We start from the raw sequence: 110,985 nt of genomic DNA, 5'->3' as shown, positions 1-110,985 counted from the left end.
TTTGCTTTGGACATCTCGCTCAGCTTGGCCAGGGTGTCCTTGGTCCATTTGTTCGAGATCTCGGCCGATTTCTCAGCCGCGTCCAGTGCAACGCCCGACAGCTTTTCGTTCAGGGCTGCGGTCGATTTGAAGGCACCTTCCATTGCGGTGGTGTCTACCGGAAATGCGCCCATGACGTCTTTCATGATCGCGGTAAAGTCTTGGGTCTTTGCCATTGTCCTAATCCTTTTTGCCGAACCGGGCCCACCCCGGCTTTCATCAGCTTGAGGACAATATGATTTCTGCATTGCAGCATTGCAAGTATTTTTTGCTGCAATGCAGAAAATTTTAGTTTCAAAATGAAATCAGGCGTTTGGATTGGCCACAACGTAGGTTCCGGGGGCCGGTGCAAGGGCAGGATGATCCGAATCGCCCGTGTCACGCGCCGGAACCTGCTTGCCGGACCGCTTTTTCAGCCATGCCTCCCACATCGGCCACCAGGACCCTTCGTGGAAATCCGCCTCTTTCAACCAGGTGTCGGAATCCACCTTCATCTCGGGGTTGGTGTAGTGGCCGTATTTCTTCTTGCTGGGCGGATTGACGATGCCCGCAATGTGACCGGATTCCGAAACCACAAATGTCTTCGAGCGTGAGCCCATTTTCTGCACGCCGCGATAGCAGTCTTTCCAGGCGGCAATGTGATCGGTCTCGCACGTGATCGCCATCAGCGGAACATCGACGTCGCTGACCTTTAGCTTGTGGCCCAGCAATTCGATCCCGTCGCCCGCAAACTCGTTCCGCTGGCACAGGCCGCGCAGATAATCGACGGCCATCTTTGCCGGTAGGTTCGCACCGTCCCCGTTCCAATACAGCAGATCGAAGGCCGGGGGCATCTCGCCCATCATGTAACTGCGAATGGCAGGTCCATAGACCAGATCCCGGGATCGCAGGAAGGACATCGTGCGCGCCATGATCCAGGACCGCAGAACGCCCTCTTTGTTCACTTCTTCCTCGATCCCGTCGATGAAGTCGTTTTGCAGGAACGGGGTGAATTCCCCCTGATCCGAGAAATCGGTCAGGGCCGTGAACAGCGTGGCGGACTTTACCGATTTGTCACCGCGCTGCTTCAATAGGGACAGCGTCAGGCTCAGCGTGGTGCCGGCGATGCAATAGCCGATTGCGTTGACCTGCTTGACCTTGCAGATCTTCTTGGCCTCTTCGATCGCCGTCAGAAAGCCATCCTGAATGTAATCTTCCATGCCGGTTTCGGCATAGCTTTCATCCGGGTTGACCCAGCTGACGACAAACAGTGTATAGCCCTGTTCCGTGATCCACTTGATCAGGCTGTTCTGCGCCTTCAGGTCCAGGATATAGAACTTGTTGATCCAGGGCGGGAACAGCACCACGGGCGTTTCGTAAACCGTCTCAGTCGCAGGCTTGTACTGGATCAGCTCCATCATGCGGTTGCGATAGACCACTTCGCCCGGAGTGGTGGCCAGATTGCCGCCAACCTCAAACGCGTTCTCGTCGGCCAGCTTCACGACCAACTCTCCATCATTGGCCTCCAGATCCGAAACAAGGTTTTCGAGCCCCTGAACCAGCGACTGCCCTTCTGTTTCGACGGCCTTCTGTAAAGCGTCAGGATTTGTCGCAAGGAAATTGGTCGGGGCCATCATGTCGACAATCTGTTGCGAGAAATACTGCAACCGCCGCTTGTCCTTGTCGCCCAGATCGTCGACCGAGGCGACAGCCTGCGCAATAGCCTGCGCGTTTGTCTGATATTGCTGGCGGATCAGGCGAAAATAGGGGTTGGTTTCCCACATAGGGTTCGAGAAACGCTTGTCTCCGGGCGCATTTTCCTCGTCATCGACCTCACCCGTGGCCAGTGCCTGCTGCGCCTCGGCGAAGTTCAGAACCGATTTTCCCCAATATTCGATTTGCTGTTCCAGCAGCTTGGCGGGATTTTGCCACGCCTCGGCCCAGTAGGCGGTTGCTGCTCTTGCGAAAAGCTCTTGATTCGGACCATCCAAAGCGGGGGTATGGGTCTTCTTTGTCGCCATAATTTCGATCAGGCGCTTGGACAGCGTCTCAACCTTGTCCATATTTTCTTTAAGGCGTTCAATATGTTCTTCAGTCACGTCAGGCATTTGGTCTTCACTTGTTGTCATTTTAACAATATCCCCCTAACCTCGCTGCTATGCAGAATAACGTCGTGGGTGTCGGGGGGCAAAGCGGCGAATGGTCCAAAACTCTTAGCCTTACACGCCGGAGGCAGCTTCCATGCGCTATATGATGACCTACGACCTGATGGAGACCATGCGCAACACGAACCAATGGCTTGGTTCTACCGCCAGCGCGATGGCCTCTTACCCCCTGTTTGCGATGGTTCCGAACCCGGCCTTCAGCTGGATGGCCGCCTGGGGCGAGGTGACCGAGCGGACCTTCCAGCGCATGGTCGTGAAACCTGACTGGGGGATCCGTACATTCACCTGCGAGGACGGCAAAGATCATCTTGTCGACATTACCACTGTTCTGGAACGCCCTTTTGGCGATCTCATCCATTTCAAGGTAAACGGGCGGGAAAAGCAACAGCGGAAGGTCCTTCTGGTCGCGCCGATGTCCGGTCACTATGCAACATTGCTGCGTTCCACGGTCAAAAGTCTGTTGGTCAATTGTGAGGTCTACATCACCGATTGGCATAACGCGCGTGACATTCCCGTGTCTGCAGGCAAGTTCGATGTCGAGGATTACACCCTCTACCTTGTCGATTTTATGAAAGAGCTGGGGCCCGACACCCATGTCGTCGCTGTTTGCCAGCCCGCGCCGCTGACGCTGGCCGCAACGGCCTATCTGGCCGAGCTGGAACCGAAGGCGCAGCCCAGCACTCTGACCCTGATTGGCGGCCCGGTCGATCCGGATGCGACGCCCACCGATGTCACGGATTTCGGCCGCAGGGTGACAATGGGTCAGTTGGAAGAAACCATGATCCAGCGGGTCGGGTTCAAGTACAAGGGCGTTGGTCGCATGGTCTATCCGGGCCTGCTGCAACTGGCGTCGTTCATGTCGATGAATGCCGAGCGACACTCCAAAGCCTTTTCGGACCAGATCCAGCGAGTGATCCGGGATGAGGCCTCGGACCACGACGCGCATAACCGCTTTTACGATGAATATCTGGCCGTCATGGACATGACCGCCGAATTCTATCTGTCCACGGTCGAGCGTGTCTTCAAAAATCGCGAGATTGCGCGCAACGAATTTGTTGTGGCCGGTCACAAGGTCGATATGAGCAAGATCACCGATGTTGCCGTGAAAACCGTCGAAGGCGCAAATGATGACATCTCGGCCCCCGGTCAGTGCATCGCGGCGCTGGACCTTTGCACCGGCCTTCCGGACAGCAAAAAGGCCAGCCATGTCGAGCCCGGTGCAGGCCATTATGGCATCTTTGCGGGGCGCAGCTGGCGCGACAACATTCGCCCACTTGTGATTGATTTCATGAATGAAAACAGCCGCAAGCCACAGCGCCGCGCCGCGAACAGAAACAAGGTCGCGTGATTGAAATGGGCGAGAGCGACACAACCGATCTCGCCTTTTCCTGCCAGTGCGGCAAGCTGACGGGCCGCATCACGCGTGACGGTGCGCGCCTTGCCACGCATGCCGAGTGCTTTTGCCATGATTGCCGCGCGGCCCAGTTGTATTTCGGCCAGCCCGATCCCGCCCCCGGTCCGGTTGAGGTTTTCCAGATCGCCCCCGAAGAGTTTGTGATCGAGACCGGCCATGAACATCTGGCGGCAATGAAACTCAGCCCCAACGGCATGTTGCGCTGGTATGCCAAATGCTGCAACGCGCCGCTTGCGACCACACCACGCGGACCAAAATTCCCATTTGCCGGTGTAATCGCCGCCCGGATCGCCGATAACTCGGCCCTTGGTCCGATCACAACGCGCGGGTTCATTCCCCAGCCCAACGGCAAGCAAAAGCACGAGGGGCTTGGCCCGGCCATCGTCGGCTTGGTTCGACGTGTCGCCAAATCCCGCCTGTCCGGCAGTTGGAAGAAAACTCCGTTTTTCGACCCGGCGACGGGCGAACCTGTGGTGCCCCCCAAACTGATCGACAAATCCGAACGCGACGCGCTTTACCCGTAGCGGGGTCTGGACGGCACCTGAAGCCAGCTTTGCATCGCATTGGTCACAACGCCCGGTGCCTCTAACGTTGGCAAGTGCCCTGCATTGTCCAACAGGTGCAAATCTGCGTTCGGGATCATGTCTGCCATAAAGCCGAGTTTGCGCGCAGGGGTCAGCGTGTCATGCTTTCCCCCCAAGACCAGACTGGGCGCTTTGATCCGGCACAGGGTGCCTTGCTGGTCCGGTCGCCTTTGCATGGCACGCATCTGCCGCACAAAAACCTCGGGACCCAGATCACCCGCCATCGCAAGCAGATCGTTCAGGATCGGGATCCGTTGCGGCCCCGGCGCCAGCGCGTCCGAGCCCACGACCTTGCGCATCACCTCATCCAGTCGCCCCGCCTGCGCCCCAATGATCAGGTCTTCGCGTGCAGCCGCGATTTGCGGCGTGTCAGCCTGCGCATCGGTCGAGATCAGACACAGGCGCGACACCCGATCCGGTGCGCGCCGCATGATTTCCAACGCAACCACACCGCCCAGCGCAAGCCCCGCCAGCGCAAACCGATGCGGCAACTGATCCAATAGGCTCGATGCAATTTCTTCGACCCGCTCTCCCAGTGAAATGGGGGCAACAGTCACGGCCCGTTCGCGCGACAGCACGTCGATCTGCGGGCGAAACAGTCGAGCGTCACACATAAAACCAGGTAACAACACCAACGGCTCGATCACGCGGGGCCTCCATCAGTTCGGATATCCGAACCCCTTCGTTTTCCCCCAGAATGAGAGTTTTGCCGCGACCGGGCAAGCGAAACTTCACGGGTAGGTGATGCCGCGAAAACTGGGAAAATCAGCATATCGGGCCTGCCGGGCTGCCAGTGTTTCCTCAGGCTCGGCTCCGGGCCGCAGCAGGCATCCGCGGGGCGCGATATAGCTGTCGATCCGACGCATCGGCGTAGGCCGCCAGACAAGGTTGAAAGCGCAGAGTTTGGGAAAGAACCAGATCTCGGAATAGTCCAGATGATCATGCATCCACCACGCCAGATCGCGCCAATCGCGCCCCTGTTCGTATTGGTCGGCAAACCACGGGATCACAATCGAGGCCCCGGCAATCCGCGCCGCGCCCTCGCCGCGATCCCAGATGTGACATTCCAAAGGGTTGTCATTGCGCGCGCAGTTCAGTTTGTTTTCATTGCCGAATTGGTTCAGCGACGGCGACCGATAGCCGGACCGCACTGCTATTCGGCCAAAGGTTTCCTCTAACGGGTCAAGCAGCGTCTGGCAAAAGGCGCGCCCGGTCTCAATCGCCAGATCCGGGTTGTCGGGGATGTTCTGGCGTTCGTGAAAATTGCCAATCTCGGAATACAGAAAGTCCCGCATGAAGAAATGCCGCGACAGGCGCACACGGCCCAGCGTCTCAAGGCTCCACATACTGGCCGGTTTACGCATCATCGGCTCCGATCGGAAACGGCAAGGGCGGCTATTGAACCCCTAACCCTTTCAGCCAATCCAGAATACCGGCAACCGTCGCGTCTGTTTGCCCGGGTGACATCAAGCGACCGGAAATAACATGGGATGACGGATCATCGCCCGGCCCCATCGTGACCAACTCAACCGTTGCCGGAGCGCCCCAAGCTTCAGCCACCTTATGAGTCCGGTCGGGGCGAACGACCTGATCGTCATCCGAGAACCAGAACAGGGCCGGGACCAGAGCGTCCGAGAAATCGAGCGCATAGACCGTTTCAACCAGAACTGTCATGGGCACCACGGCCTCCCAAGGATAGACCGAAGACCAGTATTTGTTCTTTTCCGGATCCGGGCCGGATACATCGCGTTCCTCCCCCATCAGAATCGGCAACCACTCCCGCGCCCAAGGCAGGCCGGGGATAAAGGCCGCAGGGGTGTTAACGCCGAAGTTGGGCGACACAAACACCATGCCAACAACATCCGCACTCAGCTCGGGATCACGCGCGGCAGCCGCAGCCAGTGTGCCCCCGGTTGAGGTCGACATGACGATCACCTTGTCCCCCACGGCCCGCGCGGCGGCCAACCCCTCTGCCATGTCCTGCATCCACCCCGAGGCGGTTGCATCGCCCATCGCAGACCCATCGCGCCCATGGCCTTGCAGGCGGGTATAGACCAGATTGGCCCCCAGCGCATCGGCAACCCTGTCAGGGACCGGCCGGATTTCCTCGGAACTGGCCGAGAACCCATGCACATACAGTACCGAATAGGGCGTGCGCTGTTCCTTGAATCCATCCTGCCAGATCACACGTTTTTCAACACCGGGAACGATGTCGTCAAAAGCGGACTCGGTGCTTTCGAAATAGACCTGAACACCCTCGCCGAACTTTCCTGCATCAAAGCTCGGATGAAGGTTTACCTCTTCCCGCGGTCCGAACCAGTAGATCAGACCACCCACCGCGACCAGTGCCAACAACAGACGCCCCAAAATCCATCCAAAACGCCGCATCAGCCTTCCCCCATCACTTCAAGAACCGTCTGTTCGATCAATCCCAGACAAGGCCCGTCCGAGAATCGATGGTCCGCATCCTTGACCAGCAACAGGCGCAGATCCGGGCTGGTTGCGTGCTCGAGCAGTCGCACAGCCGTTTCTGTGGGCACCGCGGTATCTGCGGTTCCGTGCAGACAGCGCACTGGAAATGGCAGGTCCAGTTGTGATCGCAGCACCAAACGCTGTCGGCCATCTTCGATCATCCTTTTAGTGATGATGTATGGCTCCATGTAATCCGAGGGCAGTTCGACATGACCCAAAGTCTCCAGCGCCGCCTTCTGCTCATCACTAAAGGACGACCAGTAACCATCTTCGGTAAAGTCCGGGGCAGCGGCGATAGTGACCATTCCTGCAATGCGTTCGGGGCAGGCACGCGCCAGCAACAAAGCCTGCCACCCCCCCATGGACGACCCGACAACGATCAGCGGCCCCTCGGTCAGACCCGATACAGCCGCAACAGTGTCCTCATGCCAATCCCCAATGCAGCCATCGGTAAACGCTTCGGAACTCTCTCCGTGCCCCGAATAATCAAACCGCAAAAACGCCTGCCCCCGCGCCTTTGCCCAAGCTTCCAAATGCACGGCCTTGGTGCCTTCCATATCCGATTTCAGCCCACCCAAAAAAACAATGGTCGGCCCCGCGCCTTCGCTTTTGTGATAGGCCAACCGCCGCCCCTGCGCCGTCTCCAGAAAATTCGTTGCTGCCATAAAACCCTCATTCCTTTTGCAGCATCATGCACGCCCTACCCCCAAGTGCAATTCCCGGATCACTCGTCATCTGGCCAAAAATATCCCGGGGAGCGCGAGGGGCAGCGCCCCTCGCTCCCACACTTGACACAGGCACCTCCACCTGCCACATGAGCCGAACGCAAATAACCCGCAACCGGGCGTTCAGTGGGCGCCAAACCGACGAGGAGAGCCAGACCATGGCCCTGGATTCAAAATCCGTCTCACTCACCTTTCCCGATGGCAATGCACGTTCTTATGACGCAGGCGTCACGCCTGCGCAGGTGGCTGCCGATATCTCGACCTCGCTGGCGAAAAAGGCCATCTCGGCCACGGTGAACGGCCAGCATTGGGACCTGCAATGGCCCATCGAGTCTGATTCCGACATCGCCATTCACACCATGAAGGACGAAGTTCAGGCCAACGAACTGATCCGTCACGACCTGGCCCATATCATGGCGCGCGCGGTGCAGGAAATCTGGCCCGACACCAAGGTCACAATCGGCCCGGTGATTGATAACGGCTGGTACTACGACTTCGACCGCGCCGAACCCTTCACCCCCGAAGACCTCGGCCTGATCGAGAAAAAGATGAAGGAAATCATCAATAAGCGCGACACCGTGACCACCGAGGTCTGGGACCGTCAGCGCGCGATCGATTTCTACACGGCGAATAATGAGCCCTATAAGGTCGAACTGATCGAAGCCATCCCGGGCGACGAACCGCTGCGCATGTACTGGCATGGCGACTGGCAGGACCTGTGCCGCGGCCCGCACCTGCAGCACACCGGACAAGTTCCGGGTGACGCGTTCAAACTGATGTCCATCGCCGGTGCCTACTGGCGCGGCGACAGCAGCCGCCAGATGCTGCAACGCATCTACGGCGTGGCCTTCACCGGCAAGGAAAAGCTCAAAGCGCACCTGCATATGCTGGAAGAGGCCGCCAAGCGTGACCACCGCAAGCTGGGCAAGGAGATGGACCTGTTCCACCTGCAACCCGAAGCGCCGGGCCAGATTTTCTGGCACCCGAACGGCTGGACCATCTACACCATGCTGCAGGACTACATGCGCCGTCAGCAGAAACGCGGCGGCTATGTCGAGGTCAATACCCCACAGGTCGTCGACCGCAAATTGTGGGAGGCCTCGGGCCACTGGGACAAGTATCAGGAAAACATGTTCATCGTCGAAGTCGATGAGGAACATGCCCGCGACAAGGCGGTCAATGCGCTCAAGCCGATGAACTGCCCCTGCCACGTGGAAATCTTCAAGCAGGGTCTGAAATCCTATCGCGATCTGCCGCTGCGCATGGCCGAGTTCGGATCGTGCAATCGGTACGAACCCTCGGGCGCGCTGCACGGCATCATGAGGGTGCGCGGGTTCACGCAGGACGACGCGCATATCTTCTGCACCGAAGAGATGATCGCCGATGAGACCAAACTGTTCCTCAACTTCCTGTCCAACGTCTACAAGGACCTCGGGTTCGAGAACTTCAAGGTCAAGTTCTCGGATCGGCCCGAAGTGCGCGCCGGGACGGATGAGCAGTGGGACAAGGCCGATGAACTGCTGAAAGCCGCCTGTGACGCGGCTGGATGTGCCTATGATCTGAACCCGGGCGAAGGTGCGTTCTATGGACCCAAGCTGGAGTTTGTTCTGACCGACGCCATCGGGCGCGACTGGCAGTGCGGCACCCTGCAGGTGGACTTCATTATCCCCGAACGTCTGGGCGCGACCTATATCGCAGCGGATGGTGAACGGCACACGCCGGTCATGCTGCACCGCGCCTGCCTTGGTTCGTTCGAACGTTTCATCGGTATCCTGATCGAGGAACACGCGGGCAAGCTGCCGTTCTGGCTGGCCCCGCGTCAGGTCGTTGTCGCCTCGATTACCTCGGATGCAGATGACTATGTGATGGACGTGGTCGAAACGCTCAAGGCCGCCGGTGTCCGCGCCGAGGCGGATATCCGCAACGAGAAGATCAACTACAAGGTCCGCGAGCATTCGGTCGGCAAAGTGCCGGTCATTCTGGCCGTCGGGCACCGCGAAGTTGAAGACCGCACCGTCAGTGTCCGCCGCCTTGGCGAAAAACAGACGCAGGTTCAATCCCTTGAGGCTGTAACAATTGAGCTGGGCCAGGCCGCAACCCCGCCCGACCTGCTGTAACATTCGGCACCATATCGCCGGAAATCCGACCCCTCGGAAGGGGTCGGATTGTAACATTTCCTCTTTTCTTTCTTAAAAACAGTATATTAACCTGCAAGGGGTCAATCTGTACCCTGACACGGTTGTGAGACACGGGCTCGTGAGTTTAACTGTAGCCAACTACCCACTACCTTAGTCACTGTCACAAGCAGACATACCCAGTCATCAAGAGGATTTCAGAGATGTCGAACACAGCAAAAACCCTTGTCATCGCCAGCGCAGTCGCAGCCGCCGTATCGGGTGCAGCGACCACAGCAACCGCTCAGGCCAAAGAAAAGTGCTATGGCGTTTCGCTGGCTGGTCAGAATGACTGCGCAGCAGGCCCCGGCACCACCTGCGCGGGCACCTCGACCGTTGATTATCAGGGCAACGCATGGACCTTGGTCGATGCAGGCACCTGTGCCGATATCGAACTGCCCGCACAGGCAGACGGCACCCCGCGCCAAGGCTCGCTGGAAGAGCTGGACCGCGACCTGCCGGCATAAGCTTCGGCCAAACGACTCGTAGGGGGCGGGCAATATCGCCCGCCCTTTTCTTCGCGATGAAGGAGCGTGCAAATGCTGGATGATGCCCTCAGGTCGAACCGCCTGCCCGCTGCGCCGGGTGTCGGATACAAACCGCAGCATTTCGCCCAGATTCTGGACCACGCCCAGCCCGTCGCATGGCTTGAGATTCATGCCGAAAACTACATGGGCGACGGTGGACGCCCGCTGGCGCAACTGCGCCATCTTTCAGAACAATTCCCGATCTCGGTTCACGGCGTCGGCCTTTCCATCGGCGGCGAAGGCCCCTTGGACCCGGATCATCTGGCCCGGCTGAAACATCTGGTCGGCTGGCTGAGCCCGGCCAGCTTCTCAGAGCATTTGGCCTGGTCCACCCATGACAGCCATTTCTTCAACGACCTGCTGCCCCTGCCCTACACGGATGCGACGCTGGCACGGGTCTGCGCGCATATCGATCAGGTGCAGGAGACCGTCGGTCGGCAGATGCTGCTGGAAAATCCCTCCAGCTATCTCGCGTTCGAGGAAAGCACATGGTCGGAACCCGATTTCCTGCGCGAGATCGCCAAACGCACCGGCTGCGGGCTGTTGCTGGACGTGAACAACGTCTTTGTTTCGGCCACCAATCTGGACTTCTCGCCGCAAGACTATATCGACGCCTACCCGCTGGATCAGGTGGGCGAAATTCACCTCGGCGGTCATGACGAGGACGAAGATGACCACGGCCACCCCCTGCTGATCGACAGCCACGGGCGCGAGGTTGTGGATCCGGTCTGGGCGTTGCTGGATTACGTTTTAGAGCAATCCGGTCCCAAACCTCTGCTGGTCGAATGGGATACCGATGTCCCCGATTGGCCGGTTCTGCGGGCCGAGGCCGAACGCGCGCAAGCGGCGCTGGACAGGGTTCCGGCATGACCGTCTCGCAAACGGAGTTTCACGCGGCCTTGCTGGACGCGAAGACCCCGGTGCCGGACGGGCTGACCGATGCCGAGGCGCAACCGGCGGGCCGTCGGTTCAGCGTCTACCGCAACAATGTCGCCGTTTCCCTGACCGAGGCCATGCATCAGGCCTTTCCGGTGATCGCCAAGCTTCTGGGCGCGCAGAACATGGACGGGCTGTCCGGTATCTTTCTGCGGCAACACCCGCCGACCTCGCCCCTGATGATGTTCTATGGCGAGGCGTTTCCCGCGTTTCTGGCCAACATGCCACAACTTGCGCATCTGGCCTATCTGCCAGATGTGGCGCGGCTGGAACTGGCCCTGCGGCAATCCTACCATGCGGCCGACAGCCAAGCGGCCCCGGCCGATGCGCTTGCCGTCCCGCCCGAGGATGTGATGCAAGCGCGGCTGACGTTCGCGCCGTCGATGCGGATCATCCGCTCGGACTGGCCCATTCACGCGATCTGGCGGTTCAATTCAGAACCCGATGCCCCGAAACCCACCACCGGGGCCGAGGATGTGCTGATCACCCGCCCCGAATTTGATCCGGCCCCACATCTGCTGCCACCGGGCGGCGCAAACTGGATCGGACATATTCAGTCAGGCAACACCATCGGCGAAGCGTTCGAAAAAACCGCTGTGGAAACACCTGACTTTGACCTTGGAACCACTCTGGCACTGCTTCTGCAAGGTGGTGCAATAACCTCTGTGACTATCGAAAGGCTGGCGACATGACTGCCCTGATTTCAATCCACAACAACGTTCTGGGTAAGGTGGACCACGCGTCCGGCTGGCTCACACCGACGCTTGCGCGGCTGATCTTCATCGCGGTTCTGCTGGTCTATTACTGGAATTCGGCCATGCTGAAGATCGACGGGTCGATCTTTTCGCCCTCCAGCGGGGCGTTCGGGCAGATCTTTCCCAAAGCGGCCGAGGCGGTCTTGTGGGACGTCACGCAGATGACCTTCTTCCAGCGCATCGTGATCTTCTTTGGCACCGTGGCCGAATTTGTCCTGCCCGCCCTGCTGCTGGTTGGCCTGTTCACACGCTTGGCCGCGCTGGCCATGATCGGCTTTGTCTGGGTCCAAACCATTGTTGATGTCACCGGCCACGGCGTCAAACTGGGCAGCCTGTTCAACGCTGCGCCCGATCTGATGGATCAGCGTGTGATGTGGACCTTCCTGTTCCTGGTGATCGTCATCCATGGCGCAGGTCCGCTGTCCCTGGACCGCTTGCTGCGCCTGAAATGATCTACAGCGTTTTGCGTTTTATCTGAGACACATTCATCGGAATGCGCGTTCGACCAAAGGGAGAGGCAGCGCATTCCGATTCAAGTTTAACGCAAAGCGCTTCAGAAATGCGCCTTGGGCTCGTCCGGTTTTCCAGCGGCGAGCCCAAGCACCCCGGCCACACCGGCAAACGCAATCGGGAACATGGTGAAGACACCGAACCCGAACGCGTAATACATCCCCGCCGCCGACACCAACAGCAAGACACCCGCCACCAGCGCGCGGGCATGGGCCATTGCCCCACCGACAAGAGCCAGCAGCGGTGCCACGATGGACGCCGTCTGGATCAAAGCGGGATTGTCCACCTGCTCGGCGATGCCATCGATATCGCCGAAATGCTTGATCGCCTCAACATATCCATATCCAAAGAACCCAACAATCATCCCGACCAAACCGGCGATGACACCCAAAATCATTGCGGCGTTTCGCATAAATTATCCTCGCAGTTGCGCCTGATCAGATAAGTACCCGATCACGCCACGCCAAGCTTTGCGCGCGCCTCGGCGGTCCAACCTAACGTCAATGCTCCGTCATTTTCGATCAGCGGGCGCTTCATCAGCGTCGGATGGTCTTGCAGCAATTCCAAAGCCGGGCGCGTGCGCTGCGCCTCATCCAATCCACGCCAGGTTGTCGAGCGGGTGTTGAGCAAAGCCCCGCCGAACTCGGCAAAAGCCTGCGCCAGTACAGTTTCGGGAACTCCGTCGCTGCGCACGTCTAAAAACTTGGCATCTGGTAGTGATTTCAGCGCCTTACGGCAGGTGTCGCATGTTTTCAGACCATAAAGGCGCATTTGGGGACTGCTCCGGTATTTGTTTCAATTTTAGGCGATTGTGCCAGTTTCCAGCGGTTATTCTTGATTTTTTACTTCACCGTGCAATGTTGAAAAAGGTGAAACGTGCAAATCGGACTGTAACCCGATCAGGAAACAGTCCGTTTTTTGCGGTCTTGCCAACCACCGCCCCACCAATTTGTGGGACAATGCGAAAGTAGAAGGAGACACGGGAGATGCCAACTGGCACCGTGAAATGGTTCAATACCACCAAAGGCTATGGGTTTATTGCCCCTGACGAAGGGGGCAAAGATGTGTTTGTTCATATCTCGGCCGTAGAACGGTCCGGACTGACCGGGCTCGCAGACAATCAGAAAGTCTCGTACGAGTTGCAGGACGGGCGCGATGGCCGTCAGATGGCAGCTGATTTGAAGCCGTTGTAACGACGCCCCCGTGTGACGCGGGGTTCTTCAATTAAGATTGGCGGCCAATTTCCGGCCGTCAATCGCCCCCTTTTCCGGCGAATGCCCTACCCCCGTGCTGGCTTGTCCTCGGCATGCGTGTGCCAGTCTTGTCCCATCGCAACGATGCAGGACGTACCGGCGGCATAGGTCACGACCATGGTCCAGTCGCCCCTTTCGCTGCTCCAGACCTCCATGATCTGTTCAGGGCCACGCATTCCCGTGGCCACACGCTCGGACCGGAATTGTCCCTTGAGCTTGTCATGTAGCCGTTGAGTCGGCTCGCACAACACCTCGGCAATCGGGGATTTGGCCTGCGCGGGCACAGCCAGCGCAAAGGTCAGGCCCAGAACGGAAAGAAACGAAGCATGGGTCATGAAACCAAGGTAACAGTTTCATGACAACCTGTATAGCGGATTGATATGCGCCCGGTTCAGCCTTCGCGGATGATGGCCTCAAACTCACGCCATTCGCGCGCGGTCATTCCCGAGTTGTCTTGCGTGACCGTTTCACCCGCCAACATCCGACGCAGACTGTTGACCATCTGAGCCGACAGATTGACCGCGCCAAGGCGATAATCCTCGAACGCGCGATATGCGAATGGGACCCAATCGGCCACGATCTTGCACATCATCTCGGCATAGACCCGGATCTCGTATTGCGCATGCGGGTCAGCGCGCAGGCGCAGGAAGTGGAACAGGTTGTGCAGGTCGACCTTCCAGTACCACTGCGTATAAACGTTCGCGGGCAGGTTCATCCGCGCCAATTCGCGCGCCAACCCCTGTTGGCCGTCCTGATTGATCATCGCCTCGTAATTGTCATAGCAGCGGGTGCTGTCGGCCTTCAGGATTTCCAGCACGCGCGCGGCCTCTTCCCCTTCCAGCGCCGAACCGCGCCCCTGATTGTTCACCTCGGACTGGGCAGCGACATGTTCGGGCGCGGGGATATAGAACTCACGATCCAGAATCGAATACCGCGCCGAGTATTCGTTCACATTGGCGGTCCGGTGGCGAATCCACTGACGGGCCACAAAGACCGGAAGCTTGACGTGCAGCTTGACCTCGCACATCTCGAACGGGGTCGAGTGCCAGTGCCGCATCAGATAGCGGATCAGCCCCTCATCATTCTGGACGGATTTCGTGCCTTTGCCATAGGACACGCGCGCCGCCTGACAGATCGCGGCATCGTCGCCCATATAGTCGATCACGCGCACAAAGCCGTGGTCCAGCACCTGATGCGCGGTATACAGGTGATTTTCCATTCCCGCTGCAACGACGCGGCGTGTTTGATGCGACTGCGCGCGTTGCGCTTCGATCTCGGCCTGTTGGTCGGCAGACAGCGGCATGAAAACATCCTTTCCGATAATGAGTCGCCGCCTACTATATATCGTCAATTCCGGCGCTGGAACCGCATGATGTGCCGCACATGGACGATTTCCGGAAATGTGTTCGCAGCCCCCCTCGACACGCCCCCGCAGCGCGCTAAGCTGATGGCGAACTCATGCAGAATAAGGATTGCCGTGATGGGGCTGAAATATCTTCACACTATGGTTCGGGTGAAAGATCTGGAAAAATCTCTGGCGTTCTACGAGTTGCTCGGCCTCAAGGAAACACGCCGCTATGACAGTGAAGAGGGCCGGTTCTCGCTGATCTTCATGGCGCCTCCGGGGCAAGAGGATCGACCGATTGAACTGACCTATAACTGGGATGGCGACGACGAGCTGCCAAATGACAGCCGCCATTTCGGCCACCTCGCCTATGGGGTCGACAATATTTACGAGACATGCCAGCACCTTCAGGACAATGACGTGGTGATCAACCGGCCCCCGCGTGACGGGCGCATGGCATTTGTGCGCTCGCCCGACAATATCTCGGTCGAACTGCTGCAGAACGGCGATGCGCTGGAACCGGCGGAACCCTGGGTCAGCATGGGCAACACCGGCCACTGGTGATCCGCACCTTGATAGCCGTGGGTCTGGCCGCGCTGGCCAGCCCTGCCCAGGCCGAGACCTGCCGTCTGGCCCTGGCATTGGCGCTGGATATTTCGGTGTCGGTGGATGAAAGCGAAGACTCGCTGCAACGGCAAGGGCTGGCCGCCGCCCTGATCGCGCCCGAGGTTCAAGAGGCCTTTTTCTCCTCACCCATGCCCGTTGCCCTGGCTGTTTACGAATGGAGCGGGCGGTCCACGCAGCATATCATCATGGATTGGCGGATGATCCGGAACACCGGCGATCTGCTGGCCGCCGCGACACAGATCAGCCAATCCGAACGGTCGGATGCCGGGTCGGCTACGGCGATGGGCTATGCGCTGGCCTTTGGGGCGACCTTGCTGCAACGGGCCCCGCCCTGCCTGTTTCAGACGATCGATCTGTCGGGGGACGGGTTGAACAATGACGGGTATGGCCCGCAGAACGCCTATCGGCACTTTCCGTTCCGCGACGTGGTGGTCAACGGGCTGGTCATCAATGCCGCTGATTTTGAAGGCGAATTGTTCCTGATCCCGTTTTTTGAGAACAACGTTCTGCACGGCCCCGGCGCGTTTCTTGAGGTGGCGCAGGGGTTTGAAGATTTCGAACGCGCAATGCGCCGGAAACTGGAACGGGAATTGCGGGGCCTGCAAATTGGGGCGTTGCAGGACGTGACCGAATGATGCTGCGCATCCTGATGACATCGCTGTGTCTGCTCGCGACTCACGCCACCGCTCAGTGCAGGCAGGCTCTGGCTTTGGGGTTGGACGTGTCGGGCTCGGTCGACGCGCAGGAGTACAGGTTGCAACTGCGCGGGCTTGCGGCAGCTCTGCGTCGTCCGGACGTAGCGCGTTTGATCCTGTCCAATCCTGGCGCGCCTGTACGGATTGCCGTGTTCGAATGGAGCGAACCCGATCATCAGAAACTGCTGTTGGACTGGACCGAGATCCGCACCCAGTTTGATCTGACCCGCATTGGGCAACAGCTAGATGCCGTGAAACGCAGCCCTGCCCCGCAAGGCACCGCCGTGGGTTCGGCCATGGCCTTCGGTGCCAATCTGCTGATCCGGCAAGAGTGTTGGAAGCGGACGCTGGACCTATCCGGCGATGGCAAACACAATCTGGGGCCGCATCCGCGCAAAGTAAAATCTCAACTGCACTCCACCGGCATCACAATCAACGGGCTGGTCATTGGCGCAGACGATCCGAGACAAGGCGATCAACGGCAGGTGCAGGTCGGTGAGCTTTCAGCCTATTACAACACTTGGGTCATCCTCGGCCCGGATGCGTTTGTCGAGGTCGCCCTGGGATTTGATGCCTACGAAGATGCCATGGCGCGCAAACTGATCCGAGAGCTGGAGGGCCTTGTGCTGTCGGACGCGCGCCCCGGATCAGTAGATATAGCGGATTTGGTCCGTCCAGTAACGCTCGACCCGGCGCAATGAGTTTGTAATATCATCGATCCCTTCCAGGCCCAGCACACCGCGATTTTGCAACCCTTCGGCATGGCGGGCAAACAGGTCTGACACAATGTCCCGAATCTCGCGCCCGCGCGGCGTCAGGCGCACCCGGACCGAACGTCGGTCTATCTCGCACCGTTGATGGTGCATATACCCCATCTCAACCAGTTTCTTGAGGTTGTAGCTGACATTGCTGCCCTGATAGTAACCCCGGCTCTTCAACTCACCCGCCGTCACCTCATGATCGCCGATGTTGAACAGCAACAGCGCCTGAACTGCGTTGATTTCCAGCACGCCGACCCGCTCGAACTCGTCCTTGATCACGTCCAGAAGCAAGCGGTGCAACCGTTCCACCAGGGCCAGCGCCTCAAGATAGCTGGTCATGAACCCTTTGGTCCCCGGTGCCGAGACCTGCAATTCCATACTCATCCAACCCTCCGATTCAGTCGTGCCTTTCCGACACGATGAACCGAAATCCCGAAAAATCAGTTAAGCCTGTTTTATCCTTACTTTTGAAAGGTCTGGGCGATATCCGCGATCAGGTCGGCCAGTGCCTCGGGCGGTTGGACCTGCCCTGTCACCCATTGATACAGGTCCTGATCGTTTTCGCTGAGCATCGCATCATAGGTGTCCAGACCGTCGGCATCCATTCCGTCAAGATTGCGGTCAGCATAGGCGGTCAGGATCAGGTCCATCTCTTTGATGCCTCGCCGCATCGACCGCATTTTCATCCGTTTGATCCGAATATCGCGGGGTTCGGTCATTTGCTGGCCTCCAGCATCAGGCGCAGTTTCTTTTCCAGCCGCGCGGCGCGTTCCGAGCAGGCGCGCATCTCACCCCGGATGGCGCGCAGTTCGGCCACGGCCCCCGCCAGATCCAGATTTGCATGCTCCTCATCCACAGGCGCATCCATCCCCTCGCCTTCGCCGGTCAGCAGCCACTTGATCGAGACGTTGACCATCCCAGCCATCATCGACAGACGGTTAGCGCGCGGCTCGGCCAGGTCGTTTTCCCAATCCCCGATCGTTGACTTCTTGACCCCCAGCCGACGCGCCAGTTCGGCCTGCGTCATCCCGGCCGCCTCGCGTGCGCCTGCCAGCCGATCCCCAAATGTCGCCGCGTCTGGTCCGAACCAATCGTTTTCGTCGCTCATTCAGGTCTCCGATTCCCGGTTTCATATCGCTTGATCGTCATTCGGGCGCACCCTATGACAGTCAGGCTGAACATACAAACCGAGGCCGCCCATGAGTTTCCTGTCTGCGACATTGTCCCGCGTCAAACCTTCGCCGACCGTCGCAATGACGGCCAAAGCGGCCGAATTGAAGGCCGCCGGGCGGGACGTCATCGGCCTCAGCGCCGGTGAGCCGGATTTTGACACGCCGCAGAACATCAAGGACGCCGCCGTTGCCGCGATTGCCGCTGGCAAGACGAAATACACGGCCCCCGACGGCATCCCCGAGCTGAAACAGGCCGCCTGCGCCAAGATGAAGCGCGATCACGGGTTGGACTATACGCCCGCACAGATCTCGGTCGGGACCGGCGGCAAGCAGACGCTTTATAACGCGCTGACGGCCACGATGAATGACGGGGATGAGGTTATCATTCCCGCCCCTTATTGGGTCAGCTACCCGGATATGGTGCTGCTGGCGGGTGGCACACCGGTAGTTGTCGAAACCAGCGTCGAGAACAGCTTCAAACTGACGCCCGAGCAGCTTGAGGCCGCGATCACCCCCAAAACCAAGTGGTTCATCTTCAACTCACCGTCGAACCCCACCGGCGCGGGCTACAGCCGGGATGAGTTGAAAGCCCTGACCGATGTGCTGATGCGTCACCCGCAGGCCTGGATCATGTCGGACGACATGTATGAACATCTGGCCTATGACGGGTTCGAGTTTTGCACCCCTGCCGAAGTGGAACCGGGGCTTTATGATCGCACGCTGACCTGCAACGGGGTTTCCAAGGCCTATGCGATGACCGGCTGGCGCATTGGTTACGCGGCCGGGCCGGTCGAGATCATCGCAGCCATGCGGAAGATCCAGTCTCAGTCGACCTCGAACCCCTGCACGGTCAGCCAATGGGCGGCGGTCGAGGCGCTGAATGGGACACAGCATTTTCTGGCCACCAACAACAAGATTTTCAAACGCCGCCGCGATCTGGTGATCGGCATGTTGAACGAGATTGACGGGGTGCAATGCCCCACCCCCGAAGGCGCGTTTTATGTCTACCCTTCCATCGCCGGGCTGATCGGCAAGACCACCCCGGCAGGTACCCTGATCGACAACGACGAAACCTTTGCAACCGCCTTGCTGGAAGAGGCCGATGTCGCCGTCGTCTTTGGTGCCGCCTTTGGTCTGTCGCCGAACTTCCGCGTCAGCTACGCAACCTCGGACGAGGCCCTGACCGAGGCCTGCACCCGCATTCAGACCTTCTGTGCGTCCTTAACCTAGGCGGAGCCTCTCATGTCCACTGAATTGCCCGAATACTACTTTCGTGTCCGCGAGAATGGTGCGGCAGTCTTTCGGATCGACACCGAGAACCGCCAGCGCCGGATCGAGATGGACCAGATCGCGGTCATCAATATCCGCAACGGCGAGGTCAAACCACACGGTCAACGCACGCTGAGCGAGGCTGACAAGGCCGAAATCGCGCGTTGGATGGATGCGCGCAAGGCCCTGCTGGCCCAGCGCGACATCGACGACATCCATCGCGCGGTCGATTACCTGAACCTGACCACCCAGTGGGCACAGTCCAAAGCGACGGACGAACAGCTGGAAGACGTTACCGACAGGCTTTTGATGGCAATGCACGATCTGCGCTCGGTCCTGGTGCGCAAAAAGGCGGATCGGATGGGGAAAGAGTAACGGCTATTCCGCCGGAACCCCAACCTCGCGCACGGAACGCATCCAGAACCGGGCCATCAACAGCACCGCCGCGCAGGCCAGTCCAAGCACAAGGCCCAGCCAGACGCCAATTCCGTCCATCCCCCGGATAAAGCCAAAGTAATAGGACGACGGAAGCCCCACGACCCAATAGCTGAGCGCCGCCATCAGCATCGGGATTTTCGCATCCTGCAAGCCGCGCAACAGCCCCAGCGCAATGACCTGAGCGCCATCGACCAGCTGGAACAACGCGGCCATCGCCAGCAATCCGGTACCGATCATCAGGATCTGCCCGCGTTGCGGGTCGTCCGCCTCCATGAACAGGGAAATCAGCGGCTCGGCGCAGGTCAGGAACAGGATGATCGTCAACACGGACATCACCAGCGACATGGCAGTGACCGCGATTGCGCCTTTCTCGAGGTGCGGGCGATCCCGACGGCCCAGCGCGTTGCCCGCCCGAATGGTCGCGGCATTGGACAGGCCCAGATGCACCATGAACGTGGCCGACGCGAGATTGAGCGCGATCCCATGCGCGGCCAGAGGTACCTGCCCCAGCCAGCCCATCATGACAGCCGATGTCGCGAACAGCGTCACCTCGGCCAAGGTCGTCAGCCCGATTGGCACACCAAGGCGCAGGACGCTTCCGAACATCTCCCAATCGGGGCGCCAGAACCGGCGGAACAGGCTGTGTTCCGGCAGCACCTTCACGGCATAAATCACCACGGCCACCAGCGACACGACCTGCGTCACGATCGAGGCAATCGCCGCCCCCATGACCCCAAGCTCGGGCGCGCCCCAATTGCCGAAGATCAGCGCATAATTCGTCAGGCCGTTGACGACCGCAGCGACGACCGTGATCCACAGAACGATCTGAGTACGTTCAAGCGCCGCAAGGTAGGATTTCAGCACCATCACCAGCAGCGCCGGGAACAGACCCCATCCGGCCACACGCAAGTATTCCGCTGCGGTTTCAGCCACTTGCGGCTCTTGCTTCAAGGCGATCAGGATCGGGTGCGACCACCACAGCAGCGGCATCATCAGCGCCGCGTATAGCAGGGACAGCCACAGCCCCATCCGGGTCGAGCGGCGAATGCTGGTCTCATCCTCTTCGGCCGCAGCGGTGGCCACCATGGGCATGACGGCCCAGCCGAACCCGGCCCCGAACAGGAACAAAACAAAGTAATAGCTGCTGGCCAGCGTCACCGCCGCCAAAGCCTCGACCCCGTACCAGCCCAGCATGATCGTATCGGTCAAGCCGATGGCAAACTGCGCCAGATGCCCACCGACCAACGGCAGGCCCAGCACAGCAATGGCCTTGAAATGGGCCGGATATGTCATCACCTTGTTCATCCGACCAGCCATATGCCCGGCTTGACGCCGGGACAAGACCAGATCAAACAAATTTCAAATTGAGACTAATCCGGCCTCTCCCTGCCATCGGTGAAACGCGAAACTGGGGAAACCTTCACCGCGCCTCGGGATGCAGGGCAGTGCCCAGAATATGCTCGGACCGGTGGATGACGTGATGGGCTTGCCCGACGATCAGGGGATCGGGTTCGCCAACGATGTCATGATCCTTGCCGGGGTAGTCCAGCGTCGACAGGAAATGGCGCATACAATTCAAACGCGCGCGTTTCTTGTCGTTCGATTTGACAATGGTCCAGGGCGCATCAGCGGTATCGGTGTAGAAAAACATCGCCTCTTTCGCCTCGGTATAGTCGTCCCACTTGTCCAGGCTTGCCTTATCGATGGGCGACAGCTTCCATTGCTTCAACGGATCGGTCTCGCGGCTTTTGAACCGGCGCTGTTGCTCGTCCTGCGTGACCGAGAACCAATATTTGTAAAACTGAATGCCCGAGCGGACCAGCATCCGCTCCAGATCCGGTGTCTGCCGCATGAATTCCAGATACTCGTTGGGCGTGCAGAACCCCATCACACGTTCCACCCCTGCCCGGTTGTACCAGGACCGGTCGTAGAACACCATTTCGCCCACTGTCGGCAGTTCCTGCACGTAGCGTTGGTAATACCACTGGCCCTTCTCTTCCCATGTCGGTTTGTTCAACGCGACCACACGCGCCTGACGCGGGTTCAGATGCTCCATGAACCGTTTGATCGTGCCGCCCTTGCCGGCCGCGTCGCGCCCTTCGAACAGCAGGACAAAGCGCTGCCCTGTCTCCTGTGCCCAAAGCTGCACTTTCAGCAGCTCGGCCTGTAACAGCGCCTTTTGCTTTTCATAGGCCGGACGGGCCATCTTGCGCCCATAAGGGTATTTCCCACTTTCAAACGCCTTGCGGATTTCTTCCGGGCCGGGTGTTGAGTTTTGCGTGTTTTGAGGCGGAACCTGCTGGTTCGGAACGGATTTCAGATCGAGTTGAGCCACTGCGTCCATGCACATTTTCCTTTTTCACTGTCCTGCAGAAGCTCTAGCAGAAACAGGGAAAATGCGCTTTGATTGGTATCAAACTGATGCCCGAAAACGCCGATTGTTCCGAAGTCGTAGGAGAGAGAGTTGGACAGCACCTTCACCGATCTGAACGGCCAGACATTTTTTGTCCGAACATGGGGCGACAAGGCTAATCCTCCGTTGCTGATGCTGCACGGGTTTCCGGAATATGGCGGTGCGTGGGTCGATCTCGCCCCGTATCTTTCACAGCACTTCCTCTGCGTCGCACCGGATCAGCGCGGATACGGACAAAGCTGGGCGCCAGAAGGCGTTCGGCACTATGCGCTTTCAAAGCTGGTCGGGGACATGGCGACGCTGATCGAACAACTGGGGGCACCGCTTGCCGTTCTTGGGCACGACTGGGGTGCATCGGTGGCCTACGGGTTGGCGATGTTCCGGCCTGATCTTGTCAGCCATCTGATCATCGCCAACGGTGTGCATCCGGTTCCGTTTCAGCGGGCCATGGCGGCGGGAGGCGCGCAATCCGAGGCCTCGCAATACATCAACCTACTGCGCGCGTCCGATGCCGTGCAAAAGCTGGCCGATAACCGCTTTGCCAGGCTAGAGCGGTTCTTCCGCCACGGTATGGGCCTTGACTGGCTGTCTGATGACCGGATGGAGGACTACCGGGCCGAGTGGGCGCGCCCCGGACGGCTGGAGGCGATGTTGAACTGGTACCGCGCCTCACCCCTGGTCGTGGCCAAACCGGGTGAACCGCTGACCCACCTGCCTGAATTGCCGCTGGACCGGCTTCATATCACCTGCCCCCATCTTCTGCTGTGGGGCCCAGAGGACAAGGCCCTGTTGCCCGAAACAACAGAAGGGTTAGAGGACTTTGCGCCAGACCTGACGCGGATCGCGATTCCGGGAACCGATCATTGGCTGCACCACCAGAACCCCAAAGCCGTGGCTGAGGCAATTCTGGGCTGGCTCGGACATCCCTCATAAACCTTACCGATGCCCCCAATCGTCAGGATTGTCCGAATTGTTGGGCGACAGGCCCAGCACATCGCCCTTGGTCGAGCAGCCCAGCCCCAGAACCGTGCGGTTCGCGTAAGAGAAATAGGCGCAGACCTGATTGATCTCGAGGATTTCGCCATCGTCCCACCCGGCCTCCCGCAGGGCAATCACATCCGCCTCGACCATTTCCGCCGGAGCTTCGGTCAACTTTCGCGCATACCCCATCGCCGCAATCTGCGCCCTGTTCAGCGGCGCATCATCGGGACGACGCTGCTCAATCGCTGCTCGGATCTTATCGCCACGTGCCGGGTCCTTCAGCAGCCTTTGCAAGCCGTTGAAATGATGCTCGACACAATAGCTGCATTGATTGAGCGAACTGACCCAAACACCAAGCGTCTCAAGAAACCACTTCGGCACCGTGTTGCCCGAATGATGCAGCACGTTTTTGTAGATCGCCATATGGCCTTCCATCGAATGTGGCCGCAGCGAATGCGCCATCATGATGTTGTCCACATTGTTGCCGGGCCCCGTGACCCGCTCATAAAGGGTTCGTAGCTTCCCCGTAGCTTCGGCAAAGGGAATTGTTCTGATCCAGCTCATACGCGGCCTGCCCGTTTTGGAGAGTTTCAGGCAACATATAAACAACAGAACCCATGCCCGAGAAGAGCGTGTATCGCCTGAATATCCCTGCCAGCCCCCGGTAATCACTAAACACGACTGAAATGTGTTTTTTCACACCCATGTCGTGTATTGTAGAATTCTATTTGTTGAAAAAGTTGTACCGCGCGAGTTGGCAGAATGAAATTTGTCACGATTCTAGAAATAGATAACGACCCGCTTGGCTTTACGGATGTCACCGTCCTGAATTCCTTTCAGGTCGCCGTTATTGACGATGACGATACGCTGGAAGACCCTGATGCCGATGGCAGTCAGCAGTTGGATGTATCCAGCGTTCCGGGGTTCATCGGTGATTCAGCAAACTTTCAGACCTTTGAAACCTATAGCGGAGACATTGGCGGATCGCCGGTCACATTCACGCTGATTCAGTTTTCCGACCCCCAATATATCATTGTCACATCAGGCAATGTGGATGTTGGCGACACGATCGAAAACACCAACAATTCGATCATCACCGCCCCGCCGGTGGATTATGACACCCTGCCCTCTTTCGTCTGCTTCACTGCCGGGTCGCTGATCCTGACCCCGTCTGGAGACAAGCGGATCGAGACCCTGCGCCCGGGCGACCCCGTAATCGTTGCGGATGGCAGCAGCCGCCCTGTCCGGTGGATCGGACGGCGGCACCTTTCGGTGCGCGACCTGAGAAGACAACCGAAATTCTGCCCCATTCGCATCAGAGCCAACAGTTTTTCGCACGGCTGCCCGGCGCGCGACCTGCTGGTTTCGCCGCAACACCGGATCGTTGTGTCGTCTTACAATACGCAGCTGTTTTTCGGCGACGACCTGATGCTGGCCCCGGCCAAGGGTCTTGTAACCGGCGACGCGATCTCTCAACTGCCGCCGGACCGGGACGTGGATTATGTTCATATCCTGTTCGACCAGCACGAACTTGTCCGTGTCGAAGGCGTCTGGTCCGAGACATTCTTTCCCGGCGACACAAGCCTTGACGCCATGACACGTGCCACCCGGCAAGAGCTTCTGGACCTGTTTCCCGAGCTCATGACGCCCAATGGTCCATTCAGCGAAACCGCCCTACCTGTCCTGAAACCGCATGAGGCGCGTTTGCTGCGATCTGATCTAACCTCTCCTGCCGGAACTGTCTTTCCGCTTTAGCGTTTGAAAGGGACGGCACACCGTCAATCCAAGTTCGACGGTGATCGCAAGCAATTTGTCCACAACACCTCGTGGCCCTCTTCCCCCGAACCACATCCCCTGCCATAATGGGGGAAACTCAAAAGCAAGAGCAGCCCATATGCCCGACGATCTGTTGACGCCTGACGCGACCACTACCTATGACGCCTCGTCCATCGAGGTGCTGGAAGGTCTGGAACCGGTGCGCAAACGCCCCGGCATGTATATCGGCGGCACGGATGAACGCGCTTTGCACCATATGGTGGCCGAGATCCTCGACAACTCGATGGACGAAGCGGTTGCAGGCCACGCCAACCGGATCGAGGTTGAGCTGCACGCAGATTACGCCCTGACCGTGCGCGACAACGGGCGTGGCATCCCGATCGATCCGCACCCCAAGTTCCCCGACAAGTCGGCGCTTGAGGTGATCCTGTGCACCCTGCACGCGGGCGGCAAGTTCTCGGGCAAGGCCTATCAGACCTCGGGCGGTCTGCATGGCGTGGGGGCGTCGGTGGTGAACGCTTTGTCGGATTCGATGGTCGTGCAGGTGGCGCGCGACAAGACGCTGTTCGAACAACGGTTCTCGCGCGGGGTCCCTCTGGGCCCGGTGGAAAAGATCGGCGCGGCCCCCAACCGGCGCGGCACCACCGTGACCTTCCACGCAGATGCCGACATCTTCGGCCACCACCGGTTCAAACCGGCGCGGCTGTTCAAATCCATCCGCTCCAAGGCCTATCTGTTCTCGGGTGTGGAAATCCGCTGGAAATCCGCCATCGACGACGGGGAAACCCCGACCGAGGCCAGCTTCCACTTCCCCGGCGGCCTGTCCGACTACCTCAAGGAGACGATGAACGGCTCGTCCACCTATGCCGAGCAGCCTTTCGCGGGCACGGTGGACTTCAACGAGAAATTCGGAACCCCCGGCAAGGTCGAATGGGCGATCAACTGGACGCCCTCGCGCGATGGGTTCATCCAGTCCTACTGTAACACCGTCCCCACGCCCGAAGGCGGCACCCATGTGGCCGGGTTCTGGGCTGCGATCCTGAAGGGGATCAAGGCGTATGGAGAGCTGATCAACAACAAGAAAGCCGCACAGATCACCCGCGATGACCTGATCACCGGCGGCTGTGCGCTGGTGTCGTGCTTCATCCGCGAGCCCGAGTTCGTGGGTCAGACCAAAGACCGTCTGGCCACGGTCGAGGCGCAACGGCTGGTCGAAAACTCGGTCCGCGACCATTTCGATAACTGGCTGGCGGCTGACACGAAATCCGCCGGCGCCATTCTCGACTTCCTGATACTGAGAGCCGAAGAACGTCTACGCCGACGGGCCGAGAAGGAAACACAACGCAAGTCCGCCACTAAGAAACTTCGTCTTCCCGGCAAGCTGGTGGACTGTTCTAGTTCAACACGCGACGGCACGGAATTATTCATTGTCGAGGGCGACTCGGCGGGCGGGTCCGCCAAAATGGGCCGCGACCGCAAAACACAGGCCCTTCTGCCCCTGCGCGGTAAAATCCTGAACGTGCTGGGTGCGGCCAGTTCGAAACTTGGTACGAACGCCGAGATCAACGACCTGACCCAAGCGCTGGGTGTGGGGCTTGGCACCAAGTTCAACGTCGACGACCTGCGCTATGACAAGGTCATCATCATGACCGACGCGGATGTGGACGGGGCGCACATCGCCTCGCTGCTGATGACTTTCTTCTTCACCCAGATGCGCCCCATGATCGACGCGGGCCATTTGTATCTGGCCTGCCCGCCTTTGTACCGCCTGACGCAGGGCGCCAAACGCGTCTATTGTCTGGACGAGGCCGAGCGTGACGAGTGGCTTGAGAAAGGTCTGGGCGGCAAGGGCAAGATCGACGTCTCGCGCTTCAAGGGTCTTGGCGAAATGGACGCCAAGGACCTGAAAGAGACCACAATGGACCCGGCATCCCGCAAACTGATCCGCGTCACGATTGATGAGGATGAACCCGGCGAAACCGGCGACCTGGTCGAGCGCCTGATGGGCAAGAAGCCCGAACTGCGGTTCCAATATATTCAGGAGAATGCGCGGTTTGTGGAGGAGTTGGATGTTTAATACTTAAAAAGCACTTTTCAGGAGGCGTAATTGTACCTTATGTACGCTGACAAAGCGGACCAAGATGGTCAACGAGAGTTTCTCGTTTACGCTTCCGTTTTCTTTCCCGCAAAAAACCTTCTTAACATTTCTAACAGAGTATCCCAGCTTCGTGGCAAACACGGCTTCCGCAATGGGGATAGTTTGAAGTTCTCAACCGGCACCAAGCCCGACGATGTAAGCCGGGAACAACACACGGCGATTAAGGCAGAAATCCTACGCCTTGCCGTCAAAAACGATTGCAAAGCCTGCTGTTATGTCATTCCCCATGCTATTGCGAAAGGAAAGCCGCACGAGGACCGACTAAAATTTGCTGTGAACACACTACTCATCAAGTTTGACCAATTTCTTAAGGAAAGTGGTAGCATCCCTGGTTCTGCGCACTTCGACCACACTGAAGACTACAATCAGAATAAGTTTCTGAGAGAAATCTCAGAGTTGGGTGTTCAAAGTGAAGCCGGCACACGAAAGAAGTTAGATCGCGTAATTGCAGTTGGAACTACGCAAAACGGCATGTCCCACCTAAACTCTGTCACCGACATAGTAGTAGGATCTTTTCGTTGGGTGATTAATGAACCGGAGAAAGACAAAGTAGGTGCTAAGCTACTTGCGCAACTATCTGGATTGCTTTGGGGGAAGACGAACGACAAAGGTGTCCTAAACGTGCGCGAACGCGGGCTTGTAGTGCGCCCCAAAACGATTAAGTCGCAAAAATACAAAGCTGATATTGATGCCTTCCTAGCGAGACTAAACAAATACCAGCAAGCGTAGGATGGGTGCTTGCACCCATCACTTGGCAAATCTACCGTTCAATGATGGGTGTAAACACCCATCCTACAATCGCCGCGCCTTTTGATCGCGGGCTGGTTGGGCGCGTGCTTGGTTCAAAGCATCAAGCATTGGACGGGCAGCGCAGCACATCTCCACAACGCGTAGGCCGGGCTTCAGCCCGGCACACCGCAACCCCCTTGCCTAACCCGTTGATCCCCTTCACACTTACCCTCAACCCGTCATCCAAGAACGACATTTGAGGCTCCGGGCGTCCAAGACCCAATTTGACCACGAACAGATTTTCGAACGGGAGGACGACATGAAAACACTAACCCTCGGGCTGGCCTTTGGCCTGCTGGCCTCGGCAGCCGCCGCGCAGCAGATGCTCAGCACCGCTTCTCCGATCCCGGATGGGGCCGAGACCCGGTTTTGCTATTACGAAGGCATGGCCTATTCGATGGACTCGTTCATCGTCATCAGCGGCGACAATACCGTTACGCCCACCGTCAACACGCGTGAGGAACGGTTGCTGCGTTGCGTCCCAAGCGAGGCCGGGCCGATGCATTGGAAGCCGCAAAGCACGTTTCAGGTCAGCAAGTAATGCCTGTTAAACGGCCAGTCCGATCAGGGCTACTCCGCCCGCCATCAGGACGGCTGCGCCGAGGCGGCGGATCCAGTTGCCCTCGTGCAGGAAGATGAACCCGATCAGGGCGGCGAAGATGACAGAGGTTTCGCGCAGGGCCGAGACCGCGCCCAGCGGGGCAAAGTTCTTGGCGTAAAGCACCAGACCATAGGCCGTCATAGAGACCAGCCCGCCAAGGATGCCGATCATCCAGACCTTGGCGGGCAGTGCCGCCAGCGTGTCCCGCTTTCGCACTCCCACGAACCCCGCGATGAACAGGTGCAGGAACGCGCCCCAGGCCCAGTAGCTGAGCGTATTGCCTGACAGCCGCACACCGATCCCGTCGACCACCGAATAGATCGAGATACAGAATCCGGTGCCCAGCGCAAAGCCCAGCGCGCTGCGCCCGACGCCGGATCGCAGGGCGCTCCAACTGCTGAGTTGGATGCCCAGCGCGATCAGGGCGATCCCGGCCCAGGCTTGCAGGGGCAGAACCTCGCCCACCAGCAGCATGGCCCAAAGCGAGACCAGCGCGGGCACGATACCCCGTGCGATCGGGTAGACGACGCTCAGATCGCCGTGCTGATAGGCTTTGCCCAGCATGAAGTAATAGCCGAAATGCACGACGGTCGAGAGGGCGATGTAGATGAAGCTCTCGGCGCTCGGCAGCGGCAGCAGCAGGATCATCACCGAGGCCGGAATGACGTGCCCAAACGCCACAAGGCCCAACGTCGTGGTACGGTCAGCGGCGGTTTTGACGATGGCGTTCCAAACCGCGTGCAGCAAAGCCGCCGTGAGAATGATGAGGATGACAAACAGTGTCACGCTTGTGCCTTCCGCGCTGAGTATTGGCCCTGATTGGGTCAATCGCGGAGTTTGCACAGCGTTTGGGCGATCTCAATACGGGATGTGTGGCCTAACCCAGCTTTTCCTGCAGCCAATTGGCGATTTGTGCGGCTGGACGCTCCCACCCCGGCTCCATAAACAGGAAATGCGCGTGGTTTTCGACCGGCAGGAAAGTCGCGCGGTCTCCATACAGTTTCGCCAGCGCCCGGCAGGTGTTGGGGTTCACAGCCCGATCCTCGGTGCCGGAAACGATCAGTACCGGGCAGTCGACCTTGTCGATATCGACCTTCATGGCGTGGTGGTCATCGAACATCCAAAAGAACATCTCGAACATCACCCGCCCGCTTTCGGGGCCGAGTTGGTCGAACACCGCGTGCTGCTGAGCCTCGGGCATCTTGTTGAGCGCGAAGGGGGCCATCAGGTCGAACTCGACCCGCATGGGCTGTTTCCAAAACGCCCCGCCCTCCATCAATGCGCGCGGGACGGCGCGTTCGTCGTCGGTTTCGGGCAGCGTGCCCCAGGCGGCGTTTGGGTTGATCAGGACAATCGCACTGGCCAAGCCGCGCGCGGCCACCTGCTGCGCCACGACGCCCGCGATCGCGTGGCCCATAAGGACGGGTTTGCTGTCCAATCCCTGAACGAACTCGGCAATGTCACCGGCATAGTCCGTGACACTGGTATCGGTCAGACCCGGGTCCGGTTCAGCCTTCGGGTCACCGCCGTGATAGCGCAGCGCCGGGGTGTGGACGGTCCAGCCGCGATCACGGAAAAAACCTGCGTAATCTTCCATACACCATGGGCCCGCAAACGCGCCGTGGATCAGAACGATGTCTTTGGTCATGAAAATCTCCCACCTCAGCGCGTCCAGTATGAGCATCCTGTAAAACGAAACAACTGCGCGTGATCGCTGTTGCGTGAGGGGGCGGACCACTTAAACTCAGCCCCATGACATTTGTGACCGAAAACCAGTTGCCACTGCTCATCCTGTTCTTTCTGATCGGATCGGTCGGAACAGGCTTTCTGTTCCGCAAGCCAGCAGGGCACCGGGCTTGGAAACTGGCTGATCTGGTCTGGGTCGTATTGGGCGGCATCGGGGCTTTGGTGGCGGTTCTGGCGGGGCTTTACACGGCCGACAGCTCTCGGCTGGACCGACAGATTGATGTGGCATTTGCGGCCTCATCAGCCTTTGACCGCGACGCTGCGCGGTTCCGGTTGCGGTTCTGCGATCCGGCCTATGACCCGGATACAGGCGTTCTGTGCGAGAAGGTCGAGTTTCTGTCGGCCTCAACCGCCAGCAACGCAGATCTGCCCCTGTTCATCGAAGTCACGAACGAGGTCGCCCCGCTGCAAGGGCTGCATTTCCTGTTCGGCCGGGACGACAAGGACGAGATGGAGCAGATGGCCGCCAAGGCCGATGCGTTCGATATCGACCAGTTTCTGGTCTTCACCTCGATGGATGACGAAACACAAACCGCCATCGACAACATGCGCCGCAAGGTGCCCGCGATTGCCGGAGACTATCTGATCCTGGCCCAAAGCTATGACGACCTGATCCAGCAGGTCAGCAAGCTGAAAGACGAATGGGAATATCTGCAGGCCAACGCGCATATTCTGGTCTTGCAGATCGTCGCCTTGTGTCTGGTCAGTTTCGCAGCACCTTTCCGATTGGGGAAATCCATTGTCGAGCTGCGGACAACCCTTATCGCCGATACGACTGAGCCAGCTGTTCCGGATCGGCCCCAAGAAGATACCGTGTCAGAGTCCACAGATTCCGAGCACCCCGCCGCAGCCAGCCCGCCCGCTCATAGCGTTCCGCACTAGTAACGGCCCGCGGGTCAAGCAACGTGATCCGCGGCAAGGCACGGGCAAGGGCGACATCCTCCATCAACTGCTGATCTTTGTATTCCCCCGCGCGGATATAAAGATCGCGCGGGACAAGCAGACCCTGATCGCCATAGGGCAAACTGAACAGACGGCTGCGCAGATTGGCCCAACCGGCGACCCATCGCGGAGCGATCCCCTTGGCCCGAAACGCCAGCCGAAACGCCGCCGGGGTTTTGGACGCCAAATGATCTGCCACGGGTTTTGCCCATCCCGGTTCCAACACAGTATCGGCATGCAAAACCAACACCCAGTCACCTTTTGTCAGCGCGCATCCTTGCCTGAGCTGCCCCCCGCGCGAGGCGGGTCCTTCGACAACCTCGGCCCCGGCTTCCTCGGCTATGTTCAAGGTCTGGTCGGTTGATCCGCCATCGCTGATGATCAGTTCGCGGATCAGACCGGCGTGCAGCCCCTCCATCAGAGCCTGAAGGCAGGCGGGCAACGCGGTTTCAGCGTTCAGCGTGGGGATCACGATGCTGATCGGGGCGGGCACGGCGGATAACCTCTGGTCTTGGCAGCGGAACTTCCTATATCACGAGGCCAAGGCAAATGACGAGGACCCTGCCATGCCCAATCGCCGCATCCTGCGCCTGACCGGCTCGGACACCGAGAGCTTTTTGCAGGACCTCATCACCAACGATATCGGCGGATTGGACACGGGGCTGATTTATGCGGCGCTGCTGACGCCTCAGGGCAAATATCTGGCTGACTTCTTCCTGAAGCGTGACGGCGATGCTGTGCTGCTGGACGTGGCCGAGGACATGGCGGATGGGCTGGCCAAGCGACTGGGCATGTACAAGCTGCGGGCGGATGTGACAATCGAACCGTCTGGCCTGAACCTGCAACGCGGTACCGGGCCTGCACCGGACGGCGCCCTGCCCGATCCGCGCCATGCCGATATGGGCTGGCGCGCATACTCTGACATTCCCGAAGGCGATGACGGTACCGATTGGGACGCGATCCGCGTGCGCCACTGCATCCCCGAAAGCGGGGTGGAACTGACACCGGACAGCTACATTCTGGAATCCGGGTTCGAGGGTCTGAACGGCGTGGATTTCAAAAAGGGCTGTTATGTCGGTCAGGAAGTCACCGCCCGCATGAAGCACAAAACCGAACTGCGCAAAGGGCTGCGCCGCGTCCTGATCACCGGCGATGCGTCCGCCGGGACCGAGATCACTGCCAATGGCAAACCGGTGGGCATCCTGTTCACGCGATCCGGCGACCACGCCATTGCCTATCTGCGCTTTGACCGCGCAACCGGGCCGATGCAAGCTGCAGACGCTATTGTCACTCTAGCGGATTGATCCGACGCTGTTGCCGATCCGTTACGCTTGGGTTGCTATGCACACCCTGCCGGTTTGACGTAGTCCTCCCCACTGTCACAGTACGGGCAACGGAACCACCCGGATGCCCGCATGCTACAGCTTTACCTTGCGATTTGGCGCGCCAGTGCCGGTCGGCAGATCATCTTGATCGTGCTGTCCTTGGCCGTTGCGGCGCTGGCCGCCGTACCCCTTGAGTTTCAGCGCGACATCATCAACCACCTGACCTCGGACGATGTAGGAACCGAGCGCTTGATCCTGCTGGGTCTGGGCATGATGGGTGTCATCCTGCTGAGCCTCGGGCTGAAATGGGTTCTGGGCTACCGCGCGGGCACTCTGGGCGAAGACCTCATTCGCATGATCCGGCAACGGCTGCTTTGGCGCTCGACCGATTTGAACGAATCCGGTGAAACGGTCCGCAAGGGCGCGATGAGCACGGCCATCTCTGCCGAGGCTGAAGAGTTGGGAAAATTCGCAGGTGGCGCGTTCTCGGACCCTGTGGTGCAGATCGGCACATTGATCAGCGTGATCGGCTATATCTCGTCCACCCAGCCGGGGCTTGGGATGATTGCGTTTTCGATGATCGTGCCGCAGATCATCATTGTCCTCCTGTCCCAGCGCAAAGTGAACGTCTTCGTCGCCCGGCGCGTACAAATTCTGCGCAGTGCCACCGACAGCCTGACGGTCGAAGACCTTGAGGCCGTCGAAAAAGACATCGATGCGATGTTCGACGATATCTACGAAACCCGGCGGAGGATGTTCCTATGGAAACTGTCCGCCAAGTTCCTGCTGAGCGTCATCAACGGCGCGGGCACGGTCGGGGTTTTGATGCTGGGCGGCTGGCTGGTCCTGCAAGGCAGAACCGATGTGGGCACCGTGGTTGCCGCCGTCAGCGGGCTGGGACGCATCCAGGGGCCGACGGCCTTTCTGATCGCCTTCTACCGGCAGGTCAGCGCCAACCGCATCAAATACGAACTGATGCTAGAGCTTTTCGGCCCGGATCCGACCCGCTATCGGAAGATGCACAGAAAATAAAAGTCCGCGCGGGCGGGTGCCTGCGCGGTCTTTTCGATCCGGTAACGCAGCGTTACGCGCGTTCGGAATATTCCATGGATTCGGTGTTCACGATGATCATCTCATCCTGCCCGATGAAGGGCGGCACCATGACCTTGACGCCATTGTCCAGAATCGCCGGTTTGAACGAGTTCGCAGCCGTCTGACCTTTGACCACTGGCTCGGTCTCGACGATCTTGCAGGTCACTTTCTGGGGCAGCGTCGCGTTCAGCGCCTCGCTTTCGTAGAATTCGACCACGATGGTCATGCCGTCCTGCAGAAACGGGCGGCGTTCGCCCAGCAGGTCAGCGGGCAGTTCGATCTGCTCATAGGTCTCGGCATCCATGAACACCAGCATCCCGTCGGACTCATAAAGGAACTGCTGATCCTTCTGTTCCAGGCGCACACGTTCGACCTTGTCCGCCGAGCGGAACCGTTCGTTCAGCTTCGATCCGTTGCGCAGGTTGCGCAGCTCGACCTGGGCAAAAGCGCCGCCTTTACCGGGCTTTACGTGATCCACTTTGACAGCCGCCCACAGCCCGTCGTTATGCTCAAGCACGTTGCCGGGGCGAATTTCGTTCCCATTTATCTTGGGCATGACATAAATCCTTCACAAACGGTTGATGCGTCAGTTGCGGTCCCTATATCTGGCAGGACCAACCCTGACAAGACAACGAGACCTAGTGCTGCACTTGCAGCAAGCCATGCACATGACGCAACGCAACTATGCATTTTAGGTGTATCCGAATCGCACCTAATAGGTCATAAGGACCGTCACGCCGAAAATGCAAGAGCAAGAACAACAAGGAAGACGAGATGAGAGATTTCGTTGACGGCACTGCCTTTAACAACGAGCAAGGCAATCGTGCACGCAAACTTTTCGCGGCCGTTGTGTTGGCTGCACTTGATGACGCTATCGCCGATGACAAGAAATACGGCAATGGCCCCGAACAGATCGCCCGCTGGGCACGCTCGCGCGATGGGCGCGAGGTGCTGTCCTGCGCCGGTATCGACCCGAATGAACGGGTTGTCAGCGGACTGATGGAGTTCGTTGGCCGTGGCGTGCGGACCTCGGTCGCGCTGTCGCGTGAAGAAAGTGAGCGTCGCAATGCCGCTCAGCAAGCCGAAGCCGCCTAGACACCGGGCGACTTCCCTTTGAAAAAGCGCGCTCCGCCAACAGGGGCGCGCTTTTCTGTTGCGGGGTCAGAAAAACAGCAGCCACTGGCGCAGCACCCAGACCTCGGCCATCAGCAGCAGGGCAAAGAACAGCTTTGCCGTGATGGACAGGTCGCGCTGCCATAAGGCGACATAGGCCAACAGGCAGATCATGGCGGATACAGGGGCCACCCACAGCGCATGATGGGCACTGTCCCAATAGCTGACCGGGCTGTGAAAGACCCAATCGCTGATCGGCCAGAACTGAGGCCGCCCGTCGCCCGCGTGCAGGAAAAAGTCCATCACCAGATGCAGCAGTCCCGCGGAAGCGGCCACCGTCAGAAACGACCAGCCCCGCCACAACCCCAACGCCAAAGCCAACCCCCACAGAATGAATGAGTTGTCGATGGCAAAGACCGTTTGCCAAGCGGGCGAGAAGTAAAGTTCGTCAAACACCACCTGTGGCGGGATGCCCAGGATATACAGCGACGTCCCCGCCATCAGATACAGGGACAGATCCGGCAGCAGTGATCCCAACACCGCCGCCCAAAGGATGCGCCCCCGTGCGGGCCGCGCAAAGGCGGCAGCACCGATCAAAAGATGCGCTGGCGTGTTCATCCGGGGCTTTCCCTTTGGCCTCAAATCAGGTCATCTGCGCGACAAGGTATAGGAGACGACCATGGTTCGCGCCATCATGATTCAGGGCACCGGCAGCAATGTCGGAAAATCGGTATTGGTGGCCGGGTTGGCGCGCGCTTATACGCGACGCGGGCTGCGGGTGGCCCCGTTCAAACCTCAGAACATGTCCAACAACGCCGCCGTGACCGAAAACGGAGGCGAGATCGGGCGCGCTCAGGCCCTGCAGGCGTGGGCTGCGAACCGTCCGACGCATACGGATATGAACCCGATCCTGCTGAAACCTGAAACCGACACCGGTGCCCAGATCATCGTTCAGGGCCAGCGCGCAGGCACGATGAAGGCCGGGGATTACCGCAAGGACAAATCCAAACTGCTGGGGGCCGCGCTGGAAAGCTTCGACAGGCTGTGCAGCGACGCCGATCTGGTGCTGATCGAAGGCGCGGGCAGCCCGGCGGAAACCAACCTGCGCAAAGGCGACATTGCCAATATGGGCTTTGCCTGCGCTGCCGGTGTGCCGGTGGTGCTAGTCGGTGACATTCACCGGGGCGGCGTGATTGCGCAGATCGTTGGTACTCAGGCCGTGCTGGACCCCGGCGATCTTGAGATGATCAAGGGCTTTGCCGTGAACCGGTTCAAGGGCGACGTGTCGCTGTTTGATGAGGGCCGCGACGATATAGCCGCGCGCACGGGCTGGCCCTGTCTGGGCGTGGTGCCGTGGTTCCACGATGCGTGGAAGCTGCCCGCCGAGGATATGATGGACATCCGTTCACACACCGGCGGGGCGTGCAAGGTCGTTGTACCTCAGCTTGAGCGCATGGCCAATTTCGACGATCTGGACCCGCTTTCCGCCGAACCCGGTGTGAGCGTCGAGGTCATCCCCGCAGGCCGCCCCCTGCCCGGCGATGCCGACCTTGTGCTGCTGCCGGGCAGCAAATCCACCATTGGCGATCTGACCTATTTCCGGGCGCAAGGCTGGGATATTGACCTTCTCGCCCATGTACGCCGCGGCGGGCATGTTCTGGGCTTGTGCGGCGGCTATCAGATGTTGGGCAAAACGATTTCGGACCCCGACGGGGTGGACGGTCGGCCGGGCAAGGTTGAAGGGCTGGGCCTGCTGGATGTGGACACTGTCATGGCCGGTAAAAAGCATGTCACGCTGACCGAAGCCTGCGCCCTGCCCAACCGCGAACCGGTCAGCGGGTATGAGATTCATATGGGCGAAACGGAAGGCCCGGATTGTACGCGGGCCTGGCTAGAGGTTGAGGGCCGCCCCGAAGGCGCAGCCAGCGCCAATGGGCGCATTCTGGGCAGCTATCTGCACGGCATATTTTCGTCCGACGCGTTTCGGGCGCAGTTTCTGGCAAAACTGGGTGTGAAATCGGAAACCGTCTATGAGGATGGTGTCGAGCAAACGCTGGATGATCTGGCCGATCACCTAGAGCAGAACATGAACCTTGATTTACTGCTGGACCTTGCGCAGCCGCCGCAGCGGGGCTGAGCGGCTATTCCAGCTCCTGCGCTGCCAGCGCCCGGTGAATCTCGCGCCGGACCATCTTGCGCACATTGCGGGTGATCCGCTCGCCCAGCACGCCCTGAAGCTCTTGCCGGACAACTTCGGCAATCATGTCACGCAGCGCGTCTTCGTCGATGGCCACGTCGCGCGCGGGCACAGCGTCTTCGGCCACAGGCATGACTTCGGGCGAACGAATGAAGGTGGCTGGTTGCGGTTCTTCCTGCTCGGGCTCGACCGCTGCAGCCGCGTCCTCAACGTCTGTTGCCTGCTCTACAGGCACATCCTCTGGCTCGGGCTCTTCGAACCCTGAATCCGTAGTCCAGGCGAGGCCCTGAGTCGGTGTCCCCGAATAGGCATCGTCACTGTCGCCATCGGGTTCCCACTGATCCTCGGTCCGGGCGATCGCAGCCTCCAGCGCTTCGATCTTCGCGCTCAGGCTGGTTGCGGGGTCTTCGGTGGCCTCAGGCTCTGGCGTGGCCTCTTCCTGACGCGGAGTGTCACTGTTGGCCGCCGCATCGGCCTTCACGATGTCACAGGCGCGCAGCAGCATTGGTTTCGCCGATTCCTCGGCGCTGTATTTCGGTTCCAGCTTTAGCGGGGGCTGTTCAACCTGAGCGGGTTTTGAGATTCGCAACGCCTCGGTCAGCACCAGACGCCCGGGCTTGCGCGCGCCCGAGGACGGGGCTTTGCGCCCCTCTTCGCTGACCAGACGTTTGACCGAAGACAAAACGTCTTCGATCCCGGCTTTTACGACATTGTCCGTCATTTTGCTCTACCGCTCTTTCCTCAGGCCCGAGTGTAGCCAATCCTGTCAGAGCGAACAACAGATAGTATTGCCCGTCAGTCCCGACGCAACGCTTTGAGGACGCGATCCAGGTCTTTGCTCTGTTTGCTGACCTGTGCAGGGGCTTTCTTGACCAGATTATAATACAGCGTCGGGTCATAGATCTGCACCGCCAGACCCAGACGTTCCGCCGTCAACAGGCCCTGAGCCTGCAACAGCTGATACGCAGCGCGCGAACGCTCGGTGCGCGAGGCGACCTCGTTCAGCTGCGCATCCAGCAAATCCTGCTGCGCGTTCAGAACGTCCAGCGTGGTCCGTGCGCCCAGCGTCGCCTCTTCGCGAATCCCGTCAAAGGCGACCTGCGAGGCGCGCACCTGCTCGGTCGACGCGCGCAGGCTGGCCGAAGCGGCCTGAAAGTTTGCATAGGCTTCGGACACGCCCTGCGTGATGTCCTTTTGCACATTCAACAGGTTTGCGCGCGACGCATCGCGGGTCGCCATCGCCCGACGCACCGATGCCGCCAGACGTCCGCCGGCATAGATCGGCTGGTTGAAGTTCAGCGAGACACTCGCATTTTCGGTGTCATCGTCATTGTCATAGCTTTCCGTAATGCCCGCATCGGCATTCAGCGTGACGTTCGGCCCCAGATTCGCCCGCTGCTGCTGGACCTGCAAATCAAGCGCACGCACTTCGTGCTGGGCCGCAAGAATGGCCGGATGGTTGCGGCGCGCGAACGAGATCGCCTCGGACTCGGACCGGGGCAGTGACGGAAGGCTGGGCTGACCAGCGGTCGCCCCCGGTAGTTTGCCGACGGCATTTACATATTCCGCCTGCGCCGTGCTCAGGTTACCGCGTGCAACCGCCAGATCGGCCTGCGAACTGGCCAGCTGTGCCTCGGACAAGGCGACATCCGTGCGGGTAACTTCACCCACTTCGAAACGGTCCCGCGAGGCCCGAAGTTCCTCGGCCGACACGTCGACGTCATTCACCTGAATCTGCACCGTTTCTTCCTGCAGAACGACGTTGAGATAAGCGTTTGCTGCGCGGAACAGAATGGCCTGCTCGACATCGATCAGGCTTTGGCGCGTGGACAACACGATTTCCTGTGCGGATTGCTTGCCGAGAATCGAGAACCCGCCATCATAGATCAACTGGGCCAGCGTGAGGCCGGTAAAGAATGTCGAAGGCTCGTTCCGGACCACTATACCGCTGGTCGTTGTCCGCGTGTAATCCTGCGAAACGCGCACGGTCCAGTTGATGATCGGACGCAGCGCGGACACCGCAATGGCAACATCTTCATCAGCAGCACGCAACAGCGCGCGGTTTTGTTCAAGAAGACCGCTGGTGTTATACGCCCCGATAAAGGCATCGGTCAGGTTGTCCGCCCATGCCAGGCGTACAGGCATAACGCTAAGGGCAAGACCAGCGGTCACCGCCAAGGCCCTGACCAGCTTACCAGTTGCCATTCCACGCATCACCAAATCCTCTCAAATCAAAATTACACTGCCCTGCGGGAAGTTTGCGTTGCCGTTTTCAACTAATCAAGGTGGCAGAAAAAACCACCGCCCGACTATAGCGAAAATGCACACTCGACTGAAAAACTGTCCAGTGTCGGCGCACTGGCGTTAAACGCGTCGCGCCAACTGACCCGGTCACCAGCCTTGCGCCCGATCCGAACGACGCCCAGACCATCCTGCACAAACAGACAGGCGATGCGCCCGTTGTCTTTCAACTGGTCCAGCAAAGCGTCCGGCACCTGCTGCACGCCGCCCTGTATCATGATCACGTCATATGGCCCGTGTTCCTCGGCCCCTTGCTCCAGCGGGCCGACATGCACCACGGCATTGTCAGCATCCGCCTCGGTCAGGGCATCCTGCGCTTCTGCGGCCAGCGCTTCATCGCTTTCAACAGCGACCACCAGTTCGGCCATGCGCGCGGCAACGGCGGTGGAATATCCCAGCCCAGGCGCGATATCCAGAACCGCCTCATCTTTGCAAATATTCACAGCGTCCAGCATCTTGGCCAGAGTCCGAGGCTCCAGCATGCTGCGCCCGTCCCCCAGATCGATTATGCCTTCCACATAGGCGGCCTCGCGCTGCGCATCCGGCACGAAATTTTCACGCGGGACGGTCAGCATAGCATCGATAATCGGGAATTTCGTGACATCAGAGGGCCGAATCTGCGTATCGACCATAGTGCGGCGTCGGGTTGCGAAATCTGTCATGTGATCTCTCGTTTGAATTCCCACGTTTTTTTGGCTTTTGCCACATCCCGCAGCAACCGGCAACGGCCCTGTTGCCACAGCCCGGACCGTGCGACAGGTTTGTGATCCGGCCCAGATCAGCATTTCCCGCCTCAGGCACCAAAATTACACGCAATCCTCTGGACGCCCCATAAGAAAGCTGCTAAAACGCCTGTCACACCACGGCAAGTATTTGATTTTACTTAAAAAGGCGAGTTGGCGGAGTGGTGACGCAGCGGATTGCAAATCCGTGTACACCGGTTCGATTCCGGTACTCGCCTCCACTTCCTCTTCAATGTTTTGCATCACTTTCGCGCCACTTTGGGCGCTTTGTCTCGACGGCCTGACATACAGACTTCTCCATAAAACTACACCGCGTGACATCAGGAACCGCCTCGCATAGCCTGGCACCATGAGTGGTGCGGAATGGTCAGATCAAGAAAACAACGCCATCGTAGAAGACTATTTTTCCATGCTTCGTGATGAGTTGGCGGGAAAGCGATACAACAAGGCGGCCCACAATCGGGCCATGCAGGAGTCAATTGGTCGATCCAAAGGCTCAATCGAGTTCAAACACCAAAACATCTCAGCGGTCCTTAAGGGGCTGGGTGAGACCTGGATCAATGGCTACAAACCCGCCTTCAACTTTCAGATGTCTTTGGTAGATGCCGTTGCCCGGCACCTCCATCGACACGGTGGATGGATTGCCAGAAATACTCCTCCTCCAATAGGTGCATCGGAACCTCCCGGACCTGTTTGGATCGGCACCCCACCAACCATGCAAAACACGCCGCCTCCGGATGAATTGGAACAAATGCAGGCCGTAGCACGGAAATTCGATGTGGCAGGGCGGGATGAGGAAAACAAATCTCTGGGTAAGGCCGGGGAGGAGCGCGTTCTGCATCATGAGCGCGCAATTTTGAAAGGTGCAGGCCGGCAAGACCTAGCCAAGAAGGTGCGGTGGGTCAGTCAGGAAGATGGCGATGGCGCCGGGTATGACATTTCAAGCTTCACGCCTGAGGGGAACATCCGCCTGATCGAGGTAAAGACGACCAATGGCTGGGAGCGCACACCCTTTCACATCTCCCGGAACGAATTGGCGGTTGCTGAGCAAAACCGCGGCCACTGGATCCTTTTCAGGCTGTGGAATTTCTCACGGGAACCGAGGGCGTTCGAACTGCGCCCACCTTTGGATGCTCATGTCGCGCTAAGCGCCATGAGCTTCCAGGCGAACTTTCACTAGCCCCCGGTTAGCTGGCGCATTCACGCCGAATTCCCCGTTGGTGCGCGCCAGAATCCACCCACCAACGCCCGGTTCAAACGTCAGGATTCGCGCCCCACCGGGACAACCTCATACCCTGGTTCTTCCGGTTCATCGTCCTGCATTTCAGGTGGAAAGCCGGGCGCGCGGATGTCGAGGCCGGTGGCGTCTTCCAGGCGTTTGATGATGTTGGGCGACAGTTCGCGTTCGCCGTAGCGTGCGATGCCGTCCTCGAAAATCTTGATCATGATCGGGTTGATCTCAAGCGGGACACCCGCGCGGTCGGCGACGTCCTGAAACAGGCCGATATCCTTTTTGACAAGGTCCATGGTAAAGGAAATATCGCGCGAACCGTTCAGGATGACCTGGCTTTCGGTCTCATGCACAAACGACGTACCGGACGAGATTTTGATCGCCTCATAGGTTGTGTTCAGGTCCATCCCGGCGGCTTTGGCGGTCACCAGCGCTTCGGCGCAGGTGATCAGGTTAGCGGTTGCCAGATAGTTGGTCAGAACTTTCAGAACCGAGGCCGAGCCAAGATCGCCCGTATGCAACACCCGACGGCCCATCGTTGTCAGGAAAGGAAGGATTCGCTCAAAGGTATCCCGGTCGCAGCCCGCGAAGATCGAGATATTGCCGGTTGCCGCCCGGTGGCATCCGCCGGAAACCGGGCAATCAACCGCCGCCCCGCCCCGCTCGATGACCATGGCACCCAGCCGCTTGGCCTCGGCCTCGTCGGTGGTGGACATCTCCATCCAGATTTTGCCGGGGCCGACCTCGGGCAACATCTCTTGCATCACCGCGTCCGAGGCGGCAGGCGATGGCAGGCAGGTGATCACCGCGTCGCAATCGCGCATCAGCTGGGCCGGGCTTTCGGCGGCCTGTGCGCCCATTTCGACGAATTCTGCCACCAGGTCTGCATTCAGGTCATGGACCGTCAGGTCGATCCCGTTGCGCAGCAACGAGCCCGAGAGTTTTCCGCCCACATTTCCAAGTCCGATGAACCCAACTTTCATTATTCGCGTCTCCCTGCGTGTTTTCCGGTATGCGACCATGTCGCGGGCACGGCGTCATGCCGCCCAGCGACGCTGGCAGGTCGCTTTTCATCCTAGCCACGCGATGGTGGTCGCATCGCGCTTGACAACCTGCCCGCACGTGCCGCATGTCCCTGTCGTTGGTGTCGGCGACAGCCGATGAAAAGGGAATGCGTCAGCGGGTATCCGTCAAACGCAGCCGCCCCCGCGACCGTGACCGGAGAGGGTGCCCAATGCCACTGGCTGCAAAGCCGGGAAGGCGGGACATCCGACAGAGGAGCCAGACGAACCGGGCCTCTGACATCCGCAAGCCGGGAGACCTGCCAGCACCCGAAGTTGAAACCGGGCGGGGTGTTCCGGTGTCGGGTCCATGTGCATCGCGTGGCCCGCATGAAACCCCGTCCCCCGCGAAGAGGATTTGGGGGGATGAGAGACATGACCGAGACTGCGCCGGTCGAGCTGCTGGTCTGCACCACGTGCCGCCGTGGTCTGCCCATCGAGGATGACGATCAACGCCCCGGCACATTGCTGCACAAAGCGCTGGAACAGGCGGACCTGCCCGAGGGCGTCACGCTGAAAGCCGTCGAATGCCTGTCGAACTGCGATCAGGGCTGTTCCATCGTGCTGCGCGGCGGGCCGGATCGCTGGACCTTTGTCTATGAGAACCTCAATGAGGCCGATCACGTTGACGTCATCGTCGATGGTGCGACCAAGTATCTGGCCACCGAGGACGGCCTGGTCAAATGGCGCGAGCGCCCCGAACATTTCCGCAAGAACTGCGCCTCGCGCATTCCCCCGATTGGAGCCCTGAAATGAGCAACCTCGAAAAACTCCCCGTCACTGTGATCACCGGCTTTCTGGGTTCGGGCAAAACGACGCTGGTCAAGCATCTGATGCAGAACCCACAAGGCAAGCGGCTGGCCGTGGTGGTCAACGAATTTGGCGATGTGGGCGTTGATGGCGACATCCTGAAATCCTGCGCGATCCCGGATTGCCCGGCGGAAAACATCATGGAACTGGCCAATGGCTGCATCTGCTGCACCGTGGCCGATGACTTCATCCCCACCATTGAGGCGCTGATGGCGCTGGAACCGCGCCCGGATCACATCCTGATCGAAACCTCGGGCCTCGCCCTGCCAAAACCGCTGCTAAAGGCGTTCGACTGGCCCGATATCCGGTCGAAAATCACCGTGGACGGCGTGATCGCTCTGGCCGATGCCGAGGCTGTGGCCGCCGGTCGCTTCGCGCCGAATGTCGAGGCGGTGGACGCCCAGCGTCTGGCCGATGACTCGATCGACCACGAAACGCCCCTGTCGGAGGTGTTCGAGGATCAGATCTCCTGCGCCGACATCATCCTGCTGACCAAACCCGATCTGGCCGGTCCCGAAGGTGTGGCGAAAGCCAAAGAGGTCATCGCCGCCGAAGCCCCCCGCCCCCTGCCCGTGGTCGAAGTGGCCGAAGGCGCGGTGGACGTGCGCGTCGTGCTGGGCCTTGAGGCCGCCGCCGAGGATGACATGGACGCGCGCCCGTCACATCACGACGGCCACCACGACCACGAGCATGACGATTTCGAAAGCATCATCGTCGAGCTGCCGGAACAGACCGACCCGGCGGAACTGGTCGCCAAGATCGAACGTCTGGCGAATGAGCTGAACATCCTGCGCGTCAAGGGCTATGCCGCCGTTCAGGGCAAACCCATGCGTCTGCTGGTGCAGGCCGTTGGTGCCCGCGTGCGTCACCAGTATGACCGCCCGTGGGAGCCCGGCGAGGACCGTCGCTCACGTCTGGTCGTGATTGCCGAGCATGACGACATCAAAGAGGCCGCGATCCGCGATATCCTCGTGGGTGTGACCGAGGCTGCCGAGTAAACCATGCACGTCGTCTTCCGCGAAAGCCACGGGTTAGAGGAAACCGAGACCCCGACCGATCTGGGCCAGAGCCCGGCGGATCTGGTGGTGCTGTCGTTCTCGGACAGTGACCTCGGCGCCTTTGCGGCGGGCTGGCATCGCGGTGGCGGCCCCGAGGGGCGGATGCCGACGATGCGGCTGGCGAACCTAACGGCGCTCAAGCACCCTCTGTCGGTCGATACCTATGTGGAACAGACGCTGGAGGGCGCAAAGGGTATACTGATCCGCCTGATCGGCGGTGTGCCCTACTGGTCCTACGGGTTGCAACAGGTTCTGGCACTGGCGCAGGCCAAGGGCATCGCGCTGGCGGTCCTGCCTGCGGACGGGCGCGAGGATACGCGGCTGGATGACTATTCCACCCTGCCCATCTCGACCCTGCGGCGATTGGCGCATCTGTGCGACACCGGCGGAGAGGTCGCGGCGCAGGCCGCCCTGGCGCAAATGGCGCTGGCGGCGGGGCTTTATGCCGGGCCGGTGATGGGGGCCAAGACGTTGCCCGAATGCGGCGCGTGGTGCCCGGATCGCGGCGTGATCCCGGTGGATGCCGCCTTCACGGGCGATGCAAAACGCATCCTTGTGACCTTCTACCGGGCCTATCTGACCTCAGCCGACACCGCTCCTGTCGCGGCTCTGATCCGCAGCCTCCGCGCGCGGGGTTTTGAGGCGGTGGGCCTGTTCGCTCCGTCTCTGAAAGCGCCCGCAGCAGCCGATTGGCTGCGTGAGCAGGTCGTGGCGCTGGCCCCGTCGGCCATCATCAACGCCACCTCATTCTCGGGCAAAGGCGCGTCGGGCACCTCGCCTCTGGACGCCGCCAACGTGCCGGTATTTCAGGTCGCGCTGGCCACCTCGCGCCGCAAGGCATGGGCCGAGGCGGAACGCGGGCTATCCCCCGCCGACCTCGCCATGCATGTGGTACTGCCCGAAGTGGACGGGCGGATTTCAGCGGGCATCGCCTCGTTCAAGGAACCGGGCAAGCGCGACCCGCATCTGGAATATTCCCGTTTCGCCCACCGGGCCGAGCCCGAGCGGATCGAAGCGATCATCGACCGCGTGTCAGGCTGGCTTAACCTGCACGACAAACCCAAAGCCGATCAGACGCCTGCGCTGGTGCTGTCCACCTATCCCGGCAAGGACTGGCAGATGGCCCATGCGGTAGGCCTCGACGCGCTGACCTCGGCCGAGGCGATGCTGTCCGATCTGCAAGGCGCAGGCTATGACACCACCCCTGCCGAGCCGATTGCCGATGCGCTGCCGGATGCCCGGATTTCATGGCCGCTGCAGGACTACCTGACCGCATTGGCCGAATTGCCCGAAACCCTGCGCAGTGATCTGCAATCCGTCTGGGGCAAGCCCGAAGATGACCCGGCCTGTACCGATGGAGCCTTCCATTTCACCGCCGTACGACGCGGCAAGGCTTTAGTGGCGCTGCAACCTGAACGCGGCACGCCCGAGTTGCGCGATGACGATTACCACGACCTCTCGCGCACCCCGCGCCACGGCTATGTGGCGTTTTACCTGTGGCTGCGCCAAGGGCTGGGTGCGGATGCGCTGATCCATATCGGCGCGCATGGCACGCTGGAATGGCTGCCCGGCAAATCCGTCGCCCTGTCCGCCGATTGCTGGCCCGAGGCGCTGATCCGCGATCTGCCGGTCATCTACCCGTTCATTGTCAACGACCCCGGCGAGGCCGCGCAGGCCAAACGCCGGATCGGGGCCGTCACGCTGGGCCATATCCCGCCCGCGCTCAAGGAAAGCGGTACGCCGGATCGGATGGTGCGGCTGGAATCGCTGCTGGACGAGTTCTCGAACGCTGACGGGTTGGACCCCAAGCGCCGCGACCGCCTGCAAGAGGATATCCGGGATGAGGCGCAGGCCATCGGGCTGGAAAGCGACCTGGGCCTCGATCAGGCCACCTGTACCGCCGAGGCGATCACCCGCATCGACCGCTTTGTCTGTGACATCAAGGAAAGCCAGTTCGGCGACGGGCTGCATGTCTTTGGCCGGGTGCCCGACGTGACCGGCAATTTCGACCCCGCGCCCTCGGCCCATGCCGAACGCACCGCTTTGCTGAACGCATTGGCGGGCAAACGGATCGAGGCTGGCCCTTCGGGTTCCCCCTATCGGGGTCGGTCGGATGTGCTGCCCACCGGGCGCAACCTCTACACCACCGATCCACGGTCCGTGCCCACGCGTGCCGCCTATACCCAAGGGGTCAAACTGGCCGAGGAACTGGTGCGGAGGCATTTGCAAGAAGAGGGCGATTACCCCAAGGGGCTGATCGTCGATCTCTGGGGCTCGGCCACCATGCGCACCGCCGGGGAAGAATTCGCCATGGCGCTGCACCTGCTGGGTGTGAAACCGGTCTGGGACAAGGGGTCCGAGCGCGTGTCGGGCATCGAAGTTCTGCCGATCACCGACCTCAGCCGCCCGCGTCTGGATGTGACCTTGCGCGTCTCGGGCCTGTTCCGCGACGTGTTCCCGACGCTTTCGGTGCTTTATGGTCAAGCGGTGCGGGCACTGGCCGACCGGGATGAGGCACCGGACTGGAACCCCTATGCCGGGCAGGCCCCGGCTGCGCGCGTGTTCGGCCCCGCGCCGGGCAGCTATGGCGTGAACATGACCCTCCTGTCCGAGACCTACACCGACGAGGCCCGCGCGCAAGCGGGTGAGGCATGGTTGCAAGCCAGCTCCTTCGCACTGGAAGGTGAGCATATCGCGCAGGACATCAACGGGATCACGCAGCGCGTCGCCAATGCCGACAGCTTTGTCCACCTGCAGGACCTGACCGAGACCGACCTGTTGCTGGCCAACGATTACGCCACCCATGAGGCCGGGTTTGCAGCGGCCAAAAAGGTGACGGGCGGCGAGGCGCAGCTGTACCATCTGGACAATACCAACCCGGACAATCCCCGCGCGCGAACCCTGCCCGAGGAAATCAGTCGTGTCGTCCATGCCCGCGCCGCCAATCCCAGTTGGATCGCGGGGATGCAGCGGCACGGGTTCCGGGGCGCTGCCGAGATCGCGGCGACATTGGATCACATGGCCTCCTTCGCGCATCTGTCGGGCACGGTCGCGCCGCATCTGTTCGATCTGTATCACGACGCGACGCTGGGCGATCCGCAGGTCGATGCCTTTCTGGCCGAGGCCAACCCGCAGGCGCATCAGGCCATGCAGGACCGGTTCCGCGCCCTTTTGGAGGCCGGGCTATGGAACACCCGCCGAAACTCGATCCGCGCTGATCTGGAGGGGCTGGGATGAGCGCCCCCGTCGTCCAGGGCTGGTGCCCCGGCGCACACCGTCCGATGATGTCGGGCGACGGGCTGGTTGTGCGGGTGCGGCCTCGGCTGGCGCGTCTGACGGTCGATCAGGCGCTGGGTCTGTGCGACCTTGCAGATCGGTTTGGAAATGGCTCGATCGACCTGACCAACCGCGCCAATCTGCAACTGCGGGGGGTCGAGGACTATGACCACCAGCCACTGCTCAAGGAACTGGCGGCGCTGGACCTGCTGGACGCGGAACCGGGCATCGAGGTGCGGCGCAACATTCTGGTCACGCCGCTGTATCAGGCGGGTGATCTGACCGCGCGCCTGTCTCAGGAACTGATTGACCGGCTGGCAGAACTGCCTGCCTTGCCCGCAAAGTTCGGCTTTGCCATCGACACCGGGCCCGCGCGACTGGTCAGCGCGGATTCAGCGGATATTCGTCTGGAAACCGGCACTGACGGTCTGATCCTGCGCGCCGATGGCTGCGAGACCGGGCGACCTGTGGCCGAGGCCGACGCCATTGACCATGCCATCGCTTTGGCACGGTGGTTTTCAGAAACATATACGCCCGAGACGCGCCGCATGGCACGGGTCATCGACGCGCTGCCGCAGGAATGGCAGGGACACGCGCCCGGCCCGGTCGGCGAAAAACTGCACCCCGGCCTTTATGAACTGGGTGCGCTGTATGGCGCAGCTTTTGGGTCGCTGCCGGCCCGCAAGCTTTACGATCTGATTGACGATAGCGGCGCAACAGCCCTGCGTGTTACCCCGTGGCGGCTGATCCTGCTGGAAGGCGGGGCGGCGATACCTGCCCCGGACTTCGTCACCGATGGCACCGACCCGCTGATGAGCACCGACGCCTGCTCCGGCGCGCCATTCTGCCCGCAGGCGCAAGTGGAAACCCGCGACATCGCCCGCGCCCTGGCCGCGCGCGTTCCCGGCAGCCTGCATGTCTCGGGCTGCGCCAAGGGATGTGCCCGCATGGGCCCCGCCGACGTCACTTTGGTCGGCAACAACGGACGATTTGATCTTGTCAAACGGGGCCGCGCAGGGGATGAGCCCTGTCAGCGCGGGCTCAGCCCCGAAACACTTTTGACCATGGACCTGACCTGATGCCCTATGAATACGAAACCGACGGCGCAGCGATCTACAAAGAGAGCTTTGCCACCATCCGGTCCGAGGCCGATCTGGCCCGGTTCGACGCCGACGAGGAGCAGGTCGCCGTCCGCATGATCCACGCCGCAGGCATGGTCGGACTGGAAGAGTTCGTGCATTTCTCACCCGGTTTCGTGACCGCCGCCCGCACCGCGCTGGAAAATGGCGCGCCGATCCTGTGCGACGCGCGGATGGTCAGCGAAGGTGTGACCCGCTTTCGCCTGCCCGCCGACAATGAGGTGATCTGCACCCTGCATGACGACCGCGTGCGCCCGTTGGCGGCTGAGATGAGCAACACACGCTCCGCCGCCGCGCTGGAACTGTGGCGGCCGCATCTGGAGGGTTCTCTGGTCGCCATCGGCAACGCGCCCACGGCGCTGTTCCACCTGCTGAACATGCTGGAAGACCCCGACTGCCCGCGCCCCGCCGCCATCATCGGCTGCCCGGTGGGTTTTGTCGGCGCAATGGAATCCAAGGACGCGCTGTGGGAGGCGCAGCCGGTGCCGTCCTGCATAGTAAAGGGCCGTCTGGGCGGCAGCGCGATCACTGTGGCCGCTATCAACGCCATCGCGAGCCGCGCCGAATGAGCGCGGGTAAAATCTATGGCGTGGGCCTCGGCCCTGGCGACCCGGATCTGATGAGCGTCCGGGCCGACCGGCTGCTGCGCAATGCCCGCCACGTGGCGTTTTTCCGCAAGCCGGGCCGCAGCGGTCAGGCGCGCAAGATCGTCAACGGCATGATCCCCGGAGACGCGGTGGAATTCCCGATGGAATACCCCGTCACCACGGAAATTCCCGTGACAGACCCGCGCTACAACGAATTGCTCGCCGCTTTCTACGAAGACTGCGCACGACATCTGAAAACGCTGGCCGACAAAGGCGAGGACGTTGTTGTTCTGTGTGAGGGTGATCCGTTCTTCTACGGGTCATTCATGCATCTTTACAGCCGCTTACGCGATGAAGCTGATGTAGATGTGGTGCCTGCAATTACTGGCATGTCCGGCGCGTGGACGGCAACGGGCGACCCGATCACATGGGGCGATGATGTGCTGACCGTGCTGGTCGGAACCCTGCCCGAGGATGATCTGGCGCGACGTATGGCGCAAACCGATGCGTTGGTTGTGATGAAGATCGGGCGCAATATCGACAAGGTCAAACGGGCGCTGAAAACTGCCGGTCTTTTTGACCGGGCCTGGATCGTCGAGTTTGCGCAGATGCCCAATCAACGCGTGCGGAAACTGTCCGAGGACGGGGACGGCATTACCCCTTATTTCTCGATTATCATCGTGCATGGCCAAGGACGCAGACCATGAGCGGGTGGGTCAAGATCGCCGGCCTGGGCCCCGGTGATGAACAACTGGTGACGCCCGAAGTATCCGCAGCGCTGGCCGAGGCTACTGATGTTGTCGGCTACATTCCGTATGTTGCCCGTGTGGCTGACCGTGAGGGATTAACCCTGCATGCCAGCGACAACCGGGTCGAAATCGACCGGTCCCAACATGCGTTGCAAATGGCGGCTGAGGGGAAGCGCGTGGTCGTGGTGTCGTCGGGTGATCCGGGCGTGTTTGCCATGGCGGCGGCAGTGTTCGAGGCGATGGAAAACGGGCCGCGTGAATGGCGTGATATTCCGGTGGACGTACTGCCGGGCATCACCGCGATGCTGGCCGCCTCGGCCCGTGTCGGTGCGCCTTTGGGCCATGACTTTTGCGCCATTAACCTGAGCGACAACCTCAAGCCATGGTCCCTGATCGAAAAGCGCCTGCGCCTTGCGGCACAGGGCGATTTCGCCATGGCGTTCTATAATCCGCGCTCAAAGTCCCGCCCGGAAGGTTTTGTAAAAACGCTGGAAATCCTGCGGGAAGAATGTGAGCCAGAACGCTTGATCCTGTTCGCACGGGCCGTGACTCGGGTGGATGAAGCGATCCGAATCTCAACGCTGGCCGAGGCGACACCGGATATGGCCGACATGCAGACGGTTGTGATTGTCGGATCCTCTCTGACGCGCGTGATCGAACGCGACGGCGCGCCGATTGTCTACACGCCAAGGTTCACTCTGGCCGAGGGTCAGGGATGAGCCAGCCAGTCCAGAACTTGCGCGACCGAGGACAGTTCCTGCCGGGGCGGCAGGCTGGGCCGGTCGATCATCAGGACTGGCACGCCCAGCGCCCGCGCGGCGTCCAGCTTGGCGCGCGCGCCGGTGCCGCCGGCGTTTTTCGAAATCACCAGTTCGGTGGCGTGGCGTTTCATCAGCGCAAGATCGCCCTCAACCGTGAACGGCCCGCGCGAGACGACAATATCGGCGTTTGGCAGCGGCACATTGTCAGGTTCGTCAACCAGCCGCAGCAAATAGTCATGCTGGGGTTGCGCGGCAAAATCCTGCAGGTGCATCCGGCCCACAGCCAGAAAGACGCGCCGAGCGGGGCCTGCCAGTGCTGCAACGGCCGCCGGAATGTCCGGAACATGCTGCCAGCGGTCGTCGTGCTGCGGAATCCAGGCCGGTCGGGTCAACGCAACCAGCGGAACACCTGCGGCTTCGCAGGCGGCGATGGCATTCCGGCTCATCTGCGCGGCAAAGGGATGCGTTGCGTCCACGACATGCGTGATCGCGTTGTCGCGGATATAGCTGTGCAGTCCGTCGGCCCCTCCGAACCCGCCGACGCGCACCGGCAAAGGTTGCGGGCGAGGATTGTCCACACGTCCGGCGTAAGAGTAGATTGCGCGCACCCCCCTTTCGGCAAGGCTGCGGGCCAGTGCATTGGCTTCGGTCGTGCCGCCAAGAAGCAGGAGGTTGGGCATGATTAAGGCTCCGTGGCTGACCATTCTGGGGCTGGGCGAAGATGGACTGGATGGCCTGCCGCCCGCAAGTCGTCAAGTGCTGGATCGGGTCGAGGTCGTCATGGGCCCGCCCCGTCATCTGTCGCTGATCCCCGAAACACAGGCTGAACGGATCGAATGGCCCGTGCCGTTTGCCGATGGCATCCCGATACTGACGGGTCTGCGCGGGCGGCCAACGGTTGTGCTGGCCTCGGGCGATCCGTTCTGGTTCGGTGCGGGATCGGTCATTGCCAGAACCTTTGACGCGGGTGAATGGACTGCCCTGCCCGGTCAATCCACCTTTTCGCTGGCCGCTGCCCGGTTGGGTTGGCCGCTGGAAAGTACGCTGACCTTTGGGCTGCACGCCGCGCCGCTGACCCGGCTGAGACCGCATCTGGCGGCGGGGTTGCGTGCCATTTTGCTGCTGCGCGATGGCAAGGCGGTGGCTGAATTGGCCACCTATCTGACCGAGACCGGTTTCGCCGACAGCGCGCTGCATGTGATGCAAGCCCTGGGCGGGCCACGCGAAAACACGCAGACCGTGACACTGACCGAAGCCTTGCTGGGCACGTTCGATCACCCGGTCTGTGTTGGGCTTGAGGTCACCGGCCCCGGACTGGCTTTCCCCAAAGCAAGCGGAAAACCGGACGACATCTTTGAAACGGATGGTCAGATCACCAAGCGGCCCATCCGGGCGCTGACCCTGTCCGCGATGGCACCGCAACGGGGCGAGCATCTGTGGGACATCGGTGGCGGTACCGGTTCGATCAGCATCGAGTGGCTGATGTGCGACCCGACCCTGACCGCAACCTCGATCGAGCCGCTGGCCGAGCGTGCAGACCGAATTAGGCGCAACGCGGACACGTTGGGGCAGGATCGGCTGGAGGTCGTTCATGGCACCGCGCCCGATGCTCTGCCGGGCTTGGCCATGCCTGATGTGGTTTTTATTGGCGGCGGGCTGTCCGAGGCTTTGCTGGTCTGGCTGCGCGACAACCTGAAACCGGGCACGCGGCTGGTCGCCAATGCCGTGACGCTGGAAAGCGAGGCTTTGCTCGCCCAATGGCACGAGGCCCTTGGCGGCGACTTGCTGCGGATTGAATTGGCGCAGGCGGGCGCTCTGGGCCCCCGCCGCGGATGGAAATCCGCCTATCCGGTGGTGCAGTGGAGCGTGACCCTATGATCGTCGCCGGTCTTGGTTTTTCCAGCTCCGCCACGGTGGACAGCCTGAAGGCGGCCTATGATCAGGCGTCCTCGGGCCATGCCGTGGATGCGCTGGCGACGGTCGCGGACAAGGACGGCCACGCCGCGTTGGACGCCTTTGCGGCAATCGTCGACCTGCCCTTGCACCTTGTTGCACCCGCTGACCTGGCCGGACAGCGCACCCTGACATGCTCAGCCCGCAGCGGCGCCAGCTATGGCACCGGCAGCGTGGCCGAAGCATCCGCTTTGGCTGCCGCCGGGTTCGGCGCGCGGCTGCTTACACCCAGACACATCTCAGACGACCGGCTGGCCACGTGTGCCATTGCCATCGGAGGACAGACATGACCGTTCATTTCATTGGTGCCGGGCCGGGTGCCGCCGACCTGCTGACCCTGCGCGGGCGCGATATCATCGCCTCTTGCCCGGTGTGCCTTTATGCGGGCTCGCTGGTGCCGGAGGAGATCCTGAGCCATTGCCCCGAAGGCGCGAAGATCGTGAACACCGCGCCGATGGATCTGGACCAGATCATGGCCGAGATTGAAGCGGCCCATAAAGCGGGGCAAGACGTGGCCCGGCTGCATTCAGGCGATCTGTCGGTCTGGTCGGCAATGGGGGAACAGATCCGTCGTTTGAAAGAGATGGGCATTCCGGTCAGCGTCACGCCCGGTGTGCCGTCTTTTGCCGCGGCGGCGGCGGCTCTGGGCACTGAACTGACCTTGCCCGGACTCGCGCAATCGGTGGTGCTGACCCGCACGCCGGGACGTGCATCTTCCATGCCCGAAGGTGAGACGTTGGAGAACTTCGCCCGCACCGGGGCCACGCTGGCCATTCACCTTTCGATTGGCAATCTGGACAAGGTTATCGCTGACCTGACCCCGGCCTACGGCGCGGATTGCCCGGTGGCCGTTGTCTATCGCGCCAGTTGGCCGGATGAGCGGATCATCCGCGCGACCTTGGAAACGTTGAAAGATGCACTGGATGAGGGCATCTCGCGCACTGCACTGATCATGGTCGGACCAGCGTTGGCGGGCGAAGGGTTCGACGAAAGCTGCCTGTATTCCAAGTCCTATGACCGCCGGTATCGCCCGCAAAGCGCGGACAGCCCGTGGTCAAGCTGGAGCCACGGTGATGACTAATCCTCCGGGCATTCTGATCTCGGCCCCGTCTTCGGGAACCGGGAAGACCACCGTAATGCTGGGTCTGCTGCGTGCACTGACCGAGGACGGCCTGACCGTGCAACCGTTCAAAAGTGGCCCCGACTATATCGACCCGGCCTTTCACCGGGCGGCGGCAGGACGGGCCTCGTTCAACCTCGACAGTTGGGCGATGGGCGATCCGCTGTTGAACGCGATCTCTGCGCAGGCGGACGGGGCGGATATTGTGGTCGCCGAAGGCTCGATGGGGTTGTTTGATGGCGTCGCGAAGCCCGGAGAACTGGGGCATGGCTCCAGCGCCGAGACAGCGCAGCGGATGGGCTGGCCGGTGGTGCTGGTGCTGGATGTGGGCGGACAGGCGCAATCGGCGGCGGCGACGGCGCTGGGGTTCAAGATGTACAACCCCGATCTGCCCTTTGCCGGCGTGATCCTGAACCGCTGTGCCAGCCCGCGCCACGAGCGTCTGACCCGCCTGGGCATGGAGCGCGCAGGCCTGCCGGTTCTGGGCGTGCTACCAAGACGCGGTGATCTGACCCTGCCCGAGCGGCATCTGGGCCTGATCCAGGCCGTTGAGCACCCCGATCTGGAAAGCGCCATCGCCGGATATGCGGCCTTCCTGCGTGAGCATGTAGATCTGGAAGCGATCAAGCGGGCGGCCTCCTCAGGCCCGGCTGGGCCATCGTCAGCCGCGCTGCCGCGCCCCCCGGCCCAGCGAATTGCATTGGCGCGGGATGCGGCATTTTCCTTTACCTACCCACATTTGCTGGAAGGCTGGCGCAGGGCTGGGGCCGAGGTGTTGCCCTTCTCGCCTTTGGCGGATGAAGCTCCGGCGACGGATGCCGATCTGGTCTGGTTGCCGGGTGGATACCCTGAGTTACATGCGGGCACTCTGGCCGCTGCTGATACCTTCCTGACCGGAGTGCGTCGCCACGCCGAAACCAAACCGGTTCACGGCGAATGCGGCGGGTACATGGCGTTGGGCGAAGGGTTGATCGACAAGGACGGCACGCGGCATAAGATGGCTGGACTGCTTGGGCTGGTCACATCCTACGAAAAGCGCAAATTCAATCTGGGCTATCGCCGGGCTGAACTGCTCGCCCCGATGCCGGGACTTGCGGCAGGGACAGCCCTGCGGGGGCATGAGTTCCACTATTCCTCGATTATCGAACAGCCCGATGCCCCCTTGGCGCGGGTGTTTGATGCCGAGGGAACCGAAGGTCCCCAAACTGGATCAGTGCGCGGCAACGTCACCGGCACGTTCTTTCACCTGATTGCCGAGGCCTCGGCATGAGCGGTTTTGTCTCTTTCGTAGGCTCAGGCCCCGGCGACCCGGAGCTGTTGACGCTCAAGGCCGTGGACCGGATGCAAAAGGCCGACGCGGTGCTGTTCGATGACCTGAGCAGTGGGCCGATTCTGACGCATGCGCGCGAGGATGCGGATCTGGTCGGCGTCGGTAAACGCGCCGGACGCCCCTCGCCCAAGCAGGATCACGTGAGCCGCCTGTTGGTCGAATATGCGCAGACCGGTCAGCGCGTGGTGCGGTTGAAATCCGGCGATGGCGGGCTGTTCGGGCGGCTGGAGGAGGAACTGGTGGCATTGCGCGAGGCCGGGATCGAGTACGAGGTCATTCCGGGCATCCCCTCGGCTGTCGCAGCAGCCGCCGCTGCTGGTATCCCGCTGACACGTCGCCTGACGGCACGTCGGGTGCAATTTGTCACCGGCCATGATGTCAGCGGGCAGTTACCGGACGATCTGAACCTGTCCGCTTTGGCCGACGGAATGGCCACAACGGTGGTCTTCATGGGCAAGCGCACCTTTCCCCTGCTGGTCGAGGCGCTGCATGCGCATGGCCTGCCATTGGACACGCCCGCGCTTATGGCGGAATCCGTGTCGACCCCCGAACAGGTGCTGCATCGATCCACCATCGGTGCGCTTGCGGACTCGCTGAAATCCGAAATCGGCACGGCCCCTGCCCTGATCCTTTATGGTCCATTGGCGGAGTTGGATGATGTATGATCTGACCCTGATCGGGATCGGCACCGGCAACCCCGATCATGTGACCCGGCAAGGCATTGAGGCAATCCGCGAGGCCGATCTGATCCTGATCCCGCGCAAGGGTGAGAACAAGGCCGATCTGGCCGGGCTGCGCGAAGAGATCATCGCCACGGTCACGGACACCTCGCCGCAGATCGCCTATTTCGACATTCCCAAACGGCGGTCCGACGACGGTTATCTGCAAGGCGTGGATGAGTGGCACGACGCAATTGCGCTGCGCTGGCAAAAGGCGATCTCGGCCCATCCGACGGCCAGCAAGGTTGCCCTGCTGATCTGGGGCGACCCGTCGCTTTATGACAGTTCTTTGCGCATTGCGGCCCGGCTGAATCCGCAGCCGAACAAGCGGGTGATCCCGGGCATCACCGCGTTGCAAGCGCTGACGGCGGCCCACGCAATCCCGATCAACGAGATCGGTGCGCCTTATGTCGTCACCACGGGGCGACGTTTGCGGGACGAAGGTTGGCCCCCGGGCGCATCGAATGTCGCCGTCATGCTGGATGGAGAATGTTCGTTCCAGTCACTGGAGATGGCAGATTATGACATCTGGTGGAGCGCCTATGTCGGAATGAAGGAAGAGATTCTGATCCATGGGCCTCTGGCCGACGTGGCCGAAGAGATTCTGGCCAATCGCGCCAGACATCGGGCCGCACATGGATGGATCATGGATATCTATCTGTTGAAGCGACGCGCTGACTAACAGGTAACGGTACAAGAATGTGAGTGCGCCGACACGCGAATTCTGGCATCAAGCAGGCAGCCAAGTTGACGGAGGGCCTGCGATGAAACCTGTCGTTGCGTTTGCGTGTTTGCTGGCTCTGCCCGCCTTTGCGGATGAGCCTTTGCCCGGATGGGCCGTGTTTGACAGCAAAAAATCCTATGAGGCGCTGGTCGCTGACACGAAAGCGGCAGTGAAAGCCAATGGGCTGATCGTGGTCACGCAGGCCGGTCCGACCAAGGCCGCTGCGGCGCGTGGGATTACCATCCCCGGCAACCGCGTGATCGGCGTGTTCAACAACGATTTTGCCGTGCGCGTTCTGGAAACCTCGACCGCTGCGATGATCGAAGCGCCGATCCGGTTTTACGTCACCGAAAATGACGATGGCACGGCGACCTTGTCTTACAAAACACCCAGCTTTGTCTTCCAGCCTTACGCTGACGAAGGCGGCGCGGCGCTGTCTGCGATTGCCGAAGAATTGGACGCAAAGTTTCAATCCATCGCGGATTCCGCAGTCAAATAGTCACACTGGCGTGATCCGGCTTGCCTCTGTTAGGGATGTCAGACATTTGCTTCCCATTGGCTAATTCGGAGCATGACTGATGCAGGACCTGTCCCCCCGCGCTGCGGACCTTCTGGCCCAACGGCTGTACGAGGCGGGTTGCCGCCACGCATTCGGGATGCCGGGCGGCGAGGTTCTGACGCTGGTTGATGCGCTGGAAAAGGCGGGCATCACCTTCCATCTGACCAAGCACGAAAACGCCGCGGGCTTCATGGCCGAGGCCGTGCATCACCGCGACGGCGCGCCCGCCATTCTGGTTGCGACCATCGGGCCGGGTGCGATGAACGGGATCAACGTGGTGGCCAATGCGTTTCAGGACCGGGTGCCGATGATCGTGCTGACCGGCTGTGTGGATGCAGACGAGGCGCTGACCTATACCCATCAGGTCATGGACCATTCACAGGTCTACCGCTCGATCACCAAGGCCACCTATGTGATGACCGCCGAAGGCGCGGATATCATTGCGGATAAGGCAGTCTCTCTGGCCAATCAGCCCCGCCCCGGCCCGGTCCATATCGACGTGCCAATCTCGGTTGCGGATGCGCGTATGTCTTCGCCCAAACGCCGCCGCCTGGCCAAGGTGGCGGCTGTAGCCCCGGAAGGCGACTGCCTGTCCAAGGCCCGCCGCTGGGTGGCCGAGGCCGAACGTCCCGTCGCGATCATCGGGCTGGATGTGCTGTATGACGACTCGCGCAGTGTGGTTCAGGCGTTTCTGGAACATTTCAGCATTCCTTTTGTCACCACCTACAAGGCAAAGGGCGTGATCCCCGAGGATCACCCTTTGTGTCTGGGCGGCGCGGGGCTGTCGCCTCTGGCCGACAAACATCTGGTGCCGCTGATCGAACAGTCCGATCTGGTTCTGTGCCTTGGCTATGACCCCATCGAAATGCGCCCCGGCTGGCGCGAGATCTGGGATCCGGACGAAAAGCGCGTTATCGACATCTCGGCCGTGGTGAACGATCACTATATGCATCAGGCCGGGCTGAATCTGGTGGCCGATACCGGCCAGACGCTGGAGGCGATTGCCAAGGGCAACCCGGCCCACGCCACGTGGCCCAGTGGAGAACCCGCTCAGGTCAAGGCCGCGCTGGCGCACGCTTTCCCTCAGGACGACGAATGGGGCCCTGCGGGTGTGATCGCCGAAACCCGCGCCGTGCTGCCCGGCAACACGCTGGCCTCGGCCGATAGCGGCGCACACCGTATCCTGCTGAGTCAGATGTGGGAGTGCCAAGAGCCGCGCGGACTGATCCAGTCTTCTGCTTTGTGCACAATGGGTTGCGCCCTTCCGATGGCGATGGGCCTGAGTTTGGCCGAACCTGACCGCCCGGTGATCAGCTTTTCGGGCGATGCAGGGTTCTTGATGATCGCCGGAGAGCTGTCGACCGCTGCCGAAATGGGCGGAAATCCGATCTTTCTCGTGTTCGTCGACGCCTCGCTGGCGCTGATCGAATTGAAGCAACGCCAGCGCCAGATGGGCAACCGGGGCGTTGATTTCGACCGCCACGACTTTGCCGCGATGGGCCGCGCCTTTGGCGGCTATGGACATACCGTGCGCAACCGCGCAGAACTGCGCGCAGCATTGAACGAGGCGATGAAGGCCGACCGCTTTACCGTGATCGCCGCCGAGATTGATCGTGGAGGGTATGATGGCCGCATCTGAAGGACCGCTGAAGGGCGTAAAGGTTCTTGACCTGTCGCGCATTCTGGCCGGACCGACCTGCACGCAATTGCTGGGCGATCTGGGTGCAACCGTCATCAAGATCGAAAACCCCGCAACCGGCGGCGACGATACGCGGCAATGGGGCCCTCCTTACGTCGAGGATGCAGACGGCAACCGCTCGGACCTGAGCGCCTATTTCATGTCGGCCAACCGCAACAAGAAATCCGTCGCCATCGACATCGCAACGCCCGAGGGACAGGCTGAAATCAAACGCCTTGCCTCACATGCCGATATTCTGATCGAGAATTTCAAACCCGGCGGGCTGGCGAAATACGGGCTGGATTACAACAGCTTGTCTCAGGATCTTCCGGGGCTCGTCTATTGCTCGATCTCCGGATACGGGCAGACCGGCCCCAATTCCAGCAAGCCCGGTTATGACCTGATGGCGCAAGGCTATGGCGGGATCATGTCGCTGACCGGCGATACCGACGGCGCGCCGATGAAAGTGGGCGTGGGCATCGCCGATGTGATGTGCGGCATGTACGCGACGGTCGGCATTCTGGCGGCGCTGCGTCACCGCGACCTGACCGGCGAAGGTCAGCAGATCGATCTAGCGCTGGTGGATTCGCAGGTGGCCTGGTTGATCAATGAAGGCGTGAACTATCTGACCTCGGGCGATGTGCCCCAGCGGCGCGGTAACGGGCATCCCAATATCGTGCCCTACGAGGTTTATGAAACCTCCGATGGCCACGTGATTCTGGCAGTTGGCAATGACAGCCAGTTCCGCCGGTTCTGCGATTTCATCGGGCATCCCGAACTGGCCGACGATCCGCGTTTTGCAACCAACCCCGCGCGGCTTGAACATCGCGATGACCTGAACGCGGTGCTGCGTCCGGCAATGAAATCCAAGGCAACGGCCACGGTGATTTCCGAGCTTGAAACCCGCAAGGTGCCGGTTGGCCCGGTGCGGACACTGGATCAGGTTTTTGCCTCGGATCAGGTGGCAGCCCGTGGCATGCAGATCGCCATGCAGGCCGATCCGGCCGAGGTGAAACTGATCGGGAATCCCCTGAACCTGTCACGCACGCCTGTAACATATCGGCATGCCCCGCCGGTGTTCGGTGCGGATACTGATGCAGTTTTAGGCGCTGAAAACCCCTTCGAAGACTGAAACACTTGCCCATTTCGGCGGCAAGTTGCTGAAACATGCCCTTGAATCGGCGGTTTTTTTCAATTTTTGCACACACGGGTTTTCACCAATTCGAGAGCAGGGTCGATACTGTTACGACGCGCCCGCACACTCTGATAAATCGAACAGTGTCAAATATCGCAATCAGATTGGACCCAAGTATGAAACAAGACGTTTTTGGACAAATGAACACCCTCAGCCACCCGGCAGCCGTCGAAGCGTGGGATGGTGTTCTGCTTGGGTTCATGGCGCACGCGGCAATCACCCCTCAGCATCTGGGCAAGGTGCTCGAGCTTGAGCCGGACTTCGCATTGGGTCATGCGATCAAGGGTCTGTTCATGGTTCTGCTGGGTCGGCGCGAGATGTTGCCCGTCGCGACCGAGGCTTTGGCCGCAGCCAACACCGCAATGACACGCCAGACCGTGTCGGCGCGTGAGAAGCTGTATGTCGATGCCTTGTCGCTCTATCTAGCCGACCTGCCCTCGCAAGCTGTGCAGAAATTCGAAGAGGTCCTGCGCGCCCATCCGACCGACACGCTGGCGATGAAACTCAGCCACGCGACACGGTTTGTGCTGGGAGACGCGGCGGGAATGCGTCGGTCGATTGAACGGGTTCTGCCCGCCTACGAGCCGGATCATGCCGGACGCGGCTATCTGCTGGGCTGCCATTCCTTCGCGCTGGAAGAAACTGGCGCCTATGAAAAGGCCGAGATTGCCGGTCGACAGGCCCTGTGGATGGTGTCGGACGATGCCTGGGGTCTGCATGCTGTCGCTCACGTCCACGAGATGACAGGCAACGCGCAACTGGGTCTGGACTGGCTTGCCGGGCGCGAGGACGCCTGGGCGCATTGCAACAACTTTCGCTATCACGTCTGGTGGCACAAGGCGCTGATGCATCTGGATCTGGGTCAGGTCGATCAGGTGATGGCGCTGTATGATCAGCATATCCGCAAGGACAAGACGGATGATTATCGCGACATCTCGAACGCGACCTCGCTGCTGTCGCGGTTGGAGCTTGAGGGCATCGATGTTGGCAACCGCTGGGAAGAACTCGCCGATCTCAGCGCCGCGCGGACCGAGGACGGCTGCCTGATCTTTGCCGACCTGCATTACCTGCTGGCCCTGACCGGCGACAACCGCGCGGACGCGACGGGCAAAATGTTGCAGCGCATTCAGAAGGATGCGCAGCGCAATCAGGGGGACACCCCGATCCGCATGTCCGATCCGGGCATTGCTGCGGCCAAGGGCCTGGAGGCCTTCGGCGACGGGCTTTATGGCGCGGCCTTCGATTTCCTGTCGACCGCGCGCGCTGGCATGCAAATGGCAGGTGGCAGCCACGCACAACGTGATGTATTCGAGCGCATCACAATCGATTCCGGCCTGCGCGCCGGGCGTCTGGACGCGGTGGAGCGCATCCTGGACGACCGGCGCGCCAAACGTGCCGGGGGCGAGGACAATTACGCACTTGCGCGCCGCGCCCTGATCGACGCGGCCCGCGACAGCGGAGACGCTCAAAGCGTCCCGGCCGAATAACAAAAAGACCAAGAAGGACAGAAAACGTATGGCGACTGCATCGCCCGCTTCTGATTTTGCGCCTGTGGCGGCCCCGGTGGCCGCTCCGGCAACCGTGCGCGACCCGCGACTGGATTTCTATCGCGGCATCGCGATGTTCATCATTCTGGTTGCCCATATCCCCGGCAACCCCTGGACAAGCTGGATTCCGGCGCGCTTCGGGTTTTCCGACGCTACCGAGATCTTTGTGTTCTGTTCCGGCATGGCCTCGGCCATCGCCTTTGGCGGCGCGTTCCTGCGCAAGGGCTGGTGGATGGGCACCGCCCGCGTGGCGTTCCGCATCTGGCAGGTCTATTGGGCGCATATCTGTCTGTTCTTCTTTGTCGCCATGACAATGGCCGCGCTTGATAATTCCGGCCTGTTTACAAAGAATTACGTCTCGTCCCTGAACCTGCAGCATTTCTTCAACGATCCGCTGCCGCAGATGGTCGGGATTTTCACCCTGACCTATGTGCCGAACTACTTCGACATACTGCCGATGTATCTGGTTGTGCTGGCGATGATGCCGCTGTTCATGGCGTTGTCGCGCATCGGGTTCTGGGCCGTCGCGCTGGCTTCGGTGTCGATCTGGCTGGTGGCTCAGACCGGCGCGCTTGCCCTTCCGGCCGAGCCTTGGTCTGACCGGCAATGGTTCTTCAACCCGTTCGGCTGGCAGCTGCTGTTCTTCACCGGCTTTGCTTTCATGCGCGGCTGGATCCCTGCCCCGCGGGTGTCAAAAACACTGATCTGGGCGGCGATTGCGTTTCTGGTTCTGTCCGCGCCTATTGGGTCGTGGAAAGTGTTCCTGTGGGTGCAATCCGCAGCCCCCGGCCTGGCCGAAGAAATCCGCGAGATCTGGCCCCTGACCAAGGAACTGCGCGGCAAGACCGAGTTCGGCCTGTTCCGCTATATCCACTTCCTGTCGCTGGCCTATCTGGGCTGGGTCGTCGCGGGTGAACATGGCCACCGCCTGATCGCCTCGGGCCACAGTGTCGGCGCACGGGTTTGGCAAGTGGTGCTTAAGCTGGTGACCAAAGTCGGCCAGCAATCCCTTGCCGTATTCGTCTTCTCGATGGCGGCAGCCCGTCTGATCGGCGTTGCGCTGGATCAGGCCGGGCGGGATGCCGCCACCGTTTTCGCCGCCAACATGATTGGCTTTGCCATGATCATCGCAGTGGCCTATCTGGCCGGCTGGTTCAAATCTCATCCGTGGAAATCTAAGAAATGACTTTGACGCGCCGCGCATTTCTGGCCTCAACCTCCGCGCTGTTTCTGGCGCCCGCCACCTTTGCCTCGGGCGGAGACGTGCCATTTGACCGCGATCATGTGATCGAGTTGGCCCGTGAACTGGCCAGCCGCCCCTTTGCCGAGCGTGAGATGGTGCCGCAGGAATGGCAGGACCTGACGTACCAGCAATACCGCTCGATCCGGTTCCGTCTGGATCGCGCCCTTTGGTACGAGACCGAGACCCCCTTCAACGTCGATTTCTTCACGCCGGGCCTGTACTTCCCGCGCACGGTCAAAGTGTCGACGGTGGAGAATGGCATGACCAAACCGGTGGCCTTCGATCTTGCGATGTTCGACAAGTCGGATGAGGTTCCGACCCTGCCTATCGACGACACGCTGGGCTTCTCGGGCCTGCGCCTGCGCACCGAAATGCACCGCCCCGGCAAAACAGATGAGTTCTGCGTCTGGCAGGGGGCCAGCTATTTCCGCGCCATCGGCCTGCACGAGGTTTACGGTCTGTCCGCCCGCGGTCTGGCGCTGAAAACCGGCGATCCGGATGGTGAGGAATTCCCGGAATTTATCCGCTTCTGGCTGGAACGCCCGGAACCGGGCCAGCGCAACATGGTGGTCCACGCGTTGATGGACAGCCCCAGCGTGACCGGGGCCTATCGTTTCAACGTTACCGCCGGTGCCGACTGCATCATGGATGTCGAAGCCACCCTGTTCCCGCGCACCGAGCTGGATCACGTCGGCATCGCGCCTGGAACCTCGATGTTCCTGTTTGATCAGACCAACCACAGCCGGTTCGACGATTTCCGCCCCGCCGTGCACGACAGCGACGGGCTGCTGATCCGCAATGGCGCGGGTGAGGTTATCTGGCGGCCTCTGGCCAACCCGACGCGCCTGCAAATCTCATCTTTCGTGGACACCAACCCCAAAGGGTTTGGTCTTATGCAGCGCAAGCGCGAATTCTCGGACTATGCGGATCTTGAGGCGAATTATCACAAGCGCCCCAGCCTGTGGGTCGAACCGGGGGATGACTGGGGCAAGGGCACCGTCACACTGGTCGAGATTCCGGCCGATCAGGAAATCTATGACAACATCGTTGCCTATTGGCGTCCGGCGGAACCCTATGCTGCAGGCAGTCAGGTGGACCTCAGCTATCGCCTGATCTGGGGTGAAGAGCCGCAGCGCACCTCGATGCCGCGTGTCATCAACACGGCGATGGGTGAGAATACCTTTGGCGAAGGCCGTCTGGCCGTGATCGATTTCGAACCCAGCGAGTTGTTCGACGATCTGGACGCCATTCGCATTTTTGCCAATTCGCCCCATGCCGAAACCTCGGACGGCGTGTTGCAACGCAACCCGGACACAGGCGGTGTGCGTCTGGCCTTCTCGTTCCAGCCCGGCGACCGCGATTATGTTGAACTGCGCGCGCAGCTGCTGGTGGGCAAGCAACCGGCCTCCGAAGTCTGGCTGTACCGTTGGACCACATGAGCCGCGATCTGCATATCATGCCGCCCGAGGCGCCCTTGGCCATGCCCGCGCAGGATTTCCGCGCGGGGTTCCGCGATGCCGGGGTGCCGTCGGGCAAACGCCGATCCGCCGGGTTCTGGCGCGCGCTGGCCTTTTCGCCCGCCATGGCGGCAACGCTGGGCCTGCTCTGGGTCATGAGCGACTGGTTCGGGGCCGAGGGGATCAATCTGGTCGAAGGCATTCTGCTGGCACTGATCTCGTTCAACTTCTTCTGGATTTCCTTCACCGTCTGCACGGTGCTTCTGGGCATGATTTCCCTGTCCCGGCAGGACCGTCCGGTCAGACGGGAACGCGCGCAACCGCTGCGCGTGGCCCTGTTGATGCCGACCTATAATGAGGTCCCGTGGTTCGTGCTGGGCAATGCCCGCACCATGCTGGAAGAACTGCGCGCGCGGGGCGGTCAGCATGAATACGCGATGTTCATCCTGTCGGACACGCGCGACCCGGATATCGCCGCGCAAGAGCAAGCCAGTATCGAAGCGCTGCGCACGACCTTGGCCCCGGACCTGAAGCTCTATTACCGCCGCCGTCCTCAGAACACGGACCGCAAGGTTGGCAATATCGCCGATTGGGTCAGCCGCTGGGGCGCGGATTGGGACGCGATGCTGGTTCTGGACGCCGACAGCCTGATGACCGGCCGCGCCATCGCCCGCCTGACGGATTCGCTGGCGCGCGACCCGGGCGCAGGCCTGATCCAAAGCTACCCGCAACTGATCGGCGCGCAGTCGGTCTTTGCCCGGATGCAGCAGTTTGCCAATGGCGTTTATGGCATCGCCTTTGCCGAAGGTCTGGCCCGCTGGTGCGGGCAAGAGGGCAATTATTGGGGCCACAACGCCATCATCCGCACCAGGGCCTTCGCCACATGTGCCGGTCTGCCCAAGCTGCGGTCCTTGACCGGGCAGGAAAAGCTGATCATGAGCCACGATTTCGTCGAGGCCGGTCTGCTGCGCCGCGCCGGTTGGGCTGTGCGGTTCCTGCCGCGCATCCGGGGGTCTTACGAAGAAACCCCACCCACACTCATCGACCACGCCATGCGGGATCGCCGCTGGTGTCAGGGCAACCTGCAGCATCTGAAACTTCTGGGCTCGCGCGGGTTCCGCTCGGTCTCGCGGTTTCACATGTTCCATGGGGCGGTTGGATATCTGATGTCGCCTTTGTGGTTTGCGCTGCTGCTGATGTGGGCGCTGATCGGTCAGGGCGAAGAGGCCTCGGTTCTGCATTACTTCAGCCCCGATAATCCGCTGTTCCCGCAATGGCCCGAAATGACCGAGACGCGCCACGTGCTGATCATTCTGGTCATGTACGCCATGCTGCTGGCCCCCAAGGTTCTGGGTGTGGCCGCCCTGCCCCTCAGCGGTGTGCGCTATTCCGATTTCGGCGGCTGGCGGCGGTTCTTCACCTCGTTCCTGTTCGAGGTCATCTTGTCGATCCTCTACGCACCGATCCTGATGGTGCAGCAGATGATCGCCGTGTTCCGCACCGCCTTGGGCATTCAAAGGGGCTGGTCGCCACAGGCACGCGATGGCGGCAGCTATTCCTTGCGCACCCTGATCCTGTGCCACACGCTGGAAACCATCAGCGGCATCGCGCTGAGCGTTGGTATTCTGGCCGGTCTGGTCTCGGTCTGGCTGGCCCCGATTGCGATCAGCCTAGCACTGGCGATCCCGCTTTCCGCTCTCAGCGGCGTGTCCGCCGGTACCGCCCGCCGCATGGTTGGCATGCGCGAGGATTTTGCCGAACCGGCCATCACCCGCTCGGCCCGTCGTCACCGCGATGAGTTGAAGCGCCTGATCGAAGGCAAGGGCACTATGACCCCGGCGGAGTAATCAGCCGCCGGGCAACCCCTCGTACCAGTCCAGCATCATGTCAGCCCAGCCACTTGGCACGTTGTGACCGCCGGGAAACAGCGCAAATTCCAGCGCACTGCCTTCGGCGCATCCCATCCAGTTGCGCCGCATGAACTGCCCGGTGGTCGAAAATCCACTGGGCTTCGTATCCTCGCATTCATTGGCGATGCGCCAGATTTCAAGCCCCGCAAAGATATCGCCCTGATGAAAGCGCCCGCCGCCCAGCAGACGCCCTTCTAACGGGACCACATTGTCGGTCCAGCCATGGGTGTGGAACATCCGAACCGGCCCTTCGCAGGCTTCGGGATGCGGACGCCAGAACCCGCCAGAGACGGGCACATAGGCCGAGAACGTATGGGGTGCCGCGCAAGCCAGGTAATTCACCATGAAGCCACCAGCCGAGAACCCGCCAAGTATCGCGCGTTCACTGTCGATGCCAAAGCGCGCGGCCGCATCTTCGACCGTTTCGCTAAGAAACACGGTTTCATCGCGATCCCCGAAACCCGGATAGAAGTTCCAGCTTTTGGTGCCGCCCCTGTCCGGTCGTTCAAGCGCTTCGGGGGCCATGACGGCATAGCCACGCTCTAGCAATGGGTCCACCATAGCGCGGTTTCTCATGGTTCCGGCACCGCTGCCCCCATAGCCATGCAGGAAAACCACCAATGGCGGATTTTCGGCGTTTGGCAATTCGATATGATACTCGCCCGACGGCGTCTGGCAGGTCCCTTGATCCGGACCACAATCGGCAAGGGCCGAGCTTCCTGCAAAAGCCAAACAAAAAGACAGCCAGTATTTCGTTTCCATTACGTCCCCTCGGTATAAGCTTCGACCGGCAACCCGGCGCGCACCCAGCCCGGCCCGGCGGCAGACCCCAGCATGCCTTCGGGCACATCGATGATATTGGTGAAACCCGCCTCGGTCAGTTGGTTGCTCAGCCGGGCTGAGCGGACCCCGCGGGCGCAGATCAGGGCAACGGGGGCGGATTGATCTCCGCCCGTCAACGTCGTCAAAGCCTGAACAAAATCGTCCCGCCGCATATCCAGAGGCTGCGCCCCCTGCCCGATGCCGGTTGCGCGCCATTCGCGCGGCGTGCGGATATCCACCAGCAGAACATCGCCCGAAACCGCCTGTTGATGCGCCTGAGATACGTCCAGCTGACCACCAGAATAATCCTGCGGGATCAGACGATATTCCCGTATCGCAAACCCGGCTGCGATGGCGGCCCCGCCACCCAGCAAAACCCACCTTCGGGTCCGGTTTGTCCTGTCCGCCATGCGGCGCCCTCCTGCGCTGACGGGTGTTTTCTAACACAGCAGCGGGGCCGGTGCTGCGCGGAAAACCGGCCACCCGTTCAAGTTCGCGTCATTATTACGCAGGTTAATCACATCCGGAATACATCTTTTGAGGCCGTTCGAAACCTTGCAATTTTTGGACAGTCAATAAATTATCCTTACCAATTCAATCATATTGACCGCTCAGACCGGAGTATCGCACTTGTCCCTATTCCTCATCGCGGCCCTTCCCTTTATCGGAGCTGTGTTTCCAGCCCTCCTGATCCGGGCGGGACGAAACGCAGCCGCCTCGGCCGCTGGGTTGACCACCTTCCTGGCCCTGATGGGGTTGTTGATCCACATCCCCTCGGTCATGCGAGGTGAGATCGTGACCGCCCGGTACGACTGGATACCGGGCCTGGGGCTGAACGCGAACTTCATGCTGGACGGGCTTGGTTTTCTGTTTGCCCTGCTGATCTTGGGCATCGGTCTGCTGATCATCCTATATGCGCGGTTTTACTTGTCGCGCGAAGATCCGATGGGGCAGTTCTATACCTATCTGCTGCTGTTTCAGGGCGCGATGGTCGGGATCGTTCTGTCCGACAACATCCTGCTTTTGTTGATCTTCTGGGAGTTGACCTCGTTGAGTTCCTTCCTGCTGATCGGCTATTGGAAACACCTGCCCGAAGGCCGTCAGGGCGCGCGAATGGCGCTGGCTGTCACCGGTGGCGGCGGGTTGGCGATGATCGCCGGGATGCTGATCCTGGGCAATATCGTGGGGTCCTACGATCTGAGTGTGATTCTGCAGAACAAGGAACTGATACAGGCCTCGCCCTATTACATGCCCGCGCTGATCCTGATCCTGCTGGGCTGTTTCACCAAGTCGGCACAGTTCCCGTTCCATTTCTGGTTGCCGCACGCGATGGCCGCACCGACGCCGGTTTCGGCCTATCTGCACTCGGCGACGATGGTAAAAGCAGGCCTGTTTCTGATGGCCCGGATGTGGCCGGTTTTATCGGGCACCGATGCGTGGTTCTACATCGTCGCGACCACCGGTCTGGTGACCATGCTGCTGGGGGCGGTGATTGCGCTGTTCAAGGATGACCTGAAGGCGCTGCTGGCGTTTTCAACCGTTTCGCACCTGGGCCTGATCACCATGCTGCTGGGCTTTGGCACTAAGTTCGCCGCCGTGGCCGCCGTGTTCCACATCATCAACCACGCGACCTTCAAAGCCGCCCTGTTTATGACCGCCGGTATCGTCGATCACGAAACCGGCACGCGCGACGTCAAACGGCTGGGCGGTCTGCGCCACCTGATGCCAATCACCTTCACAATCGGCACCATCGCCGCGCTGTCGATGGCTGGCCTGCCGCCGCTGAACGGGTTCCTTTCGAAAGAGATGATGTTGGAGGAAACCGTACACACCACATGGCTGAACTCGCATTATCTGGTGCCGGGTCTGGCCCTGTTGGCGGCGTTGTTCTCTGCCGCCTATTCCTTCCGCTTCGTCAGCCATGTGTTCCTTGGACCGCAGCGCGATGATTACCCCGCGCATCCGCATGATCCGCCTGTCGGGCTGTGGATTGCCCCGGCGTTCCTTGTGGTTCTGGTTGTGCTGATCGGCTTCTATTCCGCCGCTATCGTCGGCCCATTGGTGGCCGTCGTGTCCAGCGCTGTGATCGGGGGCGAGAATCTGCCCTATTACTCACTGAAACTGTGGCACGGGTTTACTCCGGCGCTGTATATGTCGGTCGTGGCCACGCTGGGCGGTCTGTTCCTGTTGGCGCTGCACAAACGGGGCGAGTATGTGTGGAACGCTCTGCCCCGCCCCGAGGCCAAGGTGATTTTCGAGGCCGTCATCAACGCCTTCACGCGCCTCAGCCAGTGGATCACGGATGAGCTGCACAATGGGGTCCTGAGCCGTTACGCCATCATATTCGTCGCCTTCACCGTGGGGCTTGGCTATTACGCCTATTCGACGGGAACCATCGGTGTCGAAACCCGTGTTCCGATTCCCGCGCAGATTATTCCCATCATTGGCTGGATCTGTCTGGTCGGCGCGACGCTGGGCATCATGTGGTTCCACCGCAACCGCCTGCTCTCGCTGGTGTTGATCGGCGTTGTTGGTCTGATCGTTTCGGTTGCCTTCAACTATCTGTCGGCACCGGATCTGGCGCTGACCCAGATCTCGGTCGAAGTGGTGACGATGATCTTGCTGCTTTTGTCGCTGAACTTCCTGCCGACAGAGACGCCGTGGGACAGTTCTGCCGCGCGGCGCTGGCGGGATGCGGCGATTTCCGTGGTTGCTGGCGTGGGAACCGGGGCGCTGATCTATGCGATCATGCTGCGCGACTTCGCCTTCCCGACGATTTCCGAGTTCCATCTGGCGAACTCGTACAAAGGCGGTGGCGGCACCAATGTGGTGAACGTCATTCTGGTCGACTTCCGGGGCTTTGATACCTTTGGTGAGATCATTGTTCTGGGCATTGCCGCGCTGATCATCTTTGCCCTGACCGAGGCGGTTCTGGGCACCAATGTGCGCGGCTACCTGCTGAACCGCAAACCGCACTGGCCGCAATCGGGGGATTCACACCCGCTGATGATGGTGGTTGTCACCCGTGTGATGATGCCCATCGCGCTGATGGTCGGGGCCTATATCTTCTTCCGGGGTCACAACCAGCCCGGGGGCGGCTTCATCGCCGGTCTGATCGTCGCGATTGCGTTTCTGATGCAATACATGGCCAGCGGCTATACCTGGGCGATTGAACGACAAAGGTTCTACTATCACGGCACCATCGGCTGGGGTGTGCTGATCGCCGCCGCCACCGGTCTGGGGGCCTGGTTCAACGAACGCCCCTTCCTGACCAGCGACTTCGGCTACATCAACTGGCCCCCGCTGGAAGAGTTCGAATGGGCCACCGCCATGTTGTTTGACGTGGGCGTGTTCCTGGCCGTTCTGGGGGCCGTGATGCTGGCGCTCGACAGCCTGTCGCGCTTTGCGTGGCGACCGGGCATGGCGCAGGAATTCCCGATGGATATCAACCCGCTGCGGGATGCCCCACAGGACGAAGTAGAAGAGAAGGAGCAGGCCTGATGGAAGCGCTGGTTGCCTCTGCCGTAGGCATTCTGACCGCCGCCGGGATCTTCCTGATCCTGCGCCGACGGACATTCCCGGTCATTCTTGGCCTGTCGCTGATCACCTATGCGGTGAACGTGTTCCTGTTTGCCACCGGACGTTTGGCCCTGAATGCGCCTGCGGTTCTGAACAAATACGAAGACGTCCCCTATACCGACCCGCTGCCCCAGGCCCTGGTGCTGACGGCCATCGTGATCTCGTTCGGGATGACGGCGGTGATCGTGATGATCGCCCTGTCGGCCTATCTGTCCTCGAAAGATGACCATATCGACATGAGCGCAAGCGACAGCGTGGACGCGCCGGAGGAAGACGCATGAACCACTGGATCGTTGCGCCGATCGTCCTTCCCGCGATCCTGGCCCCGTTCATTATCATGGTCCTGCGCTATCATCTGGACCTGCAACGCATCTTCTCGGTCTCGGGCGTCGTTGCCTTGCTGGGCATTGCCCTGACCGTCACCGCCCAGGCAGCGGGAGGGGAGATTCAGGTCTATGAGCTTGGCAACTGGCCCGCGCCGTTCGGCATCGTCATGGTGCTGGACCGGCTTTCGGCGATGATGGTTCTGCTGACCGCTTTGCTGGCGTTGCCCATTGTGCTCTACGCTATCGCCTCGGGCTGGGATGAACGGGGGAAACACTTCCACGCCTTGTTCCATTTCCAGCTTATGGGCGTTTGCGGCGCCTTCCTGACCGGTGACGCCTTCAACCTGTTTGTGTTCTTCGAGGTTCTGCTGATCGCCTCATACGGTCTGATGACCCATGGCGGCGGGTCCGTGCGGCTGAAATCCGGCGTTCAATATGTGGCCTACAACTTGCTGGGCTCGACCCTGTTCCTGTTTGCTCTGGGCACGCTTTACGGTGTGACCGGCACACTAAACATGGCCGATATCGCCCTGCGCGTGGCCGAGATCCCGCCCGAAGACACCGCTCTGCTGCGCGTCGGTGCGGTGCTGCTGCTGCTGGTCTTCTGCATCAAGGCTGCCGTTCTGCCGCTGCATTTCTGGCTTCCAGCCAGCTATGCCAACGCGCCGCTGCCGGTGGCCGCGCTGTTTGCGATCATGACCAAGGTCGGCGCGTACTCGATCATCCGGATGTATACGCTGGCCTTTGGACCCGAGGTCGAGGCGACCCAAGGGCTGGTCGGCGACTGGCTGCAACCCGCCGCACTGGTGACGCTTGCGGTCGGGGCCATTGGCATTCTGGGGTCGCAGCATATCGCGCGGATGGTGGCCTTCTGCGCCATCGCCTCGATGGGGACGCTGCTGATCGCGATCTCGCTGTTCACACCTCAGGCCAGCGCCGCCGCACTGTATTACGTGTTCCATTCGACGCTCGCCACGGCGCTGTTGTTCCTTGTCGCCGATCTGGTGATGGAACGACGGGGCGGAGCGATTATGCCCAAAGCGCCGATGGCGCAAACCGGGCTGATCTCGGCCCTGTTCTTTGTCGGAGCCATCGCCATGGCCGGTATGCCGCCGCTGTCGGGCTTTGTCGGCAAGCTGCTGGTGCTGGATGCCTCGCGCGGGGCGCCGGATGCGAGATGGGTCTGGGCCGTGATCCTGATCGGGTCCTTTGTCACCATCGTCGGACTGGCGCGCGCAGGATCGTTGATCTTCTGGAAGAGCCACGATGCATCGACACCGGAAGATGAGGACACCCCCAAAACCGCGCCCGAGCCGCAACCCGGCTTGGCCTTTACATCCGTCTGCGGTCTGGTCGCCGGCCTGATCCTGCTGACTATATTTGCCGGGCCTGCACTGACCTACACCAGTAAAACCGCTGAACAACTGTTCACGCCCGAGCACTACATCTCGGCCGTGTTGGGAGGGGAAGAATGATCAAGCTGCTGCGCCGCGTATTCCCGCACCCGCACCTGACCTTCCTGCTGACGGTGGTCTGGATGCTGCTGGCCAACAAACCGTCGCTGAACTCGTTGGTCTTCGGGCTGATCCTGGGGATCATCATCCCCTTCATCACTCAACCCTACTGGCCCGACCGCCCCAAGCTGCGCAACTGGCCGATGGTCGTTGAGTACATGCTGGTCGTTCTGTGGGACATCGTGATGGCCAACATCACCGTTGCCCGGATTATTTTGTTCAAGCGCGACTCGGACCGTCAGCCCAACTGGGTCTGCATCCCGCTGGAGCTGCGCACGCCCGAGGCGATCACCGTTCTGGCAGGCACCATCACCATGACCCCCGGCACCGTCAGTTGTGACCTGTCGGCGCAGGGGCATAACCTGCTGGTGCACTGCCTCGACGCCCCCGACCCCGATGCGGTCCGCGACCAGATCAAGCAGCGGTATGAACGCCGACTGAAGGAGATTTTCGAATGATTGACTATGCGATCTGGTTTGCCTTCGCCTGTTTCGGAGCCGCAATAATGATGTGCCTGTGGCGGATCATCACTGCGGACGGCGTTGGCACTCGCGTTCTGGCGCTGGATACGATGGTGATCAACACCATCGCCCTGATGATCCTTTACGGTCTGGATCAGGGCACCGAGATCTTTTTCGAGGCCGCCATGATCATCGCCATGCTGGGCTTTGTTTCAACCGTGGCCTACGCGCGCTTTATGCTGCGCGGCAATATTATCGAGTGAGGGCGGGATGACTTTTTTCGTCGAACTTCTGATTGCAGCCTTCCTGATTATGTCTGGCATCTTCGGCTTTGTGGGCTCTTTCGGGATGATCAAACTGAAGGACCCGATGTCGCGTCTGCACGCACCCACCAAGGCAACGACGCTGGGGGTTGGCGGCGTGCTGCTGGCCTCGATCGCGCATTCTGTCTTGTTGGAAGGCAAACTTTCCCTGCACGAGTTGCTGATCACCCTGTTTCTGTTCCTGACCGCCCCGATCACGGCCCTGTTCATTGCCAAATGGCACATACATCGCCATGAAAAGCCCGAGGATCTGCCCGACGCGGGCGAGGATGAGCTTTGGGCCACCCACGCGGTAGAGCAGGTCGAAGACGTCCCTGACCACAGTACGAACTGATCCTGATGAATAGACCTCCGCTGCCCCTGACCCGTGATCTGGTTCTGATTGGCGGAGGACACACCCACGCGCTGTTGCTGCGCAAATGGGGGATGAACCCGCTGCCCGGTGCACGGGTGACGGTGATCAATCCCGGCCCGACCGCGCCTTATTCCGGGATGCTGCCCGGCTATGTCGCGGGGCATTATGCCCGGTGGGAACTGGATATCGACTTGGTAAAGCTGGCCAGATTTGCCGGTGCGCGGGTCATTCTGGGGGCGGTCGATGGCATCGATACCGATCAGCGCTGCGTTCATGTACCGGGGCGTCCGCCGGTGGCGTTCGACGTGGCCTCGGTCAATGTCGGGATCACCTCGGACATGCCCGCCCTGCCCGGCTTTGCCGAACACGCGGTGCCTGCCAAACCCTTGGGCCCTTTCGCCGCCCGTTGGGCTGCATATCTGGATGGCAGCGGCCCCGCATCGGTTGCCGTGATTGGCGGAGGTGTCGCGGGTGTCGAACTGGCCATGGCCATGGCCCATGCCTTGAAATCCCGCCAACGCACGGCGCAGGTGACGCTGATCGACAATGCCTCGGTCCTGACAGCGACCGGGCTCAAAGCCGCCGCGACGATCCGCCGGGCAATGGCCGGGATGGGCGTCGAGGTGCTGGAACAGACCGCGATCAAGGAAATCGCCGCCGATCATGTGGCGTTGCAGGATGGTCGCCAGATCGAGACCCAGTTCGTAACCGGAGCGGCAGGGGCCCGCCCCTATGACTGGATCACCCGCACCGGGCTGGACCTGCAGGACGGGTTCATACGGGTGAACGGCCACCTTCAATCCAGCGATCCGGCCGTTTTCGCCGCCGGGGACTGCGCCCATCTGACGGAAAACCCACGCCCCAAGGCGGGCGTTTATGCGGTGCGCGAAGCTCCGGTTCTGTTCCATAACCTGCGGGCGGCGTTGGGCGCGGGTCGGATGCGGCGCTATGTGCCGCAGAAGGATTACCTGAAGCTGATCTCGCTAGGCGGCAAATCCGCGCTGGGGGAGCGGCTGGGCACCTCGTTCAGCGGCGCATTGATGTGGCGGTGGAAAAACCACATCGACCAGACCTTCATGAGCAAATTCCGCGACCTTCCAACGATGCCAACCCCGGCGCTGCCGCGCGATCACGCGGCGGGCCTAACCGAGGTGCTGGGCGACAAACCCATGTGCGGCGGCTGCGGGGCCAAGGTTGGGCGCGGTGCCCTGCAACAGGCGCTGGCGGCTTTGCCTGAGCCAACCCGGACCGACGTGACGCCCCTGCCCGGAGACGACGCTGCGCTTTTGACAACGGGTGGGGTACGGCAGGTCATGACCTCGGACCATTTGCGCAGCGTGACCAATGACCCGGTTTTGATGACGCGTATCGCGGCGGTGCATGCTTTGGGCGACATTTGGGCCATGGGGGCCGAACCGCAGGCTGCAACGGCGACTCTGATCCTGCCCCGCATGTCCGCAGCACTACAGGAACGCACCCTGAGCGAGATCATGACCACCGCCAACGAGGTCATGCGAGAGGCCGGGGCCGAGATCGTCGGCGGTCACTCTTCGATGGGCGATGAGATGACGATTGGGTTCACCCTGACGGGTTTGTGCCAGGATACGCCGATCACTCTGGCCGGTGGCCGACCAGGGGATGCGCTGATCCTGACCAAGCCTATTGGCAGCGGCGTCGTGATGGCTGCGGAAATGGCCGGGCGCGGAGATGGTGCAAGCGTGGCAAGAGCTTATGAAATCATGACCCAACCGCAGGGCGCTGCGTCGCGTATTCTGGCCGGTGCGCATGCCATGACCGACGTCACCGGCTTCGGTCTGGCGGGTCACCTGAAGGGCATGTGCGACGCCTCGGGTGGTGGCGCGGTTCTGGATCTGGAGGCTGTTCCCGCAATGCCCGGGGCCTTGGACCTGAACGACAGCGGCATGCATTCCACCTTGTTCGCGGATAACAGATCAATCGCGCCCGAACTTCCCTCGGACGGCAAGGCGGCGCTGTTGTTCGACCCTCAAACCGCAGGCGGGTTGCTAGCAGCCATTGCGCCCGACGATGCCGACGCGGTGTTGGAAGACCTGCAAAACGCCGGGTATCCGGCGGTGCGCATCGGTTCCCTGACCGAAGCACCGGGCCTGCGGCTTCAATGCTGATCCAGAGCCCGTTCGATCCGGGCGGCTGCCTCATTCAAGCCCGGCTCATCCAAGCGCACGACTTCGATCTGCGCCAGTGTGTCGGTCGCAAAAGACCGTCGGGATTTGGTGTAGGCGGGATCGTAATGCTGCTCCATCAGGGCGCGGGTCAAGGCCGGTTTGTCACCGGCATCGATCAGTTGCAACCACCCATCAACAACCTCGTGCCCACGATGGAGGCGCAGCGGTGACAGCCGGTCGCGCAGACGTTCGGTGTCCGACAGGATGTCGTCATATGCGCGAGCGAGATAGGCGGCGCGAGCTTCAATCGGTGCGCTGATGTGAATGCGCGGCGCGTTGCACATCGCGGTCCAGACGCTGGGCGGCAATATGCGCTCTCCGATTTTGGACGACTCCGCCTCGACCACAACCGGGCGTGCCGGGTCCAGAGCGCATAAGGCGGCAGAGAGAGCGGATTCAAAAGCCTTCTGGCTGGGCTGCCCGCCCGGCCTTTCCCCCAGCAAAGACCCGCGATGATTGGCCAGACCTTCCAGATCGACGACCTGAACGCCTCGTTGGTTCAGATAATGCAACAGGTCGGTTTTGGCGGTCCCGGTATACCCATCCAACGCCACCAGCCGGAACGGTAACGGTTGGTCATACAGGTAGGCATTCACCAAACGGCGATAGGTGCGATACCCGCCCTCAACCACTTCGGCCCGCCACCCGATCTGTTGCAATGTCCAGGTGAATGAGCCCGAGCGCTGACCGCCGCGCCAGCAATAGACCAGTGGACGCCAGTTGCCCTCATGATGGCTGAGCCTGTGTTCGATGTGGTTGGCCGCGTTCCGAAACACCAACGCGGCCCCAAGCTTGCGGGCCAGAAACGGGCTTTGCTGTTTGTAGATCGTTCCTACCCGCGCGCGTTCTTCATTGTCCAAAACAGGCAGGTTGATCGCACCAGGCAGGTGATCTTCGGCAAACTCTGCCGGGCTGCGCACGTCGATCACGGTGTCGAACCCATGCGAATAAAGCTGTGTGAGATCAGAGAATTTCAGAGCCATGGCAACGATCTAGCTGTCCGCGCGACCTATGGAAAGCCTGTCAGCGATCATTCTTCGATTGCCTCGATCAATTCGGGGCCCGACGCGCGGTTGGAATTGACCGTCGGGTCGACCCGGTGAAACTCCAACACATCCTCGGCCCCGGGTTTCATCAGCCGCGCGGCACCTTTGCCTGCCTCACCCAACCACAAGGACCAGTCGTCCGGCTCAAGGATCAAGGGCATCCGGTGGTGAATGGCAGACAGGTTTTGGTTCGCTTGCGTGGTGACGATGGCGCAGGTGGATTGCCGGGCGTCATCAGGGCCCCAATCCTGCCAGACCCCTGCAAACGCGATGTGAGCCCCATCTTTGCGATGAATATACCAGGGCAGACGGGTGCCCTGTTCCGTCTTGGTCCATTCGTAGAAACCGGTGGCTACGATCAGGCACCGTCGCGCGCGGCAGGCATCGCGAAAAGCGGGTTTTTCAGCCAGTGTTTCAGCCCGGGCGTTGATCAACAAGGGCCCTGCGGTTTCGGTCTTGTACCAACGGGGCAGAAATCCCCACCGCAGCGCGTCCAACTGCCGACCGCCCTCACCCAACCGCACGGCGTGGACCTGATTTGTCGGGCAAATGTTGTAGTTCGGGACGGCGGGCAAGGCGTTGGCAGGCCTGGCGGCAAAAAGCTGCGCCATGGCATCATTGGGAAGAGTTATTGCAAACCGTCCGCACATGGGTAATGAACCCTCGAAAGTGTTTCATTCAGGCACAAGGTCTCATGGGGTGACATGAAAAATCAAACGGCGAAATCCCTGAAAGACAAGGCAATCGAGCTTTTGGAGGCAGGAAAACTGCCACAGGCGTTGAAAAAGGCCGAGCTGGGGATCAAGAAATTCCCGAAGGACTGCGATTATCGCGCCATAGCCGGGTTCGTCCTGACCGAGATGAAGCAATACAAACGCTCGATCCCGCATTTCGTCGAAGCCTCGCGTATGAAGCCGGAAGACCCGCAATTTGTCGAGAACCTTGCAAATGCGTTGATGCAGACCGGCCAGATCGAGCGCGCGCTGACCTATGCGGAACAAAAATCCGAGAAGTTTCCGAACAACAAGGAACTTGCGCGGGTCATCGAAGAGATTTCACTGAAGGGCAGCAACTGGCGGTCGATCATCGACTATGCGACGCAGAAACTGGCCAATGATCCCGATAATGCTGATCTGCTGATCAAAAGGGCGCGTGCTTTCGCAAGGATCGGCTTTGTGGAGGAAAATACGCGCGATGTCTCACGCGCATTCGAGTTGGACGCCGAGAATCCGGCAGTCGCCTTTGCCAAAGCAGTTACCTTGCACCAAAGCGGCGACAAAGAGAGCTCTGGCACGCTTTATCGTGCGATTGTGGACAAGGACCCGAACCACAAGAACGCGTTGCTGCAATTGTCGACCATTGCCGACAAGGGTAATGCCTCTGCCCTTTTGAACAAGGTTGAAGCGGCGATAGATGCCAGTGATCACGACTTGCAAGAGCTTCAATTCGCAAAGGCCCACCTGACCTCGAAGATTGAAGGGCTGGGTGCGGCGATGCCGCATTTCGCGCAAGCCAACGCGACGCAGCACGGCACCAATCCCTACCATTTTGCGGCGGAAGATAAGAAGTTTAACGCGATTACGAACCTGTTTCCGGTTGGCGGGCCTGCAGTCAGTTCTGATCTGGTCGAGACCCCAGCCCCGATTTTCGTGATCGGGCAGCCCCGCTCTGGCACAACGTTGATGGAAATGATGCTCAGCGCCGCGCCCGGTATCGCGGGTTGTGGCGAACTGACTTTGGCGGCGGATTTGTCTGTCGAGTTCCAATCGGGCGAACAGGCGTTCGACGCGGATGCAGCACGCAAGTTCGCACAGCAGTTTCGCGAGCTAATGCCGCCGATCCCCGAGGATTCGACAGCCTTTGTCGACAAAATGCCCCATAACTTCCAGCGCGTCGGCTTCGTCCTTGCGGCGTTCCCGAACGCGAAGGTTATCAATATGTTACGCGATCCCCGGGATGTTGGCCTGTCAAAATGGATTCGGCGTTTCCCGGCCGGCGGCATGAACTATGCCTCGAACCTGGAGTCGATTGCGCATACGGCCAACCTGTACCGTCGGTACATGGCGCATTGGGATGCCGCGTTTGCCGGCCGCATCCTGACCGTGCCTTATGAAAAACTGGTTGCCGACCCGGAAACCTACAGCAGGGACATCGCCGCGTTCTGCGATATTGAATGGCACCCCGCGATGGTTCGCCCCGAGGACAATACGAAACAAGTGCGAACAGCCAGTATCGATCAGGTCCGCAACAAGATTTCGACCAAGTCGATCGGTGGTTGGCGCGCCGTCGCCGAGCATATTCAGCCCATGCTGGACGGGTTCGATCCCGATCTATGGCCGGAGTACGATTTCAGCTGATCCAAACGAAAAAAGCCGCATCGAAATGATGCGGCTTTCTTTGATATACCAGCGCCTTACTTCTGCTTGATACGCCCATCTACATAAGGCGTATACGGCGCGTTTGCGGCCAGATACTCTGCCGTGACATCCGCCAGATCAGGACCAAAATCATAAGCGTTCTTGTCGTCGCCTTCGAACATGCTGTACCCGTCTCCGCCATTGCGCACGTAGTTGTTGGTCACAACCAGATAGGTCGCCGCTGGATCGATCGGCACAAAGCCGTCACCTTCGGCAACCATCACCTCGGTGATACGGCCTTCGTTCGGCGCAACCGAGGGATCCCAGGTGAAGGTCATACCGGCAACCTGCGGGAAGCGGCCTTTGACTTCTTCCACCTGGCTGACACCGTTTTCCAGCGCGTCAATGACGCCCTGACCGCTGATCTCAAAGGTCGACAGCGTGTTTTGGAACGGCAGAACCGTCAGGACTTCGCCCATGGTCACTTCGCCTTCGTCAATCGAGGCGCGCAGCCCGCCCGAGTTTGCGATGGCAATCCGGGCACCCTGATCGGCAACCCGCGCCAGCATCGCATCGGCGACAAGGTTGCCCATCTCGCATTCCTGCACCCGGCAAATATCGCGCGATCCTTCGACGGCGGCACCGGTTTCTGCGACCACGCGCTGCTTCATCTCTTCAATCGGTGCACCCATTTCGGCGACACGCGCTGCGACATCCGGGTCAGGAGTGACCGAGGCGTCCAGCAGGATCGGCTCGCCTTCTGCGGAAATCAGATTGCCGTCATCGTCGAAGGTCAGAACCACTTCGCCCAGATATTTCGAATAGGCATAGGCCTGCACCACCGGCACATCGCCCACCATCGTAGGATAGGCGCCCGCAGCACCTTCGTCCGTGTTCGACAACAGCGTGTGCGAATGGCCGCCAACGACAAGATCCAAGCCGGGAACTTGCTCGGCAATCTCCAGATCTTTGGCGAGGCCGACATGATTCAGCGCGATGATGATGTTCACGCCGTCTTCCTGCAGCGCCGCGACGTCGGCCTTCAGGCTTTCGATTTCGTCCTGAAACACCACGTCCTTGCCGGGGCTTGAGGTATCGACCGTATCCGTTGCCAGCGCCGAGATGATGCCGATCTTCTGGCCGCCAACCTCAAGAACCACGTGGTTTTGCACCTTGTCCTTCAGCTCGGCCGAATTCGACAGATCCAGATTGCCCGAGATCACCGGGAAGCTGACCGCGTCGATGAAGGCGGCAAGACCTTCGGGGCCATCGTCGAACTCGTGGTTGCCAACGGCCATGACGTCATAGCCGATACCTTCCATGAACTCGGCCTCGGCCGCGCCCTTGTAGGTGGTGTAGAACAGCGAGCCCTGGAACGGATCACCTGCATCCAGAAGCAGCACGTTTTCATCCGCCAGCTCGGCCCGCTTGGCGTCCACGGCTGTTTTCAGCCGGGCCACGCCGCCGAAACACTTGCCCTCGGCCTCGTCTTCGGCGTCACAGGTGGAATCGTATTTGTTGATCGACTCGATGCGGCTGTGAATGTCGTTTGTGTGCAAAATCGTCAGCTTGTAGTCAGCCGCCGCAACACCTGCGGTCAGGGCCAACACGGCGGCCGATGTTAGGAAACGGGTCAACATTTGAATACTCCCTATCTTTGATTGCGCAGATCGTGCGCTGTGGACGGGAAAGAGTCAAAGGGGCAAATCCGACTTGATTCCCCCCGCAGCGCGAGGCATCACCCAAGACATGCTGATCTACAAAATTTTCCGGGCCGATGAATGGGCCGAGTTGCAGGCCAATGGGGCATCGGACGGGGCTCCGATCGATCTGTCCGACGGGTTCGTGCATTTTTCCACCGCTGAACAGGCGGCTGAAACCGCAGCCAAGCATTTCGCCGGTATCGAGGGGCTGACCCTGTTGGCCTGCGACGCGGATGCCATGGGCGATGACCTGAAATGGGAGGTGTCGCGCGGCGGGGCCCTGTTCCCACATCTCTATCGCCAGATCCGCATGAGTGATGTGGTCTGGTCGCGCGCGCTGCCCTTTGATGGCCAAACCCACCACTTCCCGAAGGAGATGGCATGACCGCCTATATCGATCCCGAACGCGAGCAATTCGAAACCTTCAAGACGCTGGATCGCGATCACCCCATCGAGATGTTGAATCTGGTCAAGTTTCGCGCCAAGGCCGCCTATCCGGCGGGTCACGAACTGGCCGGGGCCGACCTGACCGGGGCGGATGCCTATGGCAAATACGGGCTTGAGACCGCCCCCATCATTGCCCGGTTGGGCGCGTCGATCCTGTGGCGCGGCGTGTTTCAGGCAACCTTAATCGGACCGACGGATGAAGCGTGGGATGCAGTGTTCATCGCCCGTTATCCCAGCGCTCATGTGTTTTTGGAAATGGTCACCGACCCCGACTATCAGAAAGCCGTTGTGCATCGTCAGGCGGCGGTCGAAACCTCGCGCCTGATCCGCTGCGGTTCGACCGAGGGCGGGGCGTCCTTCGGATGAAACTGACCGAAAAACTTGGGCTGGCCGCCCTGCACCGGATGGATCCGGAAACCGCCCATGGGCTGTCGATCAAAGCACTGAAAGCCGGGCTGGCCCCTGCGCCGGGGCCGATCACCTCGGCCCGGCTGAGCACCGAAGTTGCGGGGCTGCGCCTGCCCAACCCGGTGGGGCTGGCCGCTGGATTTGACAAGAACGGAGAGGTCCTGACCCCTCTGTCCCGCGCGGGCTTTGGGTTTATCGAGGTCGGGGCCGTGACCCCGCGCCCACAGCCCGGCAACCCCAAGCCCCGCCTGTTCCGCCTGACCGAGGATAAGGCCGCCATAAACCGTTTTGGGTTCAACAATGATGGCATGGAGGTCATGGCACGGCGTTTAGCCAACCGTCCCAAAGATGCAGTGATCGGCCTGAACCTTGGCGCAAACAAAGACAGCGACGACCGGCCCGGAGATTTCGCCAAAGTGCTGGCCCATTGCGCCACGCATCTGGATTTTGCCACCGTTAACGTGTCGTCCCCCAACACCGAAAAGCTGCGCGATCTTCAGGGCAAAGCCGCGCTTGGTGCGCTGCTGAGCGGCGTCATCGAGACGCGCAATGCCCTGCCCCGCCCCCTGCCCATCTTCCTGAAAATCGCGCCCGATCTGACCGAGGCCGAATTGCAGGACATCGCCGAGGTCGCCGCCGAGACCGGCGTGGACGCTGTGATCGCAACCAACACCACCCTGTCCCGTGACGGTCTGCGCAGTGCGCACAAGGACGAAAAAGGCGGCCTGTCGGGTGCGCCCTTGTTCGAGAAATCGACACGCGTGCTGGCCCGGTTGAGTCACCTCACCGGCGGCAACATCCCTCTGATCGGCGTCGGCGGCGTCAGCACGGCGGAACAAGCCTATGCCAAGATTTGCGCCGGGGCGTCCGCGGTGCAGTTCTATACCGCAATGGTCTATGGCGGTCTGTCGCTGGCTGCGGAGATCGCGCAGGGGCTGGATGCCCTGCTGGCGCGTGACGGGTTCGACTCGGTGGCGCAGGCCGTGGGTAGCAAACGAGAGGATTGGCTGTGATCGAATATTGGCACAACCCGCGCTGTTCAAAATCCCGCACGGGTCTGGCAATGCTGGAAGAGCGCGGTGCGGAGGTTCAGGTTCGGAAATATCTTGAAGATGCCCCCTCGGTCGAGGAGTTGCGCGCAGCTCAGGCCCTTCTGGGCGTATCCGCCGTTCAGATGATGCGCACGGGCGAGAAGCGGTTCAAGGAATTGGGCCTGTCAAAAGATGCACCGGATGCGGAACTGATCAATGCCATGGCCGAGAACCCGATCCTGATCGAGAGGCCGCTGGCTATCGCGGGCGGTAAGGCTGCCATCGGGCGACCCCCGGAAAACCTGTTGGACCTGCTTTAAGCCACCTGAGCCTCAAGCCGGGGATAGCGCCAGCCCATTGTCACGCCGCGCGCAAAGTTCAGGACCATAAGCGCGGCCCACAGCCCGTGGTTGCCGAAGCTGGGCACCAGCAGGAACAGGGCCACGATATAGACCGCCACCGATTGCAGCATCGCATCGCGCATCTCGCGGGTCCAGGTGGCGCCGATATAGATGCCGTCAAACATCCAGCTTGCCACGCCAATGACCGGGGCAATCGCCGCCCAGAACAGGAACGCGCGCCCGGCCTCGCGTACCTCGGGCGAGGTGGACATCAGATCGATCAGCGCAGGTCCGGCGAAATAGAAAACCGCGCCCAGCAGAAAGGCCCCGCCGACACCCCATTGCGACGACAAGACAGAGGCGCGCCGGACCTGAAACCGGTCCCGCGCGCCAACTGCGCCACCGACCAGCGCCTCGGCAGAAAACGCAAACCCGTCCAGCGCAAAGGCGGTGATTTCCAGAAATTGCAGCAACACCTGATTGGCTGCCAGATTGACGTCTCCCAGATCGGCCCCAACAAACAGGAACGTTGTGAAGGAACCGGTCAACAGGACCGAACGGATCATGATATCGCTGTTAACCTGCAGCATCCGCCGTAGACGGGCCGCATCGAAGATACGCGACCAATCGCGCCAGATCCGGTTCTGAAACCCGTCGCGGCACAACCACAGCCCCAGCGCCAGCCCCGTCCACTCGGCGATCAGGGTTGCAATGGCGACGCCTTCAACGCCCCAACCGAGGCCCAGAACAAACCACAGGTCCAGAGCGATATTCAGCCCGTTCATCCAGATTTGCAGCAGGAACACGCCCCGCGTCCGCTCGACCGCGATCAGCCATCCGGTCACCGCGTAAAGCGCGATGGTGGCTGGCGCGCCCCAGATCCGAATTTCAAGATAGGCCCGGGACAGCGCCTCGACCTCTGGGCTGGCCGGAGACAGCAGAAACGCGCCGCTGAAAATCGCGACCTGCGTGACGATAAAGACCAGCCCGGCCGCCGCACCCAGCATCAGCCCCCGGATCAGCAGGGCGCGCATCTCGGCCAAATCCCCTGCCCCGCGCGCCTGCGCGGCAAGACCGGTGGTGCCCATGCGCAGAAAACCGAAAATCCAGTAGACCGCAGACAGGATCACAGCGCCGATCCCCACTGCCCCTATCGGCGCGGCCTGACCCATCTGCCCGACAACGCCCGTGTCCACCGCACCCAGAATCGGCACCGTCACGTTGGACAGCACAATCGGAACCGCGATCTTCAGCACCCGCCCGTGCGTTATGGGTGCCGGGGCATCGTGCATTCCTTAGCTCTTGTCAGAGCGGCTTTGGGGGATCAGGAAATGCCCTGTGCCCTGCGCGAACAACTTGTCGTGATTGTCCTGCCAGGCCTCGACCCGAACCGAGGCATAACGCCGACCGGATCGGTTGATAAAGGCGCGGGCATAGGCGTCGCGCGGCAGGCCTGAGCGCAGGAAATCCACCGTGAAATCGATCGTCTTGGGAAAGCGCGTCTCTTCTGATTTCAGAATATCCGCAACATCCAGTTCACCGCTTTCGATCCGGGGGAACAAACGTTCCCAGCTTAGGGTGATAAGGGCTGTGACCTCAAGAAACGCCGCCGTCACGCCACCGTGCAGGGCGGGCAATAGCGGGTTTCCGATCAACTTTTCGTCAAAATTCAGAACGCCGGTCAGCTCATCTCCGCGCCGGTCGAAGCTGATATTGAGAAAGCGGATATACGGAACACCTTCGACCAAAGCGGTCAGCGCGGCATCCCGGCGCTGTTTGACAACCTGCATGGGTTCGGGACGTGCACGCGCCATTTACTTGACCTCCACGGTGAAGGCACCCGATGCGGTGGCGACCGGATTGTCCTGATCTTCATCGGTTGCCGTGGCCCGTACAAAGGCCACGTTCCGCGTGATATGATAGCATTTGGCGCGTGTCGTGATGGTCTGGCCCGGCTTTGCGGCGCGCATGTAATCTATCCTCAGATCGATGGTTGCGGTGCTTGTCGGCTTCACCGGATTGCTCATCACAGCTGCGCCGCAGCACGTGTCCAGCATTGTCGATACGGCACCACCGTGAATGACACCGGTCCGGGGATCGCCAACCAGCGCCTCGTTGTAAGGCATGGTGATTTCCGCTTCACCATTGTTAATATGCGTCAGCTCTAACCCAAGTGCCTGTGCGTGAGGAATGGCCTGGATGAACTGGCGCGCAAATTTTGAGATATCCGCCATACATTTGGCTCCTGTCGTCAAGTTGCCCCTTTATGAGCCGCGGACGATGCAAAGGGCAAGCCCGCCTGTTGCGCTCGTCCTCATGACACCCTACGGTGCTGCCAAGGAGACCAGGAATGTCCGACAACCGTTTGTCATTCAAAGAGATGTGCGCTGAGTACGATGTGACTCCGCGTACCCTGCGTTACTACGAGTATATCGAGTTGTTGCAGCCCGATCGGGAAGGCCGGTCGCGGTTTTACGGCCCCCGCGAATGCGCGCGCATGACGCTGATCATGCGCGGGCGCAAATTCGGCTTTCCGCTGGAAGAGATTCGTCAGTGGCTGCTGATCTATGAAGATCAGGGCAACGAGGCGCAAATGGCTGCCTTTGTCGAAATGGCCGACCGCCAGATGGACGAACTGAACCAGCAGCGCCAGCAACTGGACGAGGCGATGGGCGAGCTCAAGCGCCTGCGCGACCAGACAGCAAAATCTCTGAACTGACAGGCTCAATGCCTGCCGGGTGCCGCAAGCGCCCATAAATCTGCCAGTCGTTTTGGCGGCGTCCGTCCCGATTCCCGGTTGACGCAGGGGAAACAAAATTGCCCCTGAGTCTGTTTACGCGTTCGGAAGTTACGTCAACTTGGAAATGACGCAGCGTTTGGATTACGTAAACGTCACTCTCATGTTGTAAAGCGACCAGCAACTGCGCAAGTCATGTCCAGTGACGCCAGTGACGAGAGTATGACGAATGACCGAAGATCTGATGACCATCCGTGAGATGTGCGAGACCTATGATGTCACGCCCCGTACCTTGCGGTTCTACGAGGCGAAGGAACTGCTGTTTCCGATCCGCGAGGGTCAGAAACGCCTGTTCACCAAACGCGACCGCGCGCGGCTGAAGCTGATTCTGCGCGGCAAGCGGTTCGGGTTCAGCCTGGAGGAAATTCGCCAGCTTCTGGATCTGTACCATGTGGGCGATCAGCAACTGACCCAGATGACCCGCACCTATGAGATCGCGTGCGACCGTCTGGCAGACATGGAATCGCGCCGCGAAGAACTGACGCAGGCAATCGACGATCTGAAAGAACAGTTGCGTTGGGGCGAAAAAGTCATCGCCTCGATGAAACAGGAAAAAAAGGCAGCCGAGTAACCTCGGCCTGCCGGCTGGAAATATGAATTAAGGGAGCTTTCCATGCCCGTGTATAACGCGCCTACCAAAGACACGCAGTTCATCCTGCATGACGTTCTGAAAGTCTCGCAGTCGGATATTCCCGGCTATGATGAACTGGAAGCCGAATTTACCGGCGCAGTTCTGGAAGAAGCAGGCAAAGTTGCCGCGAATTTGCTGCATCCGCTGAACACCGTGGGCGACACCGAAGGGTGTCGGCTGGAAAACGGCATCGTTTACACGCCGACCGGGTTCAAGGACGCTTTCGAGCAGGTGAAAGAAGGTGGCTGGACTGGCCTCGACATGCCGGAAGAGTATGGCGGCCAGAACATGCCCTATGTCATCGGGACTGCTGTGGGCGAGATGTTCTCGGCCGCGAACCAAGCCTTCACCATGTATCAGGGCCTGACCCACGGCGCGGCCTCGGCCATTCTGGCGCACGGCTCGGACGAGCAGAAGAACAAATACCTGCCCAACATGGTCAGCTGCGAATGGACCGGCACCATGAACCTGACCGAACCGCATTGCGGCACCGATCTGGGCCTGATGCGCACCAAGGCGGAACCGCAGGAAGACGGCAGCTATAAGGTCTCGGGTCAGAAGATCTTTATCTCGGCTGGCGATCACGACATGTCCAACAACATCATCCATCTGGTGCTGGCCAAGATCCCCGGCGGCCCCGAAGGCATCAAAGGCGTGTCGCTGTTCATCGTGCCCAAATTCATCGTGAACGAAGACGGCACCCCGGGCGAGCGCAACGGTGTTTCGGTCGGCAAGATCGAAGAGAAAATGGGCATCCACGGCAACTCGACCTGTGTGATGAACTATGACGAGGCGACCGGCTGGCTGCTGGGCGACCAACACAAAGGCATGCGCGCCATGTTCACCATGATGAACGAAGCGCGTCTGGGTGTGGGCATGCAGGGTCTGGCGCAGGCCGAGGCCGCCTATCAGAACGCCGTCGAATACGCCAAGGACCGCCTACAGGGCCGCGACGTGACCGGCGTGAAAAACCCGGACGGCCCCGCCGATCCGCTGATCGTGCACCCCGACATCCGCCGCAACCTGATGGATCAGAAAAGCTTTACCGAAGGCGCGCGCGCGTTCATCCTGTGGGGCGCGACGATGATCGACAAGGCGCATCGCTCGGGTGACAAGGACGCGGACGGTCTGATTTCGCTGCTGACACCGGTGATCAAGGGCTTCCTGACCGATCAGGGTTACGACATGACGGTTCAGGCGCAGCAGGTCTATGGCGGCCACGGCTACATCGAGGAATGGGGCATGTCGCAATACACCCGCGACGCCCGTATCGCCCAGATCTACGAAGGCGCCAACGGCGTTCAGGCGCTGGATCTGGTGGGCCGCAAACTGGCACAGGATGGCGGCAAGCACGTGATGGCCTTCTTCGAAATGGTCAAGGGGTTCTGCAAAGAGAACACGGGCCAGGACGAAGCTTATGACAAGGCGTTCATCGAACCGCTGAAGGCTGCGTCGAAGGATCTGCAGGCCGCTGGCATGTATTTCATGCAGCAGGGCATGAAGAACCCCAACAACGCGCTGTCGGGATCCTATGACTTCATGCATATGTTCGGCCATGTCTGCCTGGGCCTGATGTGGGCGCAGATGGCCAAGGCCGCGCAGGGTGCGCTGGACAATGGTGCGTCGGACAAAGAGTTCTACGAGACCAAGATCAATACCGGTCGCTTCTACATGGCCCGCCGCCTGCCCGCCACGACGCTGCATCTGGCCCGTATCCAGACCGGTGCGGACACTGTGATGGCTCTGGACGCGGCGAGCTTCTGATCTCAGTCTGGGTCCGGGCGCTCATGCCCGGGCCCAGCTATTGAGAGGATACAAGATGCCAAAACGTTTTCGCCTGACCCGCCGTTTTCCGGTCGCCATGACTGAAGACGGGTATCGCAAACTCAAGGGTTTCGCCCGTGAGGCCGGTCTGGATGAAGGTGAGGCGCTGTCCTTTCTGTTCGAGAACTTCAACAGCGTGATTGACGAGGAGAATCTGACCCACCGTCTGCGCATCTTCAACTCTGATCTGGAAGCGCGAAAACGGTGAGGGCACGCACCAACCAACTGCCTGCTACGGCCTTAGGGCCGGACGCCTCCGGCGGGAGTATTTCTGAAAAGATGAAGACGTGATGCGCCCCTGCCACCGGGCGCACTCGCCATCAGGACAGGGACGACTTCACCTTTTGCGGTCATCGGCTCTCCAGCCTGTACCGCAAGCCGAGTGAAACAGATCCGGTTTGATAAATGGTAAACTCCTCACTTCATCTTTTTACAAATACTCAATTCCAACCTGACCACATGCGCCTTGGGAGGGGCAATCGCATGACGATCAAACTGCACTGCTTCGGAGAAAGCGGAAACAGCTACAAGGCGGCGCTGGCGTTGGAGATGTCCGGGCTGCAGTGGGAGCCGGTCTTTGTCGACTTCTTCAACGGTGAGACCCGCACGCCAGAGTTCCGCAAGGACGCCAACGAGATGGGCGAAGCCCCGTTTCTTGTCGATGGCGATTTTCGCACCAGCCAGTCCGGCGCCATTCAGGCTTACGTGACCGAAAAATCCGGCAAGTTCGGCGGCAAGGACCGGGACGAGAACTACGAGATCCTTCGCTGGGTGCTGTGGGACAACCACAAGCTCAGCTCGATGGCCGGGTTGACGCGGTTTCTGGTCAATTTCCTGCCGGAAAAACACCGTAACCCGGATGTGATTGCGTTTAATCAGGGACGATTGAAAGCGGCTTACGAAGTCCTTAATGCCCATTTGGAAGGCCGTGACTGGATTGTTGGTGATGGCGTCACCAACGCGGATCTCAGTTGCTGCGGCTATCTGTATTACCCCGAACCATTCGGCTTTGACCGTGCCGACTGGCCCCATATCGATGCCTGGCTGACCCGTCTCAGCGCACAGCCCGGCTGGAAACACCCCTATGACCTGATGCCCGGCAACCCGTCGGATCGAGCTTAAGGAGAAGTCTCATGACCGAAGCTTACATATATGATGCCCTGCGCACCCCGCGCGGCAAGGGCCGCAAGGATGGCAGCCTGCACGAGGTGACCTCGGTGCGCCTGTCCGCCCTGACCCTGAACGCGATGAAAGAGCGTAACAATCTGGAAGGCCACGCTGTCGAGGACGTGATCTGGGGCAACGTCACGCAGGTGATGGAGCAAGGCGGCTGTCTGGCGCGCTCGGCTGTTCTGGCCTCGGATCTGGATGAATCGATCCCCGGTCTGGCCATCAACCGTTTCTGCGCCTCGGGCATGGAAGCGGTGAACCTGGCGGCGAACCAGGTCAAAGGCGGCGCAGGCGAGGCCTATATCGCCGGCGGTGTCGAGATGATGGGCCGCGTGGCCATGGGCAGCGACGGTGCGGCGATTGCCGTGGACCCCTCGCTGGCGATGGGCACCTATTTCGTGCCGCAGGGCATTTCGGCCGACATCATTGCCACCGAATATGGTTTTACTCGCGATGACGCGGACGCGCTGGCGGTTGAATCGCAGCGCCGTGCCGCAGAGGCCTGGGCGGACAACCGGTTCGAGAAATCGGTCATCACCGTCAAGGATCAGAACGGGCTGACCATTCTGGACCGCGACGAGTACATGCGCCCCGGCACCGACATGCAAAGCCTTGGTTCGCTGAACCCGTCCTTCCAGATGATGGGCGAGCAGATGCCGGGCTTTGACAAGGTAGCGATGCTGAAATACCCGCATCTGGAAAAGATCAACCACGTCCACCACGCGGGCAACAGCTCGGGCATCGTGGATGGGGCCGCTGCTGTGCTGATCGGCAACAAGGAGTTTGGCGAGAAATACGGCCTGAAACCGCGCGCGCGTATCAAGGCGACCGCCAAGATCGGCACCGATCCGACCATCATGCTGACCGGCCCTGTTCCGGTGACAGAGAAGATTCTGGCCGACAATGGCATGAAGATCAGCGATCTGGACCTGTTCGAAGTGAACGAAGCCTTCGCCTCGGTCGTGCTGCGGTTCCAGCAGGCGTTTGACGTCGATCCGGCGCTGGTCAACCCAAATGGCGGCTCGATCGCGATGGGTCACCCGCTGGGCGCAACCGGTGCGATGATCATCGGCACGCTGCTGGACGAGCTTGAGCGTCAGGACAAGGAAATGGGTCTGGCAACGCTTTGCATCGCGTCCGGCATGGGTGCGGCAACCATCATCGAGAGGGTCTGATGCCCAAGCTGGATCTCTCTCAGATCCCATTCAGGGGCGGTTCGGGCTATCCCGGCAAGCTGGCAAAGGCAGGCGATGGCCGCTTTGTCCAGCCTGTGGGGGATGCTGGCGGGCTGACCCAGTACGGGGTCAACATCGTGCGGCTGGAACCGCAGGGGCTGTCCTCGCTGCGCCATTATCACATGGAACAGGACGAGTTCGCCATCGTCCTCAGCGGCACCTGTACCCTGATCGACGATGATGGTGAGCATGAGATGCAGCCCGGTGATTGCGCCGCTTTTCCCGCAGGTGAGGCCAACGGCCACCACCTTGTGAACAAAACCGATGCGCCCGCGACCTTTCTGGTGGTGGGCACACGGACCCCGACCGAGACCGGCTATTACAGCGACCTAGACATGATGGTGAAGTTCGATGCCGACGGCTTTCGCTTTACCCGCAAAGACGGCAGCCCGCTGACGGCTGACCAGATTGGAGATGACAATGACTGAATTCACTCTGACAAAAGACTCTGATGGCGTGGGCGTCATCACCTGGGATGTGCCCGGGAAAACCATGAACGTGATGTCCTTTGACGGGCTGGCGCAACTGAGCAGCTGCATCGATGATGCGCTGGCAGATGACGCGGTCAAGGGCATCGTCATCACCTCGGGCAAGGAAGGCTCGTTTGCCGGTGGCATGGACCTGAACCTGCTGGCGGTGATGAAGGAACAGGCAGGCGACGATCCGGCCAAGGGTCTGTTCGAGGGCACGATGCAGATGCATGCCCTGCTGCGCAAGATCGAGCTTGCGGGCATGGACCCCAAGACCAAGAAGGGCGGCAAGCCGATTGCCACCGTTCTGCCCGGCACCGCCGCGGGCATCGGTATGGAACTGCCGCTGTCCACGCACCGCATCTTTGCCGCCGAAAACCCCAAGGCAAAGTTCGGCCTGCCCGAGATTATGGTCGGCATCTTCCCCGGCGCGGGCGGCACCACGCGGATGGTGCGCAAGGTTGGCGCGATTGCGGCGGCTCCGCTGTTGCTGGAAGGCAAGATGCTGGACGTCAAGAAAGCCAAGGGCGCAGGCTATATCGATGAGATCGCCGAAGACCCGATGGCTGCGGCCAAGGAATGGGTGCTGAACGCCAAGGACGGCGACATCGTCAAGCCTTGGGATGCCAAAGGCTACAAGATGCCCGGCGGCGCGCCCTACCATCCTGCGGGCTTCATGAACTTCGTCGGAGCCTCGGCGATGGTGCATGGCAAGACCCAAGGCGCCTTCCCGGCTGCCAAGGCGCTGCTGAGCGCGGTTTACGAAGGTGCTCTGGTCGATTTCGACACCGCGCTGAAGATCGAGGCGCGCTGGTTCACATCCGTGCTGATGAACCCGTCCTCGGGTGCCATGATCCGCTCGCTGTTCCTGAACAAGGAAGCGCTGGAAAAAGGCGCTGTGCGTCCCGCTGGTGTTCCCGATCAGTCGGTCAAGAAGATCGGCGTTCTGGGCGCGGGCATGATGGGTGCGGGCATCGCGCTGGTGTCGGCGCAGGCCGGTATGGAAGTGGTTCTGGTCGACCGTGATCAAGCAGCCGCCGACAAGGGCAAGGCCTATACCGAGACCTATCTGGACAAGGGCATGAAGCGCGGCAAGGTCACCGCTGAAAAGAAAGAGGCCATGCTGGGCCGCATCACCGCGACCCCGGATCTGGACAACCTGAAAGGCTGTGACCTGATCATCGAAGCCGTCTTCGAAGACATGGGCGTCAAGGCCGAGATGACAAAGAAGGTCGAAGCGATCATCCCCGAGGATTGCATCTTTGCCTCGAACACCTCGACCCTGCCGATCACCGATCTGGCCAAAGCCTCGGCGCGTCCGGATCAGTTCATCGGCATCCACTTCTTCTCGCCGGTCGAGAAGATGTTCCTGGTCGAGATCATCAAGGGCAAGGAAACCGGGGATCGCGCGGTCGCCAAGGCGCTGGACTATGTGCGCCAGATCAAGAAGACGCCCATCGTGGTCAACGATGCACGCTTCTTCTACTGCAACCGCTGCATCATCCCCTACATCAACGAAGGTGCGCGCATGATCACCGAGGGCGTCAGCCCCGTGCTGATCGACAACGCCGCGCGGCAACTGGGCTTCCCGGTGGGTCCGGTTCAGCTGACTGATGAGACCTCGATCGATCTGGGGGCCAAGATCGCCCGTGCCACCAAGGCGGCGATGGGCGATGCCTATCCCGAAAGCCCCTCGGACGATCTGATCTTCTGGATGGAAGAACAGGGCCGTCTGGGCCGCAAATCGAACGCAGGCTTCTTTGACTATGACGAAAAGGGCAAGCGCGTCGGGTACTGGAACGGCCTGCAGGACAAGTATCCGCTGGCCGAGGATCAGCCCGACCTGATCGAAGTGCAGGAACGTCTAATGTTCGCGCAGGTTCTGGAAGCGGTGCGCGCGCTGGAAGAGGGTGTACTGGAAGACATCCGCGAAGGCGATGTGGGCGCCATTCTGGCCTGGGGCTTTGCGCCGTGGTCCGGTGGTCCGCTGAGCTGGCTTGACATCATCGGCGCGCCTTACGCCGCCGAGCGTTGCGACCAACTGGCCGCAGCCTATGGCGAGCGTTTTGCCTGCCCGCCGCTGCTGCGTGAGATGGCCGAGAAAGGTCAGACCTTCTATGGCCGCTTCGACCCCGAAGCCAAAGCCGCTTAATCAATTGATGCAGGCGCGTGACACCACGCGCCTGCATCGTTCTTTTCGTGTTTGGTTAGGTCTGCCATTCAGGCCGCAGAAACAGGACAGGCGCATTTGGCCTGCCCGGACGCCCCGGCCTGCGCATGCCGGATGGCGGGCGGATCGGGAAAATCGGTTCCTGCGGGATGGGTGCAGGCAGTGCACCCAACGGGTTTGCAAGGGCTGAAACGTCGCCCCTGATTGCAATCGAATTGACCAAAGCCGTCGCGGTCTGTTCATCCGCCACCCTATAGGGCGCGTGTTCCTGTGCCGAACGGGCACTGAACCGACCGGCCGGGCAAAAGGCCTGCAGCCCGCCCTCGACAAAGATCACCTCATCCGTGTCAAAAAACAAAGTCGTCACCTGGAACGATGACCCCGGCACCTGCGCCGACATCCGGCACGCACCGTTCAACATCCGGGCCGGAATGACCGAGACACCCGCCGCGTCGGGATCGAGTTTCCCAAGGTCCAGCGCCATGCCCTGCTCGGGCATCAACCAGACGGGCCGCCCGTTATAGGTCGCCCGTGCGGGTACAAATATCGGCATGTAATCGGCGCGGGTTTCGTCGGCCGGAATGACGACGCAACAGGTCGAAATCCGGCGCACCTCGCGAAACCCGTTATCCAAAGTTCGCACCAGATCGCCCACGGCAACCCGTTCGATCAACTTCCAGCCACTTGTGGTAGCAACTTTGGTGCCGTGCAACAAACCACCACGGCGTGCGTTTACCGCTTTATTCGGGTCGGCGAAATCAACGTCACCAGATTGATCCGAAAACCCCGAAACACTCACTACTTCAAACACGTGCCTCACCCCCTTGTGGCACAAACTAACGATGCAAAACGGATAGCATGAATTTTAAGAGGTGACTTATTTCTGACATATTTGCGCCCAATTTGGGCCTTTTGAGGCCCCTTTTGCGCACATTTTACAGACAAATGCGGGGTAAATACTTCTTTTGATCCGCGTTCGGAAACGATTACTGGGCCGATCCGTCGAACTGATATCCGAATCTCCGAATATCTTCCGCGCAGGCTTGGGCAACCGCATCCACTGTTTGCGTCGTATAGTACCGACGGTAATCGCGATCCCGCTTCGACCGGTTCAGATGCGGCAGCTCCACGTCAAACCCGAGATGTTCGATCAGAGGCCGCGCGTCCTGTGCGAAATGCTCAAGGCGAATATATGCGTCACATCTTTCGGCCCCGTTGGCCATGGTCACATAGGCGCGCGCGGGGTGGTGCCGAAAGGATCGCAGCGTGGACGGATGCAGGACAAACGACCCGAAATCCAGATCTTTGGCGCGCCCGACATCCGGGTGATCAAAGCTCTGTACCCGCAGCCAATGATAATAGCTCACCATCCGGTCCCACGGATTGCGCACCATCGTAAACACGAACATCGACGTCAAAGCCTTGGCAGACAGAACCCCGTCGATATCGGACAGCGTTGAATGCTTCCACAAGCGCCCGCGCGCGTTCAGGGATTTGGCGCGGCGTCGACGTTTCAGCGCCTTGGGCGTATCCCCCAACAGAATGTCATTCTTCATCGCCCGCTGTTCCAGCGCCAACACCAGCGACGTGCCCCCGGTCTTGGGGATATGCACGAACACATAACGGCGTCCGGTCGAGATGATCACGCCACGCCCTGCTCTGCCGTTGCGCGACTGGCGCGCCATCCCAGCACGGCCCCCGCCGTTGCAATCAGTCCGATGCCAAAGACCTGCATCACGCCGATGGACTGCCCCAACGCCACCCAGGCAAAAAGCGGGCCGAAGATCATCACCGAATATTCGAACACGGCAACAAAGGACGGCTCGCCCACTTGATACGCCTTGATCAGCATGAAGACCGCGATGGTCGACCCCACGGCTTGCACGACGATCCACGGGATGGCCGGTTGGAAGTCCCAGACCAGCCCTCGGGTCACAAACCCATCCGGCCCCTCGGGCGTATCCACCGGAAAGGCGGTGAAAAAGGCCAACCCGATTGCGCCTGCCAGTCCCAGGGTCATCACCATATTCGCCAGCAGAGCCACCGTGCTTTCGTCCGAGCAATGACTGCGGGTGACAATGGCGCTGAGCGCATAGAAAAACCCGCCCGCCACCGGCAACAGGGTTCGGGCGTCGAAATCGGTTGGGTTGGGTTGCAAAACGCACAGGATGCCGATGAACCCGATCATCACTGCCCCGATACGCCACGGACCGATAGGTTGTTTCAGCCCCAGTGCCGAGATCAGAAGCACAAAGATCGGTGAGGTAAACAGCCCGGCCAGCGCCTGCGCAATCGGCATCAAAGCCAGCGAGGCGAAATAGAACAGCATGGCCGTGGTGATCAGCAGGCTGCGCACCACGACAGGCCCTAACCGTTTGGGGCGCAGCGTGCCAAAGCCCAGCAGCGACAGCCCTGCGATCAAGGGCAACATCAAAGCGGCCCGACTCAGGTGGAATTGCCACAGCCCTATTGTCTCGGCCAGCAGAATCACGACATTGTCCACAACCCCGATGATGGCCATGGAACTGACCATCAGGGCCGCGGCCAAAATCGGTGAGGTCGGTTTAGCTGCCTGCATCTGCCATTGTTCCTGTTCTGCGTCCCGCCATCCAGCACAATTGCCAATCCCGACGCAACAAGTTTGCGCCACGCGATTTGGGCGTGCTAAGCTGCGGCAAAAGAAATACGAGCAGAACCCATCCAGATGACCGCCCTGAAACAGTACCAGCGGATCGAAGCCACCGGTCTGTGGCGCCCCTCGCCCGATGAACAACGGCGCGAGGTTGTCGTCTCGATTGGTGAGGCCACGCTCACCATCTCGGATTTCAATGACCGGGCGTTGACGCATTGGTCACTGGCGGCGCTGGAACGGCAAAATCCGGGCGTCTTCCCGGCGATCTTCAACCCCGATGGCGACCCGGATGAGACGCTGGAGCTGGCCGAAAGCGAAAAGACCATGCTAGAAGCCATCGACCGGCTGCAACGCGCCATCGACAAGGCACGTCCGCATCCCGGGCGTCTGCGGTGGCTCAGCGTTGGGGGCGTTGTTGCCGCTGTTCTGGCGGTCATGCTGTTGTGGCTGCCCGGAGCGCTGCAAAGCCATGTGGTGTCCGTCGTGCCCGAGGTGAAGCGGCAGGAAATCGGCGGCGCGATTCTGAAACGGATCGAGCGTGTGTCGGGGCGTGCCTGTACCTCACGCGATGCGCAGGCGTCATTGGATCGGTTGGCGAAACGGACCGGCGTGCGGCAGATCATCATCCTGCCTGCAGGGGTGCAGGACAGCCTCAGCCTGCCGGGCGGTACCGTGCTACTCAGCCGGTCATTGGTCGAGGATCATGAGGATCCAGCCGTCGCCGCCGGATATGTTATTGCAGAACGGGCGCGGTCCGAACAGCAGGACCCGCTGGATGATTTGCTGGACCGGACGGGCGCGTCCTCGGCGTTTCGATTGCTGACAACCGGAGGGCTGACGCCTCAGATCGTCGACAGCTATACCGAACAGGTCTTGTCCGAACCCCGCCCCTCGGTCACGGATGAGGCGTTGCTGGCGATGTTCGCGCAGGCCGCCCTGCCCTCGACCCCTTATGCCTATGCACGTGACATCACCGGGGAAACCGTGCTGGGCCTGATCGAGGCCGACCCGATGGCCGGGCGCACGTTGGAACAGGTGTTGCCGGACCGCGATTGGGTCCGGCTACAGAATATCTGCGGCGAGTGATCCGCCTTACTTGGTGCCGAACATCCGGTCCCCGGCATCACCGAGACCGGGCATGATATAGCCTTTCGAGTTCAACTCGCGATCCAGCGCGGCGGTGACGATATGCACATCTGGATGCGCCTCTTTCATGCGTTCGACACCTTCGGGTGCGGCCAGCAGGCAGAGAAAGCGAATATCGGTCGCGCCCTGCTCTTTCAGCAGATCAATCGCGGCGGCAGAGCTGTTGCCGGTGGCCAGCATCGGGTCCACGGCGATGACCAGACGGTCTTTCAGCCCCTCGGGGGCCTTGAAGTAGTACTGAACGGGTTTCAGCGTTTCTTCATCGCGATATAGGCCGACAAATCCCACCCGTGCCGAGGGGATCAATTCCAGAACCCCATCCAGCATCCCGTTGCCCGCCCGCAGGATCGAGACCAGCGCCAGCTTCTTGCCGGCCAGAATGGGGGCGTCCATCTCCTCCATCGGGGTTTCGATATGCCGCGTCGTCAGCGGCATTTCCCGCGTGATCTCATAAGCCAACAGCAGCGTGATCTCGCGCAGCAACTGCCGGAACACGGCGGTCGAGGTGCCCTTGCCCCGCATGAGCGTCAGCTTGTGTTGCACCAGCGGGTGGTCGACGACGGTCAGGTGATCGCTCATGAGTTCTCCAGTCTTTTCTTGACCCGCGCGCGGGTGCCTTCGTCACAAAAAGCCGCGTTCAGGGCTGTTTCATTCAGCGCAGCAAAGTCTTCGGCGTCCCAGCCGAAGGCTGCGTGCAGCATCTCATATTCGCGCCGCATGGTGGTATGAAAAAAGGGCGGATCGTCGGTGGAAACGGTTACGTTGACGCCTGCATCGCGCAGCCTTGCAATCGGGTGGTCTGCGAAATCTGGAAACAGGCCAAGGACCACGTTTGATCCCGGACAGACCTCTAGCGTGATACCACGGTCGGTAATTTCGTGCACAAGGTCAGGATCTTCAATCGCGCGCACCCCGTGGCCGACGCGTTCCACACCAAGGTCGCGGATCGCATCGCGGACACTTTCCGGGCCGCCAAACTCGCCCGCATGGGTGGTGAGACGCAAACCCGCCTCGCGGGCGCAGTCGAAGGCCCATTTGAAATCCCCCTGGGTGCCCACGGATTCGTTGCCGCCCATGCCAAACCCGGTGATCCAGTCGCCTGCGGTTTCCGCCGCGCAATGGGCGCTGCGTTTGGCCTGTTCTGGTCCGAAATGACGGACACAGGTGACGACGCCGCGCAGGGTGATGCCAAACTTGCGCTCAGCCTCGTCAGCGGCGTCCTGAATGGCCGTCAGATAGTCACGCCAGGCATGAAGATCCCCGCCGCCGCAGAAATCCGGGCTGAGAAAGGTTTCTGAATAAACAATACCATTTGCGGCGCTTTCTTCAAGTATCGCCAGCGTCAGACGGCGGAAATCCTCGGGCGTTTTGAGAACCTCACAAGCGGCCTCATACACGCTGAGGAAATGGGCGAAATCACGAAAGTCATAGCTGCCGTCAGGTTTGAAAATCCCGCTCAGGTCAACGCGCTTTTCATGGGCGAGTTGGCGGATAAAGGCGGGCGGGGCCGCGCCTTCGTGGTGCAGGTGCAACTCGATCTTGGGCAGGTCTGCGACGGTCATAGAAAGCTTCTCCCCGGCCCTTGCGCCGGAATGTTCAGGTGATGGGCAATGCTTGCTGCGACGTCGGCAAAACTGATCTGACCGACTTGGCCACTTCCTTTTCCGGCGACCAGAACAGGCACTTGTTCGCGCGTGTGATCGGTTCCGGTCCAGCTGGGATCGTTGCCGTGATCGGCGGTCAGCAGCAGCAGGTCGTCAGGTCGCAGCTTTTGCAGGATTGTGCCGATTTCCCGGTCGAACCATTCCAGAGCACGGGCGTAACCGCTGATGTCGCGGCGGTGACCATAGAGGCTGTCGAATTCGACGAAATTGGCGAAGGTCAGGCTGCCCTCTTCGGCGTGGTCCACCAGATCGGACAGGTGCCTCATCAACTCGGCGTCCGAACCTTTGCGCAGCGTGTCGATCCCTTGCATCGAAAAGATGTCGCCGATCTTGCCCACGGCATGTACCTTGCGACCGGCATCCTGTACCCAATTGGTCAGCACCGGAGCAGGCGGCAGGATCGCGAAATCCTTGCGGTTGGTGGTGCGGGTGAATCCGTCCTCAGGCGATCCGACAAAGGGCCGTGCAATCACCCGACCCACTTTCATCTGGTGCAAACGCGGCGCGAGCGTCCGGCCCATCTGCAGCAGGCGGTCGAGGCCAAAGCTGCCTTCATGCGCGGCGATCTGGAACACGCTGTCGGCAGAGGTGTAGCAGATCGGCCAGCCGGTCCGCATATGCTCGGCCCCCAGTTCCGCGATGATTGCGGTGCCCGAGGCGTGGCAGTCGCCCAGAATGCCGTCGGCACCCGCCGCCTCGGCTGCGGCTCGGCTCAGATCAGCGGGAAAGGCCGGGGTGGTGTCGGGGAAATAGCGCCAATCCCACGGTACGGGTAGCCCGGCCAGTTCCCAATGGCCCGAGGGCGTGTCCTTGCCCGGCGAACGTTCGCGCGCGCAGCCCCAGAGGCCCGAGGGTTCAGCATCAAGTCCCGGCGTATCATCCCCCGACGCCAGGCGCGCCGCAGCACCAAGGCCCAGCGCGTCCAGATTGGGCAGGTCTAGCGTGCCAGAGCGCCCGTCCTCGGCGCGACCCTCGGCACAGGCCTGCGCGATATGGGTAACCGTGTTGGCCCCGATGTCCGGCACGTCGCCGTTGAAATACTGGCCCGCATCCGGTGCGCCGCCGATACCGACCGAGTCCATGACGACCAGAAAAGCCCGGCTCATGCGGTGATCCTTTCATGAACCAGCGCCGGGGTCATCGGTGCATCATCGCCGATCGAGATGGCTTGCAGGATCGTATCTGCGGCCTGCCGCGCGGCGTCTTCCCGCGCGGCATGCACCACGGCCAAGGGCGCGCCTTTGTCGACTTTGTCGCCCAGCCGGACAATGCCGGACATACCGACCGCCGGGTCGATCACGTCACTTTCGACCTGCCGACCACCGCCCAAGGCAACCACGGCAAGGCCCAATGCCTCGCCATTTATCGCGTTGATATACCCACCGCGCGGGGCTTGAACCTCAAGGATCACGCTGGCTTCGGGCAGGAAGCGTGACCAGTTTTCGACGAACTGCAGCGGCCCGCCGACAGCGGCCATCATGCGGCCAAACCGCTCGGCTGCGCGCCCGTCGCGGATAACGTCAGTGATCTTGTCTCGCCCCTCATCCGCCGTGGCGACCATGCCGGCATCGGTCAGCAATACGCCGCCCAGCTCGGCCGAAATTTCGGCCAGCGGCGCGTAATGCGCATTTGTCAGAACATTCATCACCTCGGCCACTTCCAGCGCATTGCCCAGCGCCGGGGCCAAGGGTTGATGCATATCGGTGATCACGGCCGAAGTCCGGCACCCAGCCGCATTCGCGGTCTCGGTCAGGGCCTGTGCCAGCTTGCGCGCCTCGTCCAGCGTTTTCATGAACGCGCCGCTGCCGACTTTGACATCGAGCACCAATGCCTCGGGGCTGGCCGCCAGTTTCTTGGACAGGATTGACGCGGTGATCAGATCGAGGCTTTCGACCGTCGCCGTGACATCCCGGATCGCATACAGCCGCTTGTCGGCCGGTGCGATCTGACCGGTTGCGCCAACAATCGCGGCCCCGGTTTCGCTTAGTATCTGGGCCAGGCGGTCCTGCCCGATCTGCGTGGTGACACCGGGAATTGCTTCAAGCTTGTCCAGCGTGCCACCTGTATGACCAAGGCCCCGCCCGGAAATCATCGGAACATAGGCCCCGCATTCCGCCAGCGCCGGGGCCAGTATCAGGCTGACGCAATCCCCCACCCCGCCAGTCGAGTGTTTGTCGATCACCGGCCCATCCACATCCCAACTCAGGACATCGCCGCTGTCGCGCATGGCTAGGGTCAGGTCGGCACGTCCCTGCGCGCCCAACCCGCCCATGCAAACCGCCATCGCAAAGGCCCCGGCCTGCGCGTCGCTGACCCCGCCATCGGCCAGACCTTGCGCGAACCATGTCAATTCTTCGCCGGTCGGCACCTCATGCCGGCGCAGTTTTGCGATGATCGAGCGGGCATCCATTGGCTCAGGCGTCCTGCATATGGGACGCGTCGAACGCGCCCGGCAGAAGATCACCAATGGTGGTTTCCAGTTCCATCCCCCCGGTCGTCGCCAGCGTGACCTTCACGTCGCGCGCGCCAAACTCGGCCAGTTTCTGGCGGCACCCCCCGCAGGGCGGCACCGGTTGCGGGCTTTGGGCCACGACGTAGACCTCGGCCAGTTCGGTCTCACCTGCGGCAACCATGGCGGCTATCGCCCCTGCTTCGGCACAGGTGCCTTCGGGATAAGCCACGTTTTCGACGTTGCAGCCGACGTAAAGCGTACCGGACCCCGACAGGATCGCCGCGCCCACCTTGAAGTTCGAATAAGGCGCATGGGCGTTTTCGCGAACCTTCAGGGCAGCATCTTTGAGCGACATGGCGATTCCCCAATTTTTGATCAGTTGGTCAGAAAAACGTACCCTAATAGCAAGCGCCGGGGAAGTTGAAGCCCCCAGCATGTGTTTTTCGCCTATTCCAGCATTGTGTTGAAGGTTCCCGGTAATGTCACTTCCAGCAATTCGATATCCTCGGACGGGTCCGCCAGCCGCGTGCGCATTCCCGGCGGAATAACAAAGGCATCCCCCTGTTCCAGCCGGTATGGCTCGCGCCCTTCGCCTTCCAACGTAACCTCTCCGGTCATGACGAAGGTAAAGTGAATGTCGGTATCATGGCTGGCCCAAACCGGGTCCCCCTGCCCACGGCGGATGACCTGTACCCCGGCCACGCCTTTGGTGTTTTCGGCAATCGTCGTGTCGCGGCAAACATAGCCCGGCAGCCGGAAGGGTATCCACTCGGCATCCTTGGCCTGATTGTAGACAAAGCGTTGGCCCTGCCATTCCCGGTCCGGACGCAAATGAGGCGTCGGCAACTCCATCTCATGATCAATCTCGGTGACATGCTCGGCCGGAACGCCGATCTCGATCACCTGCACGTTGTCCGAGGCTTCCAGCACACGGTGGCGGATTTCCGGGGGCTGGATAAAGCAATCCCCGGCGGTCAGGCGCATCTTGTCACCCTGATCTTCGTAGACAACATCGACCCAGCCATGGATGCAGAAGATCAGCTGAAAACCCACTTTGTGGAAATGCACCATATCCGGCACCGGCCCGCCATCGGGGATGCGGATATGGCTGGCGATGATCGAGCCGCCCAAACGATCCGGAACGAGGTCGCGATAGTGCATCCCGGCTCGCCCGATGATCCAAGGGGCCTGATCTTTAAGGCGACGGACGACAAAGGAATGGACCGTTTCGGGCATGACCAGCGGCGGGTCGCGGTCTTCAATCTCGATTCGGGTTCCGTTTGGCGCGATCAAAACCCTTTCGCCGCCGGCAAATGCATCGGGGTCTTCGGTCAGGATGCGAAGCGTTCCGGCACCTTCAGGCGCATCTTTTTCGATGCGCAGACGCAACCCATGACCTGAGAACACGGCAGTCCGCGGATCGTCTGCGGGATAGATCATATCCATCCGCATCCCCAGAACCTTGGTGTAAAATGGGATGTCGTCCCTTAGCTCATTCGTTGGTAAGCGGAACTCGGCTATCGTCTGGTTCGAACGCAAAGGGCGCATCGGGCAGTGTCTCGTGCTGTTGGTGTTTACGCCATCCGATCAGAACCGAAGCGAAAATGCCAATCGAAAACAATAGCTCGAGCGTTTCTTCCACAACAAAAAGCCGCATCAGCGTCAGTTGGGAAAAGTCCGTATATTTGGGCCGTGCGACCTGATCCACAACTTGCGCCACGACGACAGCCAACACTGCCAAAGCAAAAACGGTAAGGAATGGCGCACGGGCCTTGCGGGCTTTCCAGATCGTTGGGATCCCGTGCCAGACCACTCCGAACAGCAAGACCAGACCCAGAACCACCCGCACCCAAGTGGGATCGAGCATGTTGTCAATCGCGTTGAATACAGCCGCAAGCGAGCTGTCTGCGGCGAAGATCTCGGTGTCGATCTCTCGCTCTGCCAGAAGGAAACAGCCCAGCGAAATATACACTCGCGGCAACCCCTTCAAAGTTACCAACGCCGCCACAGCCGCGCCGAACAGCATCACAGCCGATGCAATCTCGACAATCCCGCCTTCATTAACATGCGTGATCGCCCAGGTTGGCCACAGTATCCCAACCACGCAAAACAGCAGCGTCGCCAACATGACACAATGGGTCACCGCAACGCCGGTTGCGGGTGCAAATCGAACGGGCAGAGTCAAACGCTCTGCTTTGGTTTCAGTGCTGAAAGTCATGCCTATCTTGGTTCTGCTGGTTCGGCAGTTTGAGTGAGTGGATTTGGCCGAATGTAAATATTTTACAACGGAAATCAACCAAGCCCGGATTAAGAGACATCAAGCTGTGATAGGTGACGCAACGTAGCCAAGCCGCAAAAACTCGGTTACCACACGGTTAGATACCAGAAGGGAGCCGTATCGCTGATGTCTGACTCACGCAGCCAAAGACAAGCCGCGCTTGACTATCACGCCCATCCAAAACCCGGAAAGCTTGAGATCAAGGCCACAAAGCCAATGGCCAATGGTCGCGATCTGGCCCGCGCCTATTCGCCCGGCGTGGCCGAGGCGAGCCTTGAGATCAAGGCCGATGCGTCGAACGCGGAGCTTTATACCTCGCGCGGGAATCTGGTGGCTGTGGTGTCGAACGGAACGGCTGTTCTGGGGTTGGGCAATATCGGCGCGCTGGCCTCGAAGCCGGTGATGGAGGGCAAGGCGGTCCTGTTCAAGAAATTCGCCGGAATCGACTGTTTCGACATCGAAGTCGATCAGCCCGACCCGGAAAAGCTGGCCGATATCGTCTGCGCGCTTGAACCCACGTTCGGCGCAATCAATCTGGAAGACATCAAGGCCCCGGATTGCTTTGTCGTCGAAAAGCTGTGCCGCGAGCGCATGAACATCCCCGTCTTTCACGACGACCAGCATGGCACGGCCATTGTGGTCGGAGCAGCCGCCAAAAACGCGCTGCACGTCGCAGGCAAGTCCTTCGAGGACATCAAGATCGTCTCGACCGGCGGTGGCGCGGCGGGCATCGCGTGTCTGAGCATGTTGGTCAAGCTTGGCGTGAAGCGCGAAAACATCTGGCTGTGCGATATTCATGGGCTGGTCTATGAAGGCCGTGAAGAGGATATGAACCCGCACAAGGATCAGTTCGCGCAGAAATCCGACCTGCGCACGCTGGACGACGTGATCGACGGGGCCGACCTGTTTCTGGGTCTCAGCGGCCCGAACGTTCTGAAGCCCGAAATGGTCAGCCGAATGGCTGATCAGCCGATCATCTTCGCGTTGGCCAACCCGACCCCGGAAATTCTGCCCCAAGCCGCGCGCGAGGTCGCGCCGGATGCGATCATCGCCACAGGGCGCAGCGATTTTCCCAATCAGGTGAACAACGTCCTGTGCTTTCCGTTCATCTTCCGTGGCGCGCTGGACGTTGGCGCGACCGAGATCAATGACGAGATGCAAATCGCCTGCGTCGATGGCATCGCCGAAATGGCCCGCGCAACGACAAGTGCCGAGGCTGCGGCCGCATATAAAGGCGAGCAGCTGAATTTCGGCCCGGACTATCTGATCCCCAAACCCTTTGATCCGCGTCTGGTGGGCGTTGTGTCCTCGGCTGTGGCGCGCGCAGCGATGGACAGCGGCGTTGCCAAACGTCCCATCAAGGATCTGGATGCCTACAGGGAAAAGCTGAACCAGACCGTCTTCAAATCCGCCCTGCTGATGCGGCCGGTGTTCGAAGCCGCAGCCGCAGCCTCGCGCCGGATCGTGTTTGCCGAAGGCGAGGATGAACGGGTCCTGCGTGCCGCGCAGGCCGTTCTGGAGGAAACCACCGAAACACCGATCCTGATCGGGCGACCCGAGGTGATCGATGCCCGCTGCGACCGACTGGGCCTGACCATCCGGCCTGGCAAGGACTGTCAGATCGTGAACCCGGAGAACGACCCGCGCTATTACGACTATTGGAGCTCGTACCACAAGATCATGCAACGCCGGGGCGTGACGCCGGATCTGGCCAAGGCCATCATGCGCACCAATACAACCGCCATTGGGGCGATCATGGTTCACCGGGGGGAAGCGGACAGCATGATCTGCGGCACGTTTGGCGAATATCGCTGGCACCTGAACTATGTCGAGCAGGTGTTGAACAAGGGCGACCTGCGCCCGCATGGCGCGCTGTCGCTGATGATTCTGGAAGACGGCCCCCTGTTCATTGCCGATACCCATGTCCGGCAATTGCCAACGCCCGAGGAACTGGCCGAATCCACCATAGGCGCGGCCCGCCATGTGCGGCGTTTCGGGCTGGAGCCCAAGATCGCGTTCTGTTCGCAATCTCAGTTCGGCAATCAGGCCGAAGGCTCGGGCAAACGCCTGCGTGCCGCCATCGAAATACTCGATCAGCGACCAAGAGATTTCATCTACGAAGGCGAGATGAACCTTGATGCCGCGCTGGACCCGGAGCTCAGGGCCCGGATCTTCCCGGCCTCGCGTTTGGAAGGGGCGGCGAATGTGTTGGTCTTTGCCCATGCCGATGCGGCAAGCGGAGTGCGGAACATTCTGAAGATGAAAGCCGACGGGATCGAGGTTGGTCCGATTCTGATGGGTATGGGAAACAAAGCCCATATCGTGACACCGTCGATCACAGCGCGCGGGTTGCTGAACATGGCGGCCATCGCCGGCACCCCGGTCGCACACTACGGCTGATGCGATGCGCGATCATGAAGCCGAACGCCTGCTTTGGCGTTCGGCGAGTCGTCGCCTTTGCACAGAAAAGTTAACAAATTTGCAATTTCCGCAAGGTTATTCAAATAAGCCCAAAAAACCAAACGGGTTTGCAATAATTTGCAGATCATTCCGACCCGAACTGCAAAGATTTTGCGATAAACTGACGCGGCGTCACAAGCGCCGCTTGTTTGATACGCGGCGGATACCTAACAACGTGCTCAGTGCTTTGGGAGGATTACAAAATGGCATATCAGGACGTTTACGATAGCTGGAAAAACGACCCCGAGGCGTTCTGGATGGACGCTGCAAAAGGGATCGATTGGGACAAACCTCCGAGCAAAGCGCTGTTTGACGATAACGCCCCGCTTTATGAATGGTTCAGTGACGCGCAGGTCAATACCTGCTGGAACGCCGTCGACCGCCACGTCGAAAACGGGCGCGGCGAGCAGACCGCCATTATCTATGACAGCCCGATCACCCATACCAAGCGCGAGATCTCATATGTCGAGCTGCGCAACCGCGTCGCCACCCTGGCCGGGGCGTTGCGGGCCAAGGGCATCGAAAAGGGCGACCGGGTCATCATCTATATGCCGATGATCCCCGAAGCGCTTGAGGCGATGCTGGCCTGCGCCCGACTGGGTGCCGTGCATTCGGTGGTGTTCGGCGGTTTTGCCAGCAACGAACTGGCCGTCCGCATCGATGACGCACAGCCCAAGGCGATCATCGCCGCCTCATGCGGGATGGAGCCGGGCCGCGTGGTGCACTACAAACCCCTGCTGGACGGCGCCATCGACATGGCAAAGCACAAGCCCGAGTTCTGCGTGATTTTCCAGCGTGAACAAGAGGTTGCGCAACTGATTGAAGGACGCGACTTCAATTGGCACGGCTTCCAATACGGCGTTGAACCGGCGGAATGCGTGCCGGTTGCGGGCAATGATCCGGCCTATATCCTCTATACCTCGGGCACCACGGGCGCGCCGAAAGGGGTTGTACGACCAACCGCCGGGCATCTGGTTGCGCTGAACTGGTCGATGAAGAACATCTACAATGTCGATCCGGGCGAAGTGTTCTGGGCGGCCTCGGATGTGGGTTGGGTCGTGGGCCATTCCTATATCTGCTACGCCCCGTTGATCCACGGCAACACCACAATCGTGTTCGAAGGCAAACCTGTCGGCACCCCCGACGCGGGCACCTTCTGGCGGGTGATCTCGGAACACAATGTCCGTAGCTTTTTCACCGCCCCCACCGCCATCCGTGCCGTCAAGCGCGAGGACCCCAAAGGCGAGATGCTGGCCAAATATGACCTGTCAGGCTTGCGCGCGCTGTATCTGGCGGGCGAACGTGCTGACCCCGATACGATCATCTGGGCGCAGGACGCGCTGAAGGTTCCGGTGATCGACCACTGGTGGCAGACCGAAACCGGATGGACCATTGCAGGCAACCCGCTGGGGATCGAGGAATTGCCGACCAAGCTCGGCTCGCCCGCCAAACCGATGCCCGGCTATGATGTGCAAATCCTTGACGAGGGCGGCCACCCGATGAAACCGGGTGAGTTGGGGGCGATTGCGGTAAAACTCCCCCTGCCCCCAGGCACGTTGCCAACGCTGTGGAATGCCGAGGACCGTTTCCGGAAATCCTATCTGGAACATTTCCCCGGATACTACGAAACCGGCGACGCGGGCATGATCGACGAGGATGGATACCTCTATATCATGGCGCGCACCGACGATGTGATCAACGTAGCGGGCCACCGCCTGTCGACCGGCGGGATGGAGGAGGTTCTGGCCGCCCACCCCGACGTCGCAGAATGCGCAGTGATTGGCGTCTCGGATCAGCTGAAAGGCCAGATGCCGGTGGGTTTCCTGTGTCTGAATGCGGGTGCCGCACGCGATCACGGCGACGTGGTTCAGGAGGTCGTCAAGATGGTCCGCGACAAGATCGGGCCGGTCGCGGCCTTCAAGCTGGCTGTCGTGGTGGATCGTTTGCCCAAAACCCGCTCGGGCAAGATCCTGCGCGGCACCATGGTGTCGATTGCCGACGGGCAGGACTACAAGATGCCTGCAACCATTGATGATCCGGCCATTCTGGACGAGATCAAAGCGGCCCTGCAAACCATCGGATACGCGCAATAAGTCCGGGGCGGCCTGCACCGCCCCCCTTGCAACCGGATACAGGCCCCCTACTGTCACGATCAGACAGTGAGGGCCCATGACACAAAGCGATATCTGGCGTCTCAGCGCCACCGAGTTGACACAGCTGATCCGCAGCGGCGACTTGAGCGCCGAAACCGCAACACAAGCCGCGATTGATCGGATGCATGCGGTTAATCCCAGCCTCAATGCAGTGGTCGAAGACCTGAGCGATCAGGCGCTTGACCGTGCCCGAGATCTGGATCAGGCGCGTGCAAAGGGCGAAGATCCCGGCCCGTTGTTCGGCGTCCCGGTCACGATCAAAGTGAATGTCGATCAAAAGGGCCACGCCACCACAAACGGCGTGGTCGCGTTGAAAGACGTGATCGCGCCGGATGACGCCCCGGTTGTGTCGAACCTGCAAAAGGCCGGGGCCATTGTGATCGGCCGCACGAACACGCCAGAGTTTTCCTTCCGCGCCGATACGGACAACCCGCTATACGGGCGCACCCATAACCCCTGGGGTCAGCATATCTCGCCCGGGGGATCGTCTGGTGGGGCCGGTGCTGCCGTGATGGCGGGTATCGGCGCGCTGGCTCACGGCAATGACATCGGTGGCAGCCTCAGGTTTCCCGCCGCCGCCAATGGCGCGGTTACGGTCAAGCCCGGCCTGGGTCGCGTGCCCGCCTGGAACCCCAGCCAAAAGGCCGAGCGCGGATCGCTGGCCCAATCCATGTCGGTGCAAGGGCTGTTGACCCGGTCCGCTGCGGATCTGCACCTGTCGATGCCCAGCCTGATCGCGCCCGACGCACGGGACCCTTTCCACGTGCCGATGCCTTGGCGCGGGGACGATCTGGAAGGGCCGATCAAAGTTGCCTTTACCAAAAACACCTTTGGCTACGCCCTTCACCCCGAGGTCGAAAAGGCGCTGGACACCGCGCGCGATGCGCTGGCGGATGCCGGGTATCTGGTGGAAGAAATCGATCCGCCCGATGTCTTTGAATGCGGGCGGATCGGCTATCGCTCGTTGATGGGCGAAGTGCTGACGCTGATGAAGTCGGATGTCGAGGCTGCGGGCTCTCAGACCATTCAGGACATCTTCGACGTCTATTTTCAGGAATTCCCGCCTATCGTCGAAACCGAGTTGCTTAGGATGCTGGCCAAACGCAGCCATTATGCGCGCGAATGGTCGCTGTTTCTACAGGATTACCCGCTGGTCCTGTCGCCCTTCCTGCCGCAACCCTTCTTCAAGCCGGACCGCGACACCGAAGGGGCCGAAGGCGTGCATGAGGTTCTGGGCTGCGCCGTTTATTCCTACGCGATGAACTTTCTGGGCCTGCCCGCCGCCTGCGTCCCTGCCCGTCTGGCTCAGTTGCCGAAAGGTCCGCAGCCCATCAATGTCCAGATTGCCGCGCGGCGCTGGCGCGAAGATCTGGCCGTGGACGCTGCCGCCGCCATCGAAGAACGTGTCGGGCAGATGTGTCTGCCACTATGGGACAGGCTTTCAGACGGGTAACCGCCCCAAACAAAATAGACCCCGGGTTATTGGGCCCGGGGTCCAGCTGCTTAAATATGCCCGGATTTCTGATGACGAGCGTAGCACCACCCACCCTCGCCAGCGCGAAATTTACGCAATCATTCGAAAACGCCGTACAGGTGGCCACTCACTCCCACCATAGCGTGATCTCCGAGCACGGTCAGATTAGCCAATCCGTAACGAATGCCGTGTGAACTTCTTCACACAAGAGAAAATAAATCTAAAAAAATCGCAGTTTAGGTGAATTGCTCAGAGATTAAGCGCTCTTCCAGACCATGGCCCGGGTCAAACAGGATGCGATGGGTGATTGCAGGCTCTGACCGAATCTCAACCCAGTCGATATCCGGGAATGAAATGGAATCAGCGTCGGCCATGACGGGGCGTTTGTCTGCGTCCAGAACGTCGAATCGAACCTTGGCAATCTTCGGCAGCAAAGCCCCCCGCCAGCGGCGCGGCCGGAATGCGGCAATTGCGGTCAAGGCAAGGACGTCCGCCCCGATTGGCAGAATCGGACCATGGGCCGAGTAGTTATACGCCGTCGAACCGGCAGGCGTGGACAGAAGCGCACCGTCGCAGACCAGTTCCGCCATCCGCTCGCGCCCATCGACGCTGATTTTCAACCGTGCGGCTTGCGGGCCTGCGCGCAGCAGTGAGACCTCGTTGATCGCCAATGCCTCGTGCAGCTTTCCCGATTGGTCCATGGCCCGCATGGCCAGCGGGTTGATGACCTCTTCCTGCGCATCTGCAAGACGGGCCATCAGGTCCTCTTCATGAAAATTGTTCATCAGGAACCCGATTGTTCCGCGATTCATACCGTATACCGGCGCGTCGAGATGCTGCATGTTCTTCAATGTGCGCAACATGAAACCGTCACCGCCCAGGGCAACCACCACCTCGGCGTCGCGCGGGGCGGCATTGCCATATTGTTCAATCAGGCGATCACGGGCGTCCTGCGCCATCTCGGCCTCACTGGCGAGGAAGGCGATTCTTTTTTTCATTGGGTCTGGTTTCCGGTGCTACACATTTGGTTCCGAAACAAACATACCTTTCCTCAATAGGCCAGACTTGACGCCGCAGCGGGCCAAATCGTCGCTTTATGCCTTTTGCCGATGGTGGGTTTCCGATAGGAAATCCGCAAGTTTTTACCCCAGTCTATGGAGCGCAAATGAACGCCAACCTTCGTGATACGGGCTTTTTCACCCAATCCCTGTCCGACCGCGACCCGGAACTTTTCGGCTCGATCACATCCGAGCTGGGCCGCCAGCGCGACGAGATCGAGTTGATCGCGTCCGAGAACATCGTCTCTGCCGCCGTGATGGAGGCGCAGGGCTCGGTCATGACCAACAAATACGCCGAAGGCTATCCCGGTCGGCGCTACTATGGCGGCT

112 protein-coding genes, 1 tRNA gene, 2 pseudogenes and 1 riboswitch (1 of these 116 only partly in view) are annotated in these 110,985 nt (G+C 60.6%); of the genes and pseudogenes, 70 read left to right on the top strand and 45 right to left on the bottom strand.

Annotated features, from left to right (window positions below; genetic code table 11):
• Together ACR0AC_RS05560 and ACR0AC_RS05555 are read right to left on the bottom strand one after the other, a co-directional pair.
• A protein-coding gene (locus ACR0AC_RS05560; RefSeq protein ID WP_170449690.1) for a phasin family protein crosses the window boundary here: on the bottom strand, positions 1-215 show its 5' end (the start). The gene continues 232 nt to the left of window position 1, outside the view; 215 of the gene's 447 nt are visible here — the first part of the coding sequence; it begins with the start codon at positions 213-215; its stop codon lies off the left edge, out of view.
• A gap of 129 nt (positions 216-344) precedes the next feature.
• On the bottom strand, positions 345-2,147 hold the full coding sequence (locus ACR0AC_RS05555; RefSeq protein WP_480872312.1) for a PHA/PHB synthase family protein: 1,803 nt from the start codon (positions 2,145-2,147) through the stop codon (positions 345-347).
• A gap of 112 nt (positions 2,148-2,259) precedes the next feature.
• On the opposite strand from ACR0AC_RS05555, the gene phaZ reads away from it, so the two are divergent.
• Entirely contained in the window at positions 2,260-3,531 is a 1,272-nt protein-coding gene (gene phaZ, locus ACR0AC_RS05550; protein WP_170622033.1) for a polyhydroxyalkanoate depolymerase, read from the top strand.
• 5 nt (positions 3,532-3,536) lie between these two features.
• Positions 3,537-4,121 (top strand): DUF6151 family protein, encoded by a 585-nt coding sequence (locus tag ACR0AC_RS05545; RefSeq protein WP_170622034.1) that lies wholly within the window; start codon positions 3,537-3,539, stop codon positions 4,119-4,121.
• Here the strand turns inward: ACR0AC_RS05545 and ACR0AC_RS05540 are convergent.
• The 4 genes from ACR0AC_RS05540 to ACR0AC_RS05525 all read right to left on the bottom strand — a co-directional run bounded on the left by ACR0AC_RS05540 (position 4,112) and on the right by ACR0AC_RS05525 (position 7,318).
• A complete protein-coding gene (locus ACR0AC_RS05540) occupies positions 4,112-4,828 on the bottom strand; it encodes an alpha/beta fold hydrolase (protein WP_480872310.1) in 717 nt (238 codons plus the stop codon). The genes ACR0AC_RS05545 and ACR0AC_RS05540 overlap by 10 nt on opposite strands.
• A gap of 84 nt (positions 4,829-4,912) precedes the next feature.
• Positions 4,913-5,527, bottom strand: a complete 615-nt coding sequence (locus ACR0AC_RS05535) for a hypothetical protein (protein ID WP_170452995.1) — start codon at positions 5,525-5,527, stop codon at positions 4,913-4,915.
• Between the two features lie 49 nt (positions 5,528-5,576).
• Positions 5,577-6,569: an alpha/beta hydrolase gene (locus ACR0AC_RS05530; protein WP_480626196.1), complete on the bottom strand. Its 993-nt coding sequence runs from the start codon at positions 6,567-6,569 to the stop codon at positions 5,577-5,579.
• Complete coding sequence (locus ACR0AC_RS05525; RefSeq protein ID WP_170449657.1) at positions 6,569-7,318, bottom strand: alpha/beta fold hydrolase; 750 nt, start codon at positions 7,316-7,318, stop codon at positions 6,569-6,571. Before ACR0AC_RS05525 ends, ACR0AC_RS05530 begins: the two co-directional genes overlap by 1 nt.
• A 218-nt stretch (positions 7,319-7,536) precedes the next feature.
• Between ACR0AC_RS05525 and thrS the strand changes: the two genes are divergently transcribed.
• The 5 genes from thrS (at position 7,537) to ACR0AC_RS05500 (ending at position 12,222) form a co-directional block, all read left to right on the top strand.
• Entirely contained in the window at positions 7,537-9,495 is a 1,959-nt protein-coding gene (gene thrS, locus ACR0AC_RS05520; protein ID WP_170449653.1) for a threonine--tRNA ligase, read from the top strand.
• A 221-nt stretch (positions 9,496-9,716) separates the two neighbouring features.
• The gene (locus tag ACR0AC_RS05515; protein ID WP_170449650.1) at positions 9,717-10,019 is read left to right on the top strand and encodes a BufA1 family periplasmic bufferin-type metallophore; all 303 of its coding nucleotides are present in this window, start codon (positions 9,717-9,719) and stop codon (positions 10,017-10,019) included.
• 72 nt (positions 10,020-10,091) lie between these two features.
• The gene (gene bufB, locus ACR0AC_RS05510) at positions 10,092-10,949 is read left to right on the top strand and encodes an MNIO family bufferin maturase (protein ID WP_170449647.1); all 858 of its coding nucleotides are present in this window, start codon (positions 10,092-10,094) and stop codon (positions 10,947-10,949) included.
• Positions 10,946-11,707 (top strand): HvfC/BufC family peptide modification chaperone, encoded by a 762-nt coding sequence (locus tag ACR0AC_RS05505; protein WP_480872307.1) that lies wholly within the window; start codon positions 10,946-10,948, stop codon positions 11,705-11,707. The genes bufB and ACR0AC_RS05505 overlap by 4 nt, the downstream gene beginning before the upstream one ends.
• Positions 11,704-12,222: a DoxX family protein gene (locus tag ACR0AC_RS05500; protein WP_170622038.1), complete on the top strand. Its 519-nt coding sequence runs from the start codon at positions 11,704-11,706 to the stop codon at positions 12,220-12,222. Before ACR0AC_RS05505 ends, ACR0AC_RS05500 begins: the two co-directional genes overlap by 4 nt.
• Before the next feature lie 101 nt (positions 12,223-12,323).
• On the opposite strand, the gene ACR0AC_RS05495 is transcribed toward ACR0AC_RS05500, so the two are convergent.
• Both ACR0AC_RS05495 and ACR0AC_RS05490 read right to left on the bottom strand, forming a co-directional pair.
• Entirely contained in the window at positions 12,324-12,692 is a 369-nt protein-coding gene (locus ACR0AC_RS05495) for a hypothetical protein (RefSeq protein ID WP_170449639.1), read from the bottom strand.
• A gap of 41 nt (positions 12,693-12,733) precedes the next feature.
• Positions 12,734-13,051: an ArsC/Spx/MgsR family protein gene (locus tag ACR0AC_RS05490; protein ID WP_480626199.1), complete on the bottom strand. Its 318-nt coding sequence runs from the start codon at positions 13,049-13,051 to the stop codon at positions 12,734-12,736.
• A 215-nt stretch (positions 13,052-13,266) separates the two neighbouring features.
• Here ACR0AC_RS05490 and ACR0AC_RS05485 point away from each other — a divergent pair, with 215 nt between their 5' ends.
• Complete coding sequence (locus tag ACR0AC_RS05485; RefSeq protein WP_008758035.1) at positions 13,267-13,473, top strand: cold-shock protein; 207 nt, start codon at positions 13,267-13,269, stop codon at positions 13,471-13,473.
• Between the two features lie 86 nt (positions 13,474-13,559).
• On the opposite strand, the gene ACR0AC_RS05480 is transcribed toward ACR0AC_RS05485, so the two are convergent.
• Both ACR0AC_RS05480 and thyX read right to left on the bottom strand, forming a co-directional pair.
• A complete protein-coding gene (locus ACR0AC_RS05480; protein WP_170519620.1) occupies positions 13,560-13,868 on the bottom strand; it encodes a hypothetical protein in 309 nt (102 codons plus the stop codon).
• A gap of 56 nt (positions 13,869-13,924) precedes the next feature.
• Positions 13,925-14,836, bottom strand: a complete 912-nt coding sequence (thyX, locus tag ACR0AC_RS05475) for an FAD-dependent thymidylate synthase (RefSeq protein ID WP_480872304.1) — start codon at positions 14,834-14,836, stop codon at positions 13,925-13,927.
• Positions 14,837-15,013: 177 nt separating this feature from the next.
• Between thyX and ACR0AC_RS05470 the strand changes: the two genes are divergently transcribed.
• The 3 genes from ACR0AC_RS05470 to ACR0AC_RS05460 are packed head-to-tail and all read left to right on the top strand — an operon-like array spanning position 15,014 to position 16,901.
• Positions 15,014-15,442, top strand: coding sequence for a VOC family protein (locus ACR0AC_RS05470; RefSeq protein WP_170449626.1), 429 nt, complete (start codon positions 15,014-15,016; stop codon positions 15,440-15,442).
• Positions 15,439-16,140 (top strand): DUF1194 domain-containing protein, encoded by a 702-nt coding sequence (locus tag ACR0AC_RS05465; protein ID WP_480872302.1) that lies wholly within the window; start codon positions 15,439-15,441, stop codon positions 16,138-16,140. The genes ACR0AC_RS05470 and ACR0AC_RS05465 overlap by 4 nt, the downstream gene beginning before the upstream one ends.
• On the top strand, positions 16,137-16,901 hold the full coding sequence (locus ACR0AC_RS05460; RefSeq protein ID WP_480626202.1) for a DUF1194 domain-containing protein: 765 nt from the start codon (positions 16,137-16,139) through the stop codon (positions 16,899-16,901). Before ACR0AC_RS05465 ends, ACR0AC_RS05460 begins: the two co-directional genes overlap by 4 nt.
• On the opposite strand, the gene ACR0AC_RS05455 is transcribed toward ACR0AC_RS05460, so the two are convergent.
• The 3 genes from ACR0AC_RS05455 to ACR0AC_RS05445 form a co-directional block, all read right to left on the bottom strand.
• Complete coding sequence (locus ACR0AC_RS05455; protein ID WP_170449617.1) at positions 16,848-17,345, bottom strand: winged helix DNA-binding protein; 498 nt, start codon at positions 17,343-17,345, stop codon at positions 16,848-16,850. The two genes, ACR0AC_RS05460 and ACR0AC_RS05455, sit on opposite strands and share 54 nt — an antisense overlap.
• Positions 17,346-17,422: 77 nt before the next feature.
• Positions 17,423-17,680 (bottom strand): succinate dehydrogenase assembly factor 2, encoded by a 258-nt coding sequence (locus ACR0AC_RS05450; protein ID WP_170519632.1) that lies wholly within the window; start codon positions 17,678-17,680, stop codon positions 17,423-17,425.
• A complete protein-coding gene (locus tag ACR0AC_RS05445) occupies positions 17,677-18,069 on the bottom strand; it encodes a helix-turn-helix domain-containing protein (RefSeq protein WP_170519635.1) in 393 nt (130 codons plus the stop codon). The genes ACR0AC_RS05450 and ACR0AC_RS05445 overlap by 4 nt, the downstream gene beginning before the upstream one ends.
• Before the next feature lie 91 nt (positions 18,070-18,160).
• Here ACR0AC_RS05445 and ACR0AC_RS05440 point away from each other — a divergent pair, with 91 nt between their 5' ends.
• Complete coding sequence (locus ACR0AC_RS05440; protein ID WP_480872298.1) at positions 18,161-19,363, top strand: pyridoxal phosphate-dependent aminotransferase; 1,203 nt, start codon at positions 18,161-18,163, stop codon at positions 19,361-19,363.
• A gap of 12 nt (positions 19,364-19,375) precedes the next feature.
• Positions 19,376-19,777: a hypothetical protein gene (locus ACR0AC_RS05435; protein WP_170519641.1), complete on the top strand. Its 402-nt coding sequence runs from the start codon at positions 19,376-19,378 to the stop codon at positions 19,775-19,777.
• Positions 19,778-19,780: 3 nt separating this feature from the next.
• Here the strand turns inward: ACR0AC_RS05435 and ACR0AC_RS05430 are convergent, their stop codons facing one another.
• Both ACR0AC_RS05430 and ppk2 read right to left on the bottom strand, forming a co-directional pair.
• Positions 19,781-21,133, bottom strand: coding sequence for an MATE family efflux transporter (locus tag ACR0AC_RS05430; RefSeq protein WP_480872296.1), 1,353 nt, complete (start codon positions 21,131-21,133; stop codon positions 19,781-19,783).
• Positions 21,134-21,260: 127 nt separating this feature from the next.
• Entirely contained in the window at positions 21,261-22,184 is a 924-nt protein-coding gene (ppk2, locus tag ACR0AC_RS05425; protein ID WP_170628460.1) for a polyphosphate kinase 2, read from the bottom strand.
• Positions 22,185-22,304: 120 nt separating this feature from the next.
• Here ppk2 and ACR0AC_RS05420 point away from each other — a divergent pair, with 120 nt between their 5' ends.
• Positions 22,305-23,186 carry an alpha/beta fold hydrolase gene (locus ACR0AC_RS05420; protein WP_480708376.1) on the top strand — a complete coding sequence of 294 codons (882 nt, stop codon included), beginning with the start codon at positions 22,305-22,307 and terminating at the stop codon, positions 23,184-23,186.
• A gap of 3 nt (positions 23,187-23,189) precedes the next feature.
• Here ACR0AC_RS05420 and ACR0AC_RS05415 read toward each other — a convergent pair whose 3' ends face one another.
• Positions 23,190-23,798, bottom strand: coding sequence for a peroxidase-related enzyme (locus tag ACR0AC_RS05415; protein WP_170449600.1), 609 nt, complete (start codon positions 23,796-23,798; stop codon positions 23,190-23,192).
• A 198-nt stretch (positions 23,799-23,996) separates the two neighbouring features.
• Here ACR0AC_RS05415 and ACR0AC_RS05410 point away from each other — a divergent pair, with 198 nt between their 5' ends.
• From ACR0AC_RS05410 to ACR0AC_RS05395, 4 genes are all read left to right on the top strand, one after another.
• Positions 23,997-24,989 (top strand): Hint domain-containing protein, encoded by a 993-nt coding sequence (locus ACR0AC_RS05410; RefSeq protein ID WP_480872293.1) that lies wholly within the window; start codon positions 23,997-23,999, stop codon positions 24,987-24,989.
• Positions 24,990-25,128: 139 nt separating this feature from the next.
• Positions 25,129-27,087 carry a DNA topoisomerase IV subunit B gene (parE, locus tag ACR0AC_RS05405; RefSeq protein ID WP_480872291.1) on the top strand — a complete coding sequence of 653 codons (1,959 nt, stop codon included), beginning with the start codon at positions 25,129-25,131 and terminating at the stop codon, positions 27,085-27,087.
• Between the two features lie 30 nt (positions 27,088-27,117).
• Positions 27,118-27,897 (top strand): hypothetical protein, encoded by a 780-nt coding sequence (locus ACR0AC_RS05400; protein ID WP_480872289.1) that lies wholly within the window; start codon positions 27,118-27,120, stop codon positions 27,895-27,897.
• 319 nt (positions 27,898-28,216) lie between these two features.
• The gene (locus tag ACR0AC_RS05395) at positions 28,217-28,498 is read left to right on the top strand and encodes a hypothetical protein (RefSeq protein WP_170519658.1); all 282 of its coding nucleotides are present in this window, start codon (positions 28,217-28,219) and stop codon (positions 28,496-28,498) included.
• A gap of 6 nt (positions 28,499-28,504) precedes the next feature.
• Here the strand turns inward: ACR0AC_RS05395 and ACR0AC_RS05390 are convergent, their stop codons facing one another.
• Together ACR0AC_RS05390 and ACR0AC_RS05385 are read right to left on the bottom strand one after the other, a co-directional pair.
• Entirely contained in the window at positions 28,505-29,344 is an 840-nt protein-coding gene (locus tag ACR0AC_RS05390) for a DMT family transporter (RefSeq protein WP_170449587.1), read from the bottom strand.
• A 91-nt stretch (positions 29,345-29,435) separates the two neighbouring features.
• Positions 29,436-30,206: an alpha/beta hydrolase gene (locus tag ACR0AC_RS05385; RefSeq protein WP_480872287.1), complete on the bottom strand. Its 771-nt coding sequence runs from the start codon at positions 30,204-30,206 to the stop codon at positions 29,436-29,438.
• A 104-nt stretch (positions 30,207-30,310) separates the two neighbouring features.
• Between ACR0AC_RS05385 and ACR0AC_RS05380 the strand changes: the two are divergent.
• Positions 30,311-31,057, top strand: a pseudogene (locus ACR0AC_RS05380) (hypothetical protein); the annotation flags it as partial.
• Between the two features lie 7 nt (positions 31,058-31,064).
• On the opposite strand, the gene ACR0AC_RS05375 reads toward ACR0AC_RS05380, so the two are convergent.
• Positions 31,065-31,739 (bottom strand): TIGR04283 family arsenosugar biosynthesis glycosyltransferase, encoded by a 675-nt coding sequence (locus ACR0AC_RS05375; protein WP_480872285.1) that lies wholly within the window; start codon positions 31,737-31,739, stop codon positions 31,065-31,067.
• A 73-nt stretch (positions 31,740-31,812) separates the two neighbouring features.
• Between ACR0AC_RS05375 and ygfZ the strand changes: the two genes are divergently transcribed.
• A complete protein-coding gene (gene ygfZ, locus ACR0AC_RS05370) occupies positions 31,813-32,550 on the top strand; it encodes a CAF17-like 4Fe-4S cluster assembly/insertion protein YgfZ (RefSeq protein WP_480872839.1) in 738 nt (245 codons plus the stop codon).
• A 111-nt stretch (positions 32,551-32,661) separates the two neighbouring features.
• On the top strand, positions 32,662-33,603 hold the full coding sequence (locus tag ACR0AC_RS05365; protein WP_170449579.1) for an ABC transporter transmembrane domain-containing protein: 942 nt from the start codon (positions 32,662-32,664) through the stop codon (positions 33,601-33,603).
• 52 nt (positions 33,604-33,655) lie between these two features.
• Here ACR0AC_RS05365 and efp read toward each other — a convergent pair whose 3' ends face one another.
• The gene (gene efp, locus ACR0AC_RS05360; RefSeq protein WP_170449576.1) at positions 33,656-34,219 is read right to left on the bottom strand and encodes an elongation factor P; all 564 of its coding nucleotides are present in this window, start codon (positions 34,217-34,219) and stop codon (positions 33,656-33,658) included.
• Positions 34,220-34,437: 218 nt separating this feature from the next.
• Between efp and ACR0AC_RS05355 the strand changes: the two genes are divergently transcribed.
• On the top strand, positions 34,438-34,758 hold the full coding sequence (locus tag ACR0AC_RS05355) for a DUF6280 family protein (protein WP_037310273.1): 321 nt from the start codon (positions 34,438-34,440) through the stop codon (positions 34,756-34,758).
• A 66-nt stretch (positions 34,759-34,824) separates the two neighbouring features.
• Here ACR0AC_RS05355 and ACR0AC_RS05350 read toward each other — a convergent pair whose 3' ends face one another.
• Positions 34,825-35,394, bottom strand: a complete 570-nt coding sequence (locus ACR0AC_RS05350) for a cobalamin biosynthesis protein CobQ (RefSeq protein WP_480872283.1) — start codon at positions 35,392-35,394, stop codon at positions 34,825-34,827.
• 61 nt (positions 35,395-35,455) lie between these two features.
• Here ACR0AC_RS05350 and ACR0AC_RS05345 point away from each other — a divergent pair, with 61 nt between their 5' ends.
• Positions 35,456-36,913 (top strand): cobyric acid synthase, encoded by a 1,458-nt coding sequence (locus tag ACR0AC_RS05345; RefSeq protein WP_170449570.1) that lies wholly within the window; start codon positions 35,456-35,458, stop codon positions 36,911-36,913.
• Positions 36,914-36,917: 4 nt separating this feature from the next.
• Here ACR0AC_RS05345 and ACR0AC_RS05340 read toward each other — a convergent pair whose 3' ends face one another.
• From ACR0AC_RS05340 to ACR0AC_RS05330, 3 genes are all read right to left on the bottom strand, one after another.
• On the bottom strand, positions 36,918-37,694 hold the full coding sequence (locus tag ACR0AC_RS05340; RefSeq protein WP_170449567.1) for a ribonuclease E domain-containing protein: 777 nt from the start codon (positions 37,692-37,694) through the stop codon (positions 36,918-36,920).
• A gap of 74 nt (positions 37,695-37,768) precedes the next feature.
• Positions 37,769-39,187 carry a TolC family outer membrane protein gene (locus tag ACR0AC_RS05335; protein WP_480872280.1) on the bottom strand — a complete coding sequence of 473 codons (1,419 nt, stop codon included), beginning with the start codon at positions 39,185-39,187 and terminating at the stop codon, positions 37,769-37,771.
• A 95-nt stretch (positions 39,188-39,282) separates the two neighbouring features.
• Positions 39,283-39,936: a protein-L-isoaspartate O-methyltransferase family protein gene (locus ACR0AC_RS05330; protein WP_170735224.1), complete on the bottom strand. Its 654-nt coding sequence runs from the start codon at positions 39,934-39,936 to the stop codon at positions 39,283-39,285.
• 228 nt (positions 39,937-40,164) lie between these two features.
• Between ACR0AC_RS05330 and ACR0AC_RS05325 the strand changes: the two genes are divergently transcribed.
• Together ACR0AC_RS05325 and ACR0AC_RS05320 are read left to right on the top strand one after the other, a co-directional pair.
• Positions 40,165-40,238: transfer RNA gene (locus ACR0AC_RS05325), tRNA-Cys, on the top strand.
• 128 nt (positions 40,239-40,366) lie between these two features.
• Positions 40,367-41,197, top strand: coding sequence for a protein NO VEIN domain-containing protein (locus tag ACR0AC_RS05320; protein WP_480872278.1), 831 nt, complete (start codon positions 40,367-40,369; stop codon positions 41,195-41,197).
• A gap of 80 nt (positions 41,198-41,277) precedes the next feature.
• On the opposite strand, the gene ACR0AC_RS05315 is transcribed toward ACR0AC_RS05320, so the two are convergent.
• Positions 41,278-42,270 carry an NAD(P)-dependent oxidoreductase gene (locus tag ACR0AC_RS05315; protein WP_480872276.1) on the bottom strand — a complete coding sequence of 331 codons (993 nt, stop codon included), beginning with the start codon at positions 42,268-42,270 and terminating at the stop codon, positions 41,278-41,280.
• Between the two features lie 103 nt (positions 42,271-42,373).
• Positions 42,374-42,591: riboswitch (cobalamin riboswitch) on the top strand.
• Between the two features lie 93 nt (positions 42,592-42,684).
• Here ACR0AC_RS05315 and ACR0AC_RS05310 point away from each other — a divergent pair.
• Genes ACR0AC_RS05310 through cobJ form a run of 7 tightly spaced genes read left to right on the top strand, consistent with a single transcriptional unit; the run spans position 42,685 to position 50,647 of the window.
• On the top strand, positions 42,685-43,065 hold the full coding sequence (locus tag ACR0AC_RS05310; RefSeq protein WP_170449433.1) for a DUF1636 domain-containing protein: 381 nt from the start codon (positions 42,685-42,687) through the stop codon (positions 43,063-43,065).
• Positions 43,062-44,117: a cobalamin biosynthesis protein CobW gene (cobW, locus tag ACR0AC_RS05305; RefSeq protein WP_170449431.1), complete on the top strand. Its 1,056-nt coding sequence runs from the start codon at positions 43,062-43,064 to the stop codon at positions 44,115-44,117. The genes ACR0AC_RS05310 and cobW overlap by 4 nt, the downstream gene beginning before the upstream one ends.
• A 3-nt stretch (positions 44,118-44,120) precedes the next feature.
• Positions 44,121-47,414 carry a cobaltochelatase subunit CobN gene (cobN, locus tag ACR0AC_RS05300; protein WP_480872274.1) on the top strand — a complete coding sequence of 1,098 codons (3,294 nt, stop codon included), beginning with the start codon at positions 44,121-44,123 and terminating at the stop codon, positions 47,412-47,414.
• On the top strand, positions 47,411-48,532 hold the full coding sequence (cobG, locus tag ACR0AC_RS05295; RefSeq protein ID WP_480872272.1) for a precorrin-3B synthase: 1,122 nt from the start codon (positions 47,411-47,413) through the stop codon (positions 48,530-48,532). The genes cobN and cobG overlap by 4 nt, the downstream gene beginning before the upstream one ends.
• Positions 48,532-49,161, top strand: a complete 630-nt coding sequence (locus ACR0AC_RS05290; protein ID WP_170449426.1) for a precorrin-8X methylmutase — start codon at positions 48,532-48,534, stop codon at positions 49,159-49,161. Before cobG ends, ACR0AC_RS05290 begins: the two co-directional genes overlap by 1 nt.
• Positions 49,158-49,886 (top strand): precorrin-2 C(20)-methyltransferase, encoded by a 729-nt coding sequence (locus ACR0AC_RS05285; RefSeq protein ID WP_170449424.1) that lies wholly within the window; start codon positions 49,158-49,160, stop codon positions 49,884-49,886. The genes ACR0AC_RS05290 and ACR0AC_RS05285 overlap by 4 nt, the downstream gene beginning before the upstream one ends.
• Positions 49,883-50,647 (top strand): precorrin-3B C(17)-methyltransferase, encoded by a 765-nt coding sequence (gene cobJ / locus ACR0AC_RS05280; RefSeq protein WP_170449422.1) that lies wholly within the window; start codon positions 49,883-49,885, stop codon positions 50,645-50,647. Before ACR0AC_RS05285 ends, cobJ begins: the two co-directional genes overlap by 4 nt.
• Here the strand turns inward: cobJ and ACR0AC_RS05275 are convergent.
• Positions 50,638-51,369: a cobalt-precorrin-6A reductase gene (locus ACR0AC_RS05275; RefSeq protein ID WP_170449420.1), complete on the bottom strand. Its 732-nt coding sequence runs from the start codon at positions 51,367-51,369 to the stop codon at positions 50,638-50,640. The two genes, cobJ and ACR0AC_RS05275, sit on opposite strands and share 10 nt — an antisense overlap.
• Here ACR0AC_RS05275 and cbiE point away from each other — a divergent pair.
• From cbiE to mdoH, 13 genes are all read left to right on the top strand, one after another.
• A complete protein-coding gene (gene cbiE / locus ACR0AC_RS05270) occupies positions 51,368-52,567 on the top strand; it encodes a precorrin-6y C5,15-methyltransferase (decarboxylating) subunit CbiE (protein WP_480781112.1) in 1,200 nt (399 codons plus the stop codon). The two genes, ACR0AC_RS05275 and cbiE, sit on opposite strands and share 2 nt — an antisense overlap.
• Entirely contained in the window at positions 52,564-52,932 is a 369-nt protein-coding gene (locus tag ACR0AC_RS05265; protein ID WP_170452982.1) for a cobalamin biosynthesis protein, read from the top strand. The genes cbiE and ACR0AC_RS05265 overlap by 4 nt, the downstream gene beginning before the upstream one ends.
• Entirely contained in the window at positions 52,929-53,723 is a 795-nt protein-coding gene (gene cobM / locus ACR0AC_RS05260; protein ID WP_480708380.1) for a precorrin-4 C(11)-methyltransferase, read from the top strand. The genes ACR0AC_RS05265 and cobM overlap by 4 nt, the downstream gene beginning before the upstream one ends.
• Complete coding sequence (locus ACR0AC_RS05255) at positions 53,716-55,032, top strand: cobyrinic acid a,c-diamide synthase CobB (RefSeq protein WP_170622063.1); 1,317 nt, start codon at positions 53,716-53,718, stop codon at positions 55,030-55,032. The genes cobM and ACR0AC_RS05255 overlap by 8 nt, the downstream gene beginning before the upstream one ends.
• Entirely contained in the window at positions 55,029-55,757 is a 729-nt protein-coding gene (gene cobA / locus ACR0AC_RS05250; protein WP_170622064.1) for a uroporphyrinogen-III C-methyltransferase, read from the top strand. The genes ACR0AC_RS05255 and cobA overlap by 4 nt, the downstream gene beginning before the upstream one ends.
• Positions 55,750-56,493 carry a precorrin-6A synthase (deacetylating) gene (gene cobF / locus ACR0AC_RS05245; RefSeq protein WP_480872268.1) on the top strand — a complete coding sequence of 248 codons (744 nt, stop codon included), beginning with the start codon at positions 55,750-55,752 and terminating at the stop codon, positions 56,491-56,493. The genes cobA and cobF overlap by 8 nt, the downstream gene beginning before the upstream one ends.
• A gap of 82 nt (positions 56,494-56,575) precedes the next feature.
• Positions 56,576-57,034, top strand: a complete 459-nt coding sequence (locus ACR0AC_RS05240) for a DUF302 domain-containing protein (protein ID WP_170449407.1) — start codon at positions 56,576-56,578, stop codon at positions 57,032-57,034.
• Between the two features lie 79 nt (positions 57,035-57,113).
• On the top strand, positions 57,114-58,733 hold the full coding sequence (locus ACR0AC_RS05235; RefSeq protein ID WP_480872266.1) for a thiamine pyrophosphate-binding protein: 1,620 nt from the start codon (positions 57,114-57,116) through the stop codon (positions 58,731-58,733).
• Complete coding sequence (locus ACR0AC_RS05230) at positions 58,720-59,904, top strand: CaiB/BaiF CoA transferase family protein (protein ID WP_480872264.1); 1,185 nt, start codon at positions 58,720-58,722, stop codon at positions 59,902-59,904. The genes ACR0AC_RS05235 and ACR0AC_RS05230 overlap by 14 nt, the downstream gene beginning before the upstream one ends.
• Positions 59,905-60,083: 179 nt before the next feature.
• A complete protein-coding gene (locus ACR0AC_RS05225) occupies positions 60,084-61,454 on the top strand; it encodes a tetratricopeptide repeat protein (protein WP_480872263.1) in 1,371 nt (456 codons plus the stop codon).
• A gap of 28 nt (positions 61,455-61,482) precedes the next feature.
• Positions 61,483-62,700 carry an OpgC domain-containing protein gene (locus tag ACR0AC_RS05220; protein WP_170449397.1) on the top strand — a complete coding sequence of 406 codons (1,218 nt, stop codon included), beginning with the start codon at positions 61,483-61,485 and terminating at the stop codon, positions 62,698-62,700.
• Positions 62,697-64,196 (top strand): glucan biosynthesis protein G, encoded by a 1,500-nt coding sequence (locus tag ACR0AC_RS05215; RefSeq protein ID WP_170622067.1) that lies wholly within the window; start codon positions 62,697-62,699, stop codon positions 64,194-64,196. The genes ACR0AC_RS05220 and ACR0AC_RS05215 overlap by 4 nt, the downstream gene beginning before the upstream one ends.
• The gene (gene mdoH / locus ACR0AC_RS05210; RefSeq protein WP_480872261.1) at positions 64,193-66,061 is read left to right on the top strand and encodes a glucans biosynthesis glucosyltransferase MdoH; all 1,869 of its coding nucleotides are present in this window, start codon (positions 64,193-64,195) and stop codon (positions 66,059-66,061) included. Before ACR0AC_RS05215 ends, mdoH begins: the two co-directional genes overlap by 4 nt.
• On the opposite strand, the gene ACR0AC_RS05205 is transcribed toward mdoH, so the two are convergent.
• Both ACR0AC_RS05205 and ACR0AC_RS05200 read right to left on the bottom strand, forming a co-directional pair.
• A complete protein-coding gene (locus tag ACR0AC_RS05205) occupies positions 66,062-66,886 on the bottom strand; it encodes a CE1 family esterase (RefSeq protein ID WP_480872259.1) in 825 nt (274 codons plus the stop codon).
• Complete coding sequence (locus ACR0AC_RS05200; RefSeq protein WP_170524806.1) at positions 66,886-67,356, bottom strand: rhodanese-like domain-containing protein; 471 nt, start codon at positions 67,354-67,356, stop codon at positions 66,886-66,888. The genes ACR0AC_RS05205 and ACR0AC_RS05200 overlap by 1 nt, the downstream gene beginning before the upstream one ends.
• A gap of 220 nt (positions 67,357-67,576) precedes the next feature.
• Here ACR0AC_RS05200 and ACR0AC_RS05195 point away from each other — a divergent pair, with 220 nt between their 5' ends.
• Genes ACR0AC_RS05195 through selD form a run of 7 tightly spaced genes read left to right on the top strand, consistent with a single transcriptional unit; the run spans position 67,577 to position 75,648 of the window.
• Complete coding sequence (locus ACR0AC_RS05195; RefSeq protein WP_480872257.1) at positions 67,577-70,447, top strand: monovalent cation/H+ antiporter subunit A; 2,871 nt, start codon at positions 67,577-67,579, stop codon at positions 70,445-70,447.
• Positions 70,447-70,806 (top strand): Na+/H+ antiporter subunit C, encoded by a 360-nt coding sequence (locus ACR0AC_RS05190; RefSeq protein ID WP_170449386.1) that lies wholly within the window; start codon positions 70,447-70,449, stop codon positions 70,804-70,806. The genes ACR0AC_RS05195 and ACR0AC_RS05190 overlap by 1 nt, the downstream gene beginning before the upstream one ends.
• A complete protein-coding gene (locus ACR0AC_RS05185; RefSeq protein WP_170449384.1) occupies positions 70,803-72,326 on the top strand; it encodes a monovalent cation/H+ antiporter subunit D in 1,524 nt (507 codons plus the stop codon). Before ACR0AC_RS05190 ends, ACR0AC_RS05185 begins: the two co-directional genes overlap by 4 nt.
• Entirely contained in the window at positions 72,326-72,823 is a 498-nt protein-coding gene (locus ACR0AC_RS05180) for a Na+/H+ antiporter subunit E (RefSeq protein WP_170452980.1), read from the top strand. Before ACR0AC_RS05185 ends, ACR0AC_RS05180 begins: the two co-directional genes overlap by 1 nt.
• Positions 72,820-73,089, top strand: a complete 270-nt coding sequence (locus ACR0AC_RS05175) for a K+/H+ antiporter subunit F (RefSeq protein WP_170524812.1) — start codon at positions 72,820-72,822, stop codon at positions 73,087-73,089. The genes ACR0AC_RS05180 and ACR0AC_RS05175 overlap by 4 nt, the downstream gene beginning before the upstream one ends.
• Positions 73,090-73,096: 7 nt before the next feature.
• Entirely contained in the window at positions 73,097-73,483 is a 387-nt protein-coding gene (locus ACR0AC_RS05170; protein ID WP_170449380.1) for a Na+/H+ antiporter subunit G, read from the top strand.
• A gap of 5 nt (positions 73,484-73,488) precedes the next feature.
• Positions 73,489-75,648: a selenide, water dikinase SelD gene (gene selD, locus ACR0AC_RS05165; protein ID WP_480872254.1), complete on the top strand. Its 2,160-nt coding sequence runs from the start codon at positions 73,489-73,491 to the stop codon at positions 75,646-75,648.
• On the opposite strand, the gene mnmH is transcribed toward selD, so the two are convergent.
• Positions 75,639-76,691 carry a tRNA 2-selenouridine(34) synthase MnmH gene (mnmH, locus tag ACR0AC_RS05160; protein WP_480781124.1) on the bottom strand — a complete coding sequence of 351 codons (1,053 nt, stop codon included), beginning with the start codon at positions 76,689-76,691 and terminating at the stop codon, positions 75,639-75,641. The two genes, selD and mnmH, sit on opposite strands and share 10 nt — an antisense overlap.
• A gap of 47 nt (positions 76,692-76,738) precedes the next feature.
• Positions 76,739-77,404 carry an SOS response-associated peptidase gene (locus ACR0AC_RS05155; protein ID WP_170622073.1) on the bottom strand — a complete coding sequence of 222 codons (666 nt, stop codon included), beginning with the start codon at positions 77,402-77,404 and terminating at the stop codon, positions 76,739-76,741.
• Between the two features lie 54 nt (positions 77,405-77,458).
• On the opposite strand from ACR0AC_RS05155, the gene ACR0AC_RS05150 reads away from it, so the two are divergent.
• Complete coding sequence (locus ACR0AC_RS05150; protein ID WP_480872251.1) at positions 77,459-79,111, top strand: tetratricopeptide repeat-containing sulfotransferase family protein; 1,653 nt, start codon at positions 77,459-77,461, stop codon at positions 79,109-79,111.
• Between the two features lie 56 nt (positions 79,112-79,167).
• Here the strand turns inward: ACR0AC_RS05150 and ACR0AC_RS05145 are convergent, their stop codons facing one another.
• The gene (locus ACR0AC_RS05145; protein ID WP_170524829.1) at positions 79,168-80,751 is read right to left on the bottom strand and encodes a bifunctional metallophosphatase/5'-nucleotidase; all 1,584 of its coding nucleotides are present in this window, start codon (positions 80,749-80,751) and stop codon (positions 79,168-79,170) included.
• Positions 80,752-80,860: 109 nt separating this feature from the next.
• Between ACR0AC_RS05145 and ACR0AC_RS05140 the strand changes: the two genes are divergently transcribed.
• The 4 genes from ACR0AC_RS05140 to arsC are packed head-to-tail and all read left to right on the top strand — an operon-like array spanning position 80,861 to position 83,020.
• The gene (locus ACR0AC_RS05140; RefSeq protein ID WP_170524832.1) at positions 80,861-81,199 is read left to right on the top strand and encodes a DUF952 domain-containing protein; all 339 of its coding nucleotides are present in this window, start codon (positions 80,861-80,863) and stop codon (positions 81,197-81,199) included.
• The gene (locus ACR0AC_RS05135; RefSeq protein WP_170524835.1) at positions 81,196-81,627 is read left to right on the top strand and encodes a DUF1330 domain-containing protein; all 432 of its coding nucleotides are present in this window, start codon (positions 81,196-81,198) and stop codon (positions 81,625-81,627) included. Before ACR0AC_RS05140 ends, ACR0AC_RS05135 begins: the two co-directional genes overlap by 4 nt.
• Positions 81,624-82,682, top strand: coding sequence for a quinone-dependent dihydroorotate dehydrogenase (locus tag ACR0AC_RS05130; RefSeq protein ID WP_170524837.1), 1,059 nt, complete (start codon positions 81,624-81,626; stop codon positions 82,680-82,682). The genes ACR0AC_RS05135 and ACR0AC_RS05130 overlap by 4 nt, the downstream gene beginning before the upstream one ends.
• Positions 82,679-83,020, top strand: a complete 342-nt coding sequence (gene arsC / locus ACR0AC_RS05125; protein WP_170524840.1) for an arsenate reductase (glutaredoxin) — start codon at positions 82,679-82,681, stop codon at positions 83,018-83,020. Before ACR0AC_RS05130 ends, arsC begins: the two co-directional genes overlap by 4 nt.
• Here arsC and ACR0AC_RS05120 read toward each other — a convergent pair.
• The 3 genes from ACR0AC_RS05120 to ACR0AC_RS05110 are packed head-to-tail and all read right to left on the bottom strand — an operon-like array spanning position 83,017 to position 85,275.
• Entirely contained in the window at positions 83,017-84,333 is a 1,317-nt protein-coding gene (locus ACR0AC_RS05120) for an MATE family efflux transporter (protein ID WP_480872248.1), read from the bottom strand. The two genes, arsC and ACR0AC_RS05120, sit on opposite strands and share 4 nt — an antisense overlap.
• 3 nt (positions 84,334-84,336) lie before the next feature.
• The gene (locus tag ACR0AC_RS05115; protein WP_170449359.1) at positions 84,337-84,855 is read right to left on the bottom strand and encodes a PaaI family thioesterase; all 519 of its coding nucleotides are present in this window, start codon (positions 84,853-84,855) and stop codon (positions 84,337-84,339) included.
• A complete protein-coding gene (locus tag ACR0AC_RS05110; RefSeq protein ID WP_480872246.1) occupies positions 84,856-85,275 on the bottom strand; it encodes a PaaI family thioesterase in 420 nt (139 codons plus the stop codon).
• Positions 85,276-85,391: 116 nt separating this feature from the next.
• Between ACR0AC_RS05110 and ACR0AC_RS05105 the strand changes: the two genes are divergently transcribed.
• The 8 genes from ACR0AC_RS05105 to ACR0AC_RS05070 all read left to right on the top strand — a co-directional run bounded on the left by ACR0AC_RS05105 (position 85,392) and on the right by ACR0AC_RS05070 (position 93,320).
• Positions 85,392-85,760: a MerR family transcriptional regulator gene (locus ACR0AC_RS05105; protein ID WP_170449355.1), complete on the top strand. Its 369-nt coding sequence runs from the start codon at positions 85,392-85,394 to the stop codon at positions 85,758-85,760.
• A 247-nt stretch (positions 85,761-86,007) separates the two neighbouring features.
• On the top strand, positions 86,008-86,409 hold the full coding sequence (locus tag ACR0AC_RS05100) for a MerR family transcriptional regulator (RefSeq protein ID WP_170449353.1): 402 nt from the start codon (positions 86,008-86,010) through the stop codon (positions 86,407-86,409).
• A 42-nt stretch (positions 86,410-86,451) separates the two neighbouring features.
• The gene (locus ACR0AC_RS05095; protein ID WP_480872243.1) at positions 86,452-88,233 is read left to right on the top strand and encodes an acyl-CoA dehydrogenase C-terminal domain-containing protein; all 1,782 of its coding nucleotides are present in this window, start codon (positions 86,452-86,454) and stop codon (positions 88,231-88,233) included.
• 55 nt (positions 88,234-88,288) lie between these two features.
• Positions 88,289-88,501, top strand: a complete 213-nt coding sequence (locus tag ACR0AC_RS05090) for a hypothetical protein (RefSeq protein ID WP_480872241.1) — start codon at positions 88,289-88,291, stop codon at positions 88,499-88,501.
• A 275-nt stretch (positions 88,502-88,776) separates the two neighbouring features.
• Positions 88,777-89,415, top strand: coding sequence for a glutathione S-transferase (locus tag ACR0AC_RS05085; RefSeq protein ID WP_170449349.1), 639 nt, complete (start codon positions 88,777-88,779; stop codon positions 89,413-89,415).
• Between the two features lie 11 nt (positions 89,416-89,426).
• A complete protein-coding gene (locus ACR0AC_RS05080; protein WP_170449347.1) occupies positions 89,427-90,638 on the top strand; it encodes an acetyl-CoA C-acetyltransferase in 1,212 nt (403 codons plus the stop codon).
• A complete protein-coding gene (locus tag ACR0AC_RS05075) occupies positions 90,638-91,126 on the top strand; it encodes a cupin domain-containing protein (RefSeq protein WP_170449345.1) in 489 nt (162 codons plus the stop codon). The genes ACR0AC_RS05080 and ACR0AC_RS05075 overlap by 1 nt, the downstream gene beginning before the upstream one ends.
• Positions 91,119-93,320, top strand: a complete 2,202-nt coding sequence (locus ACR0AC_RS05070) for a 3-hydroxyacyl-CoA dehydrogenase NAD-binding domain-containing protein (RefSeq protein ID WP_170628345.1) — start codon at positions 91,119-91,121, stop codon at positions 93,318-93,320. Before ACR0AC_RS05075 ends, ACR0AC_RS05070 begins: the two co-directional genes overlap by 8 nt.
• A 55-nt stretch (positions 93,321-93,375) precedes the next feature.
• Here the strand turns inward: ACR0AC_RS05070 and ACR0AC_RS05065 are convergent, their stop codons facing one another.
• The 3 genes from ACR0AC_RS05065 to ACR0AC_RS05055 form a co-directional block, all read right to left on the bottom strand.
• Entirely contained in the window at positions 93,376-94,149 is a 774-nt protein-coding gene (locus ACR0AC_RS05065; RefSeq protein WP_480872238.1) for a Hint domain-containing protein, read from the bottom strand.
• A gap of 175 nt (positions 94,150-94,324) precedes the next feature.
• On the bottom strand, positions 94,325-94,984 hold the full coding sequence (locus ACR0AC_RS05060) for a sulfotransferase family 2 domain-containing protein (protein ID WP_480872837.1): 660 nt from the start codon (positions 94,982-94,984) through the stop codon (positions 94,325-94,327).
• Positions 94,981-95,916: a DMT family transporter gene (locus ACR0AC_RS05055; RefSeq protein ID WP_170622083.1), complete on the bottom strand. Its 936-nt coding sequence runs from the start codon at positions 95,914-95,916 to the stop codon at positions 94,981-94,983. Before ACR0AC_RS05055 ends, ACR0AC_RS05060 begins: the two co-directional genes overlap by 4 nt.
• A 126-nt stretch (positions 95,917-96,042) precedes the next feature.
• Here ACR0AC_RS05055 and ACR0AC_RS05050 point away from each other — a divergent pair, with 126 nt between their 5' ends.
• On the top strand, positions 96,043-97,056 hold the full coding sequence (locus tag ACR0AC_RS05050; RefSeq protein WP_170449339.1) for a hypothetical protein: 1,014 nt from the start codon (positions 96,043-96,045) through the stop codon (positions 97,054-97,056).
• Positions 97,057-97,062: 6 nt separating this feature from the next.
• Here ACR0AC_RS05050 and upp read toward each other — a convergent pair whose 3' ends face one another.
• From upp to ACR0AC_RS05015, 7 genes are all read right to left on the bottom strand, one after another.
• Entirely contained in the window at positions 97,063-97,695 is a 633-nt protein-coding gene (gene upp, locus ACR0AC_RS05045; RefSeq protein WP_170449337.1) for a uracil phosphoribosyltransferase, read from the bottom strand.
• Complete coding sequence (locus tag ACR0AC_RS05040) at positions 97,692-98,678, bottom strand: adenosine deaminase (RefSeq protein WP_480872236.1); 987 nt, start codon at positions 98,676-98,678, stop codon at positions 97,692-97,694. Before ACR0AC_RS05040 ends, upp begins: the two co-directional genes overlap by 4 nt.
• Positions 98,675-99,886 carry a phosphopentomutase gene (locus ACR0AC_RS05035; RefSeq protein WP_480872234.1) on the bottom strand — a complete coding sequence of 404 codons (1,212 nt, stop codon included), beginning with the start codon at positions 99,884-99,886 and terminating at the stop codon, positions 98,675-98,677. The genes ACR0AC_RS05040 and ACR0AC_RS05035 overlap by 4 nt, the downstream gene beginning before the upstream one ends.
• Positions 99,883-101,190, bottom strand: a complete 1,308-nt coding sequence (locus ACR0AC_RS05030) for a thymidine phosphorylase (RefSeq protein WP_480872233.1) — start codon at positions 101,188-101,190, stop codon at positions 99,883-99,885. The genes ACR0AC_RS05035 and ACR0AC_RS05030 overlap by 4 nt, the downstream gene beginning before the upstream one ends.
• 4 nt (positions 101,191-101,194) lie before the next feature.
• The gene (locus tag ACR0AC_RS05025; RefSeq protein WP_170449329.1) at positions 101,195-101,587 is read right to left on the bottom strand and encodes a cytidine deaminase; all 393 of its coding nucleotides are present in this window, start codon (positions 101,585-101,587) and stop codon (positions 101,195-101,197) included.
• Positions 101,588-101,679: 92 nt separating this feature from the next.
• Positions 101,680-102,780 carry a cupin domain-containing protein gene (locus ACR0AC_RS05020; RefSeq protein ID WP_170622087.1) on the bottom strand — a complete coding sequence of 367 codons (1,101 nt, stop codon included), beginning with the start codon at positions 102,778-102,780 and terminating at the stop codon, positions 101,680-101,682.
• Positions 102,725-103,450 carry a hypothetical protein gene (locus ACR0AC_RS05015; protein ID WP_170449325.1) on the bottom strand — a complete coding sequence of 242 codons (726 nt, stop codon included), beginning with the start codon at positions 103,448-103,450 and terminating at the stop codon, positions 102,725-102,727. The genes ACR0AC_RS05020 and ACR0AC_RS05015 overlap by 56 nt, the downstream gene beginning before the upstream one ends.
• Before the next feature lie 186 nt (positions 103,451-103,636).
• Here ACR0AC_RS05015 and ACR0AC_RS05010 point away from each other — a divergent pair, with 186 nt between their 5' ends.
• From ACR0AC_RS05010 to ACR0AC_RS05000, 3 genes are all read left to right on the top strand, one after another.
• The gene (locus ACR0AC_RS05010; protein ID WP_170449323.1) at positions 103,637-105,910 is read left to right on the top strand and encodes an NADP-dependent malic enzyme; all 2,274 of its coding nucleotides are present in this window, start codon (positions 103,637-103,639) and stop codon (positions 105,908-105,910) included.
• Between the two features lie 263 nt (positions 105,911-106,173).
• The gene (prpE, locus tag ACR0AC_RS05005) at positions 106,174-108,063 is read left to right on the top strand and encodes a propionate-CoA ligase PrpE (protein WP_170735306.1); all 1,890 of its coding nucleotides are present in this window, start codon (positions 106,174-106,176) and stop codon (positions 108,061-108,063) included.
• Between the two features lie 76 nt (positions 108,064-108,139).
• Positions 108,140-109,576 (top strand): amidase family protein, encoded by a 1,437-nt coding sequence (locus ACR0AC_RS05000; protein ID WP_480872230.1) that lies wholly within the window; start codon positions 108,140-108,142, stop codon positions 109,574-109,576.
• Positions 109,577-109,833: 257 nt separating this feature from the next.
• Here ACR0AC_RS05000 and ACR0AC_RS04995 read toward each other — a convergent pair whose 3' ends face one another.
• A complete protein-coding gene (locus ACR0AC_RS04995) occupies positions 109,834-110,595 on the bottom strand; it encodes an NAD kinase (protein ID WP_170449318.1) in 762 nt (253 codons plus the stop codon).
• 167 nt (positions 110,596-110,762) lie between these two features.
• Here ACR0AC_RS04995 and glyA point away from each other — a divergent pair.
• Positions 110,763-110,985, top strand: a pseudogene (gene glyA, locus ACR0AC_RS04990) (serine hydroxymethyltransferase); the annotation flags it as partial.

The organism is Ruegeria sp. H7, from assembly GCF_056532945.1.
This window is presented reverse-complemented; position numbering and strand designations above follow the sequence as displayed.

Excerpts from the sequence above, each read along its gene's own strand:
- ACR0AC_RS05555 (WP_480872312.1), bottom strand. The coding sequence starts at position 2,147 with ATGACAACAAGTGAAGACCAAATGCCTGACGTGACTGAAGAACATATT.
- phaZ (WP_170622033.1), top strand. The coding sequence starts at position 2,260 with ATGCGCTATATGATGACCTACGACCTGATGGAGACCATGCGCAACACG.
- ACR0AC_RS05545 (WP_170622034.1), top strand. The coding sequence starts at position 3,537 with ATGGGCGAGAGCGACACAACCGATCTCGCCTTTTCCTGCCAGTGCGGC.
- ACR0AC_RS05535 (WP_170452995.1), bottom strand. The coding sequence starts at position 5,527 with ATGTGGAGCCTTGAGACGCTGGGCCGTGTGCGCCTGTCGCGGCATTTC.
- ACR0AC_RS05530 (WP_480626196.1), bottom strand. The coding sequence starts at position 6,569 with ATGCGGCGTTTTGGATGGATTTTGGGGCGTCTGTTGTTGGCACTGGTC.
- ACR0AC_RS05525 (WP_170449657.1), bottom strand. The coding sequence starts at position 7,318 with ATGGCAGCAACGAATTTTCTGGAGACGGCGCAGGGGCGGCGGTTGGCC.
- thrS (WP_170449653.1), top strand. The coding sequence starts at position 7,537 with ATGGCCCTGGATTCAAAATCCGTCTCACTCACCTTTCCCGATGGCAAT.
- ACR0AC_RS05515 (WP_170449650.1), top strand. The coding sequence starts at position 9,717 with ATGTCGAACACAGCAAAAACCCTTGTCATCGCCAGCGCAGTCGCAGCC.
- bufB (WP_170449647.1), top strand. The coding sequence starts at position 10,092 with ATGCTGGATGATGCCCTCAGGTCGAACCGCCTGCCCGCTGCGCCGGGT.
- ACR0AC_RS05505 (WP_480872307.1), top strand. The coding sequence starts at position 10,946 with ATGACCGTCTCGCAAACGGAGTTTCACGCGGCCTTGCTGGACGCGAAG.
- ACR0AC_RS05500 (WP_170622038.1), top strand. The coding sequence starts at position 11,704 with ATGACTGCCCTGATTTCAATCCACAACAACGTTCTGGGTAAGGTGGAC.
- ACR0AC_RS05495 (WP_170449639.1), bottom strand. The coding sequence starts at position 12,692 with ATGCGAAACGCCGCAATGATTTTGGGTGTCATCGCCGGTTTGGTCGGG.
- ACR0AC_RS05490 (WP_480626199.1), bottom strand. The coding sequence starts at position 13,051 with ATGCGCCTTTATGGTCTGAAAACATGCGACACCTGCCGTAAGGCGCTG.
- ACR0AC_RS05485 (WP_008758035.1), top strand. The coding sequence starts at position 13,267 with ATGCCAACTGGCACCGTGAAATGGTTCAATACCACCAAAGGCTATGGG.
- ACR0AC_RS05480 (WP_170519620.1), bottom strand. The coding sequence starts at position 13,868 with ATGACCCATGCTTCGTTTCTTTCCGTTCTGGGCCTGACCTTTGCGCTG.
- thyX (WP_480872304.1), bottom strand. The coding sequence starts at position 14,836 with ATGCCGCTGTCTGCCGACCAACAGGCCGAGATCGAAGCGCAACGCGCG.
- ACR0AC_RS05470 (WP_170449626.1), top strand. The coding sequence starts at position 15,014 with ATGGGGCTGAAATATCTTCACACTATGGTTCGGGTGAAAGATCTGGAA.
- ACR0AC_RS05460 (WP_480626202.1), top strand. The coding sequence starts at position 16,137 with ATGATGCTGCGCATCCTGATGACATCGCTGTGTCTGCTCGCGACTCAC.
- ACR0AC_RS05455 (WP_170449617.1), bottom strand. The coding sequence starts at position 17,345 with ATGAGTATGGAATTGCAGGTCTCGGCACCGGGGACCAAAGGGTTCATG.
- ACR0AC_RS05450 (WP_170519632.1), bottom strand. The coding sequence starts at position 17,680 with ATGACCGAACCCCGCGATATTCGGATCAAACGGATGAAAATGCGGTCG.
- ACR0AC_RS05445 (WP_170519635.1), bottom strand. The coding sequence starts at position 18,069 with ATGAGCGACGAAAACGATTGGTTCGGACCAGACGCGGCGACATTTGGG.
- ACR0AC_RS05440 (WP_480872298.1), top strand. The coding sequence starts at position 18,161 with ATGAGTTTCCTGTCTGCGACATTGTCCCGCGTCAAACCTTCGCCGACC.
- ACR0AC_RS05435 (WP_170519641.1), top strand. The coding sequence starts at position 19,376 with ATGTCCACTGAATTGCCCGAATACTACTTTCGTGTCCGCGAGAATGGT.
- ACR0AC_RS05430 (WP_480872296.1), bottom strand. The coding sequence starts at position 21,133 with ATGACATATCCGGCCCATTTCAAGGCCATTGCTGTGCTGGGCCTGCCG.
- ppk2 (WP_170628460.1), bottom strand. The coding sequence starts at position 22,184 with ATGGACGCAGTGGCTCAACTCGATCTGAAATCCGTTCCGAACCAGCAG.
- ACR0AC_RS05415 (WP_170449600.1), bottom strand. The coding sequence starts at position 23,798 with ATGAGCTGGATCAGAACAATTCCCTTTGCCGAAGCTACGGGGAAGCTA.
- ACR0AC_RS05410 (WP_480872293.1), top strand. The coding sequence starts at position 23,997 with ATGAAATTTGTCACGATTCTAGAAATAGATAACGACCCGCTTGGCTTT.
- parE (WP_480872291.1), top strand. The coding sequence starts at position 25,129 with ATGCCCGACGATCTGTTGACGCCTGACGCGACCACTACCTATGACGCC.
- ACR0AC_RS05395 (WP_170519658.1), top strand. The coding sequence starts at position 28,217 with ATGAAAACACTAACCCTCGGGCTGGCCTTTGGCCTGCTGGCCTCGGCA.
- ACR0AC_RS05385 (WP_480872287.1), bottom strand. The coding sequence starts at position 30,206 with ATGACCAAAGACATCGTTCTGATCCACGGCGCGTTTGCGGGCCCATGG.
- ygfZ (WP_480872839.1), top strand. The coding sequence starts at position 31,813 with ATGCCCAATCGCCGCATCCTGCGCCTGACCGGCTCGGACACCGAGAGC.
- ACR0AC_RS05365 (WP_170449579.1), top strand. The coding sequence starts at position 32,662 with ATGCTACAGCTTTACCTTGCGATTTGGCGCGCCAGTGCCGGTCGGCAG.
- efp (WP_170449576.1), bottom strand. The coding sequence starts at position 34,219 with ATGCCCAAGATAAATGGGAACGAAATTCGCCCCGGCAACGTGCTTGAG.
- ACR0AC_RS05355 (WP_037310273.1), top strand. The coding sequence starts at position 34,438 with ATGAGAGATTTCGTTGACGGCACTGCCTTTAACAACGAGCAAGGCAAT.
- ACR0AC_RS05350 (WP_480872283.1), bottom strand. The coding sequence starts at position 35,394 with ATGAACACGCCAGCGCATCTTTTGATCGGTGCTGCCGCCTTTGCGCGG.
- ACR0AC_RS05345 (WP_170449570.1), top strand. The coding sequence starts at position 35,456 with ATGGTTCGCGCCATCATGATTCAGGGCACCGGCAGCAATGTCGGAAAA.
- ACR0AC_RS05340 (WP_170449567.1), bottom strand. The coding sequence starts at position 37,694 with ATGACGGACAATGTCGTAAAAGCCGGGATCGAAGACGTTTTGTCTTCG.
- ACR0AC_RS05335 (WP_480872280.1), bottom strand. The coding sequence starts at position 39,187 with ATGCGTGGAATGGCAACTGGTAAGCTGGTCAGGGCCTTGGCGGTGACC.
- ACR0AC_RS05330 (WP_170735224.1), bottom strand. The coding sequence starts at position 39,936 with ATGACAGATTTCGCAACCCGACGCCGCACTATGGTCGATACGCAGATT.
- ACR0AC_RS05320 (WP_480872278.1), top strand. The coding sequence starts at position 40,367 with ATGAGTGGTGCGGAATGGTCAGATCAAGAAAACAACGCCATCGTAGAA.
- ACR0AC_RS05315 (WP_480872276.1), bottom strand. The coding sequence starts at position 42,270 with ATGGTCGCATACCGGAAAACACGCAGGGAGACGCGAATAATGAAAGTT.
- ACR0AC_RS05310 (WP_170449433.1), top strand. The coding sequence starts at position 42,685 with ATGACCGAGACTGCGCCGGTCGAGCTGCTGGTCTGCACCACGTGCCGC.
- cobW (WP_170449431.1), top strand. The coding sequence starts at position 43,062 with ATGAGCAACCTCGAAAAACTCCCCGTCACTGTGATCACCGGCTTTCTG.
- cobN (WP_480872274.1), top strand. The coding sequence starts at position 44,121 with ATGCACGTCGTCTTCCGCGAAAGCCACGGGTTAGAGGAAACCGAGACC.
- cobG (WP_480872272.1), top strand. The coding sequence starts at position 47,411 with ATGAGCGCCCCCGTCGTCCAGGGCTGGTGCCCCGGCGCACACCGTCCG.
- ACR0AC_RS05290 (WP_170449426.1), top strand. The coding sequence starts at position 48,532 with ATGCCCTATGAATACGAAACCGACGGCGCAGCGATCTACAAAGAGAGC.
- ACR0AC_RS05285 (WP_170449424.1), top strand. The coding sequence starts at position 49,158 with ATGAGCGCGGGTAAAATCTATGGCGTGGGCCTCGGCCCTGGCGACCCG.
- cobJ (WP_170449422.1), top strand. The coding sequence starts at position 49,883 with ATGAGCGGGTGGGTCAAGATCGCCGGCCTGGGCCCCGGTGATGAACAA.
- cbiE (WP_480781112.1), top strand. The coding sequence starts at position 51,368 with ATGATTAAGGCTCCGTGGCTGACCATTCTGGGGCTGGGCGAAGATGGA.
- ACR0AC_RS05275 (WP_170449420.1), bottom strand. The coding sequence starts at position 51,369 with ATGCCCAACCTCCTGCTTCTTGGCGGCACGACCGAAGCCAATGCACTG.
- ACR0AC_RS05265 (WP_170452982.1), top strand. The coding sequence starts at position 52,564 with ATGATCGTCGCCGGTCTTGGTTTTTCCAGCTCCGCCACGGTGGACAGC.
- cobM (WP_480708380.1), top strand. The coding sequence starts at position 52,929 with ATGACCGTTCATTTCATTGGTGCCGGGCCGGGTGCCGCCGACCTGCTG.
- ACR0AC_RS05255 (WP_170622063.1), top strand. The coding sequence starts at position 53,716 with ATGACTAATCCTCCGGGCATTCTGATCTCGGCCCCGTCTTCGGGAACC.
- cobA (WP_170622064.1), top strand. The coding sequence starts at position 55,029 with ATGAGCGGTTTTGTCTCTTTCGTAGGCTCAGGCCCCGGCGACCCGGAG.
- cobF (WP_480872268.1), top strand. The coding sequence starts at position 55,750 with ATGTATGATCTGACCCTGATCGGGATCGGCACCGGCAACCCCGATCAT.
- ACR0AC_RS05240 (WP_170449407.1), top strand. The coding sequence starts at position 56,576 with ATGAAACCTGTCGTTGCGTTTGCGTGTTTGCTGGCTCTGCCCGCCTTT.
- ACR0AC_RS05235 (WP_480872266.1), top strand. The coding sequence starts at position 57,114 with ATGCAGGACCTGTCCCCCCGCGCTGCGGACCTTCTGGCCCAACGGCTG.
- ACR0AC_RS05230 (WP_480872264.1), top strand. The coding sequence starts at position 58,720 with ATGGCCGCATCTGAAGGACCGCTGAAGGGCGTAAAGGTTCTTGACCTG.
- ACR0AC_RS05225 (WP_480872263.1), top strand. The coding sequence starts at position 60,084 with ATGAAACAAGACGTTTTTGGACAAATGAACACCCTCAGCCACCCGGCA.
- ACR0AC_RS05220 (WP_170449397.1), top strand. The coding sequence starts at position 61,483 with ATGGCGACTGCATCGCCCGCTTCTGATTTTGCGCCTGTGGCGGCCCCG.
- ACR0AC_RS05215 (WP_170622067.1), top strand. The coding sequence starts at position 62,697 with ATGACTTTGACGCGCCGCGCATTTCTGGCCTCAACCTCCGCGCTGTTT.
- mdoH (WP_480872261.1), top strand. The coding sequence starts at position 64,193 with ATGAGCCGCGATCTGCATATCATGCCGCCCGAGGCGCCCTTGGCCATG.
- ACR0AC_RS05205 (WP_480872259.1), bottom strand. The coding sequence starts at position 66,886 with ATGGAAACGAAATACTGGCTGTCTTTTTGTTTGGCTTTTGCAGGAAGC.
- ACR0AC_RS05200 (WP_170524806.1), bottom strand. The coding sequence starts at position 67,356 with ATGGCGGACAGGACAAACCGGACCCGAAGGTGGGTTTTGCTGGGTGGC.
- ACR0AC_RS05190 (WP_170449386.1), top strand. The coding sequence starts at position 70,447 with ATGGAAGCGCTGGTTGCCTCTGCCGTAGGCATTCTGACCGCCGCCGGG.
- ACR0AC_RS05185 (WP_170449384.1), top strand. The coding sequence starts at position 70,803 with ATGAACCACTGGATCGTTGCGCCGATCGTCCTTCCCGCGATCCTGGCC.
- ACR0AC_RS05175 (WP_170524812.1), top strand. The coding sequence starts at position 72,820 with ATGATTGACTATGCGATCTGGTTTGCCTTCGCCTGTTTCGGAGCCGCA.
- ACR0AC_RS05170 (WP_170449380.1), top strand. The coding sequence starts at position 73,097 with ATGACTTTTTTCGTCGAACTTCTGATTGCAGCCTTCCTGATTATGTCT.
- selD (WP_480872254.1), top strand. The coding sequence starts at position 73,489 with ATGAATAGACCTCCGCTGCCCCTGACCCGTGATCTGGTTCTGATTGGC.
- mnmH (WP_480781124.1), bottom strand. The coding sequence starts at position 76,691 with ATGGCTCTGAAATTCTCTGATCTCACACAGCTTTATTCGCATGGGTTC.
- ACR0AC_RS05155 (WP_170622073.1), bottom strand. The coding sequence starts at position 77,404 with ATGTGCGGACGGTTTGCAATAACTCTTCCCAATGATGCCATGGCGCAG.
- ACR0AC_RS05150 (WP_480872251.1), top strand. The coding sequence starts at position 77,459 with ATGAAAAATCAAACGGCGAAATCCCTGAAAGACAAGGCAATCGAGCTT.
- ACR0AC_RS05145 (WP_170524829.1), bottom strand. The coding sequence starts at position 80,751 with ATGTTGACCCGTTTCCTAACATCGGCCGCCGTGTTGGCCCTGACCGCA.
- ACR0AC_RS05140 (WP_170524832.1), top strand. The coding sequence starts at position 80,861 with ATGCTGATCTACAAAATTTTCCGGGCCGATGAATGGGCCGAGTTGCAG.
- ACR0AC_RS05135 (WP_170524835.1), top strand. The coding sequence starts at position 81,196 with ATGACCGCCTATATCGATCCCGAACGCGAGCAATTCGAAACCTTCAAG.
- ACR0AC_RS05130 (WP_170524837.1), top strand. The coding sequence starts at position 81,624 with ATGAAACTGACCGAAAAACTTGGGCTGGCCGCCCTGCACCGGATGGAT.
- ACR0AC_RS05120 (WP_480872248.1), bottom strand. The coding sequence starts at position 84,333 with ATGCACGATGCCCCGGCACCCATAACGCACGGGCGGGTGCTGAAGATC.
- ACR0AC_RS05115 (WP_170449359.1), bottom strand. The coding sequence starts at position 84,855 with ATGGCGCGTGCACGTCCCGAACCCATGCAGGTTGTCAAACAGCGCCGG.
- ACR0AC_RS05110 (WP_480872246.1), bottom strand. The coding sequence starts at position 85,275 with ATGGCGGATATCTCAAAATTTGCGCGCCAGTTCATCCAGGCCATTCCT.
- ACR0AC_RS05105 (WP_170449355.1), top strand. The coding sequence starts at position 85,392 with ATGTCCGACAACCGTTTGTCATTCAAAGAGATGTGCGCTGAGTACGAT.
- ACR0AC_RS05100 (WP_170449353.1), top strand. The coding sequence starts at position 86,008 with ATGACCGAAGATCTGATGACCATCCGTGAGATGTGCGAGACCTATGAT.
- ACR0AC_RS05095 (WP_480872243.1), top strand. The coding sequence starts at position 86,452 with ATGCCCGTGTATAACGCGCCTACCAAAGACACGCAGTTCATCCTGCAT.
- ACR0AC_RS05090 (WP_480872241.1), top strand. The coding sequence starts at position 88,289 with ATGCCAAAACGTTTTCGCCTGACCCGCCGTTTTCCGGTCGCCATGACT.
- ACR0AC_RS05085 (WP_170449349.1), top strand. The coding sequence starts at position 88,777 with ATGACGATCAAACTGCACTGCTTCGGAGAAAGCGGAAACAGCTACAAG.
- ACR0AC_RS05080 (WP_170449347.1), top strand. The coding sequence starts at position 89,427 with ATGACCGAAGCTTACATATATGATGCCCTGCGCACCCCGCGCGGCAAG.
- ACR0AC_RS05075 (WP_170449345.1), top strand. The coding sequence starts at position 90,638 with ATGCCCAAGCTGGATCTCTCTCAGATCCCATTCAGGGGCGGTTCGGGC.
- ACR0AC_RS05070 (WP_170628345.1), top strand. The coding sequence starts at position 91,119 with ATGACTGAATTCACTCTGACAAAAGACTCTGATGGCGTGGGCGTCATC.
- ACR0AC_RS05055 (WP_170622083.1), bottom strand. The coding sequence starts at position 95,916 with ATGCAGGCAGCTAAACCGACCTCACCGATTTTGGCCGCGGCCCTGATG.
- ACR0AC_RS05050 (WP_170449339.1), top strand. The coding sequence starts at position 96,043 with ATGACCGCCCTGAAACAGTACCAGCGGATCGAAGCCACCGGTCTGTGG.
- upp (WP_170449337.1), bottom strand. The coding sequence starts at position 97,695 with ATGAGCGATCACCTGACCGTCGTCGACCACCCGCTGGTGCAACACAAG.
- ACR0AC_RS05040 (WP_480872236.1), bottom strand. The coding sequence starts at position 98,678 with ATGACCGTCGCAGACCTGCCCAAGATCGAGTTGCACCTGCACCACGAA.
- ACR0AC_RS05035 (WP_480872234.1), bottom strand. The coding sequence starts at position 99,886 with ATGAGCCGGGCTTTTCTGGTCGTCATGGACTCGGTCGGTATCGGCGGC.
- ACR0AC_RS05030 (WP_480872233.1), bottom strand. The coding sequence starts at position 101,190 with ATGGATGCCCGCTCGATCATCGCAAAACTGCGCCGGCATGAGGTGCCG.
- ACR0AC_RS05025 (WP_170449329.1), bottom strand. The coding sequence starts at position 101,587 with ATGTCGCTCAAAGATGCTGCCCTGAAGGTTCGCGAAAACGCCCATGCG.
- ACR0AC_RS05020 (WP_170622087.1), bottom strand. The coding sequence starts at position 102,780 with ATGCGCCCTTTGCGTTCGAACCAGACGATAGCCGAGTTCCGCTTACCA.
- ACR0AC_RS05015 (WP_170449325.1), bottom strand. The coding sequence starts at position 103,450 with ATGACTTTCAGCACTGAAACCAAAGCAGAGCGTTTGACTCTGCCCGTT.
- ACR0AC_RS05010 (WP_170449323.1), top strand. The coding sequence starts at position 103,637 with ATGTCTGACTCACGCAGCCAAAGACAAGCCGCGCTTGACTATCACGCC.
- prpE (WP_170735306.1), top strand. The coding sequence starts at position 106,174 with ATGGCATATCAGGACGTTTACGATAGCTGGAAAAACGACCCCGAGGCG.
- ACR0AC_RS05000 (WP_480872230.1), top strand. The coding sequence starts at position 108,140 with ATGACACAAAGCGATATCTGGCGTCTCAGCGCCACCGAGTTGACACAG.
- ACR0AC_RS04995 (WP_170449318.1), bottom strand. The coding sequence starts at position 110,595 with ATGAAAAAAAGAATCGCCTTCCTCGCCAGTGAGGCCGAGATGGCGCAG.